This is a genomic window from Micromonospora sp. L32 (assembly GCF_052068055.1).
GTDB classification, from domain to species: Bacteria; Actinomycetota; Actinomycetes; order Mycobacteriales; family Micromonosporaceae; genus Micromonospora; species Micromonospora purpureochromogenes.
In genome coordinates this window covers 170609-285951 of record NZ_JBQHDD010000003.1, presented here as the reverse complement: position 1 = coordinate 285951, position 115343 = coordinate 170609, and the positions used below count along the sequence as shown (strand labels likewise).

The window sequence follows — 115343 nt, the reverse complement described above, 5'->3', positions numbered from 1 at the left end:
CGGAGCTGGGCCTGGTCGGGCCGGACCGGTTCATCGGGCTGGCCGAGGAGACCGGCCTGATCGTCCGGCTCGGCGAGTGGGTGCTGGGGCAGGCCTGCCGGGACGCCCGGGCCTGGCACCGAGAGTTCCCCGCGCAGCCGCTGGTGGTCAGCGTCAACCTGGCCGCCCGGCAGGCCGACGACCCGGCCATCGTCGACACCGTGGCGGGCGCGCTGAGCCGGACGGGCCTGCCGGCGGAGCTGTTGCAGCTGGAGCTGACCGAGAGCGCGGTGATGGGCACCGCCGGGGAGCCGCTGCGCTCGCTGCGCCGGCTCGCCGGGCTGGGTGTCCGGCTCGCCATCGACGACTTCGGCACCGGCTACTCCAACCTCGCGTACCTGCGGCGGCTGCCGATCCACTGCCTGAAGCTGGCCGGCCCGTTCGTCGAGGGGATCCGGGCCGAGGACCCGGACGCCCCCGGCGAGCACCGGGACGAGCGCATCGTGGACGCCCTGGTCCGGCTCGCGCACGCGCTGGAGCTGTCGGTGACCGCCGAGGCCGTGGAGACCGCCGCCCAGGCCGAACGGCTGCGGGCGCTGCGGTGCGACACCGGCCAGGGGCGCTGGTTCGGCCCGCCGATGCCGGCGGAGGAGATCACCGCCCGGCTGCGCGGCGGGGAGGCGGCGGCGTGAGCGCTCGGGTCGGGCGCGGCGGGGCGTACCCGGGTGGTGGTCCCGCCGGGGGCCGTGGGCGACGGGCGGAGGCGGCGTGGGCCTGACCGATGCACAGGCGGCCGTGTCGGTGGTGGCCGCGCTGGCGATCCTGGCCGGACTGGCCGGCGTGGTGGTGCCCGGGCTGCCGGCGCTGCCGCTGTGCTGGGGCGGCGTGCTGGTCTGGGCGCTCTTCGGCGGCGCGGGCCCGGGCCGGTGGGTGGTGCTCGCCGCGGCCACCGTGGTCGCCGCCGGCGGGACCGTCGTCAAGTACGCCTGGCCGGGGCGGAACCTGAAGCGGACCGGGGTGCCCACCTCGTCGCTGCTCGCCGGCGGCCTGCTCGGGCTGGTGGGGTTCTTCGTGATCCCGGTGGTGGGGCTGGTGCTCGGCTTCGTCGGCGGGGTGTTCGGCGCCGAGCGGCTGCGCCTGGGCAGCAACCAGCTCGCCTGGCCGGCGACCGTGCAGGCCCTCAAGGCGGCCGGGCTGTCGATGCTGGTGGAGTTCCTGGCCGGGCTGGTCGTCGCCGCGCTGTGGGTCGCCGGCCTGCTGTTCGCCTGACCGTGGGCGCTCCCCCCTCTGGCCGCGACGATCCAAGGCTTCTTGTCGTTGATGGAGATCAAGGAGCAACCATCAGCCCTAGATTGACGGGGGGAGGGGAGAGGTGAGGGACAGGGAGGAGAAGCGGCGGCGCGGGGTGCCCGTCGGGTACGGCGTATTGCCGTACGAGTGAGAGAGAGGTGAGCGCCCCGCGCCGCCGCGAACCGGGCGTTGCCGAGCGCCCGGTGGTGGGCCCGTCGCGATCGGGCCTGGTCACAGGCACAAGGATGCGGCCGGAGCGCCTCGTGCGGCAACGCAATTTGTGGACATCGGGACTCGCGACCGATTGACCGTGGTGATCGACGAGACGAGACTCGGGCGCACTCGTACACCAGCCACCCCTCGGAGGAGCGGTGCAGGTCACCCGGATCGCTTACTCGCACCGGATCAACCCGGGCAAGTACGCGGCCCTGTTCGAGCAGGCCCGCCGGCTGGGCCAGGTGCGCAGTGAAGTGTGGCAGCGCTACGGCTCCGTGAGCGGGGTTGGCGCCGGGCTGAGGGACCGCCAGGTCCGGGACCGGTGGCTGAGTGACGGCACCCACGAACGGTTCGGTGTCCTGGCAAACGCCTGGAAGGAAACCGTCCGAGACGCGATGGCCGACATTGCGGCGAACATGGCCTCGGCAAAGGCCGAGGTACGCCGTGCGATAACCCGTCGCACCGGTGACTTGCAGGAGCGCAAACGGCTGTATGCGGTGTTGAATGCCGACCGATGGGCGCACGATCCGTTCCTGGCCCGGCAGATGCGCAAGCACTGGAAGCGCGGCAAGAACCGCACGCACAACCAAATCCTGGTCCGCGCCGACAAGCACCACTGCGTCGTTGACGGGCGTGGCCGGCTATGGCTTGCTGTCCCCGGTCTGCACCGGCGGCAGATGGTCCGGATTCCGCTGAACAGCACCGTCGCCCCCACGGGAACGCTGCGCCTGATTCTGCGCGACGGCAGGGTCGAGGTGCACCATCAGATAGACGCCGCAACCATGAGGACCTCCCAAGTGCCGTGCGGGCGTGCCACTGTGGGTGTGGACAAGGGCTACAGCGAGGTGCTGACCGACTCTGACGGCAACCATCACGGCACTGAACTCGGCACTTTGCTGAGGGCGGAGTCCGACCGTCGCAAGAACAAGGGCCAGCGCCGGGCCAAGCTGCGCTCGATCGCCAACACCGCCCGGGCGCGTGGCGACCACGCCAAGGCGGACCGCATCGCCTGCAACAACCTGGGCACCGCCAAGCGCGCCCGTCGACGCGTCCGGTGGGAGGCGATGGTGCGTACGGAGACGTTCACCGCGGTGCACCGCGTCGTCGACAAGGCCGCCACCGTGGTCGCCGAGGACCTTAGCAAGACCTTCGCCGGGCGCAGGTCGCTCGGCAAGAACACCAATCGGCGCTTGGCCGCGTGGACCAAAGGGATCACTGCGGAGGCGCTCAGGAGTGTGTCGGAGCGCAGAGGTTCTGTGCTCGTGCACGTCAACGCTGCCTACACGTCACAAGCCTGTCACCGCTGCGGTGGCCTCGCCCGCCGCGGCGGAGACCGGCTTTATTGCACCCGATGCAGGGTCGTGTGGCAGGCCGACGTGAACGCTGCGATCAACATCCTGCGACGACTAGGCGATTCCGACATCGCCCTGCACACCTCGCGCCAGCGGGTGAAGCAGATCTTGCAGGAACGGGCCGATCGCCAACGGATCAGACTGCCGATCCAGGACTCCAGCCCACCCCTGGTGGGCGGAGAGCGAAGTATCCGATCCGCTCAGCGATGAGCAAGTGAGAGGAAGCAGGTGTGCAGTGGCCACGACGCCCTCGCCGACCGCCGAGCAACCGATGGACGACGACGCCCGACGGCTCGCCGAACTCGGTTATCAGCAGGAGTTGCGCCGCAAGTGGAGCGGCTTCTCCAACTTCGCCATCTCGTTCTCGATCATCTCGATCCTGGCCGGCTGCTTCACCACCTTCGGTCAGGCGTGGAACAACGGCGGCCCGGTCGCCATCTCCTGGGGCTGGCCGCTGATCTCGCTGTTCATCCTGATCATCGGCTTCTGCATGGCCGAGCTGGTCTCGGCGTACCCGACGGCGGGCGGCATCTACTGGTGGGCGGCGAAGATGGGCCGCCCGGTGCACGGCTGGTTCACCGGCTGGCTCAACCTGATCGGGCTGGTCGCCGTCACCGCCTCGGTGGACTACGGCTGCGCGACCTTCCTCAACCTGACCCTGTCGGCGCTCTTCGACGGTTGGGCGGGGACGCTGCGCCAGGCGTTCCTGCTGTTCGTGATCATCCTGGTGCTGCACGGGCTGATCAACATCTTCGGGCACCGGATCATCGACGTGCTCCAGAACGTCTCGGTCTGGTGGCACGTGGCCGGCGCGGCGGCCGTGGTGGCGATCCTGCTGCTGGTGCCGGACGACCACCAGAGCTTCACGTTCGTCTTCACCGAGCGGTTCAACAACTCCGGCTTCGGCGACGGCGACACCGGCGGGCTGACCTTCTGGTTCTACGTGCTCCCACTGGGCTTCCTGCTCACCCAGTACACGATCACCGGCTTCGACGCCTGCGCGCACGTCTCCGAGGAAACCCGGGGCGCGTCCCAGGCCGCCGCCAAGGGACTCTGGCGGTCGATCTTCTATTCCGCGGTCGGCGGCTGGATCCTGCTGCTGGCCTTCCTCTTCGCCGCCACCGACGTCGACGCGATCAACGAGGCCGGCGGCTTCTCCGGGGCGATCTTCGAGACCGCGCTGACGCCGTTCTTCTTCAAGGCCGTCATCATCATCTCCACCATCGGCCAGTTCTTCTGCGGAATGAGCTGCGTGACCTCGATGAGCCGGATGACGTACGCGTTCAGCCGGGACCGCGCGGTGCCCGGCTGGCGGCTCTGGTCGAAGGTGGACCGCAACGGCACCCCGGTCAACGCGATCATCGGCGCCACCCTGGCCGGGCTGGTGCTCACCCTGCCAGCCCTCTACGAGAGCCCGTCCGGCATCCCGGTCGCCTTCTACGCCGTGGTCTCGGTGGCGGTGCTCGGGCTCTACCTGTCGTTCGTCATCCCGATCGCGCTGCGGCTGCGGATGGGGGACCGGTTCCAGCCCGGGCCGTGGACGCTCGGCCCGAAGTACAAGCTGCTCGGCTGGATCGCGGTGATCGAGATCGCGGTCATCTCGGTCTACTTCGTGCTGCCGATCGTCCCCGCCGGGGTACCCGGCAACGCCGACTTCAGCTGGTCGGCGGTGAACTACGCGCCGCTCGCCGTGGGCGGGTTGCTGCTGCTGGTCGCCGTCTGGTGGTACGCCTCGGCCCGGAAGTGGTTCACCGGCCCCCGCCGTACCGTCGACCTGCCGGCGCCGCGAGCGGCCACCGACGCCGCGCGGGCCGACGAGCCGGCCTGACCCGCCCCCCTCGTCGGCGCCGGGTCACCCGGCGCCGACGAGGAGCGCCGGGGGTTGCGGCTGCCGCGCCCCGGCCGGGAAGCGGAGGACGCGGTCGTCGTCCGCCGCCGGGCTGCCCCGGCCGTCCCGGTTGCTGGTGGTCACCCAGAGCGCGCCGTCCGGGGCCACCTCGACGGTACGCAGGCGACCGTAGGCCCCCTGCAAGACGGCGGTCGGCGTGCCGACCCGACCGGCGGCGTCAACGGGTACGGCCCAGAGCCGCGCTCCCCGCAGCGCCGCGACGAACAGCGTGCCAGCGGCGAAGGCCGCCCCGCTCGGTGACGCCTCCGCGGGTGACCAGACGACGACCGGGTCGCGGAACCGGGGATCGCCGCTTCTGCCCTCGACGACCGGCCAGCCGTAGTTGCCGCCCGGCACGATCCGGTTCACCTCGTCCCAGGTGCTCTGGCCGAACTCGGTGGCGAACAGCCGCCCCCGCCGGTCCCAGGCGAGACCCTGCACGTTGCGGTGACCGTAGCTGTAGACCAGCGAACCGGGGAACGGGTTGTCCGCCGGCACCCCGCCGTCCGGCCGCATTCGCAGGATCTTGCCGTTCCGGCTGGCCAGGTTCTGCGCGTTGGCGGGGACGACGGCGTCACCGATGCCGGCGTAGAGCATGCCGTCGGGGCCGAACGCGATTCGGCCGCCGTCATGGGCGGCCGCCCGGGTGATACCGCTGAGGATCACCTGGAGGGACTGTGGCGCGTGGAGCCGGAACCGCGCGATCCGGATGTCGGAGGCGGTGGTGTAGCAGACGTAGACCAGCCGGTCCCGCCGGAACCTGGGGGAGACGGCCAGCCCGAGCAGGCCCGCCTCCCCACCGGCGACCACGCCGGCGATCCGGGCGACCTGACGTGGCGGGGCACCGGGCCGGACCCGCACGACGGTGCCCAGGTTGCGCTGGGCCACCAGCGCGCTGCCGTCGGGCAGGAAGTCGAGCCCCCAGGGCGCCTCCAGGCCGGCGGCGACCACCTGCGGGTTCGTGAAATCGAAGCCGGCTGGGACTGGCGGCCGTCCGGTCCCGACCGGCGGCTGCCGATCCGCCCGGGCGTCCGTGGCGCCCAGCCCGACGGCGAGCACGGCGGCGACGGCGGCGACGATCCGACGCATGTGACCTCCCTCGGTTTCGTCCCCGACCGCGCCGGGGCACTGCCGGTTTGCCGGTAGGCCTGGATGATGACGGCCCGCTGCTGAGCAGAACGCCTCTGACCTGGGAATAGTTGCGGGTCACCCGCGCCGTGATCGACTCCGGTACGCCGAGGTGGGGGTGTCGGCGGGCCTCGGATACCGCCACCCCGGCGAGGTGGAGTGAACGATGAGCGGCCGCGTCGGAGGCGGCCCGGACGGCGGGGATCAGCCGGTCCTGCCCGATCAGCCGGTCGACCTGGTTTGCCGGGGGGCCGGCCCGGGGCATTGACGGTGATCCGCCAGGCCGGTAGACCTTGGTGATGGAGACTCGCCGATGAGGAAAGCTCCGCTCACGCTGGAAGAACTGCGGGTCGCCATCCGGGGCGGCGAGATCGACACGGTGGTGCTGGCCCTGACCGACATGCAGGGCCGGTTGCAGGGCAAGCGGTTCCACGCTCCCTTCTTCCTGGACGAGGTGGTCCGGCACGGTAGCGAGGGCTGCAACTACCTGCTCGCGGTCGACGTCGACATGAACACCGTCGACGGGTACGCCATGTCGAGCTGGGAACGCGGCTACGGCGACTTCGCCATGCGACCGGACCTGGCCACCCTGCGCCGGGTGCCCTGGCAGCCGGGCACCGCGATGCTGCTGGCCGACCTGGAGTGGCTGGACGGCTCCGGGCCGGTGATCGCCTCACCCCGGCAGATCCTGCGCCGCCAGCTCGACCGGCTGGCCGCGCACGGGCTGACCGCGTACGCCGGCACCGAGCTGGAGTTCGTGCTCTTCCGCGACTCGTACGAGGACGCCTGGCGGCGCGGCTACCGCGAGCTGACCCCGGCCAACCAGTACAACGTGGACTACTCGCTGCTCGGCACCGCCCGGGTCGAGCCGCTGCTGCGCCGCATCCGCACCGAGATGGCCGGCGCGGGGCTGACCCCGGAGAGCGCCAAGGGCGAGTGCAACCTCGGCCAGCACGAGATCGCCTTCCGGTACGACGAGGCGGTGGCCTGCGCCGACCACCACGTCATCTACAAGAACGGGGCCAAGGAGATCACCGCCCAGGAGGGCATGTCGATCACCTTCATGGCCAAGCCGAACGCCCGCGAGGGCAACTCCTGCCACATCCACTTCTCGCTGCGCGACGCCGACGGCCGCTCCGCGATGCTCGGCGACGGGCCCGCCCACCTGTCGGTGACCGGGCAGCGGGTGCTGGCCGGGCTGCTCGACACCATGCGCGAGCTGAGCCTCTTCTTCGCGCCGAACGTCAACTCCTACAAGCGCTACCAGCCCGGCTCGTTCGCCCCGACCGCGCTGCGCTGGGGCACCGACAACCGCACCTGCGCGCTGCGGCTGGTGGGGCACGGGCAGGGGATGCGGGTGGAGAACCGGGTGCCCGGCGCGGACGTCAACCCGTACCTGGCGATCGCCGCCCTGGTGGCCGGGGCGGTGCACGGCATCGAACGGGAGTTGGAGCTGGGCGAGGAGTGCCGGGGCAACGCGTACGACGACCCGGCCGCCGAGCGGGTGCCCGCCACCCTCCGCGACGCCCGCACCCTTTGGGAGTCCTCCGCCGTGGCGAAGGACGCCTTCGGCGACGAGGTGGTCGCCCACTACGCCAACCAGGCGAAGGTCGAACTGGCCGCCTTCGACGCCGCCGTGACGGACTGGGAACTCGTCCGTGGCTTCGAACGCCTCTGAGGCCGCCCGCCTCGGCCGCCCGTCGGGCCGGCGCGGGACGGGCGCGACGCGCCGGGACGACAGCTGCGCAGACACCGTGGAGAGGGCAGGGTGGGACGGGTGACCGACGTGCGGAACCCGGCGACCGGGGAGATCCTGCGAAAGGTGCCGGCCAGCTCGCCGGCGGAGGTGGACGCGGCGATCGAGCGGGCCGCGCGGGCGTACGAGAGGTGGCGGGGCGTGGCGCCGGGCGACCGGGCGCGGCTGCTGCGCCGGTTCGCCGCCGTGGTGGACGCGCACCTGGAGGAGCTGGCCCGGCTGGAGGTGCACAACGCCGGGCACACCATCGGCAACGCCCGCTGGGAGGCGGGCAACGTCCGGGACGTGCTCGACTACTACGCCGGCGCCCCGGAGCGGTTGACCGGCCGGCAGATCCCGGTGCCGGGCGGGCTGGACGTCACCTTCCACGAGCCGCTCGGCGTGGTCGGGGTGATCGTGCCGTGGAACTTCCCCATGCCGATCGCCGGCTGGGGCTTCGCCCCGGCGCTCGCCGCCGGCAACACGGTGGTGCTCAAGCCCGCCGAGCTGACCCCGCTGACCGCGCTGCGGCTGGGCGAGCTGGCGGTCGAGGCGGGCCTGCCCGAGGGGGTGTTCACCGTGCTGCCGGGGCAGGGCGGCGTGGTGGGGGAGCGGTTCGTCACCCACCCGGCCGTGCGCAAGGTCTGCTTCACCGGCTCCACCGAGGTCGGCACCCGGATCATGGCCGGCTGCGCCGAACAGGTGAAGCGGGTGACCCTGGAGCTGGGCGGCAAGAGCGCCAACCTGGTCTTCGCCGACGCGGACCTGGCGAAGGCGGCGGCCACCGCGCCGTACGCGGTCTTCGACAACGCCGGCCAGGACTGCTGCGCCCGCTCCCGGATCCTGGTCCAGCGCAGCGTGTACGACCGCTTCCTCGAACTCCTCGAACCGGCCGTGCGCGCCTTCCGGGTGGCCGACCCGGCCGCCGAGAGCACCGAGATGGGGCCGCTGATCTCGGCCGCGCACCGGGACCGGGTCGCCGGGTACGTCGACGGCGCGAAGGTCGCCTTCACCGGCTCGTGCCCCGACGGCCCCGGCTACTGGCACGCCCCGACGGTGCTGCTCGCCGAGTCGCCGGCCGACCGGCACTGGCGGGAGGAGGTCTTCGGGCCGGTGGTGTCGGTGCTCCCGTTCGACGACGAGGCCGACGCGGTGCGGCTGGCCAACGACACCGAGTACGGCCTGTCCGGGTCGGTCTGGACCCGGGACGTCGGCCGGGCGCTGCGGGTGGCCCGCGCCGTCGAGTCGGGCAACCTGAGCGTCAACTCGCACTCCTCGGTGCGCTACTGGACCCCGTTCGGCGGGATGAAGCGTTCCGGCCTCGGCCGTGAGCTGGGCCCGGACGCGCTGCACGCCTTCACCGACGTCAAGAACGTGTTCATCAGCACAGAGGAGTGACGAGCGTGCAGGGACGACTTCAGGACCGGGTGGCCGTGGTGACCGGGGCGGGCAGCGGGATCGGGCTGGCCACCGTGCGGCGCTTCGCCGCCGAGGGCGCGCGGGTGGTCTGCGTCGACATCGACACCGAGGCCGGCAAGCGGGCGGCCGACGAGGTCGGCGGCGAGTTCGTCGCCTGCGACGTGGCCGACGAGGCGTCCGTCCGGGACCTCTTCGACGGCGTGGTGCAGCGGCACGGCCGGGTCGACGTGGCGTTCAACAACGCGGGCATCTCCCCGCCCGACGACGACTCGATCCTGGAGACCGGCCTGGACGCCTGGGAGCGGGTGCTGCGGGTCAACACCACCAGCGTCTACCTCTGCTGCAAGTACGTCATCCCGCACATGCGCCGGCAGGGCAAGGGTTCGATCATCAACACCGCCTCCTTCGTCGCGCTGATGGGGGCGGCCACCTCGCAGATCGCGTACACGGCGAGCAAGGGCGGGGTGCTGGCGATGACCCGGGAGCTGGGCGTGCAGTTCGCCCGGGAGGGGATCCGGGTCAACGCGCTCTGCCCCGGCCCGGTCGCCACCCCGCTGCTGCTGGAGCTCTTCGCCGCCGACCCGGAGCGGGCCGCCCGCCGGCTGGTGCACGTACCGATGGGGCGGTTCGGGGCCCCGGAGGAGATCGCCGCCGCGGTCGCCTTCCTGGCCAGCGACGACGCGTCGTTCATGACCGCCGCGCAGTTCGTGGTAGACGGCGGCATCACCGGCGCGTACGTCACGCCACTGTGAGCGCGAGGAGTGAGCCGGGTCTGCGAGCCCCGCGGTCGCGAACGGTGCCGGCCCCGTGAGCCGCCCGCTGATCGGGATCAGCGCGTACGTGGAGCCCGCCGCCTGGGCGGTGTGGCGGGACGTGCCGGCGACCCTGGTGCCGCAGGCGTACGTCCGGGCGGTCAGCGCGGCCGGCGGCCGGGCCGTCGTGCTGCCCCCGGACGACGTGGACGCCGACGTGGTCCGGGTGCTCGACGGGCTGGTCCTGGCCGGCGGCGCCGACGTCGCCCCGGACCGGTACGACCAGCCGCTCGACCCGCGTACCGAGCCCCGGCCGGACCGGGACGCCGGCGAGCTGGCGCTGCTCGCCGGCGCGCTCGCCGCCGACCTGCCGGTGCTGGGGATCTGTCGGGGCCTGCAGCTGTTGGTGGTCGCCCACGGCGGGGTGCTGCACCAGCACCTGCCGGACGTGGTCGGCCACGACCGGCACCGCCCGGCCCCGGGCCGGTACGGCGCGCACCCGGTCCGGTTCGCGCCGGGCAGCCTGGCCGGGGCGGTGATGGCCGGCGTGGACCGGGTCAACTCCTACCACCATCAGGGGGTCGCCGACCCGGGGCGGTTGGTCGCCACCGGCTGGGCGGACGACGGGGTCGTCGAGGCGGTCGAGGATCCGCGTCGGCGCTTCCTGCTCGGGGTGCAGTGGCACCCGGAGAACGAGGCCGACCCGCGCCCGGTCACCGCCCTGGTCCGGGCCGCCCGTTCCAACTGACGGGAACGGGCGTCCCACTCTTCGGCGACGGGTGCGAGGATGACCGGCATGGGGAAGGTGTATCCGGAGATCGGCGGACGGCTGCGGGAGTTCATCGAGGCGCAGCCGGTGTTCTTCGTGGCCTCCGCCCCGTCCGGGCCGGACGGGCACGTCAACGTCTCGCCCAAGGGGATGCGCGGCACCTTCCTCGTCGTCGACCCGCTGACCGTGGCCTGGCTGGACTACCACGGCAGCGGCGCGGAGACCCTGGCCCACCTGCGGGAGAACGGGCGGATCACCGTCATGTTCTGCGCCTTCACCGGCCCGCCCAAGATCGTCCGGTTGCACGGCCGGGGCGTCGTCACCCCGCTCACCGATCCGGGCTTCGCGGCCCTGCTCGCCGGCTTCCCGGACCCGCCCGACCCACACGCCGTCCGGAGCGTGGTGACGGTCGCCGTCGACCGGGTCAGCGACTCCTGCGGGTACGCGGTGCCGCTGATGGACTACCGCGGCGAACGCGGCCTGTTGATCGAGTGGGGTTCCCGCCGCACGGACGAGGACCTGGCGGCCTACCGGAGCAGGAAGAACGCCGCCAGCATCGACGGCCTGCCGGTCTTCTGACCCGCCGCGCCGGCCGGACCGGCCCGCTCCGGGCGAGCGGTCCGCCGCCGGTGACGGCAGGATGAGACCCAGGTAACCAGCGTCCACCGGGACCGATGCGTTACGTTGCTGATCCGTCTGGGTAGAAGGCGGGGCACGGCCGGTGAACGCCGAGGCGTCGCGGGGCACGGCCGGAGCGGGAGGGGTGCATGAGCTCGGCCCAGGTGGGCGAGGGCGAGCGGAACTCGTCGGGTCGGTCCGGCGACGGCTCACTCCCTCCGCAGCTCGCCGAGGCGTTCGCGGCCGGTGGCGAGATGGGCCGGAGGCTGGCCGGGTACGACTGGTCCCGCACCCCCCTCGGCACCCCCGACACCTGGCCCGCGGCGCTGCGCCACGCGGTCAGCATGATGCTCGCCTCCCGCGCCCAGATCGCCATGTTCTGGGGTGCGGACCACCGGACCTTCTACAACGACGCCTACCTGCCCACCATCGGCACCAAGCACCCGGGCGTCATCGGTCAGCCGGCCCGCGAGCACTGGACCGAGACCTGGGACGTGCTCGGCCCGGTGCTGGACGGCGTGCTGCGCACCGGCGAGCCGTACCACGGTGAGGACCACCCCTTCGTCATCGACCGGCAGGGCTTCGTCGAGGAGGTCTACTTCGACGTCTCGTACGACCCGATCCGGGCCGCCGACGGGCGGGTCAACGGCGTCTTCTGCTTCGTGAACGAGACCACCGGCCGGGTGCTCGGCGAGCGTCGGCTCCGGGCGCTGGCCGAGCTGGGCTCCCGGCTCGGCGAGGCGCGCACCGTGGCGGAGGTGGGCCGGATCGCCGCCGAGGTGCTGGACGGGTACCGGGCAGACATCCCCTTCGCCCGACTCCGGCTCTACGACGACACCGGTCAGCTCGCGCTGGCCGGGTGCAGCGGCACCGGCCCCGGCAGCGTCCCGGCCGAGGCGTCGCCCGCGCTGCTCCGGGTCGCCGAGGAGGGCGTCGCCGCCGAGCTCGACGTGGCCGACCTGTTCGGCACGGTGCCGCCGGAGGCCGCCGACCGGGCCCTGGTACTGCCGCTGACCGCCACCAACGAGCCCGCCGGGGTGCTGGTCGTCGGCGTCTCCCGGCGGCTGTTCCTCGGCGACGAGTACCGCAACTTCTTCGACCTGGTCGCCGCGCAGATCTCCCGGGCCGTCGGGCAGCAGCGGGCGTACGCCCAGGAGCGGGCCCGCGCCGCCGAGCTGGCCGCGCTCGACCGGGCCAAGACCAACTTCTTCGCCAACGTCAGCCACGAGTTCCGCACCCCGCTGACCCTGGTCCTCGGGCCGCTGGAGGAGATGCTCGCCGATCCGGCGCTGCCCGCTGCGTACACCGACCGGCTGACGATGATGCACCGCAACGCGCTGCGCCTGCTCAAGCTGGTCAACACGGTGCTCGACTTCTCCCGGCTGGAGTCCGGCCGGCTGGCCGCCCACTACCAGCCCACCGACCTGGCCGACTACACCTCCCGGCTGGTGAGCACCTTCCGCTCGGCCGCCGCGCGGGCCGGGCTGAGCCTGGTGGTCGACTGCCCGCCGCTGCCCGGGCCGGTCTTCGTCGACCGGGACATGTGGGAGAAGATCGTCCTCAACCTGGTGTCGAACGCGCTGAAGTTCACCTTCGACGGCGAGATCCGGGTGCGGGTCCGGGCGGTCGACGGCGTCGCCCGGCTGGAGGTCAGCGACACCGGCGTCGGCATCGCGCCTGAGGAGCTGCCGCACGTCTTCGAGCGCTTCCACCGGGTGCCCGGCGTGCGCTCGCGCACCCACGAGGGCACCGGGATCGGCCTGGCGCTGGTCCGCGAGCTGGTCGAGATGCACGGCGGCCGGGTGGTGGCGAGCAGCCGGGTGGACGAGGGCAGCACCTTCACCGTGACGGTCCCGTTCGGCGCCGGGCACCTGCCCGCCGACCGGGTCGCCAGCGGCGCGCCGGCCCCGCTGGCCGAGCCGCAGCAGGCCCGGCTCTACGTCGCGGAGACCGCGATCTGGGGCGACGGCGGCGACGTCGCACACCCGCCGAAGCCGGACGACCGGGCGGTGACCGCCGGCGCCGGCCGGATCCTGCTCGCCGACGACAACGCCGACCTGCGCGAACACGTCACCCGACTGCTCGGCCCGTCGTACGACGTGGTGGCGGTGCCCGACGGCCTGGCAGCGCTCGAACAGGCGATCCAGGGCTCCTTCGACCTGGTGCTGACCGACGTGATGATGCCCCGGCTGGACGGCTTCGGCCTGGTCACGGCGCTGCGGGCGAACCCACGGACCCGGCACGTGCCGATCGTGCTGCTCTCCGCCCGGGCCGGCTCCGCCGAGGCGGTCGCCGGTCTCTCCGTCGGCGCAGACGACTACCTGACCAAGCCCTTCTCCGCGCAGGAGCTGATCGCCCGGGTCCGGGCCAACGTCGAGCTGGGCCAGCTGCGCGGCGAGATCATCCGTCGGCTCCGGGCGCTGGCCGACGCGGCGGTGGCGGTCAACACGGCCCGGTCCACCGCCGAGGTGGTGCAGGTCGCCGCCCGGCACGCGCTCAGCCTCGCCGAGGCGGCCCGGGTGCTCGTCACCACCGCCGGCGCCCGCCACGAGGTCGACGCCGGCGGGACCGTCCCGGCCGAGCCGTCGCACGTGCTGCCGCTGACCGGTACCGCCGGCGCGCAGCTCGGCGAGCTGCGGGTGTGGCACCGCGAGGGCAACGGCACCGAGCAGGCCGCGCTCGCCGAACTGGCCCGCCTGGTCGGGGTACGCCTGGAGAACGCCCAGCTCTACGAGGCGGAGCACCGCATCGCCACCACCCTCCAGCACAGCCTGCTGCCCCGGACACTGCCCCAGCTGCCCGGCGCGGTGGTGGCCAGCCGCTACCTGCCCGGCAGTGCCGATGTGGAGGTCGGCGGCGACTGGTACGACGTGATCGGGGTCGCCGACGACGAGGTGGTGCTGGTCATCGGCGACGTGGTCGGCAAGGGCGTCCAGGCCGCCGCCGCGATGGGCCAGCTGCGCAACGGGCTGCGGGCGTACCTGTTGGAGGGCTACGACCCGGGGGAGTCGCTGACCCGGCTGAACCGGCTGGTCGGCTCGACCGAGCGCCAGTCGTTCGCCACCGTGGTGTGCCTCTGGTTCTCCCCGCGCACCGGCCGGCTGCGGTACGCCAGCGCCGGGCATCCGTCCCCCCTGCTGATCCGAGGAGACGACGTGGCGTTTTTGCACGAGGCGGCGCTCGGCCCGCCCATCGGCGCCATCGCCGGCACCACGTACCGCACCGTCGAGGGCGAACTGGCCCCCGGCGGCCGGCTGCTGCTCTACACCGACGGGCTGGTCGAGGACCGGCAGGTGGGCATCGACGAGGCGTTGGCCCAGCTCCGCCGGGACGCCGCCGTCCGGGGCGAGCACGTCGCCGACCTGGTCGACGCCGTGGTGGAGCGGGTCGCCGAGCGGACCCGGCACGACGACGTCGCGGTGCTGGCGCTGGAGGCCGTCGAGCTCAACCGGTTCGTGCTGCGGCTGCCGGCCGACCCGACCCGGCTCAGCGTGCTGCGCAAGCGGCTGGAGGACTTCCTGGTCGCCCACCGGGTCGGCGAGACCGACCTGTTCGACCTGACCGTGGCGGTCTCCGAGGCCGCCGCGAACGCGATCGAGCACCCGGTGGCGCCCACCGACCCGACGATCAGCGTCGAGGTGACCATCGCCGACCGGACGGTGGTGGCGACGGTGCGCGACAGCGGCCAGTGGCGCGAGTCGACCGGGGCGGGCTTCCGCGGCCGGGGGCTGGCACTGATCCAGGCGCTGGGCGAGCTGACGGTCAGCCGGGGCGCGGACGGGACGGAAGTGCGACTGACCCGGCGGCTGCGGGACTGAGGCCCGCCCCCGGGCACCCGGCGCCGGTCAGTCCCGGCGCAGCCAGTCCTGCTCGCCGAGGCCGGCGATCTCCAGCACCCGGGCGACCTGCCGGGACGGCAGCACGGCCAGCCGGCCGGGAACGCGCTGGGCGAGCCGGACGACGGCGTGGATGGCGGCCGAGTCGAAGAACGTCACGGCCCGCAGGTCCAGCGTGACCCGCGCGGCGGGCTCGCGCAGGGCGGCCTGGAACATCGTGTCGGCGGTCGCCATGTCGACCTCGCCGGTCACCACGACGTGGAGCTGGTCTCCGTCGAGCTCCGCGCTCACGGAGAAGACGGGAGGCGCTCCTCCTTGATCCACGCAGCCACAATGGCACAGCCGTATGCGCACGGCAACAACCCTCGCGGCCCGGCCGTGGCGGGGGTCACCGCAGCGCTCGGCGATAGGCTGTCGCCATGACCGTCCGTGCGCCGCTGACCCCAGGCACGCTCTCCCCGTGGCGAGCGGTTCCTGGCCACATCGTCCGTCCGGAGTACGTGGGCAAGAAGCGTCCGCAGGAGTGGCGTGGCTCGCACGTGCAGACCCCGGAGACCATCGAGAAGATGCGGGTCGCCGGTCGGCTCGCCGCCCAGGCGACCCAGCTCGCCGGCGAGCACTGCAAGCCGGGGGTGACCACCGACGAGATCGACCGGGTGGTGCACGAGTTCCTCGTCGACCACGGCGCCTACCCGTCGACCCTGGGCTACAAGGGCTTTCCGAAGTCCTGCTGCACCAGCCTCAACGAGGTGATCTGCCACGGCATCCCCGACTCGACCGTGCTCCAGGACGGCGACATCATCAACGTCGACGTCACGGCGTACCTCGACGGGGTGCACGGCGACACCGACGCGACGTTCTGCGTCGGGGAGGTCGGCGAGGAGGCCCGGCTGCTGGTCGAGCGCACCCACGAGGCGATGATGCGCGGCATCAAGGCGGTCAAGCCCGGCCGCCAGATCAACGTGATCGGCCGGGTCATCGAGTCGTACGCCAAGCGGTTCGGCTACGGCGTGGTGCGGGACTTCACCGGTCACGGCATCGGCGAGGCCTTCCACAGCGGCCTCTACGTGCCGCACTACGACAGCCCGCGCCCGACCGACATCATGGAACCGGGAATGACGTTCACCGTCGAGCCGATGATCACCCTCGGCACCTACCAGTACGACATGTGGGACGACGGCTGGACGGTGGTCACCAAGGACCGCAGGTGGACGGCCCAGTTCGAGCACACCATCGTCGTCACCGACGACGGTTACGAGATCCTGACCCTGCCGTGACCGAGACCCCGGCCGCGTTGCGCGAGGCGCACCACGCGGACGTGTCCGGCGGCTGGCTGCGCCCGGCCGTCTTCGGCGCGATGGACGGGCTGGTCACCAACATCGCCCTGATCGCGGGCGTCGGCGGCGGTGGCGTCTCCCCGCGCAGCATCGTGCTCACCGGCACCGCCGGCCTGGTCGCCGGCGCCATCTCGATGGGGCTGGGGGAGTACACCAGCGTCCGCTCGGCCAACGAGCAGGTCGCCGCCGAGGTGGCCAAGGAACGGCGCGAGCTGGAGCGGCACCCCGAGGCGGAGGCCCGCGAGCTGGCCGACGCGTGGGTCGCCCGGGGCCTGCCCCGCGACCTCGCCACCCAGGTCGCCGAGGCGGTCCGGCGCAACCCGGAGGAGGCGCTGCGGATGCACGTCCGGGAGGAGCTGGGCGTCGACCCCGACGAGCAGCCCAGCCCCTGGTCGGCGGCGACCTCGTCGTTCCTCTGCTTCTCGGTCGGGGCGCTGGTGCCGCTGCTGACCTACCTGCTCGGTTTCACCAGCCTCTGGCTGGCGCTCGGCGTCGGCGCGGTGGGGCTCTTCGTGGCCGGGGCGATCGTCGCCCGGTTCACCAACCGCCCCTGGTGGACCAGCGGCCTGCGCCAACTCCTGCTCGGCACCGCCGCCGCCGCGGCCACCTACCTCGTCGGCGCCCTCATCGGCATCCAGGGCGGCCTCAACTAACCCCCTCCCGGCCCCTCCCAGGGGCCCCTCCCAGCGCGCACTTTCCGAGAAAGAGTGGCTATTCCGCGTCGGATAGCCACTCTTTCCGTGAAAGAGGTCGCAAGGCGACATGGGGGGTGGGTGGGGTGGGGTGGTTAGGTGGTGAGGAGGTCGTCGACGGTGCCGTCGACGGGGCGGCCGCGGGCGGCCAGTTCGTCGGCCTGCCGGCGCAGCACCGCGCCCACCTCGGTCATGTCGGCGCCCGCCAGGCCGGTACGCCGTACCGCGTCGCCGGGATCGCGGAAGTAGGTGCGGGTGAGCAGCCCGGTCACCGTCGCCGCCGCCAGCCGCGCCTCGCCGAGCATCAGCAGCGCCTGGTCGGTCTCGTACCACTCGGCGAGCCGGGCCGCCCGGGCGTGCGCCGCGCAGCCCCGGTACCAGGCCTGCCGGGCGGCGGTGCTGAACTCCGCCGGGCGGGCCCGGGCCAACCGGCCCAGGTGCTCGTCGCGCAGGGTGCGCAGCCAGCCGGTCGGGTCGTACAGGGCGGTGGTGGTGACGTACCGGTCGGCGGTCAACGGCCAGAGCGCGGTCAGCGCCCGGGCCTGCCGCAGGTACTCCTCCGCGCCGGCCACGGTGAGGTCGACCAGCACGCCGTCCACCCGCCGGGTCGACGGCCCCGGGCCGACCCCGGCCCGGTAGGTGGCCAGCAGCAGGCCGACCTCCCGGTCCCCGCCGCCGTCGTCGTCGCCGTGCGCCAGCGGGCCGTGCACCGCCACCGCCAGGATGTCCGCCGGGAACCGCCGCCGGGCCGCCTCGGCCACCCGTTCGGCGACCCGCCACCGTGGATCGTCGAGGTGTTCCTCGGCGCCGATCTCGGTGCTGCTGACGCCCACCGGGTACCACCTCCGTCACGGTTCGCGCACCGTCGGTACACCGCACCCTAGCCAGCGACGGCCGCCGTGTCGGGCCGCCGCGCCCGGGTCAGGCCGGCGCGTCGCCGACCGGTCCGCCGGTCGGCACCAGCCGGAAGATCCGGATCTCCCGGCCGCCGGCCCGCTCGACGTACGTCCGGTACGCCGGCCACTCGGTGACCAGCAGCCGCCACAGCCGGTCCCGCTCGGCGCCGGTGGCCACCTCGGCGCGGACCGCGATCCGGCGCCCCTTCACGTCCACCTCGGCGTTCGGGTCGGCGAGCAGGTTCATCGCCCAGCCCGGCTGGTGCTGCTGCCCCCAGTTCGACCCGATCACCACGTACGCGTCGCCGTCCGGCACGTACAGCAGGGGGTTGCTGCGGGGCTTGCCGGAACGGCGGCCGGTGGTGGTGATGACCAGCGAGGGGATCAGCCCGAGGGCGACCACCCGGCCGCGGGTGAGCCGCCCGACCACCCGGTCGGCGGGGACGAGCAGGCGCATGGTCGCGCCGAACCACGCGTGGTGACCGAGTCGGCGCGTGAGGGTTCCCAGGACGGACACGCCGCCAGTCTGCCGGCTCGGCGGGCCCGACGACACCCCCGGCTAGTCCAGCCGCCGCTCCACCGCCAGCCGGGACCGGGTGAACAGGCCCGCGCCGAGCATCGCCACCAGCGGCACCACCACCAGCACCCCGAGGGTCGGCCAGGGCACCACCACCGGGTACGGCGTCTCCATCGGCCAGGCCTCGGCGTACTGGCGGTTGACCGAGGTCAGGATGATCACCGCCGAGCCGAGACCGGCCACGATGCCCAGCACCGAGCCGAGACCGGCGATCACTCCGGCCTGGCAGAGGGAGAGCACCCGGCGTACCCCCGGACTGGCGCCGACGGCGGCGAGCGTGGACAGGTCCCGGCGGCCCTCCGCCGCGGCGAGCCCGGTGGCCGTGCCGGCCGCGCCCAGGGTGATCACGCCGGCGCCCAGCGCCAGCAGGAGCAGCAGCGGGCGCTGGTCCGACGCCGGCGGCCCCGACTCCACCTCGACCAGCACCGGGACCAGCGACCGCAGCTCGGCGGCGAGACGCCGCTGCTGGGCGGCGCTCGGCGTGCCGTCGGTCTGCACCGCGTAGCCGAGGTGTTCGGCGGCCAGGCCGAGCCTCGTCGCCGTCGGGGCGGAGAGGACCAGCCGGTCGACCGGCAGGCCACCGCGCAGCACGTACCCGGGGACGGCGACGGTGGTGCTCGCCGGCGGACCGGAACCTGGGTACGCCCGGTCGGCCGTCACCGCCACCGTCCCGTCCACCAGGTACCGCGGGTCGGTCACCACCACTCCGCCGGCCCGCAGCACGGCTGTCGCCCGCGCCACCTCGTCCGGCGGGGCGTCGGTGAGCGCCGGCAGGGCGGCCCCGTCGTCCACCAGCACCGGCAGGTACATCCCCTGCGGATCGGCCGTCGGCCGCCGGCAGCGCGGGTCCGCCAGGGCGCGCTGCCGGGCGGCGGCCGACCGCAACACCTCCGCCTCGAACGGGCAGACCTGCTCGGGCGGCAGCATCGCGGTGACCGTGCAGTAGTCGTCGGGCTCGCGGGGCGCCGCGCAGATCGGCACGTCGACCGGGCCGACCGAGCCGGCGGGGAGCACCGCCCGCACCCGGTCGGCGACGGCGGGCACCGGCGGCAGGACCCCCCCGTTCTCCGACGCGGACCGCAGCAGCAGCACGTGACCGGGCGGGAGGCCGGGCTGCCAGTCGGCGCGGGTGCGGGCGTCGTCGCTGGCGACGTAGACGCCGAGGGCGACGCTGCCGGCGACCGCGGCCATCACCGCGGAGATGGCCGGGCCCGCGGAGGAGCGGTTGCGGCTGGCGTCGCGCAGCGCGATCCGCGGCGCCAGCGGCAGCGCCCGGCCGGCCCGGGCGAGCAGCCCGATCAGCGTGGGAGTGGCGAAGACCAGCCCCAGCTCGCCGAGGGTCAGCCCGGCGAGGATCACCGTCGGCCCGCTCCGTTGCGCCCCGAACGCGGCGATCCCGGACCCGACGACGGTCAGCGCCACGCCGAGGACGAGCCAGCGGCGGCGGTGCGGCGGAACGGTGCGCCGTCCGGCCAGGCCCGCCACCACGTCCTGCCGGGCGGCGGCCCAGGCCGGGGCGAGCGCGGCCAGCACCCCGGCCAGCACGGCCACCGCCGCGATCAGGGCCAGCGCCGCCGGGAAGACCCGGTAGCCGCCGGCGCGGGCACCGAAGAGGTACTGCTCGACCAGCGGCCGGCCGGCGAACGCGGCGGCGATGCCGAGCGCGAGCCCGAGCGCCGCCCCGCCGGCGCCCAGCACCACCCCGTCGGCGAGCACGATCCGGCGCAGGTGGACCGCGTCGCCGCCGGCCACCGCCACCAGGGCGAGATCCCGGCGTCGCCGGCGGACGCCGACGGCGAAGGCCGGCCCGACCATCAGTACGACCTCCAGCAGGCCGAGCCCGCCGACCAGCACCAGCGTGCCGGTCTCCTCGGCGTCGCCCGGGACCGGCGTACGGGTGACGTCGGCCTCGACGACCGCCGCGCCGGGGACCGGGGTCCGCGAGCTGATCGCGAACCCGTGCGCGTTGAGCCGGTCGGTCAGCGTCGCGTCCACCGGTCCCGGCAGGTCGACCAGCCAGCTCTCCTCCGCGGCGCTCTCCGGCGGGGGCGCCGCCCCCGGGTGTAGCGCGACCACCTCGGTCAGGTCGTCGGGGAACTCCACCACGCCGACCACGGCGTGGCTCCGGGAGCCGTCGGCCAGGGTCACCCGCTCGCCCACCTCGGCTCCGAGGCGGCGCAACGCCCGGGCGCTGACCGCGATCTCGTCGGGGCCGGTGGGCGTCCGGCCGGCGCGCAGCCGGGCCGTCGACCGGGCGAGCGGGTCGGCCAGGTCGAGCGACCGGCCGTGGAAAGCCACGAGGTCGTCGTCGACGCGTACCTCGAACGGCACCCACCAGCGCACCCGGGCGACCCGGCTGCCGGCCGGCAGCAGCGCGACGACCTCCTCGGCGGTGACCCGGCGGCTGCGCGACGGGTCGTCCCCGATCGGGTAGGCGTTGTCGCCCCACGGGTCCTGCGTCACCGCGGTGTCGGCGATCCAGCGCAGCTCGGCGTCGGCGTCGCCGAGCCGCTGCGCGGCGCGTTCGCCGCGGGTGAGCGCGGCCATGTCGTAGCTGACCGCGACGAAGGTCAGCGCCAGCACCGGCAGCGTGATCATCGCCAGCACCAGCGCGGTACGCCCGCGCGCCCGGCGCGCCTCCCGGCGGGCGATCCGCAGCGCGGCCCGCCACGACCCGACCGCCCCGGCGAAGCGCCCGTTGCCGCGCCGCACCGGCGACCGCCTCACCGACCGCTGCCGGAGAGCAGTTGCTCGACGCCGCCCAGCGGCGCGGTGGAGTCGACCATCACTCCGTCGCGCAGGAAGACCACCCGGTCGGCCCAGCCGGCGTGCCGGGCCTCGTGGGTGACCAGCACGCCGGCCGCTCCCGCGTCGACCCGGCGGCGCAGCAGGGCCAGCACCGCCTCCCCGGTCTGCGAGTCCAGCGCCCCGGTGGGCTCGTCGGCCAGCACCAGCCGGCGCTCGCCCACCAGTGCGCGGGCGATCGCCACCCGCTGCTGCTGGCCGCCGGACAGCTGGTCGGGGAAGCGCCCGCCGAGCCCGGTCAGCCCCACCTCGTCCAGCGCGGCCAGCGCCGCCCGGCGCGCGGGCCGGACGCCGACGCCGTCGAGTTCGAGGGGAAGCGCCACGTTCTCCGCGGCGGTGAGGCTGCCGAGCAGGTTGAGGTCCTGGAAGACGTAACCGATCCGGCGGCGGCGCAGCCGGGCCAGCTCGCGGCGGTCGAGCGCGCCCAGGGACTGGCCCTCGACCCGCACCTCACCGGCGGTGGGTCTGTCCAGCCCGCCGGCCAGGGTCAGCAGGGTCGACTTGCCGGAGCCGGAGGGGCCCATCACGGCGACCAGCTCGCCCGGTTCGACGGTGAGGCTCACCCCGCGCAGCGCGTGCACGGCGGCCGCGCCCCCGCCGTGGGTGCGGTGCACCTCCCGCAGCTCGAGCACCGGGCCGCCGGCCGCGCTCACCGCACGCCCGCCCGCTCGTGGTCGCCGTCGGTCACCGGTGGGCCTCCTCGTCGGCGTGCCACACCGCGCCGGGCCGCTCGGCCGGGCTCGTGGGCGGGGCCGGGCGGTACCGGACCAGGCTCGTCTCGCAGTGGTCCAGCCAGCGGATCTCCGCCTCGGCCTGGAACACCATCGCGTCCAGCACCAGCCGCCAGGGCAGGTCCTCCGGCCGGTCGCTGGCGAACTTCAACCGGGTCAACTCCTGCAGCGTGCGCATGGTCGCGCTGCGCTGGGTCTGCACCACGGACCGGACGTCGACGCCGGGGGTGGTCAGCGCCAGGGCCAGCTTGATGGAAAGTTCGTCCCGGGGCCGGTCGGCGCGGCTGATCGGGGTGGCGAACCAGAGCGCCAGGTCCGCCCGCCCGGCGTCGGTGATCTCGTACGGCCGCTGCCCGCCCTCGTGCTCGGGCAGCGAACGGACCAGGCCGTCGCGTTCCAGCCGGTTGAGGGTGGTGTAGACCTGCCCGATGTTCAGCGGCCAGGTCGAGCCGGTCGACTCCTCGAACGCGGCGCGCAGCTGGTAGCCGTACATCTGGCCACGCTCGAGCAGGGCGAGCAGGCCGTGACGGATGGACATGGCAACGGAGTATGCATACCTGGTATGCGCTCCGCAACCGGAGCGCGGGTCGGCACGCTCAGGTGGGCCGGCCGGGGAACGCCACGGTGACCGGCGACACCCCGGCGGTCCGCCGCCACCGGGTGGCGCGCACGGCGCAGTCGGTCAGCGCGTTCAACGCCCGGGTGCGGTCCGCGCCGGTGGTCACCGGCAGCGCCGCGCGCCAGAACGCCGCCGTCCGCTCCTCGATCTCCACCGCCAGCCGCAGCGCGGCGGCCCGGTCGGTGACTCCGAACGGCAGCGCGTAGCCGGCCCGGTCCGCCGGGACCTGGCCACCCCCGGCGCTGAGCTGGAGCACCAGCGCGTCGCGCCGGGCCCGGTGCGCCGCCTCGGCCGACCGGGCGTCGCGGCGGGCGGCGTCGGTGAGCCGTACCCCGATCGGGCCGTACGCGAAGATCGCCGCGTACTCGGCGGCCAGCGCGTCCGCCAGCGCCTGGGCCGGGTCGGTGGGTGCCTGTCGTCGGGTCACCGCAGCACCTCCACGTGGGTGGCCCGGGCGGCGGCGATCGAGCCGAGCACGGCGGCCCGCTCCGCCGGGGCCGCCCCGCACGCCTTCGCGGCCGACTCCCGGCCGCGCTTTTCCGCCGCGCGCAGCTCGGCGAGCAGTCCGTCCCGCTCCGTCCCCGGCGGGGTGGCGCCGGCGGCAGGGGAGCCGGCGGGCGCGGGGCGCCCGATCAGCCGCTGGATCTCCTCGGCGTGTGCGGCGTGCGCGTCGGCGATCGGGGTGAGCCGGTCGGCCAGCGTCGGATCGGCCGCGACGGCGGCCCGGTGCCGGGCGGCCAGCTCGCGTGACTCGGCCGCCAGCGGCTCCAGCGGGTCGGGCGGCGGGGGCGGTTCGTTCCGGTCGAAAAGATCACAGCCAGTCAGCGGCAGGGTCACGCCGCCGGCCGTCAGGAGTGCCCCCGCGCGCAGCACCGCCCGCCGGGTTTGCCCCGGTCCACCGCGCTGCGTAGTCGTTCTTCCCGTCGCCACCGGTCAAGTCAACACCATCTCCGCCGTCAGGTGGGCGACCGGCGTCGGTGCGCCGCCCGGCCCGGCACCCGCCCGGCGCGTTACGCTCTGCGCAGCCACCGGCGCGTTCGCCCCGGTGGCGTGTGGGCATGCGGGCCACCGGGCCGCCGCACAACAGGAGAAGGGTGCGCCAGATGACGCAGCGTGGCCGTGCCACCAGGCCGACGGGCCCGACGGGGCGACCCCGTCGTACCGACGGCCCCCGGGGCGGGGACCGTGCGGGCGCACCCCGGGGCGGTGACCTCGCCGCCCGGCGCAACCGGCTGCGCGAGGTGATCGAGCCCGTCGTGCAGGGTGCCGGGTACGACCTGGAGGACCTGTCGGTGTCCCGGGCCGGCCGGCGGCACGTCGTACGCGTGATCGTGGACGCCGACGGCGGAATCAACCTGGACGGCGTCGCGGACGTCTCCCGGGCGGTCTCGGCGGCGCTGGACGCGGCCGAGGAGGCCGGCGGCGACCTCGTGGCGGGCGAGTACCAGCTCGAGGTCAGCTCACCCGGCGTGGACCGGCCGCTCACCCTGCCCCGGCACTGGCGGCGCAACGTGGGCCGGCTGGTCAAGGTGACCACCCGGGCCGGCGCGGGCCTGCCCGGGCCGCGCGGCGAGCAGCCCGCCGGCGACCGCCAGGTCACCGGCCGGGTGGTGGCGGCGGACGACGAGCGCGTGGTGCTGGAGACCGATTCCGGCCGCGCCGAGCACCCGTACGCCGAGCTCGGCCCCGGCCGGGTGCAGGTCGAGTTCACCCGCCTCGACGAGATCGACGAGGCCGGCGACGACACCGACATTGACGACATTGACGACATCGACGACGAAGATGATGTGGAGGACGAGGAGAGGTGAACATCGACCTCGCGGCGCTGCGCGCACTCGAGCGCGAGCGGGAGATCCCGTTCGACACGATCCTCGCGGCGATCGAGACCGCGCTGCTGACCGCCTACCGGCACACCGACGGGGCCGAACCGCACGCCCGGGTGGAGATCGACCGCAAGACCGGGGCCGCCCTGGTCTACGCGCAGGAGGTCGACTCCGACGGCACCGTGGTGCGGGAGTGGGACGACACCCCGCACGACTTCGGGCGGATCGCCGCCATGACCGCCAAGCAGGTGATCCTCCAGCGGCTGCGGGAGGCCACCGACGAGGTGCACTTCGGCGAGTACGTCGGCCGCGAGGGTGACCTGGTCACCGGGGTGGTGCAGGCGCACGAGGCGCGGGTCGAGAAGGGCATCGTCAGCGTCGACCTGGGCAAGCTGGAGGGCGTCCTGCCGCAGTCCGAGCAGGTGCCCGGCGAGCGGTACGTCCACGGCGAGCGGATCCGCTGCGTCGTGGTGCACGTGGCCAAGGGGATGCGCGGCCCGCAGATCACCCTCTCCCGCTCGCACCCCGCGCTGGTCAAGAAGCTCTTCGCGCTGGAGGTGCCGGAGATCGCCGACGGCACGGTGGAGATCGGCGCGATCGCGCGTGAGGCAGGTCACCGTACGAAGATCGCGGTGCGCTCCACCACGCAGGGCGTGAACGCCAAGGGCGCCTGCATCGGCCCGATGGGCCAGCGGGTCCGCGCGGTGATGAGCGAGCTGCACGGTGAGAAGATCGACATCATCGACTGGTCGGACGACCCGGCGACCTTCGTCGGCAACGCGTTGTCGCCGGCCAAGGCCCTGCGCGTCGAGGTGGTCGACCTGGCCAGCCGGACGGCCCGGGTGACCGTGCCGGACTTCCAGCTCTCGCTGGCGATCGGACGCGAGGGGCAGAACGCCCGGCTTGCCGCCCGACTGACCGGTTGGCGGATCGACATCCGCTCGGACGCGGAGCAGACCAGCCCGGCGGGACGGGGCGGGGCTGATCACGTGCCGGAGCCGGGCGGCGCGATCTCGAGCAGCTAGGGGTAGACTTCCTCCAGTGGTACGACGCGCGCAGCCGGAGCGCACCTGTGTGGGTTGCCGGAGACGTGCGCCGGCCAGCGAATTGCTGCGGATCGTCGCGGTCGGCGACGAGGCTGGTCACAGCCTCCGGCCCGATCCGGCCCGCAGGCTGCCGGGTCGGGGAGCGCACATGCACCCGGATCCGGCCTGCTTCGCGCAGGCGGTGCGGCGGCGCGCCTTCGGGCGTGCGCTGCGCATCACCGGGGTCCTCGACCACGGCGAGCTGGCGGAGCACGTCGATGCGCCAACCACTACGTCCGGTCAACCCGACCGGGCGAGGGTCGCTAGCAGGGTAGGACGACCGACATGAGCACACGATGAAGTCCCTGAAATGACCAGGCTTCAAGTGCACGAGTGAGGTTGTTGCGGGTACTGCCCGCACGACCTCGGAGTGAGGAGTGCAGTGGCAGGTAAGGCCCGCGTACACGAGCTGGCAAAAGAGCTCGGGGTCGAAAGCAAGACCGTTCTCGCCAAGCTGAAGGAAATGGGCGAGTTCGTGAAGTCCGCGTCCAGCACCGTCGAGGCGCCCGTCGCCCGACGGCTGCGTGGCGCATTCGTCGCGTCCGCCGGAGGTGCCTCGGCGCAGGCCGCCCCGCCGGCGGCCGCACCGACTCCGGCCTCGACCCCGACGCCGTCCCCGGCCCCGGGCGCCCCCCGGGTGTCGGCCAAGCCGATGCCGCCCCGGCGGCCGGCCGCGCCGACCCCTGGGCCGAAGCCCAAGGGCCCCGTTCCCGGTCCGCCGCAGCCGGCGGCCCCGGTCGCCAAGCCGGCGAGCGCCCACGACATCGAGGTGGCGGCCGCCGAGGCGCGTGCCGCCGCGCTGAAGGCTGAGCAGGAGGCCGCGGTCAAGGCCGCGCAGGCCGCCCGCCAGCAGCAGCGCGAGAACGTCCGACGGGAGCCCCCGACCGAGGGTGGTCCCCGTCCGGGTCCCCGCCCGGGTCCCAACGCCGTGCCGCCGCGTCCGGGTACCCCGGCCGCCGGTCGTCCCGGCGCGCCGGCCCCGGGTCCGGGTGCCCGTCCGGGCGGTCGTCCGCCGGCGCGCGGCGCCGGTAACAACCCGTTCGGTATCCAGGGCGGCCAGCAGCGGCCGCCGGCCGCCGGTGGCCCCCGGCCCAGCCCGGCGGGCATGCCGCCGCGGCCGAGCCCGGCCTCCATGCCGCCGCGGCCCAGCCCGGCCTCCATGCCGAGCCAGCGTCCGACCACCGGTCGCCCCGGCGGTCCCGGTGGCGGTCGTGGCGGCCCCGGTGGCGGCGCAGGTCGTCCCGGCGGCGGCGCTGGCGGTGGCTTCCGCCCCGGTGGCGGTGGCGGTGGCGCTGGCGGTGGCTTCCGTGGCGGTCCCGGTGGCGGCGGCGGTGGCGGTGGCTTCCGTGGCGGTCCCGGTGGCGGCGGCGGTGCTCCGGGCGGCGGTTTCCGTCCGGGTGCCCCGGCCGGCGGCGGTGGTCGTCCCGGTGGCGGTGGTCGTGGCCGTGGCGGCGGTGCCGCGGGTGCCTTCGGGCGTCCGGGTGGCCGGCCGACCCGCGGTCGCAAGTCCAAGAAGCAGCGCAGACAGGAGTTCGACAACCTGTCGGCCCCGACCATGAGCTCGGGTGCCCCCCGGGGTCAGGGTCAGGTCGTCCGGCTCTCCCGTGGCGCTTCGCTGTCGGACTTCGCCGACAAGATCAACGCCAACCCGGGTTCGCTGGTCCAGGAGATGTTCAACCTGGGCGAGATGGTCACCGCGACCCAGTCCTGCTCTGACGAGACCCTGCTGCTGCTGGGTGAGCACCTCGGCTTCGACGTGCAGATCGTCAGCCCGGAGGACGAGGACCGCGAGCTGCTCGCGCAGTTCAACATCGACCTCGACGCCGAGGTCGCGGAGGAGCGGCTGGTCAGCCGGGCGCCGGTGGTGACCGTCATGGGTCACGTCGACCACGGTAAGACCAAGCTGCTCGACGCGATCCGCAAGGCGAACGTCGTGGCCGGTGAGGCGGGTGGCATCACCCAGCACATCGGTGCCTACCAGGTCCACGTCCCGCACGAGGGCGAGGACCGGGCGGTGACCTTCATCGACACCCCGGGTCACGAGGCGTTCACCGCCATGCGTGCCCGTGGTGCCCAGGTGACGGACATCGTGGTGCTGGTGGTCGCGGCCGACGACGGCGTGATGCCGCAGACGATCGAGGCGTTGAACCACGCCAAGGCGGCCGACGTGCCGATCGTGGTGGCGGTCAACAAGGTCGACAAGCCCGAGGCCAACCCGGACAAGGTCCGCCAGCAGCTGACCGAGTACGGGCTGGTCGCCGAGGAGTACGGCGGCGACACCATGTTCGTCAACGTGGCCGCCAAGCCGGGTATCGGCATCGACGCCCTGCTCGAGGCGGTCCTGCTGACCGCCGACGCGTCGCTGGAGCTGACCGCTCCGATCGACGGGCCGGCGCAGGGTGTGGCCATCGAGGCGCACCTGGACAAGGGTCGCGGTGCGGTGGCGACGGTGCTGGTGCAGAAGGGCACCCTGCGGGCGGGCGACTCCATCGTCGCCGGCGGGGCGCACGGCCGGGTTCGGGCGATGCTCGACGAGAACGGCAACCAGGTCGCCGAGGCAGGACCGGCCCGTCCGGTGCTCGTCCTCGGTCTGACCGCGGTGCCGGGCGCCGGCGACACCTTCCTGGCGGCGGCCGACGACCGTACGGTTCGGCAGATCGCCGAGCAGCGGCAGGCACGGCGGCGGGCGGCGTCCTTCGCCAACTCCCGCGGTCGGGCCACCCTCGAGACGCTCATGGAGCAGCTCAAGGAGGGCGAGAAGACCTCGCTCAACCTGGTGCTCAAGGGCGACGTCTCCGGTTCGGTGGAGGCCCTCGAGGACGCGCTGTTCAACCTCGACATCCCGGAGGAGGTCCAGCTCAGGATCATCCACCGGGGCGTGGGTGCGATCACCGAGAGCGACGTCATGCTCGCGAGCGCCTCGTCCGAGGCGGTCACGATCATCGGCTTCAACGTGCGGGCCGCCAACAAGGTCCGCGAGATCGCCGACCGCGAGGGCGTGGAGATCCGGTACTACACGGTCATCTACCAGGCCATCGAGGAGATCGACGCCGCGCTCAAGGGTCTGCTCAAGCCGGAGTACGAGGAGGTCGAGCTGGGCAGCGCGGAGATTCGCGACGTCTTCCGCTCGTCCAAGATCGGCAACATCTCCGGTTGTATCGTCCGGTCCGGCATCATCCGCCGCAACGCCAAGGCGCGGCTGCTGCGGGACGGGGCGGTCGTGGCGGACAACCTCACGATCAGCTCCCTCAAGCGGTTCAAGGACGACGCGACGGAGGTCCGCGAGGGCTTCGAGTGTGGTCTGACGCTGGCCGGTTTCAACAACGTCCAGGTCGGCGACATCATCGAGACCTTCGAGATGCGGGAGAAGCCGCGCGCCTGATCCGGTGCTGACACAGTGATCAAGGGGTTTACGCCGTCCGGCGTAAACCCCTTGATCATGTCCGGGGATGTCCGTATCGTCCGGAGCGATGTACACGGGAACCGCGGTCTTCGACCTGCTGCTGCCGGGCGACTCACGGTCGCTCAAGGCCAAGAGATCATATGTACGCCCCATCGTGGCGGCGCTGCGCCGATTCGAGGTGTCGGCCGCCGAGGTGGGCGCGTTGGACCTGCACGGCCGGGCCGAGATCGGCGTGGCCGTGGTGGCCGCCGAGGCGGCCCACGTGCGCGAGGTGCTCGACTCCTGTGAGCGCCTGGTGGCCGGGCGCCCCGAGGCCGAACTGCTGTCGGTGCGCCGCCGGTTGCACGGCGAGGACGACTGACGCCGGGGTGGCCGTCGCCACCGGCGGTGCCGCGCGACCGGCCCGGCCGCGCGGGTAGTGTTCGACATGTTGGGCGGTCGGTCCCGGCGGCGCCCTGCGCCGTCGTGCCGGCCGGGAGCAGAACGCCCTGGAGGTGGGGGACATGACGGATCCGGCCAAGGTACGCCGGCACGCGGAGCGCATTCGCGAACTGGTCGCGTCGGTGGTGCGGAGCCAGATCAAGGACCCCCGGCTCGGGATGATCACCATCACCGACGCCCGGATCACCGCCGACCTGCGCGACGCCACCGTCTTCTACACCGTGCTGGGTGACGCGGCCGCCCAGGCCAGCACCGCCGCCGCCCTGGAGAGCGCCAAGGGCATGCTGCGCAGCACCGTCGGCAAGGCGCTCGGGCTGCGCCACTCGCCGACCCTGACCTTCGTCCTCGACGACGTGCAGGACCAGGTCAAGCACATCGACGACCTGCTCGCCGCCGCCCGCCAGTCCGACGCCGAGGTGCAGCGGCTGGCGGCCCAGGCCAAGTACGCGGGCGAGGCCCAGCCGTACCGGCTCGACGAGGACGAGGACGAGGACGCCGAGGGCGGCCGGAACGACGACGAGGGCACCCCGTCGGCCACGGATCGGCGGTGAGCGGCACCCCGGGCGCGGCCGGCGATCTGCTCACCGGGCCGGCCCGCACCGGCCCGGACGAGTCCGACTGGGCCGCCGCCGTCGCGGCGGTACGCCGACTGCCGGCCGACGCCCGGGTGCTGCTGATCTGTCACGTCAACCCGGACGGCGACGCGCTGGGCAGCATGCTCGGCTTCGGGCTCGGGCTGCGCCGGCTCGGCGTACGGCACCTCCAGGCGACCTTCCCCGGGCCGCCCGAGGTGCCCGAACCGTTCCGCTGGCTGCCGGGGCTCGACCTGCTGGTGCCGTCGACCGGGGCGTACCCGGATCCGGACCTGGTGGTCTGCTTCGACGCGGCGAGCGAGTCCCGGCTGGGTGAGCTGGTCGACCGCCTCGACACCGCCGGCGACGCGCTGGTCCTCGACCACCACGCCTCCAACACCCGGTTCGGCCGGGTGCACCTGGTCGATCCGGCGGCCGCGGCCACCTCGGTCGTCGTCGACGAGCTGCTCACCCGGCTCGACGTGCCGCTGGACGCGGAGATCGCCCAGTGTCTCTACGTCGCGTTGACCACCGACACCGGGTCGTTCCGGTTCGAGGCCACCACCCCCGCCGTGCACCAGTTCGCGGCCCGGCTGCTGGCCACCGGCATCCGCCCGGGGGACATCTCCCGCCAGGTCTTCGACACCCGGCCGTTCGGCGCTGTCCGGCTCTTCGGCGAGGTGCTGGGCCGGGCCCGCCTGGAGCCGTCGGCCGCCGCCGGCCACGGACTGGTCTGGACGTACGCGACCCAGGACGACCTGGCCCGGCACGACCAGCGCCCGTACGTGCTGGAGGCGCTGATCGACTCCGTGCGGTGCACCGCCGAGGCCGACGTGGCCTGCGTGCTCAAGCAGGTCGGCCCGGCCGAGTGGGCCGTGTCGATGCGCAGCAAGGGCGCGGTGGACGTGAGCGCCGTGGCGGTGGCGCTGGGCGGCGGCGGCCACCGGTTCGCCGCCGGGTTCACCGGGGCGGGCAGCGCCGAGGACGTGGTGCGCTCCATCCGGGCCGAGCTGGACGGCGCGCTGATCGCCCGCTGATCTCCGCGCGCCCCGAAGTGTGTTGGTCTTCCCGCGCTGTGTGAGCGCGGGGAGAATCGGAGGATGGAGCAGCCCCCCGAGCTCACCGTCGACCTGCCGCGCGCCTGGGACCGTCCGGTGGTCACGGTGCCGGTGCTGGCCTGCCTCTCCCTGGTCGGTGGGCAGCTGCCGTCCTTCTCGACACAGGCCAACCTGTGGACCCTGGGCACCGGCGGCGCGCTGATCTGGCTCGGCCTGGGCAACCGGGTGCCCCGCCGGCCGGCGCCGCACCGGCTCGGGCGGGGCGCGCTCTGGTGGGTGCTGCCGGCAGCCGTCTTCGGCGTCCTCGAGGCCGCCACCTTCGTGCTGTCGGTCGGCAACGAGTTCCCCACCTTCTCCCGGCTCGCGGACCCGCTGCTCACCGACGAACTGGTCCGCTCCGCCGCGTGGTTCGGCTGGCTGGCCGCGTTCTGGGGGCTGGTCCGGCGATGATGCGCACCCTGGCCGTCACCGGCTTCCTGACCGCCCTGCTGCTCTTCGCCGCCGTCGAGTGGGCCTCCCGCCGCCCGGGCTCCCGGGTGCCGTCGCTCGGCGACGTCTGCGCGTACGTGATGCGGTACGAGGTCGGGCCGGTTCCGGTGGGCCGGATCGGCGTGTTCGGCTTCTGGTGGTGGCTGGGTTGGCACTTCCTGGCCCGGTGAGCGCCCCGGCTGCGATCTCGTCCGAATGGCGGGAACTGTGGGCAGCATGTGGAACTGAACGTTAACTTGGGAAACGACCGGGCGCCGCGCCGCGACGCAGGTCGTGGGCGGTGGTGCCACACCCGGTGCCGCCTCCCTCCAGGGTCAGACCGACCCGGGCTCACGCTGCCAGGCGAGCCGCTCCGGTGATCCCGGACCGCCGCCGGGCGCTCAGCAGAACCGCCCGTAGGGCCGCCGTCCCCGGTGGTCCGCACCCTGGAAGGGAACTCCCATGCCGACCAAGCCCAAGCCCGAGACCACCGACGAGGCGCGCGAGCAGATGCGGCGCGCCCTGCAGACCTCGATGGACACCCGTCAGTGACGCAGCCCGACCGGCGGTGACGCCGCCGACGTCCCGCGTCGCCGACGTCGCCGCCCCTCGGCCCTGTTCTCCGGCCCGGCGCCGCCACCTGGCCCCCTTGCCGGTACCGCCCCGCCAGCCCCCTGTCGGATCCGCCCGGCGCCTGGCCCGCCTGCCCGGCTCGTCCTGTCGAGTCCCACCCGGTGCCTGGCCAGCCGTACCCAACTCGCCCACTCGGCCCCGCCCGGTCCTGCCGGACCCGCCCGACCCTGTCGGAGTCACCGGGCTGGATCCCCGCCGCCGACGCGGCCTTCCGCGCCCAGGTCGCCGCGCTCGCCGCCGGTGACCGCTGGGTGATGGACGGCAACTCGGTGCCACCCCTCGATCTCCCTCTGCCCCGCGCCGACCTGCTGGTGCTGGTCGACCTGCCCTGGCCGCTCTGCCTCGCCCGGGTCGTCCGCCGCCGCTGGGACCGCCGCGCCGCCGACCGCCCCGACCTGCCCGCCGGCTGCCCCGAACGGCTCGACCTGCTTCCGGCGCTATCCCGGCCGCTCCCGGCCCCGGGTGTTCGCCGCGGTCGCCGCCCACGCACCGGAACTGCCGGTCGTCCGGCTGCCCAGCCGCCGCCAGGTCCGCCGCTGGCTCGACACCCTCCCCTCCCGCTGAACCACCCCGTGCCCTTCCGCCCGTCCGCCGGTGCGTCGGCTCCGGTCCGTTGATCCACACGGAATGCGGCGTGTCGCGGTGTTCTTGAGCGGTGACACCGCGACATGCCGCATCTGGAGTGGATCAATCGGCCATGTCCGGGGCTGAAATCGACGACCGCCGTCGGTCGACGGACCCCCGTCGGTCGACGGCCGGCGGACCCGGCGGACCCGGCGGACCCGGCGGCTCGATTCCGGGGCGTGATCGACACGGAATGCGGCGTGTCGCGGTCTCCCGGAGCGGGGACACCGCGACACGCCGCATCTGGAGTGGATCACTCGGCCGTGTCCAGGGGCCGAAGCCGAGGGACCGCCGCCGGTCGGCGCGGTCGGCCTGCTGGTCGCGAGCCCACTCGATCTCCGTGGCGTCCAGCCCGCCGGGTCTGTCCTCCCCGCGATGCCCACCGGCTGAGCCGCCGGGTCAGTCGAGCCGCACCGTGTCCGGGCGAGCCGCCAGCCCGGAGACGAGCGACCCGAAGCCGCCGTAGGCGTAAGCGATGAATGGTCTTGCGATCCTTACCTCTCCCGTGCCAGGATCGGCGGCGATGAGTCAGACCGCCACCGCCACCGCGATCGCGCCGCCGCGCCGGATCGCCGCCCTCGCCCTGCCCGCGCTGGTGGTGCTCGCCGCCGAACCGCTCTACGTGCTGGTCGACACGGCCGTGGTGGGGCACCTCGGCCGGGTGCCGCTCGCCGCGCTGGCCGTCGGCGGCACCGTGATGACCCTCACCGCCTGGCTGGGCACCGTGCTCGCGTACGGGATCACCGGACGGGCGGCCCGGCGGTTCGGTTCCGGCGACCGGGCGGCGGCGGTGGCCGAGGGCGTGCAGGCGTCCTGGCTCGCCCTCGGGGTGGGCGTGCTCGTCGCGCTCGTCATGCAGGTCGGCGGCGGGGCGCTGGCGCGTACCCTCGCCGGGGGTGGTGACGACGTGGCCGGCGCGGCCGCGCAGTGGCTGCGGATCGCGGCGCTCGGCGCGCCTGGGCTGCTCCTCGCCGCCGCCGGCAACGGCTGGTTGCGCGGCATCCAGGACACCCGCCGCCCGCTGGTCTTCGTGCTCGCGCCCAATCTGCTCTCCGCGCTGCTCTGCCCGCTGCTGGTGTACCCGGCCGGGCTCGGGCTGGCCGGCTCGGCGGTGGCCAACGCCGTCGCCCAGACCGTCTCCGGCGCGCTCTTCGCCGCGGCGCTGGTCCGCGAGCGGGTCTCCCTGCGTCCCCGGCCCCGGCTGATCCGGCAGCAGCTGGCGCTCAGCCGCGACCTGCTGGTCCGGGGCGTCGCGTTCCAGGCCAGCTTCCTCTCCGCCACCGCGGTCGCCGCACGGTTCGGCGCCGCCGCCGTCGGCGCCCACCAGATCGCCCTGCAACTGTGGTTCTTCACCGCGCTGGTGCTCGACGCCCTCGCCATCGCGGCCCAGGCGCTGATCGGCGCCGCGCTCGGGGCCGGCGACGCCGCCGGGGCGCGGGCCCTCGCCCGCCGGTTCGCGCTGCTCGGCGGCGTCGCCGGCATCGGCTTCGCGGTGCTGATCGCCGCCGGGGCCGGCGTGGTGCCGTCCTGGTTCAGCTCCGATCCGCAGGTACGCGAGCAGGCCATGGTGGCCTGGCCCTGGTTCGTGGCAATGCAGCCGCTGGCCGGCGTGGTGTTCGCCCTCGACGGCGTGCTCATCGGCGCCGGGGACGTGCGCTACCTGCGCAACCTGACCATCGTCGCGGCGCTCGGCGGCTTCCTGCCGGCGATCTGGCTCGCCCACGGGCTCGACCTGGGGCTCGGCGGGATCTGGGCCGGGCTGACCCTGTTCATCGTGATCCGGCTGGTCGCGCTGCTGCTGCGGCTGCGCACGGGCGGGTGGGCGGTGACCGGCGCGGTCCGCTGACCGGACTGGCCCGGGTGCGGTGCCGCGTGGCGGGACGTGGCCTAGCTGTCGGTGCTGCCGTCCTGCCCCGCGCCGGCGGTTCCGGTGGGCGGCGTCACCGGTGGCGCCTCCCCGCCGACCAGCCGGACGACGGCGACGCCGACCACGATCGTCAGCGCGACCAGGAGCACGGCGACGCCCACGAGGAAGCCCGCGCCGAGCTTGCCGCGGTGCCGCGCCCAGGTCAGCCGGCGGCGTTCCGCGCCGGTCAGCTCCTGCTCCGACCCGGTCTCGGCCATCCAGGACGGCAGGCGGACCGGCTCGTCGGCGGCTCGGGACTCCGGGGACGGTGGTGGGGATGCGAGGGGCATTGTGCCGTGCGGTGACGGCGCCGGCGACCCCGTCTGGCAGGCTTGGCGGTCGTGAGCGGTGACGGGCTGATCGTGGTGGACAAGCCGGGCGGCATGACGTCGCACGACGTGGTGGCGCGGATCCGCCGGCTGGCGCGGACCCGGCGGGTGGGGCACGGTGGCACGCTCGACCCGATGGCCACCGGCGTGCTGGTGATCGGGGTGGGCCGGGCGACCCGGCTGCTGACGTACGTGATCGGCGCCGGCAAGAGCTACACCGGCACCGTGCGGCTCGGGCAGGCCACCGTCACCGACGACGCCGAGGGCGACGTGATCGCCACCACCCCGGCCGGCCAGCTCACCGACGAGGCGGTCCGGGCGGCGTTCGCCGCGCTCGCCGGCGAGGTCGACCAGGTGCCCAGCGCGGTCAGCGCCATCAAGATCAATGGGCAGCGCGCCTACAAGCGGGTACGCGAGGGCGAGAGCGTCGAGCTGCCCGCCCGGCGGGTCACCATCTCCCGCCTCGACGTGCTGGCCGTCCGCCGGGACGCCCCCGACGTGCTGGACGTGGACATCGACGTGACCTGCTCGTCCGGGACGTACATCCGGGCCATCGCGCGGGACGCGGGCCTGGCGCTGCGGGTGGGTGGACACCTGACCGCGCTGCGGCGTACCGCGGTGGGTGGCTTCCGGCTGACCGAGGCCGCCACCCTCGACGAGTTGGAGCAGCGCGCCCCCGAGGTGGTCAACCTGCCGCTCGACGCGGCCGCCGACCGGTTCTTCCCGCGTCGGGAGGCCAGCGCCGACGAGGCGAAGGTGCTCTCCCACGGCGGGCCGCTCGACGCGGCCGGCATCGCCGGGCCGTACGCGGTCTTCGGTCCCGACGGCGGCCTGATCGCTATCGTCAGCGAGCGGGACGGCCGGGCCCGCGCGGAGATCGTGCTCGCCCCGGCCTGACGGCGGTGGCGGGTGCGCCGGTCGCGCGGCCGGCGCGGGTACCCGGCGAGGCCGGGGAAGCAGGGGAGGAGCGGCATGCAGCGGTGGCGGGGGTACGACGCGGCGCCCGGTGGCTGGGGGCGTTCGGTCGTCACCATCGGCGTCTTCGACGGCGTGCACAAGGGGCACCAGGCGACCATCGGACACGCCGTTGCCCGGGCCCGGGAGCTGGGCCTGAAGTCGGTGGTGGTCACCTTCGACCCGCATCCGGCGGAGGTGGTCCGCCCGGGCTCGCACCCCGCCGTGCTCACCGAGCCCGCCCGCAAGGCGGAACTGATCGAGGCCCTCGGCGTCGACGTGCTCTGCGTGGTGCCGTTCACCCCGGAGTTCTCCCGGCTGCCGGCGGAGGCGTTCGTGCACGACGTCCTGGTCGAGCACCTGCACGCCGCGCTGGTCGTGGTGGGGGACAACTTCCGGTTCGGGCACCGGGCGGCCGGTGACGTGGCGCTGCTGACCCGGCTCGGCCGCACCTTCGGCTTCGGGGTGGAGGGCGCGCCGCTGGTGGCCGAGGCGGGCACCGTCTTCTCCTCGACGTACATCCGCTCCTGCGTCGACGCGGGCGACGTGGCCGCCGCGGCCGCCGCGCTGGGCCGCCCGCACCGGCTGGAGGGGGTGGTGGTCCGCGGCGACCAGCGCGGACGTGAGCTGGGTTACCCCACCGCCAACCTGCTCCGCCACCGGTACGCGGCGGTCCCCGCCGACGGGGTGTACGCCGCCCGGCTGGTGCGCCGGGGGCAGCGGCAGCCCCTGGCGGCGGCGGTGTCGATCGGCACCAACCCGACCTTCTCCGGCCGGGAGCGGCGGGTGGAGGCGTACGCGCTGGACTTCTCCGGCGACCTGTACGGCGAGCGGCTGGCCCTGGACTTCGTCGCGCACCTGCGGGAGCAGCGCCGGTACGACGGCATCGAGCCCCTCGTGGCGCAGATCGCCGAGGACGTCGAGCGGACCCGCCGGGCGGTCGGCTGAGCGCGCCACGGGCGGCTTTGCCGACCTTGACCGGATGGGACCGGGTCGGACTGGTAGTCTGGCGGGGACGTCGGCTGACCGACGTGGGGCCTCGCGTGCCTGCACGACGCCGCGGGTGCGAGGTACCGGTCCGTTCCGGTCTCCTGACCGGTTCGACGGACACCAGTGATCAACCCACCGAAACAGGGAGAACATGGCGCTCGACCAGGAAGCCAAGGCCACGATCCGCGCGGAGTACGCGACCGCCGAGGGCGACACCGGTTCGCCGGAGGTGCAGGTCGCGGTCCTCACCAAGCGGATCGCCGAGCTGACCGAGCACCTGAAGGTGCACAAGCACGACCACCACAGCCGCCGTGGGCTGCTGCTGCTGGTCGGCCGGCGCCGTCGGCTGCTCAACTACGTCCAGAAGAAGGACATCAACCGCTACCGGTCGCTCATCGAGCGACTCGGTCTGCGCCGGTGACGTGACGGGGGAGTGGCCTGCGGCCGCTCCCCCGTTCCGGTACCACTGAAGAACAGGGCCGCGCGACCACCCGAGAGGGAGCCGGTCAGCGTACCGGTCTCCGGTAGTGGCCTCCGGGCACCCCGGCATCACGCCGGTCACCCGGGCGCTTCGATCGAAGACCGGCCGTCTGAGCAGCTCCCGTGTCGTGGGCCCCCGACGCGAAGGAGCACGACAGCACCATGACCGAGACCAACCTCGGCACCGAATCCCGTACCGCCGTGATCGACAACGGGTCCTTCGGCACCCGTGAGATCACCTTCTCCACCGGCCGGCTGGCCCGTCAGGCCGCCGGTTCGGTCGTCGCCCAACTGGGCGAGACCGTGGTCCTCTCCGCCACCACCGCCGGCAAGCAGCCGAAGGAGCAGTTCGACTTCTTCCCGCTGACCGTCGACGTCGAGGAGCGGATGTACGCCGCGGGCCGGATCCCCGGCTCGTTCTTCCGCCGTGAGGGACGCCCCAGCGAGGACGCGATCCTCACCTGCCGGCTGATCGACCGGCCGCTGCGCCCGTCGTTCGTCAAGGGCCTGCGCAACGAGGTCCAGGTCGTCGAGACCGTCCTCGCGCTCGACCCGCAGCACCCGTACGACGTGGTGGCGATCAACGCCGCCTCGATGTCGACCAAGCTCTCCGGCCTGCCCTTCTCCGGCCCGATCGGGGCTACCCGGATGGCGCACGTCGACGGCCAGTGGGTCGCCTTCCCGACCATCGACGAGCTGGCCCGGGCCACCTTCGACATGGTGGTGGCCGGCCGCGCCCTGCCCGACGGCGACGTCGCGATCATGATGGTCGAGGCCGAGGCCACCGAGCACACCGTGGCGCTGGTCGCCGGCGGTGCCCCGGCCCCGACCGAGGAGGTCGTGGCCAGCGGCCTGGAGGCCGCCAAGCCGGCCATCCGCGAGCTGTGCCGCGCGCAGAGCGAGCTGGCCGAGGTGGCCGCCAAGCCGGTCGCCGAGTTCCCGGTCTTCCTGGACTACCAGGACGACGTGTACGCGGCGGTGGCCGAGGTGGCCCGCGCCGACGTGGCCGAGGCGCTCACCATCGCCGGCAAGGCCGCCCGCGAGGAGGCCCTGGACCGGGTCAAGGCCCGGGTCGCCGAGGAGCTCGGTGGTCGCTTCGAGGGCCGGGAAAAGGAGCTCAGCGCCGCCTTCCGGTCGCTGACCAAGTCCGAGGTCCGCAACCGGGTGCTGCGCGAGCAGATCCGCATCGACGGCCGCGGCCCGCGCGACATCCGCCCGCTGACCGCCGAGGTCGGCGTGCTGCCCCGGGTGCACGGCTCGGCGCTGTTCGAGCGGGGCGAGACCCAGATCCTGGGCGTCACCACGCTGAACATGCTGCGCATGGAGCAGTCGCTGGACACCCTCTCCCCGGAGAAGTCCAAGCGCTACATGCACAACTACAACTTCCCGCCGTACTCGACCGGTGAGACCGGCCGGGTCGGTTCGCCGAAGCGGCGCGAGATCGGCCACGGCGCGCTCGCCGAGCGGGCGCTGATCCCGGTGCTGCCGGCGCGCGAGGAGTTCCCGTACGCCATCCGGCAGGTCTCCGAGGCGCTCGGCTCCAACGGCTCCACCTCGATGGGTTCGGTCTGCGCCTCGACGCTGGGCCTGCTGGCAGCCGGTGTGCCGCTGAAGGCGCCGGTCGCCGGCATCGCCATGGGCCTCATCTCCGACGAGGTCGAGGGCAAGACCCAGTACGTGACGCTGACCGACATCCTCGGTGCCGAGGACGCGTTCGGTGACATGGACTTCAAGGTCGCCGGCACCCGGGACTTCGTCACCGCGCTGCAGCTCGACACCAAGCTCGACGGCATCCCGTCGGACGTGCTGGCCGCCGCGCTCCAGCAGGCGCACGAGGCCCGGCAGACGATCCTCGACGTGATGCAGGCGGCGATCGAGGCTCCGGCCGAGATGTCGGACTACGCGCCGCGGGTCACCACGGTCAAGATCCCGGTCGACAAGATCGGCATGGTGATCGGCCCGAAGGGCCAGACCATCAACGCCATCCAGGACGAGACCGGCGCCGAGATCTCCATCGAGGACGACGGCACGATCTACGTCGGCGCGACCAACGGCCCGTCGGCCCAGGCCGCGGTGGACCGGATCAACGGCATCGCCAACCCGACCCTGCCGAAGGTGGGGGAGCGGTTCCTCGGCACGGTGGTCAAGACGGCCGCGTTCGGCGCGTTCGTCTCGCTGCTGCCGGGCCGCGACGGCCTGCTGCACATCTCCAAGGTGGGCGACGGCAAGCGGGTCGAGAAGGTCGAGGACTTCCTCAACGTCGGCGACAAGGTCGAGGTCGAGATCGCGGACATCGACGCCCGCGGCAAGATCTACCTGGACAAGGTCCGCCCGGAGGGCGCCGAGGCGCCGGCCGCCGGCGAGGCCGCCGGTGGCGAGCGTACGGCCGGCCGGGGCGGCGACCGTGGCGGTGACCGTGGCCCGCGCGACCGTGGCGACCGGGGCGGCGACCGGGGCGGTCGTGCCCCGGAGCGCGGCGACCGGCCCCAGGGCGGCGGCGAGGGCGGCGAGGGTGGCGAGGGTGGCGAGCGCCCGCGTCGCCGGACCCGGCACAGCTGACCCGCCGCGCCACAGCACCACCCACCCCTCGTCAACTGAGAGCAGGTTTCCGTGAGTCGGGCCCAGCGTTCGTCTTTTCCTGCGGCTCGACGGGGGGTGGGACCGTCCGGAGCCGTCCGGCACGCCACCGGGACGCAATCCGGTCGTGCCGGGTCGGGCCGGGCGGTCACCCGCACGCTGAGTGACGACCCGCTGGGCGGCACGGTACGCCGTACCGTGCTGCCCAGCGGGTTGCGCGTGCTCACCGAGGCGATCCCGGCGATGCGCAGCGTCTCGTTCGGCATCTGGGTGGCGGTCGGCTCGCGGGACGAGACCGGCCCGCAGGCCGGCGCGGCGCACTTCCTGGAGCACCTGCTCTTCAAGGGCACCCACAAGCGCGGCGCGCTGGAGATCTCCTCGGAGATCGAGGCGGTGGGCGGCGAGACCAACGCCTTCACCACCAAGGAATACACCTGCTACTACGCCCGCGTGCTGGACGAGGACCTGCCGCTGGCGATCGACGTCATGTGCGACCTCGTGGCCGACTCGGTGATCGAGGCGGCCGACGTGGAGACCGAGCGCGGCGTCATCCTCGAAGAGATCGCCATGCACGACGACGAGCCCGGCGACGAGGTGCACGACCTCTTCGCCCGCGCCGTCTACGGCGACCACCCCCTGGGCCGGCTCATCTCCGGCACCGAGGAGACGGTCACCCCGATGACCCGGCGGCAGATCCACAGCTTCTACCGGCGCCGGTACACCGCGCCGCAGATCGTCATCGCCGCCGCCGGCAACCTGGACCACGCCACCGTGGTCAAGCTGGTCCGCCAGGCGCTGCGCGGCACCCCGCTGGACACCGAACCGGCCGGGCCGGCTCCGCACCGGCCGGCCACCCCGGCGGTACGCACCAGGCCGGCCGCCACCCTGGTGGAGCCGAAGGAGTCCGAGCAGGCGCACGTCATCCTCGGCTGCCCCGGCATCGACCGCCTCGACGAGCGGCGCTTCGCCCTCGGCGTGCTCAACAACGTCCTCGGCGGCGGCATGTCCAGCCGGCTGTTCCAGGAGATCCGCGAGCAGCGGGGCCTGGCCTACTCGGTCTACTCGTACGCCAGCCAGTACGCCGACAGCGGCCTCTTCGCCGTCTACGCCGGCTGCGCGCCCGGCAAGGTGGACGAGGTGCTGGCGCTGACCCGCGCCGAGCTGGCCCGGGTGGCCGCCGAGGGGATCACCGAGGCCGAGCTGGCCCGGGGCAAGGGCATGAGCAAGGGATCGTTCGTGCTGGGCCTGGAGGACACCGGCTCGCGGATGAGCCGGCTGGCCAAGGGGGAGCTGCTCTACGGCGACCTGATGCCGGTGGACGAGCTGCTCACCAGGGTCGACGCGGTCACCCTGGCGGACGTGAACGCGCTCGCCGCCGAGCTGCTGAGCCGGTCGATGTCCCTGGCCGTGGTCGGCCCGTTCGGCGAGCACGACTTCTCCGCCTGACCCGCCTGGTCGGCGGTGCCGGCGTGCGTGCCGGTGCGCCGCGCGTGGATCACCGTCGTCCCGTGGGACGTGGGTGGTCCCGGCGGGTGACCGCGTCCCGATTGGGATAGGTTGTGCCCCGTGACTGACGAGCAGGAGAAGAGCCTGGACGAGCCGATCCGGGTCGGCGTGCTGGGTGCCCGGGGCCGGATGGGCGTCGAGGTGTGCAAGGCGGTCGACGCGGCCTCCGACATGGACCTGGTGGCGATGGTCGACCAGGGCGACTGGCTGTTCAACGCCTCCGACGCGGGCGCCGAGGTGGTCGTCGACTTCACCACCCCGGACGTCGTCATGGACAACCTGCACTGGTGCATCGACCAGGGCATCAGCGCGGTGGTCGGCACCACCGGCTTCACCGAGCAGCGGATCGAGCGGGTGCGCGGTTGGCTGGAGCGCAAGCCGGGCGTCGGCGTGGTGATCGCCCCGAACTTCGGCATCGGCGCGGTGCTGATGATGCAGTTCGCCGCGCGGGCCGCCCGGCACTTCGAGTCCGTCGAGATCATCGAACAGCACCACCCGCGCAAGCTCGACGCCCCCAGCGGCACCGCCACCCACACCGCCCGCCGGATCGCCCAGGCGCGCGCCGACGCCGGTCTCGGCCCGTCGCCGGACGCCACCTCCGACGAGGTGCCGGGTGCGCGCGGCGCCGACATCGACGGGGTACGCGTGCACGCCGTGCGGGCCACCGGGCTGGTCGCCCACCAGGAGGTGCTCTTCGGCACCACCGGCGAGACGCTGACCATCCGGCACGACTCGTACGACCGGGCCTCGTTCATGCCCGGCGTGCTGCTGGCCGTCCGCGCGGTGCGTACCCGCCCGGGCCTGACCATCGGCCTGGACACGCTGCTCGACTGAGCGTCCTCCCGGGCCGGCCCGTGCCGCGGGCCGGATGAGCACGACCGGCCGGTGCGGCACCGGGTGAAACGGCTCGTCACCCGGTCCAGCCGGGACCTAGGCTGACCGTCATGATCGATTCAGGGCTGCGCGACCGGGCCGGACGTCACATCACGCTGCGGCCGGTCGACGACCACAACTGGCGGGATGTCGCCGACGTGGCGCCCCGCGACGACCAGCGCGCCTGGGTACCCGCCCTGGCCGCCCGCTACCTGGTGCTGACCATGCGCTCCGACGGGTGGACCTCGCTGGCCGTCTACGCCGACGAGACGGTGGTCGGACACGCCATGTGGGGGGTGGACGACGACGGCTCCCGCTGGATCGGCGGCATGGTGATCGCCGCCGGCGAACAGGACCGGGGCGTCGGTCGGGCCACCGTCCGCACCCTGGCCGACTGGCTCGCCGCGCAGGACGGTGGCAGCGTGGTCCGCCTCTCGTACCACCCCGACAACACCCCGGCGGCCCGCCTCTACACCTCCCTCGGCTTCGCTCCGACCGGTGCGGTGGAGGACGACGAACTGGTCGCCGAGCTCACCTCCTGACCCCGTCGCGCAGGCCCTGCACGGAGCCGGCGCCCAGCTCCGGGCCGGCCAGGGGACGCAGGGCGGCCCGGCCGTTCGGCCGAGAAGGGCTGACCCCGCCGGTGGCGGTTCCCGGCCGGCGCCGGGAGCCGCCACACCGGGTCAGTCCTGCGCGAGCACCGACAGGATGTTGCCGGCCGGATCGGTGAACCAGGCGATCGTTGGCCCTTTGCCGCGCATCACGCCCTTCTCGTCCTGGCCCATCCCCTCGTAGCGGGCGAACCGCACGCCCCGCGCGGTCAGCTCGTCGACGGCCCGGTCGACGTCCGGCACCGGGAAGTTCAGCACGGTGTGCCGGGCCGGCTCGTGGTCCGCCTTCGGATACACGAGCACCGGCCGGTCCCCGGCGATGTGCAGGGTCAGCAAGCCGCCCATCTTGTCGTCGCGCGACACCCGCAGGCCGAGGGTGTCGGCGTAGAACTGCTCGGCGCGTCCGATGTCGTCCACCGAGAACGAACTGAACGCCAAGGTGTCCGTGAACATGCTGGTCTCCGTTCCTGCGTGGCCGGCGGCATGACCGTCGCCGGGTGGCTGCCGTCCCGGTCATGGTCCTCCGCCGACGGGGCGCTGTCCTGGGATGGACTCCGGCGCCGGCCGGAACTCATCGGTTCGGACCCGGGCCCGCCGGCGCCGTACCGCTCAGGGCAGCCGGTCGGGCAGGCCGAACAGCGGGAAGAGCCGCGGCTGGAGGAAATGGGTGAGCCGGGTGATCCGACCGCCGGAGGACTCCACCAGCTGGATCGAGAACGCGCGGTGGCCGCCGGCCGGGTCGGGCCGGAACTGCGCGAGGGCCGGCCCGCCGTTGGCGGCCACCGGCAGCAGCCGGGAACCTTGGCAACCGGCGCCCGGCCCGGCCAGCCACCGGCCGATGTCGGCCGCCCCCCGCAGCCACACCGGATACGGCGGCATGGCGTGCACCGCGTCCTCGCGCAGCAGTGCGACCAGGGCGTCGATGTCGTACCGCTCGAAGACCTGGACGTAGCGGTCGAGCAGCTTCCGGTGCTCCCGGTCCAGCACGGGGGCCGGCGCGGCCGCCTCCCGGTCGGCCAGCGTGGCCCTGGCCCGCTGCAAAGCGCTGGTCACCGCGGCGACGGTGGTGTCGAGCAGCTCGGCGACCTCGCCGGCCCGCCAGCGCAGCACGTCCCGCAGGATCAGCACCGCGCGCTGCCGTGGCGGCAGGTGCTGCAACGCCGCGACGAAGGCCAGCCGGACCGACTCGCGGGTCACCGCCAGCTCGGCCGGGTCCTCGGGAAGGACGACGGCGTCCGGCGCCGGCTCCAGCCACTCCCGGCCCGACCCGGGCGCGCCGAGCGCCGTCGCCACCGGGGCGGACGGCACCCCGAGATCCATCGGCAGGGCCCGCCGGCCCTGGCCCCGCAGCAGGTCCAGGCAGACGTTGGTGGCGATCCGGTAGAGCCAGGTGCGCAGGCTGGACCGTCCGTCGAAGCGGTCGAGGCCGCGCCAGGCCCGCAGCATCGTCTCCTGCACCGCGTCCTCGGCGTCGAAGACCGAACCGAGCATCCGGTAGGCGTAGCCGGTCAGCTCGACGCGGAACCCCTCCAGGCCGGCGGGGTCGGCCGCCGGACGCGCGCCGGGGGCGGCCCGGTTCGGGCCCGCGTCGGGTCTCGCCGTCGGTGCGGTCATGCGGCCACCGTAGGCGAGGCCCCCGACACCGGTGGCCGACGGCGCGCGCCGGCCGCCGCTCAGTCGGTGGCGACCGGCTCGGCCGGGACCGCGACGTGCAGCCGGACCTGGGGAACGAGCATGTCGTCGACGTCCAGCGCCCGCGCTGCGCCGTCCGGCTCCCAGCCGGTGGAGGTGAGGAACTTCCGGGTCGCCTCGTCGCCGTCGAACGCCCAGGCCACCGCCCGGTCGAAGCCGTCGGTGCGCCACAGGTCCACGGTGGCCGCGAGCAGCCGGCTGCCGTGCCCGCGCCGGCCCCAGCGGGGCTCGACCAGCAGGTCCGTCACCGCGGCCACGCCCTCGGCCAGCGCCTCGGCCGGCTCACCCGGGGCGAGCGCCTCGGCGTCCGCCGGGCCGGAGGCGGCGAACCCCACCAGATAGGATTGCTCGGCCTGTTCGACGGCGACCAGCACGCGGTGCGCGCCGGAGGGCGGCTCCTGCACCGCCGCGCTCCACCGCCGGGCGAGCCATGCCTCGTCCAGGTTGTCGAGCACGTGCCGGGGCAGGATCCGGCGATAGGCGACCCGCCAGGTCGCGAGCTGGATTCGTGCGATCTCGCCGGCGTCCTCGGGACGCGCCGGGCGGACGTATCCCATGGCCATTATTGTCGCGCGGACGAAGTTTGCACCCTGAGGCGCAGGACGAATCCGCGCTCCCTCCCTTCCGCTGCAGATGTGTCGACCCGGTATGATTTGCGCATGGCTCGCGAGGTGCAGGGGTTTCTTAACATGAGGCCTAACCTCCACTGGCACGTCGCGTGCTGCGGGACCTGCCGGGACAGGTCGGCGCTCCGTTCAGCGAGCATCGGCGATTCAGTGCGCGTACTGATGTCGCTGCGGTATGCGGATGGCCTAGTCGAACGGCTGTTGCGTGAGCCGGAATCGTGAGACGGGCCTACAGGTTCCTGTTGCGCCCGACGCGCCGCCAGTCCTCCGCGTTGAAGTCCTGCCTCAACGACCATCGTCTTCTCTACAACGCTGCCCTCGAGGAGCGTCGGGAGGGATACCGAAAAGCTGGGAAGACTGTGCGTTACAGTGAGCAGTCCTCGCAGCTCAAGGACATCCGACGCGCCGACCCCGATGGGCAGGGGCGTTGGTCTTTCTCCTCTCAGCAGGCCACATTGCGGCGCCTCGACAAGGCTTTCGCGGCGTTCTTCCGCAGAATCAGGGCCGCCGAGAAGCCCGGCTATCCGCGCTTCAAGGGCCCCGGACGGTTCGACACTGTGGAGTGGCCGAAGGATCGGGACGGTTGTCGCTGGGACTCCGCCTCCGGGTCCGGGCCCAGGCGCGTCTATCTCCAAGGCATCGGCCATGTCCGAGTCCACACTCATCGTAGAGTTGCGGGTCAGGTCAAGACGATCGCAGTCAGGCGGGAGGGACAGCGTTGGTTTCTTGTTCTGTCCTGCGACGAGGTGCCTGCTGAGCCGCTGCCTGCTACCGGGTCGCAGGTCGGTATCGACATGGGCGTGGCCTCCTTTCTGACCACGTCTGAAGGAATTCAGGTAGCAAACCCACGCCACCTCGACGCGTCGGCAGAGAACCTCGCCATTGCTCAGCGAGCCTTGAGCCGCTGTAGACGTGGCTCGAACCGACGGCGCAAGGCGCGAGAGCGAGTCGGAGCCCTCCACCGGAAGGTGCGTCGCCAGCGTCTCGACCACGCTCACAAGACCGCGCGCCGGCTCATCACACAGCATGACCTGATCGCCCACGAAGGTCTTCAGATTCTCAACATGACGCGTTCGGCGTCGGGAACTGCTGAATCGCCTGGCCGCAATGTCGCGCAGAAGTCCGGATTGAACCGGAGCATTCTTGACGCTGGATGGGGGGTGTTCCTCAACGTGCTGCACGTCAAGGCTGAAAGTGCCGGACGAACCGTCGTTGAGGTGGCTCCCCGTAACACGTCCCGCACATGCTCGCGCTGCGGGCACTGCGGAGGCGAGAACCGTGCCAGCCAGGCCAGGTTTCGGTGCGTAGCCTGCGGATACGTCGCACACGCCGACGTCAACGCCGCCGTTAACATCTTGCGGGCAGGGCTTGCCCGTCAGGCCGCCGAATCGGCCTGAGAAGCCGGTGCCGTCAGGCACTGGAGGAGTCACGGGACGGAAGCCTACGCAGGGCGGGAGTGACGATGGTGGCGCAGGGTGCCAGGCGGACGGCCGCACAGGCCGCCGGGGTGGTCGCGCTCGCCGTCGCGGTGACGGCCTTCCTCTCCGTGGCGGCCGTCCGGCACGGCTTCTTCGACCTCAAGGTCTACTACGGCGCGCTCACCTTCTGGGTGCACGACCACGGCGAGATCTACGACTACCTCAAGCCCGGCACTCAGTACGGCTTCACCTACCCGCCGTTCGCCGCCCTGGTGATGCTGCCGATGGCGTACCTGCCCTGGCCGGCGGCGATCACCGTCAGCGTGGCCGCCAGCGTGGTGGTCAGCGCGGTGCTCATCTGGTGGCTGCTCGACCCGGTCTCCCGGCGGGCCGGCTGGTCCCGCTGGTTCACCCTGGCCGTCGCGCTCTGCCTGGCCGCCGCGTACGAGCCGATGCGCGAGACGATCAACTTCGGCCAGGTCAACATGCTGCTGCTCTTCCTGGTCGGACTGGACCTGCTGCGGCTGCTGCCGGCCGGCAACCGGTGGGCCGGGGTGGGGATCGGGCTGGCCACCGCGATCAAGCTGACCCCGGGCGTCTTCATCGTCTACCTGCTGATCACCCAGCGCTGGCGGGCCGCGTTCACCTCGATGGCCGCCGCGGCGGTGGCGACCCTGCTCGCCGCCGCGCTCTTCCCGGACGCCTCGCGGGAGTTCTGGACCTCGTCGCTGTGGAACACCAGCCGGGTGGGGGAGCTGGCGTTCGTCTCCAACCAGTCGTTGCGCGGGGTGGTGGCCCGGCTGGACCCCGACCACCCGAGCACCCTGGCCTGGCTGCTGCTGGTCCTGGCCACCCTCGGGATCTGGGCCTGGCGGTCCCGGGCGGCGGTGGCCGTCGGCGACGAGGCCACCGGGCTGGCGCTGACCGGCGCGCTGATGTGCCTGGTCAGCCCGGTCACCTGGGTGCATCACCTGGTCTGGCTGATCCCCGCGCTGATCCTGCTGGTCGACAACGCGATGGCCGCGCCCGCGCACGGTCCGCGGCGGCGCGCCCTGCTGGCCTTCGCGGTCATCGCGTACGGGCTGCTGATCAGCCGGATCGTCTGGGCCTGGGAGAAGGACTTCACCGGCCTGGACGGCTTCCTGGGCAGCAACACCTACGTCTGGATCAGCCTGGCGCTGCTGATGCTGCTGCCGATCCGGCGCTGGGCCGTCCCGGCCACCGCCGGCCCGGCCGCCGGGCGTCCGGAGCCAACCGGGTCAGCCGTCGAGCCGGCCGGCGTACCGCAGCTCGTCGAGCCGGACCGGGGGACGCCCACCGGCGAGCGGCACCGGGTAGGTGGACCACTCGCCGTCCGCTGACAGCCCGGCCCGCTCGTAGAAGCGGCGGGCCCGGGTGTTCTCGGCCAGCACCCAGAGCCGGTACTCCCGCCAGCCCCGGCCCGCCAGGCCGTCGCGGGCCGCGGCCAGCAGCGCCCGCGCGGTGCCGTCACCCCAGTGCGCCGGCTCCACGTACGTCGCCAGCACCTCGCCGTAGGCCGGATCCAGGTCCCCCCGGTCCTGGTTGTTGCGGTACGGCCCGAAGGTGACGAACCCGGCGGGTACCCCGTCGACCTCGGCGAGCAGCGTGGTGAACGGGTGCTCCGGGTCGGCGGTGCCGAGGTCCCGACGCCTTTGCGCCCAGGCCACCGGGTTGAGCCGGCGCAGCACCTCGTCGGGCATGATCCCGGCGTAGCCGGCCTGCCAGCCGTGGATGTGCACCCGGGCGATCGCCTCGGCGTCCTCGGGCTCTTCGCGGCGGATGGTGAGCATGTGTCCGTTCTATTCCTCGCCGGGCGTCCGGTCCAGCGTCCGCTCCGCGTCGTACCGCTGGTTTAGGGTGCCCGACGATGGCCGCACCGGAAGCACTCTCCCTCGCCCAGGCCCGGCGGGTGGCGCTGGCCGCCCAGGGCTTCGCCGACCCGGCGCCCACCGGCGTGCCCACCCGGCGACACCTGCGCCGGGTGCTGGACCGGGTCGGGTTGATCCAGATGGACTCGGTCAACGTGCTGCAACGGGCGCACTACCTGCCGCTCTACAGCCGGCTCGGGCCCTACCCGACGACGCTGCTCGACACCGCCGCCTACCGCCGCCCCCGCGAGCTCTTCGAATACTGGGGCCACGAGGCGTCGCTGGTGCCGGTGGGGCTGCACGCGGCGCTGCGCTGGCGGATGGCCAAGGCCCACTCCGACGCCTGGGGCGGCATGCGGCGCATCGCCCAGGAGCAGCCCGAACTCGTCGCCTGGGTCCGCGACGAGGTGGCCGCCCGGGGGCCGCTGACCGCCGCCGAGATCGAGCACGACGCGCCCCGGGAGACCGGCAACTGGGGGTGGAACTGGTCGGCGGTGAAGCGGGCCCTGGAGTTCCTCTTCTGGGCCGGGGAGGTGAGCGCCGCCGACCGGACGACCTCCTTCGCTCGCCGCTACGACCTGCCCGAGCGGGTGCTGCCGGCGGCTTCCCTGGCCGCGCCCACCCCCACCGACGCCGAGGCGTACCGCACGCTGGTGTCGGTGGCCGCGCGGTCGCTCGGGGTGGCCGCCGAGCCGGAGCTGCGCGACTACTTCCGGCTCCCGCTGGGCGGTGCCCGGCAGGCGATCGCCGAGCTGGTCGAGGCCGGTGAGCTGCGGCCGGTGACGGTGCAGGGCTGGCGGCAGCCGGCCTGGCTGCACGCGACCGCCCGACTGCCCCGGTGGGTGCGCGGCAACACCCTGGTCAGCCCCTTCGACCCGCTGGTCTGGGAGCGGGCCCGCACCGAGCGGCTCTTCGACTTCAGCTACCGGATCGAGATCTACGTGCCCGCGCCGCAGCGGGTGTACGGCTACTACGTGCTGCCGTTCCTGCAGGGGGAGCGGTTCACCGCGCGGGTCGACCTCAAGGCCGACCGGCGGGCGGGCGTGCTGCTGGTGCCGGCCGCCTGGATCGAGCCGGGCGCCGACCCGGGGGAGACCGCCGTCGCGCTGGCGGCGGAGCTGTACCGGCTCGCCGGCTGGCTCGGTCTGGACGCGGTGGCCCCGCCGGTCGCCGGGGATCTCGCCGATCCGCTGGCCGCCGCGTTGAAGGGCGTGGCCGGTGTACCGTGAGCGCGTGACGAGCGTGGACGGTTCGGCGGGTCAGCCGGGTCAGCAGGTGCCCGACACCAGCGCGCCGCAGGCCGCACCGCCCGGCGCGGTGGCCGCCCCGCACCTCGGCGCCGCGCCTTACGGCGAGCCACTTGATGGCGAGGGTGCCGCGCACGGTGCCGGCAACCTGCACGGGCACGCCGAAGGCGCCTGGCCGCCCGGCGCCTACCAGCAGGTCGAGCCGGACCGGCTCACCCGGTTCGTGCTCCGGGTGCACGCGCGCTCCCCGCGCTGGGCGGCGCCGCTGGCGGCGCTCGGCTGCGTCGGCATCGGGATGGCGTACGCGCTGGTCAGCGACCCCACCCGCAGCGACCCGGACGCCGCCCCGAGCTGCCTGCTCAAGCTGACCACCGGCCTGGACTGCCCGGGCTGCGGTGGCACCCGCGCCCTCTGGTACGTCCTGCACGGCGATCTGCCCGCCGCCGCCCGGCACCACTTCCTCTTCGTGTTCGCACTGCCCTTCCTGGCGTACCTCTTCGTGGCGTGGGCCGGGAAGCAGGCCTTCGGCTGGCGCCTGCCCGAGCTGCGGATCAGCTCGCCGGTGATCGCCGGGTTCCTCGCCGTCTGGCTGGCCTTCTCGGTGGCGAGAAACCTGCCCTGGGCCCCGTTCACCGCGCTCTACGTCTGACCACCCCGCACCCGACGGCCCGCGCCGCCACGCGGCCCCCCGCCGTGCGTCCCGACGGTGCCGTCTGCGAGATCTTGGACACTTGTCGTTCCCCCGGAGCGGAAACTGTCCAAGATTCGCAGCTCACGGCCGCTGTCAAAGCCGGGAGGTCAACTTTCGCGCACCGGTGCGGGGCAACTACAGTCCCAGGAATGCCGGAGATGGTGCAGCCCCAGGTCAAGCTGATCGCATGGACCCAGTTCCAGGCCCCGGACGACGTGCCGTGGTCGACCGACGCTGACGGCGGTCAGGCCCTGGCGGAGTTCGCCGGCCGGGCCTGCTATCAGAGCTGGAAGAAGCCGAACCCGGCGACCGCCACCAACGCCGGCTACCTGGCGCACATCCTCGAGGTGGGCCACCTGAGCGTGCTGGAACACGGCTCGGTGAGCTTCTACTTCACCGGGGTCTCCCGCTCCTTCACCCACGAGCTGATCCGGCACCGGCACTTCTCGTACTCCCAGCTGTCCCAGCGCTACGTCCCGGAGCGGGACGCGGCGATGGTCGAGCCCCGGGTGATCGCCGAGGACCCGGAGCTGCACAAGAAGTTCGTCGAGGCCGCCGAGGCGAGCGTCCGGGCGTACACCGAGCTGCTGGAGGGGCTGGAGCAGCGCTTCGTCGACGAGCCCAACCCGACGCTGCGGCGCAAGCAGGCCCGGCAGGCGGCCCGCGCGGTGCTGCCCAACGCCACCGAGACCCGGATCGTGGTCACCGGCAACTACCGGGCCTGGCGGCACTTCATCGCCATGCGTGCCACCGAGCACGCCGACGTGGAGATCCGCGAGCTGGCGGTGGAGTGCCTGCGCCAGCTGCAGCAGGTCGCCCCGAACGTCTTCGCCGACTTCGTCATCTCCACCCTGCCCGACGGCACCGAGGTGGCGACCAGCCCGCACGCCGAGCTGTCCTGAGCCCTTCCCCACCGGCTCTCCGGTGGTCGTCCGCTAGGTTGTGAACATGACGCACGACCACCTTGCCGCCCCCGATCGGGGCGCGTCCCGCCCGTTCGGGCGACTGCTCACGGCCATGGTGACCCCGTTCACCGACGACGGCTCGCTGGACCTGGACGGCGCCGTACGGCTCGCCGCCCACCTCGTCGACGGGCAGGGCAACGACGCGCTGGTGCTCAACGGCACCACGGGTGAGTCGCCGACCACCACGGACGCGGAGAAGGAGACCCTGATCCGCGCGGTGGTGGAGGCGGTCGGCGACCGGGCCAGGATCGTCGCCGGGGTGGGCACCAACGACACCCGGCACACCATCGAGCTGGCCGCGTCGGCCGAGAAGGCGGGCGCGCACGGCCTGCTGGTGGTGACCCCGTACTACAACAAGCCGCCGCAGAGCGGGCTGCTGCGCCACTTCACCGCGGTCGCCGACGCCACCGGGCTGCCGATCATGCTCTACGACATCCCGCACCGGGCCGGGGTGGCCATCGCCACCGACACGCTGGTGCGCCTCGCCGAGCACGGCCGGATCGTCGCGGTCAAGGACGCCAAGGGCGACCTGACCGCCACCAGTTGGGTGCTCAGCCGCAGCGACCTCGCCTACTACAGCGGGGAGGACGCGCTCACCCTGCCGACGCTGGCCGTCGGCGGGGTCGGCCTGGTGGGCACGTCGACGCACTTCATCGGCGCACCCGCCAAGCAGATGATCGAGGCGTACGACGCGGGGGACACGGCGACCGCGCTCGGCCTGCACCGGCGGCTGCTGCCGCTGTTCACCGGAATCTTCCGTACCCAGGGCGTGATCCTGGTGAAGGCGGGCCTGGCGGCCAAGGGCCTGCCGGCCGGTCCGGTGCGGCCGCCGCTGGCGGACGCCACCGCCGACGAACTCGCCCAGCTGCGCGCCGACTGCGCCGCGGCGGGCCTGGAACTGCCCGAATGATCGAACGACACGACGGACGCCGGGTAACGGCGTCGCAGATTGAGGTGGACGCGTGACCGAGGCGCACATCGAGGGTGAGCTGCCCCCGCCGCTGCCGGAGGGCGGCCTGCGGATCATCCCGCTCGGCGGGCTCGGCGCCATCGGTCGGAACATGACCGTCTTCGAGTACGACGGCAAGCTGCTCATCGTCGACTGCGGGGTGCTCTTCCCCGACGTCGAGCAGCCGGGCGTTGACCTGATCCTGCCGGACTTCGGCCCGATCCTGGACCGGCTGGACGACGTCCAGGCGATCGTGCTCACCCACGGTCACGAGGACCACATCGGCGCGGTGCCGTACCTGCTCGCCCACAAGCCGGACATCCCGCTGGTCGGTTCCCAGTTCACCCTGGCCCTGGTCGAGGCGAAGCTGGCCGAGCGGCGGATCCAGCCGTACACGCTGACCGTGCGGGAGGGCGGCCGGGAGCGGCTCGGCCCGTTCGAGTGCGAGTTCTTCGCGGTCAACCACTCGATCCCGGACGCCCTCGCCGTGGCCATCCGCACCCCGGCCGGGCTGGTGCTGCACACCGGCGACTTCAAGATGGACCAGCTCCCGCTGGACGGCCGGATCACCGACCTGGCCGGCTTCGCCCGGCTCGGCGCGGAGGGCGTCGACCTGCTGCTGTCGGACTCCACCAACGCGGAGATCCCCGGCTTCGTCACCCCCGAGCGCGAGATCGGGCCGGTGCTCGACTCGATCTTCGCCAAGGCGCGGGGGCGGATCATCGTCGCCTCGTTCGCCTCGCACGTGCACCGGGTGCAGCAGGTCTTCGACTCGGCGATCGAGCACGGCCGCAAGGTGGCGCTGATCGGCCGGTCGATGGTGCGCAACATGGGCATCGCCCGCGACCTCGGCCTGCTCAACATCCCGCCCGGCCTGGTGGTCGGGCTGGAGGAGGCCACCACGCTGCCGCCCGAGCAGATCCTGCTGATGTCCACCGGCTCCCAGGGCGAGCCGATGAGCGCGCTCGGCCGGATGGCCAGCGGCGACCACCGGCACATCACCATCGCCCCCGGCGACACGGTGGTGCTGGCCAGCTCGCTGGTGCCGGGCAACGAAACCTCCGTCTACCGGGTGATCAACCGGCTGGCCCGGGCCGGCGCGGTGGTCGTGCACAAGGACGTGGCCAAGGTGCACGTCTCCGGCCACGCCCCCGCCGGCGAGCTGCTCTACCTGCTCAACATGGTGCGCCCGAGCAACCTGATGCCGGTGCACGGCGAGTGGCGGCACCTGCGGGCGCACGCCCGCCTCGGCGTCGAGTCCGGCGTCGCCCCCGACCGGGTGGTGCTCTGCGAGGACGGCGACGTGGTCGACCTGGTCGAGGGCCGGGCCAGCCTGGTCGGGCACGTCAAGAGCCGCTACGTCTACGTCGACGGGCTCGCCGTCGGCGACGTCAGCGAGTCGCTGCTCACCGAGCGGCGGATCCTCGGCGACGGTGGCTTCATCGCCACCACCGTGGTGGTCGACTCGGTCACCGGCAAGGTGGTCGGCGGCCCCACCCTCTCGGCGAAGGGCTTCTCCGAGGACCCGGAGGCGTTCAACCCGGTCGTCCCGCTGGTCACCGAGGCGCTCAACCGGGCCGCGGCGGACGGCATCACCGACCCGCACCAGCTCCAGCAGATCGTCCGGCGCACCGTCGGGCGCTGGGTCAACGACAAGTACCGGCGCCGCCCGATGATCGTCCCGACGGTCGTCGAGGTCTGACCCACCGGCTCCGCACGCCGGTCCACCGTCCGCGGTGGGCCGGCGTCGTCGTGTCCGGGTACGCCCCGGCGAGTGACCGCCCGGACACGCTGCGCTGAAAGGTCCGGATCCGGGTCAACCGATCGGCCGTCGTCTCCGTACTCCGTTCCGGCAGGCGTACCCGCGCCGGCCGGGAGGAGCTTGGCGGATGGACCGCAGACGGATGACAGCCATCGGTGTCGTGGTGGCGGCGGCGGGATTGACGGCGGCGGTGACGCTGCCGTCGTTCGCCGGTGAGAACGCCGCCCCGCGAGCCGGTGGACCGGCCGGGGCGAACGCCACCGACGGGGTGGCCCCCGAGGTGCTGGACGCGATGAGCCGCGACCTCTCGCTCAGCCGGGAGCAGGCGGTACGGCGGTTGGCGGCCGAGCGGCGGGCCACCGGCACCCTCGGCCGGCTGCGCGCCGAGCTCGGCGCGGCGTACGGCGGCAGCTGGCTCAGCGCCGACGGCGCCACGCTGACCGTGGCGGTCGCCGACCCGGCGCAGGCGGACCGGGTCCGCGCCGCCGGTGCGGTGCCGAAGGAGGTCGACCGGGGCGTGCGGGAGCTGGACGCGGTCAAGGGCCGGCTCGACTCGGCCGGTGGCCGGGCCACCCCGGACATCGCCGGCTGGTACGTCGACGTCGCCACCAACTCCGTGGTGGTGCTCGCCAAGCCGGGCGCGGAGGAGGCCGGACGCCGGTTCGCGGCGGCGACCGGGGCGCCGGCACGGGCGGTACGGGTGACCACCTCCACCGAGTCCCCCCGGCCGCTGTTCGACGTGCGGGGCGGTGACGCGTACTTCATCAACAACGCCGGCCGCTGCTCGGTCGGCTTCTCCGTGGTCGGCGGCTTCGTCACCGCCGGGCACTGCGGCCAGCCGGGGGACCGCACCACCGGCGCGAACCGGGTCGCCCAGGGCACCTTCGCCGCGTCCTCGTTCCCCGGCGACGACTGGGCGTTCGTCCAGGTCAACAACCAGTGGACGCCGCAGGGCGTGGTGAACGACTTCAACGGCGGCACCGTGCCGGTCAACGGCTCCACCGAGGCCCCGGTCGGCGCCTCGATCTGCCGCTCCGGCTCCACCACCGGCACCCGCTGCGGGGTGGTCCAGGCCAAGAACGCCACCGTGAACTACCCGGAGGGCACGGTCACCGGGCTCACCCGGACCAACGTCTGCGCCGAGCCCGGCGACTCGGGCGGGGCGTGGCTCTCCGGCGACCAGGCGCAGGGCGTCACCTCCGGCGGGTCCGGCGACTGCACCGCCGGCGGCCTCACGTTCTTCCAGCCGGTCAACGAGATCCTCCAGCGCAACAACCTGACCCTGGTCACCGCGGAGAGCCGGGCGGCCCCCGCCGAGCCGCCCGCCGGCGGCGACGCCACCGCCCCGCCGGCGACCGCCGCCCCCACCGCCCCGCCGGCCGGCGACTCCTCGGTCTGCACCGGCGACGTCAGCCGCTCCGGCGCCATCGCCGCCGGCCGTTCCCAGGCGCAGCCCGACGGCCGCTGGTTCGTCGCCGACGGCGGCGCGCAGAGCGCCTGCCTCGACGCCCCCGACGGCGCCCAGCTGGTGCTGGAACTCCAGCGCTGGACCGGCACCGGCTTCCGGACCGTGGCCCGGGCCGCCACCGCCGACGGCGTCGCGCGGCTGGAGGCCGAGGGCTCGGCCGGCGCCTACCGCTACCGGGTCACCGCGCTGAGCGGCTCCGGCAGCTACACCCTCGCCTTCTCGGCGAGCTGACCCACCCCGACCGCGGCCCCCGACCCCCACCGCCCGGTGGTCGGGGGCCGCTCCGCGTCCCGCCCCCATGGCCGCGCTTTCGGAGAAAGAGTGGCCATGGCGCGCGGAACAGCCACGCTTTCTCGGAAGGTGCGCGCTGGGGTGGGGGTGCGCGGTCAGCGGAGGAGGGCGTTCAGGTCGCCGTAGGAGGTGGCGGGGGTGAGGGCGGTGTACGTGCCGCCGGTCAGCGTTTCGGTGGCGGCCCGCCGGACCAGGCCGTACGCGGCCTCGGCCAGGGACGAGCCGAGGCTGACCCGGGCCACGCCCAGCTCGGCCAGGGTGGCCACGGTGGGTGCGCCCGGGCCGGCGAGCACGTTCACCGGTCCGTCCACCCCGGACACCAGCGCGGCGATGCTCGCCACGTCGACCACCCCCGGCACGAAGACGCCGTCCGCCCCGGCCGCCCGGAACGCCTCGGCCCGGCGCAGGGTCTCGGCGAGTCGCTGCGCCGGTTCGCCGACCGCCCGCAGGTAGGTGTCGATGCGGGCGTTGACGAAGAGCGCCACCCCGGCGGCCTCGGCGGCCTGGCGGGCGGCGGCGATCCGGGCGCACTGCTCCGTCGTGGGGCGCAGTCGGGTCGGGTCGTCCGGGTCGGCGTCCTCGATGTTGATTCCCACCGCGCCGGCGGCCAGCACCTCGGTGACGGTCCGGGCGACGCCGGCCGGGTCGGCGGCGTACCCGTCCTCGATGTCGGCGGTGACCGGCACCGTCACCGCCGCGGCGATCCGGGCCAGTGGCGTGAGCGCCCGGCTGCGGTCCAGCGCCCCGCCGTCGGCGACGCCGAGGGCCCAGGCGATGCCGGCGCTGGTGGTGGCCACCGCCTCGGCCCCGCACTCCTCGACCAGGCGGGCGCTGGCCACGTCCCACGCGTTGGGCAGGACGAGCGGTGTACCGGGCCGGTGCAGGGCCCGCAGCCGGGCGGCCCGCTGCTGTGGTGTCGTCATGCGGCAAGTCCACCAGCGCGGCGCGTCGGCGTCCGGCGGCTTTCGGACCTCACCCGCGCCGGTCAGGGCAGCGCGGCGACCGCGTCCGCGTACGCGACGCCGGTGGCGACCGCCGCGTCGACCAGGACGCCGAGCTGTGCCGGGGCCACCCCGTGCTCCAGGTCGGTGGTCACGTCGCCGGCCAGCACCAGCTCGCCCTCGCCCAGGTCGTGCACGTACGCCTTCGGCAGCAGCCGGTCGTGGTTCCAGGCGTTGCAGAACTCGTACGCCTCGGTCAGCCGGGCCACCGGGAGTCGCCGGGCCGCCACCACCCGGGCGTGCAGGATCTCGCCGCGCCGCCCGACCTGCCGGAACTGGATCACCGCCTCGTGCCAGCGTCCGACCACCACCGGACCGGCGTCCACCGCGTAGACGTCGCCCCGGCGGTCCAGCACCGCGGTGATCATCGACAGGCTCAGCGGGGCCAGCTCGTCGGCTGCCGGGGCGAACGGCGGGTCCGTCGCCGGGTCGTCGCCGGTCTCCTCGTCGGGCAGCGGCACCGGCGTGGCCAGCGGCCGCTCCGCCAGCCAGGAGGCGATCCGGCCGGACTGGTGCCCGGTGCCGTTGCGCGCGTCGAAGCTGCCGGCCAGCCCGGTGGCCAGGGTCAGCAGGTCGGTGCCGAGGGTCTCCACGTCCACCTCCGCCGCCGGCCGGCTGCCGTGCGCCGGGCGGTGCACCCGCCGCCCGGCCAGCCCCGCCTCGGCGGCGAGGGCGCAGACCAGCGCCCCGGCGGCGGCGAACTCCATCGCGGACAGGTCGTCGTACGGGTGGTCCAGCCGGGGCAGCTGCTCGGCGAGGATGTCCAGCCCCCGGCCGGGGTGCCCGGCCAGCGCGCAGAAGCGCAGGTGCGCGGCGAGGTACGGGAAGGCCCCCCGCTCCCGCCGGTGCCGCCGGTACGCCCGCAGGTGCGCCTGCCCGGCCCGCTCCGCCTCGCCGGTGCGCAGCCACGGCAGCAGCGCCACGGCCAGCGCCCGCTCGGGCGAGTCGGTGCAGTCCACCGCGCCGTCGAGGACGGGACGCAACGTCGCCAGCGCCGCCTGGTCGTCGCCCCACCCGGCGAGCAGCTCCGCGCGGCGGGCCGGCAGGCAGCCGGGGCAGCCGGCGGTCGGGTCGGGCTCGGCGGCGGCCCAGTCGTCGTACCGGCGGCGGGCGGTGGGCTCGTCGCCGAGGTGGTCGGCGAGCCGGCAGCGCAGCTGGGCGACGAGCCCGGTCCGCTCGCCGGCCCGCCGCGCCAGGTCGTCGAGGAGGGCCCGGGCCTGGTCCAGGCCGACCCGCGGGGTGCCGATCGCCGCCTCGACCGCGTAGCGCTGGTGCCGGCGCAGCAGCTCGGCGTCGCCGGGGCGTTCGGTCAGCAGGCCGGGGGACCGGTCGACGGCCGCCAGGCAGCGCCGCACCGGCTCGGCCAGCCGCCACCGCTCCCCGTGCAGCAGGTACGCCTCGACCAGCGCGAACCGGGCGTCCAGCCCGGAGTGCGCGTCGCCCAGCGCGTCGGCCCGGGCGGCGATCCGGTCCAGCTCGGCGAAGCGGGCCTCGCCGTCGGGCATGTCCCGGGCGTCGGCCAGCGCCGCGACCAGCTCCGGGACCCGGCCGGTCAGTCCGCGCCCGACGGGCTCGCCCCGGCCGGTCACCGGGTCGTCCCGCCGGGAAGCTGGGCGACGGCCGCGGCCAGTTGGCAGCCGGTGGAGATGCCGCAGTCGAGGAGCTGGTCGAGCTGGTGCGGGGTCACCCCCCGTTCCAGGTCGGTGATCACCTCGCCGCAGACCCGGGCCACCCCCTCGTCGTCGACGTGCACGAACGCCTTGGGCCAGAGCCGGTCGTGGTTCCAGGAGTTGCAGAAGGCGTAGAGCGTCGGGACGTACTCGATGCCGAAGGCCGGGGCGGCCATGGTGCGGACCTGGAGCAGCTCGCCGGCCTCGCCGGGGCGCAGGAACCAGATGAGGTTGTCGTCCCAGCGGCCGACCAGGTCGCCGTCGGCGTCGGCGGAGAAGGCGTACCCGCGGTTGCCGAGCACCGCGGCGATCAGTTCGCCGGTCAGCGGCCGCAGGGCCTGCGGGTGCCCGGCCAGGGGGTCGTCCGGACCGTCCTCGAAAGCAGGCGACGCCATCGGGCATCCCTTCCTGAGGCAAATAACACGTCTGTGGGCGTGGTCCGTGCTGCGACGCGCGGACACGACCCGGAAAAGCGGCGATCTCCCGGGTCACGCCGTTACGGTGACTGTATGGCGGGCCGTACCTCTCAGGCGAGCCGGCGACGCGGCGCGTCGCCGCGCGGTACCACGAACAGCCGTGCCCGCCAGCCGGCGAAGAAGGCCACCCGGGCGACCGCCCGGCGGCGAACGGCGGCCCGGCCCGGCCCGGCGGTCTACCTCGGACGCGCGGTCGGTGCACTGTGGATGGGGCTGGCGCACGGCGTGGGCTGGGCGGTCCGCGCCGCCGGCCGGCAGGCCGCCTCCGCCCGCGACCTCGACCCGGAACACCGCCGCGACGGCGCCGGGCTGCTGCTGTTCGGCCTGGCCATCCTGAGCGGGGTGGGGATCTGGTTCTCCGGCGCGGGCCCGCTCGGCGCCCGGCTCGCCGACACCGTCCGGCTCTTCCTCGGCGCGATCGCGATCGTGGTGCCGGTGCTGCTGATGATCGGCGCCTGGCGGCTGATGCGCACGCCCGCCGACCCGGAACACCGGGGCCGTGGCCTGGTCGGCTGGGGCTCGATGCTGGTGGCCACGGCGGCGATGCTGCACATCGGACAGGACCCGGTCGACCCGGTGCAGCGCGACTACGCCGGCGGGCTGGTCGGCGCCGGGGTCGGCGACCTGCTGGAGGCGGGGGTCACCGCCTGGGTGGCGGTGCCGCTGCTCATCCTGCTGCTCGTCTTCGGTCTGCTGGTGGTCACCGCGACCCCGATCAACAAGATCCCCGAGCGGCTCGGCCTGCTCGCCGGCACGCTGGTCGCGCCGCCGGCCGACCCGGCGGCGGAGGAGGACCCGGCCGCGAAGCCGGCCCGCCGCCGGCCGGCGAAGCGGACCGCGCCGCCGCCGCTGGACCCGGATGACCTCGACGACGAGGACGCGGTCAACCTCCAGGACACCCTGGTGCTGCCCCGCAAGGCGAAGGTGCCGGCCAGCCGCAAGCCGGTCGAGCCGCCGGAGCACTCGCCCGCGCCCACCCGCGCCGAGCAGCTCGCGCTCACCGGGCTGGCCGGCGACTACACGCTGCCGCCGGCGAACATGCTCAGCAGCGGCGCCGCGCCGAAGACCCGCAGCAAGGCCAACGATGAGGTGATCGCGGCGCTGACCGGCGTCTTCGAGCAGTTCGACGTGGACGCCGCGGTCACCGGCTTCACCCGGGGCCCGACGGTCACCCGCTACGAGGTGGAACTCGGGCACGGGGTCAAGGTCGAGCGGATCACCCAGCTCTCCCGCAACATCGCGTACGCGGTGAAGTCGCCGGACGTGCGGATCCTCAGCCCGATCCCGGGCAAGAGCGCGGTCGGCGTGGAGATCCCGAACACCGACCCGGAGAACGTCGCCCTCGGCGACGTGCTGCGCTCCCGGGCCGCCACCAGCGACCACCACCCGATGGTGGTGGCGCTCGGCAAGGACATCGAGGGCGGCTACGTGGTGGCCAACCTGGCCAAGATGCCGCACATCCTGATCGCCGGCGCGACCGGCGCGGGCAAGTCGTCCTGCCTGAACTCGCTGCTGGTGTCGATCCTCACCCGGGCCACCCCGGACGAGGTGCGGCTGCTGCTGATCGACCCGAAGCGGGTCGAGATGACCGGGTACGAGGGCATCCCGCACCTGGTCACGCCGATCGTGACCAACGCGAAGAAGGCGGCCGACTCGCTGGACTGGGTCGTCCGCGAGATGGACATGCGCTACGACGACCTCGCCGCCAACGGGGTCCGGCACATCGACGACTTCAACCGCAAGGTGCGCAACGGCGAGATCAAGGCCCCGCCGGGCAGCGAGCGGGAGATGCGCCCGTACCCGTACCTGCTGGTGATCGTCGACGAGCTGGCCGACCTGATGATGGTCGCCCCGCGCGACGTGGAGGACTCGGTCGTCCGGATCACCCAGCTGGCCCGCGCGGCCGGCATCCACCTGGTGCTGGCCACCCAGCGCCCCTCGGTCGACGTGGTCACCGGCCTGATCAAGGCGAACGTGCCGTCCCGGCTGGCGTTCGCCACCTCCTCGCTGGCCGACTCGCGGGTCATCCTCGACCAGCCGGGCGCGGAGAAGCTGCTCGGCCGGGGCGACGGGCTCTTCCTGCCGATGGGCGCCTCCAAGCCGGTGCGCATCCAGGGCGCCTGGGTGACCGAGCGCGAGATCGCCGACGTGGTGAAGTTCTGCAAGGACCAGCGCGAGCCGGAGTTCCGCCCGGACGTGCTGGCCCCCGCGCAGGACAGCAGGAAGAAGATCGACGAGGACATCGGCGACGACCTGGACCTGCTGGTGCAGGCGGTCGAGCTGGTGGTCACCTCGCAGTTCGGTTCGACCTCGATGCTCCAGCGCAAGCTGCGGGTCGGCTTCGCCAAGGCGGGCCGGCTGATGGATCTGATGGAGACCCGGGGCGTGGTCGGCCCGTCCGAGGGTTCCAAGGCCCGCGACGTGCTGGTCAAGCCGGACGAGCTGGAAGAGGTCCTGGTCGGCCTGCGCGGCGCCGAGGACTGACGGTCCCGGCCCGGTGGCCGGCCGCCCCGCGTGCCGACGCGGCGACATCCCGCGGCCCGGTCGCCCAGACGTCGGCGACCAGCCGATCCACCGCCCCCGACAGAACCGCCAGGTGCGCGCCGTGACGCAACGCGGGTCGTGACACGACGAGGCCCGCCGGAATCCGGCGGGCCTCGTGGGGAGTCTGCGGTGGTCAGTTGTTGATGATCGCGGCGACGAGGGCGACACCGATGATGGCGCCCACGACGCTGGCGGCGGCGGCGTACCAGCCGAGTGGCTTGTCGCCGAGCACCGCGCCGACGATGCCGAGCACCAGGCCGGCGATACCGAAGATCACCGGCGCCACGAAGATGGCGACGACGGCGAAGACGAAGGCCAGGATCGTGCAGATCCGGGCGGCGTTGCTGCGCGGGCGGGCGGTCGCGTGCATGTCGGCCATGACGTCCTCCGTGGTGAGAGCCTCTTGGGTGTCCGGCCGCTGTCTACCCACTCCGGCCTCGGACTACTCATCAGGGCCGATACCGCTCGTCCCGGCGCGCCCCCTCGGGGGTTCAGTGGTAGAGCTTGAGCCCGACCACGCCGGCGACCACCAGGAGCAGGCAGACGATCCGGGCGAGGCTGGCCGACTCGCCGAGCGCCAGCATCCCGTACCCGGCGGTGCCGACCGCGCCGATGCCGACCCAGATCGCGTAGCCGGTGCCGACCGGGATCTCGCGCAGCGCGTACGCCAGCCCGAGCATGCTGAGCACCAGGGTGACCAGGAAGACGACGGAGGGCAGCGGGCGGCTGAAGCCGGCGCTGCGGTCGAGCGACACCGCCCACGCGGTCTCCAGCAGGCCGGAGAGCACCAGCACGATCCAGGCCACGGGTCATCACCTCGCGAAGCGGGCCCGGACCCTCGCGGCCCGGGACGAGTCGGTCTGCCTGTCGCGGGGCGTCTTGGCCTGACCGGGTACGCCCACCACTCGTCCGGGACGGCCGGGCCGCCACCGCCGACGCTAACACCGCCCGGGGCGGGCGGGTGGTGATCTCGCGCACCGCCGGTTGAGTTGAACCTGACTTCAGGTTGCAGGATGGCAAGCATGACGCTGATCTTCACCGACCGGGAGGTCGCCGCCGCCCTGGACGCTTCGGCGACCGTCGCGGCGATGCGGGACGCGCTGCTGGCCGCCCACGCCGGCCGGCTCGTCGCCCCGCCCCGGGCGGCCGCCCCGCTGGACGGCGGGCGGATGGTGCTCACCGCCGGCCACCTCACCGGTGAGTGGTACGGCTTCCGGTCGTACGACACCTTCGGGTTGCCGGAGTCCGAGCAGCTGGTGGTGCTGCACGACGGGCGTACCGGGGCGGTGCGGGCGGTGGCGGTCGGCGAGGAGCTGGGCTCCCGGCGTACCGGGGGATTGGGTGGGGTCGCGGTGGACGCGCTGGCGCGGCCGGACGCGGCCACCCTCGGGGTGATCGGTTCCGGCCGGCAGGCCTGGACCCAGGTCTGGGCCGCCGCGACGGTACGCCCGCTGCGCGAGGTGACCGTGCACAGCCGCTCGGCCGCCCGCCGGGAGGCGTTCGCGGCCCGGGCCCGCGCCGAGCTGGGGGTGTCGGCCCGCGCGGTGGACTCGGCCCTGGCGGCGGTCCGGGACCGGGACGTGGTGGTGCTCGCCACCACCAGCACCACGCCGGTGCTGGACGCCACCGACCTCGCCCCGGGCACCCATGTCAACGCCGTCGGCTTCAAGCAGGCCGACCGGCACGAGTTCGGCCGCGACCTGCTGGACCTCGCCGATCTGCTGGTCACCGACTCGCCGGCCCAGGCGGGCGCCTACTCCCCGCCGATGCTGGCCGCCGTCGAGCCGTACGCGGGCCGGCTGCGCGACCTGGGCGCGGTGCTGGCCGGCGCGGTCCCCGGCCGGACCGGCGCGGACCAGGTCTCGCTCTTCTGCTCCACCGGCCTGGCCGGCACGGAGGTCTTCCTCCTCGACCGGCTGGTGCGGGTGGGCGCGGCGGCGGTCTGACCGGTCGCGGGTGTGAGCCGGCCGATGCGGCGGCCCGCCGTTGCCGGCCCCCGCCCCGCCGCCCGGTACCCTCGGATGGTGTCTGCCACCTCCCCCTCTGCCTCCGACGGCCGCCGTGTCGCCCTGCTGACCCTGGGCTGTGCCCGCAACGAGGTCGACTCGGAGGAGCTGGCCGCCCGGCTGCACGCCGACGGCTGGCAGGTCACCACCGACGGCGAGGGCGCCGACGTGGTGGTCGTCAACACCTGCGGCTTCGTGGAGAAGGCCAAGCAGGACTCCATCCAGACCCTGCTCGCCGCCGCCGACACCGGCGCCAAGGTGGTCGCGGCCGGCTGCATGGCCGAGCGGTACGGGCGTGAGCTGGCCGACAGCCTCCCCGAGGCGCAGGCGGTGCTCAGCTTCGACGACTACCCGGAGATCTCCGCCCGGCTGAACGCGGTCGTCGCCGGCGAGGCGGTCGCCGCGCACACCCCGCGCGACCGGCGCGAGCTGCTGCCGCTCACCCCGGTCTCCCGCCGGGACAGCGCGGTCTCGCTGCCCGGGCACGGCACCCCTGCCCGGGGCGTCACCGAGACCGACGAGCACACCCCGGCCCACCTGCGCCAGGTGCTGCGCCGCCGGCTCGACACCGGCCCGGTCGCCTCGCTGAAGCTGGCCAGCGGCTGCGACCGGCGCTGCGCGTTCTGCGCGATCCCCGCCTTCCGCGGCGCCTTCGTCTCGCGTACGCCCGACGAGCTGCTGGCCGAGGCGGAGTGGCTGGCCAAGACCGGCGTCCGTGAGCTGGTGCTGGTCAGCGAGAACTCCACCTCGTACGGCAAGGACCTGGGCGACCCCCGGGCGCTGGAGAAGCTGCTGCCGCAGCTGGCCGCCATCGACGGCATCGTCCGGGTGCGGGCGAGCTACCTCCAGCCCGCCGAGACCCGGCCCGGCCTGGTCGAGGCGATCGCCACCACGCCGGGCGTGGCGCCCTACTTCGACCTGTCCTTCCAGCACTCCAGCGAGCCGGTGCTGCGCCGGATGCGCCGTTTCGGCTCCACCGACCGGTTCCTGGAGCTGCTGGCGGGGGCCCGGTCCCTGGCGCCGGAGGCCGGCGCGCGGAGCAACTTCATCGTGGGCTTCCCCGGCGAGACCCGCGCCGACATCGACGAGCTGGTCCGGTTCCTGACCGAGGCGCGTCTCGACGCGATCGGCATGTTCGACTACAGCGACGAGGACGGCACCGAGGCCGCCGGCCTGCCCGGCAAGGTCTCCGCCGCCACCGTCAAGCGCCGCTACGACAAGCTCAGCGCGCTCGCCGACGAGCTCTGCTCGCAGCGGGCCGAGGAGCGGCTCTCCTCGACCGTCGAGGTGCTGGTCGACTCGGTCGACGGCGGCGTGGTCGAGGGGCGGGCGGCCCACCAGGCTCCGGAGGTCGACGGCTCGACCACGCTGGTCGCGCCGGTCGGCGGCGGGGTCGACCTGGCCGCGCTGCGCCCCGGCGACCTGGTCCGGGCGACGGTCACCGCGACCGAGGGTGTCGACCTGATCGCCGTGCCGGATGAGATGATCTCGGCGGCGCCCGGCGCGGAACGGTGACGGCGGGTCCGGAGGAAGCGGGGGAGCCACGTGGTGCGGTGCCTGGTACGCCCCGGCGGCCCGAACGGGGTGCGGCCGTGACCGGGGCGACGGAGTCGGCGCCGGTGGTCGCCCGGGTGCCGGTGCTCAACGCGGCCAACGCGCTGACCGCCCTGCGGCTGGTGCTGGTGCCGGTCTTCGCGGCGTCGGTGATCGTCTCCGGGACGACCCACGCCGGCTGGCAGATGGCCGCCTGTCTGATCTTCGTGGTCGCCTCGGCGACCGACCTGGTCGACGGCTGGATCGCCCGCCGGTTCAAGCTTGTCACCTCGGTCGGCAAGGTCGCCGACCCGATCGCCGACAAGGCGCTCACCGGGGCCGCCCTGGTGCTGCTCTCCTGGTACGACCGGCTGCCCTGGTGGGTGACGGCGGTGATCCTGGTGCGGGAGTGGGGCGTCACCGCGCTGCGCTTCTGGGTGATCCGGCGCGGCGTGATCGCGGCCAGCCGGGGCGGCAAGATCAAAACGGCGCTGCAGATCCTCGCGATCACCTGGTACCTCTGGCCGCTGCCGGCCGACCTCGCCGCCGTCGGCCCGTGGATCATGGCCGCCGCCGTGGTGGTCACCGTGGTCACCGGTTTCGACTACGTCGCCCAGGCGCTGCGCCTGCGCCGCCCCGCCCGCTGACCGCACCCCTGCCGACCTCGCCGTCGCCGGGGCGGGGTCCGGCGGGTCGCCGCAACAGCGTGACCAGCGCCTCCGGGCGGAGGATGAGTAGCCGCCGGCCGGCGGGGAAGGGGAGCGGGACATGGGGACGGATGCGAACAACGAGCGGCCCGCCGGGAGTCCGGCGGCGGCCGTGGTGCACAGCCTGCACGAGCGGCACGAGACGCTGGCCACCGTCGAGTCCCTGACCGGTGGGCTGCTCTCCGCCTCGATCGTGGAGATCGCCGGGGTCAGCGGGGTCTACCGGGGTGGCCTGGTCACGTACGCCACCGAGCTGAAGTCGGAGCTGGCCGGCGTACCGGCGGAGCTGCTGGCGGAGCGCGGGCCGGTCGACCCGGACGTGGCGCGGGCGCTCGCCGAGGGCGGGCGGCGGCGCTGCGGGGCGGACTGGGGGCTGGCCACCACCGGCGTCGCCGGGCCGGACCCGCAGGACGGCAAGCCGGTCGGGCTGGTCTACGTCGCGGCGGCCGGGCCGGCCGGCACGGTCGTCCGCCAGCTAGACCTCGACGGTGGCCGGGACCACATCCGCTCCGCCGCGGTGATCGAGGCGCTGCGGCTGCTGGTCGAGCGGATCCAGGCCGCCGACGACCCGGCCGGGGCGGACGTGGACGACGACGCCACCGCCGCGGCGGCCGGCCGGCGGTGACCGGAGATCGGATTTGACGGGCGGGGTGGGATGTCGGCGGGGCGGGCAACGGGTACGGTTGCGGGAAGGCTCCGGCGCGACGCCGGCGACGGCGCGGGTGACCGTGTGCGGCGCGGGCGGATGCCCGGGCGAGAGGGATTCCCGTCAGGGGGAGGTGCGATGATCCTGCTACGCCGCGTGATCGGCGACGCTCTGCGGGCGCGCCGACAGGGTCAGCACCGCACCCTGCGTGAGGTCTCGACCGCCGCCAACGTCAGCCTCGGCTACCTGTCCGAGATCGAACGCGGCCAGAAGGAGCCCTCCAGCGAGCTGCTGGCCGCGATCTGCGACGCCCTCGGCGCCCGGCTCTCCGAGCTGCTGCGCGAGGTCAGCGACACGGTGGCCCTCGCCGAGCAGATGCCGGGTGTGCTGGTGCCGATGCAGGACGAGCCGGCCGAGCCGACGCCGGCCCCGGTGGCCGTGCGCAAGGCCACCAACCGGGGCGTCCGCCAGGTCACCTCGGACGGCAAGGTGGCCGTCTCGGTCCGCCAGGACTCGCCGCTGAAGGCCACCCTGCGCAGCACCCGGGTCCGTCCCGCCGAGCGGGACGTGGTCTGCGCCGCCTGACCTGCCGCGCGTCGCGACGCATGGCCGGGTTCGCCCCCGCCGCGTAGGGTTGATCGCAGGCCGTACGGCGCACTCCCACGGTGCGGATGCCCGACTGGCGTCCGGCTGCCACGATGGGAGCACACCGCGTGGCCGGTCGGCCGGTCCGGCTCCGGTCGAGGCGCAGCGACGCTACTGAGGGGATACCGCGGAGATGGCGAACCCGTTCGTCAAGGGCTGGCACTACCTGATGGCGCTCTTCGGTGCCAAGATCGACGAGCACGCCGATCCGAAGGTGCAGATCCAGCAGGCCATCGAGGAGGCGCAGCGCCAGCACCAGGCGCTGGTCCAGCAGGCGGCCGCGGTGATCGGCAACCAGCGCCAGCTGGAGATGAAGCTCTCCCGGCAGATGTCCGAGGTCGAACGGCTCCAGGCCAACGCCCGGCAGGCGCTGGTCCTCGCCGACCAGGCCCGCGCCCGGGGCGACGAGACCGAGGCCGGCCGCTACGAGCAGTCCGCCCAGGTGCTGGCCACCCAGCTGGTCTCCGCCGAGCAGGCCACCGAGGACCTGAAGACCCTGCACGACCAGGCGCTCGGCGCCGCCGCCCAGGCCCGCCGCGCGGTCGAGAACAACTCGATGATCCTCCAGCAGAAGCTCGCCGAGCGCACCAAGCTGCTCAGCCAGCTGGAGCAGGCCAAGATGCAGGAGAGCGTGGCCCGTTCGCTGGAGTCGATGTCCGCGGTCACCGCCCCCGGCAACACCCCCTCGCTGGACGAGGTGCGCGACCGCATCGAGCGCCGCTACGCCAACGCGATGGGCCGTGCCGAGCTGGCCGGCAACTCCGTCGAGGGGCGGATGCTGGAGATCCAGAAGTCGACGCTGGACAGTGCCGGTTCGTCCCGGCTGGAGCAGATCCGCGCCAGCATGGCCGGTGACCAGCTCGGCAAGCAGGAACGACCGGGCGTGCAGCAGCAGACCCAGCCGGCCGCCCAGTCGGCCGCCCCGGCGGCCGACCCGGCCGCCGCCGCCCGGCTCGACGAGATCCGGGCGAGCATGACCCGCGACCGCGGCACGGGGGACACCACCGCCGCCGGCTGAGCGGACGGCACGAGGAGGTACGGGTGGCGGACGAGCGAGCACGACACTTCCGTCGGCTGCGCCGGTTGCGGCGTTCGGCCCGACGGTGGAGCGTCCTGGCCGGTGGGCTCGGCGGCGCGGCGGCGGTGCTGACCCCGTACGCGGGGCTCGGGCTGCCCGACGCGGCCTGGGCCGGCGCCGCGGGCAGCGCGGTGGCGCTGGCTGCCTGGCGCTGGGTCGACCTGCGGGCCCTCGCCGCCCGGCCGGCGCCGCCCGCCCTCGACCCGGCCGAGGCCGCCGCCCGGTCCCGGGCCCGGCTGGTCGCCGCCGTGGAGCGCCTTCCCGTCGGCCCGGGTGTGCTGGCCGAGGTGCGCCGGGTCCGGTCCCGGTTGGCGCTGCGCGGCACCACCGCCGCGCAGGCGTGGGCCCGGCTGGATCGGGCGGCGCTCACCCTCGCCGGGATGGCGCCCCGGCTGACCGGGCTGGCCGAGCCGGCGGTGCTGGAGGCCGCTGCGGCCGACCGCTCGCTGCGGGACCTGGCCGGCCGGGCGGCCAGCGTGGAACGCGCCCTCAAGCTGGCCCCGGCCGAGGCCCGGCCCCGCCTCGCCGAGGCGCACCGGACGCTGATCGGCCAGCTCGACAGCGGGGTGGCCGCGTACGAGGGGCTGGTGGCGGCGGCGGCCGGCTACGTCGCCGAGGACGCCCGCCCCAGCACCGAGCATCCGGCGGCCTCCCGGCTGACCGAGGCGACCGACCTGCTGCACGGCGTGGCGTCGGCCCTGGCCGAGCTGCGCGCCGTCGGCGAGCCACTGCGTTCTCCCAGCCGCTGACCGGCCCCGCCCGGGCAGACCGCTGCCCGGGCCGGCTCAGTCCGGCGTGGTGACCGGGATCGGGCCGGTGAACAGCGAGCTGCCGACCACGTTGAACGAGCGGATCCGGTAGTGGTAGGTCACGCCCCGGGCCAGCCCGGTGTTGGTGAAGCCGCGACCGGTGACGGTGAAGGTGGCCACCTCCCGGGTGAAGGACGGGTCGAGCGCCCGCTGCACGGTGAAGCCCGCGCCCGGCCCGTTCGGCGTACCCGCCGCCCAGTTCAGCACCACCGTGGCCGTGTCCGGCGCGGGGGCGCTCGGGGTGGCGGTCACCCCGGTCGGCACCGTCGGGGCCGGCGGGGTGGTCACCGTGGCCACCGTCGACCACGGCGACGCCGCGCCGAGGTACGTGGTGCGCACCCGGTAGTAGTACGTGGTGTCCGGGGCGACGGCCGGGTCGAGGTGGTTGTCCGCCACGCCGACCGCGGTGGTGGCCGGCCCGCTGGTGAAGGTGGGGTTGGTGGCCCGCTGCACGTCGATCCCGGTGGCGAAGGAGCGGTTCGTCCAGCGCAGCGCGATCCGCAGCGGCGCGGCCGGCGGGACGGCGGCGGCGATCCCGGTCGGCGCGCTGAGCCGTACCGACGCGGGGACGCTGTTGGACCAGGCCGAGCAGCTCACCGCGTTCTCCGCCCGGATCCGGTAGTGGTAGGTGACGCCGGGGGTGACCGTCGCGTCGGTGTACCGGGTGGCGGTGGCCGCCACCGTGATCGTGGTCAGCCCCTCGGTGAAGGCCGGGTCGGTGGCCCGCTGGAGCAGGTGGCTGCTGGCCGGCGGGCGGCTGCCGTTGCCGGTCCAGGCCAGGGCGATCGCCGGCAGCGCCGTCGCCGAGCCGGGCACCGGCGTCGCGGTGAGCCCGCTCGGCCCGCGGGGGGCGACCCGCAGCACCAGCGGCCGGCTCATCCCCAGGTCGCGGTGGCCGGCCGCGCCGCTGGACCAGCGGTACTCCCAGCCCAGGTTGACCAGCTGGTTGACCACCGTCGCCGGGCGCCCGTCCAGCGGGCTGACCGGGGTGGAGCCGACCCGGGCGCCGGCCGGGCGGGTCGGGTCGAGCAGCCGGAGACTGTCGCCGATCTTGAACGGCAGCGGGGGCACCACCGGGCGCAGCGCGACCACCACGTCCTCGGCCGGGTTCACCCGGATGGTCTCCTTCCAGCCCAGCTCCCCACCGTCCGGGGGCCGGACGGTGCCGTCCCAGCCGACCCGGTTGACCAGCTGCACGTCGCAGCCGCTGATCCGCACCACGTGCGTCTGCCGGCCGGTGCCGCTGATCCGCCACACCTGGGTGCCGTCGGCCGCCGCGCCCGGGAGCCCGTCCGGCTCGGCGGCGACCAGCACCTCGGTCGCCGGGTCAGCCGGACCCAGCGGCAGGGACGCCGGGCCGAGCGGCCCCGCGTGCGGGTGGGCGACGCCGAGCCGCCCGGCCTGCCGGCCGTGCCCCGGCTCGAAGACCTGCCCGACCGTCTTCACCTGGATCGGCAGGGTCACCGGGGCGGTGGCGCCGGCCGGCGTGAAGCTGACCGTGGTGGCGTGCACCGGCACCAGCGTCCGCCCGGCGGTACGGGTGCCGAAGGCCGCGTCGTACTCCGGCTGCGGCACGATCGGCGGTCGCTGGCTGGCCGCGTACGCCCCGGGCAGCCGTTCGACCAGGCGGCCCAGGTCGTACGGCTCGGCCGGGGTGCCGGCCACCCGGAACTGGAGCAGGGTGCGGGTGTTCGGGCCGTACCCGGGGCGGGTGCCGGCGACGCCGCCCTCGGCGCTGCGGTCCGGCGCGTCGCTGTGCTGGTCGTAGCGGGGATCGAAGCAGGGCAGCGGAGCCGGGGCGTCGTTGTAGAGGATCAGCGTGCCGCCGGGCGGGACGGTGGAGAAGTCCACCACCACATCGGCCCGTTCGCCGGGGGCGAGCAGCAGCGCGTGGGTGTCCACGTTGAGCACGGTCGGGTCGCGCCGGTCGTAGCGGTAGCCGACCGGCCGGTTCGGCACCACCACCGGCGCGGGGAGCAGGCCGCCCTCGTTGCCGATGCGGATCATGCGGGGCCCGGCCGCCCGGGGGTCGGGCACGCCACCCTCCCGCCCGTCGGTGGGCCAGTCGGTGGGCCGTCCCGAGGCGCGCATCGCCTCCGCCATCGGCACCTCGCCGGCCCCGGCGTCGGCCAGCGCGCCGTCCGGGTGCCACATGGCGGCGTCCGAGCGGGCCCGGTAGAGCGCCAGGTTGAGGCTGCGGTCGGTGCAGGCGTTGAGGATCCGGAACCGGTACGCCTTCGGCTGCACCTTCAGGTACGGGTACGCGGCCCCGTTGACCAGCGCGGTGTCCCCGTACGCCTCGGGCACCGCGCTCGGGTGCGGCAGGCCCGGCGCGCGGGGCGGCTCTTCCGGGGCGGCGACCGGGTCGTGGTGCGGGTTGTCCACCGGGCCGACCCAGAGTGGGTCGTCGCCGCCCGAACCGGGTACCCAGGGGCCGTAGTCCCACCGCCCGGTCGGGTTGCGCCCGGAGGTGACGTACGGGTTCTGCCGGGGCTGGTAGACGTGCGGGTGCCAGAGGTTGCCCCGGGCCCCCCACCGATCCCGGTCCCAGGTCGGGTCCTCGGCGGCGAGCTGGGCGTCGTCGGGGACGAACGTCTTGTCCTGGATCACCAGCGGGAACTGCTCGGCGGGCAGCACCCCGTCGGCCGCCAACCGCTCCTCGGCCGGGTCGGTGAGTAAATAGGGGGCCAGTTGTCCGGAGTAGACGGTCAGTCGGGACATCCCGAGGGTGTTGTCGTGCAGCCACATCAGCCGCCCGCTCTGCTCGTTCGGGAAGTAGAGCGTGGTGGCGCCCAGGCCGGGGGGCGGCATGTCCGGCACGTGGCTCAGCCCCGGCCCGTTCGGGTACGGGGTGATCTCGCCCGCCGGCGTCACCCACTGCCACGGGTTCCCGGCGCTGGTCCAGCCGGTCTGCGCGCCGGCCAGGTGCGGCACGGCGCGGTTCTGCGGGTACGGCGCCGGCCCGTCCAGCGGCCCGATGCCGGCACCGTCCAGGGTGGTGTCGACCGGAAGGAAGAGCTCGCCGGCCCGCCCGGTGGGCAGCTGGTTGATGAACTTGACCCGCACCGGCCGCCCCCGCCGCGCGACGATCATCGGCCCCAGGTGGTACGGCCGTTCCGGCGGGGCGACGGTGTTGTGCCCGTCGGGGTCGGTGCCGAGGTTGAGCTGCCGGTAGCCGCGCAGCCGAGTGGTGGGCAGGTCGCGGTGCAGCCGCTGGGTGTACTCGCAGAGCCCGATCTCGTAGTAGTCGCAGCCCGGGTAGCTGATGGTGTCCGGGACGGCCACCGGCAGGTGCGCGCCCAGCCCGTTGCGCCCGAGCGGGCCGGGCAGCGGCAGCGCGTCGACGAACTTGCGGATGCCGGTGCCCGGCACCACCCGGCCGTGCCCGTCGAGCGCCGGCAGCGGGCTGTGCGCGAAGTTCGGTACCGGCCCGAAGCAGCGTGGGACGGCGGCCGGGTCCAGGCTGGCCGGCGCCGGTCCGGCCGGCTCGCCGGTACGCGCCGCCGGCACCGTCGGTCCGCCGACGCGGTCGGTGCGGACCGCGCGGACCGGCCAGCTGGAGCGCAGTCTGCGGAACAGGGCCATGGCTCTCCCCGGGGCCTGGGGGCACGAAGGCCGCCACCTCGACGTGGCGGGTGGTCGCGCCCGGCAGTGACGAGCGGTGAGCACTCAACCGCAGCATGCGACCTGGGAGGCCGGTTAGGAACTACCCAATCGTTCCAATCCGGTACGTGTCCCGTCGGACCGGCGTGTCGGGTCGGGCTGGGTCAGGGCTGTGTCGGGTCAGGGCTGTATCGGGTCAGGGCTCTGTGCCGGGTCGGGTGCCGGCTGGCACCTCGGGCACCAGTAGGTGACCCGCTCGCCCAGCTCCTCCTTGCGGATGGCGGTGCCGCAGCGCCGGCAGGGCTGCGCGCGCCGGCCGTAGACGTAGCTGGTCCCGCCCCGGTGCAGCGAGCCGGTGGTGCTCTGCGTCCAGCGGCCCCGGTTGGCCGCGAGCAGCCGCTGGGCCAGCGCCACCGTGCCGGCCAGGTCGGGCACCGCCCCGACCGGGGTCCACGGCGAGAGGCCGCGCAGGAAGAGCACCTCGCACTTGTAGAGGTTGCCCACCCCGGCGAGGTTGCGCTGGTCCAGCAGCGCCTCGCCGATGGTGGCCTCCGGGTGCGCGGCGAGCCGGCGGACCGCCTCGGCCGCATCCCAGTCCGGGCCGAGCAGGTCGGGGCCGAGGTGCCCCACCAGGGACTCCTCCTCAGCCGTCGGCAGCAGGGCCAGCTCGTGCAGGTGGTAGCCGACGGCCACCGCGCTCGGGGCGCGCAGCACCACCCGGATCAGGTGCGCGGGCCGCGCCGCCCAGCGTTCCCCTGGCGCGTACGCCCGCCAGGCGCCGTCCATCCGCAGGTGCGAGTGCAGCGTCCAGTGCCGGACGTCCGACCGTTCCTCGGGCGCGGCCAGGCGCAGCAGCAGGTGCTTGCCGCGGCTGGCGGACTCGCGCACGGTCCATCCGGTGAGGTCGGTGGTGGCCAGCTGCGGCACCCGGAAGTCGCTGCCGGTCAGGGCAGCGCCGGCCAGCGCCCGGTGCAGGACGCGGGCGGTGTTCCAGACGGTGTCGCCTTCGGGCACCCCACCATCCTCCCTCGGCCGAGCTGAATTCGCATGTGTCGCTATTTGTGCGGTGCTTCCCCTTCATGTCTTGACAACGCACTATCAGGAGGTTCTGAGGAGAATGCCGTGGACTGTCCCCCATCTCGTACCCTGTCTTCCCTGCTCGCGGGCGTGCTGACCGCCACCGCCGCCGCGAGTGTCGTCCCCGCCGCCGCGCTCGCCGCGCCCCGGACCGGTCCCACCGTCCCCGCCGCCACCGCCGCCGGGCCGGGCGCCGAGCGCTGGGCCGCCGACCTCGCCGTCGCCGGTGGCGACGACGTCAACGTCCGCTGGAGCGCCGGCCGGCTGCGGCTCGCCGACACCCGGCCGGCCGCCCGCACCCGGCCCGCCGCCGTCGGCGGGCCGGTCGCCGAGGGCGCCCTGCTGGCCGCGCCGCGCACCCTGGCCCGCCCGGCCACCCGGGTACGCGCCCAGGTCACCGCCGAGGTGGCGGGGGGCGGCGGGGTGCAGGCCCAGGTGCGGGGCTGGCGGGCCGCCGGCTGGACCGAGTGGCGGGAGGCCGCCGGCGCGGGCGCCGTCTTCGACCGGCCGGTCACCCGGGTCCAGACCCGGGTGCTGCTCACCGCCCGCGACCCCCGCGCCACCGCGTCGGTACGCGCCGTCGAGCTCACCGCCGACACCGTCGCCACCGTCTCGGCCGCCACCGCCGGCCTCGTCTACCGGGTCTTCGCCACCCGCGAGGGGTCGGTCGGCGGGCAGACCGCCAACGGCCGGATCATCCAGGCCCGGGACCACTTCGTGGCGCTGCCCAGCCGGCGCGCGCTCTCGCCGCTCAACACCGGCGACTACACGGTGCGGGTCTGCACCACCAGCGGCAGCCGCTGCGAGTACGCCCCGGTCTGGGACGTCGGGCCGTGGAACACCCGGGACGACTACTGGAACCCCAGCGCGGTCCGGGAGAACTGGAAGGACCTGCCGCAGGGGCGGCCGGAGGCACAGGCGGCGTACCAGTCGGGCTACAACGGCGGGCGGGACCAGTTCGGGCGCACCGTGCGCAACCCGGCCGGCATCGACCTGGCCGACGGCACATTCTGGGACGGGCTGCGGCTGACCGACAACGCCTGGGTCGACGTCGCGTACCTGTGGACCGGGACCGGACCGAGGGGCGTGGTCGGCGACGGGCCGCTCAACGTCCGTACCGGCCCCGGCACCGGGTACGGCGTGCGCGGGCTCGCCGCCAGGTACGCCAACGTGCCGATCCAGTGCTACGTCGTCGGGCAGACGGTGACCGGGCCGTACCGCACCACCAACCGATGGAACCGGCTGGCCGGCGGCCAGTACGTCAGCCACGCGTACATCTCCGCCGTCTACGGCGGGACCGTGTCGCTCTGCTGACCCGGCTCGGGACCGGCGGGGCGCGGACGTCCCGCCGGTCCGCGCGCTCCACTCGCCCGGTGCGGGTCGCCCGGTCAGGGCCGTGCGGTCAGGGCCGTGCGGTCAGGGCTGTGCGGTCAGCCCCTTCCGTCAGGGCCGCTCGTCCGGGCGGGGGGAGCGGACCATGTCCTGGTAGCGGGGGTGGCTGGCGCCGTAGACCGCGAAGTTCAGCCGGGCGTGGCTGAGGCTGAGGTCGCCGTTCGGGCCGCCGCGTACCACGTCGGCGTCCGCGTCGGCCTGGCCGTCGTCCGTCCAGAAGCAGACCGGGCAGGTGCCCCCGCCGGTCCGCGCGGCGCAGCAGGGACAGGCGACCGGTACCCATAGCTCACCCACGCCGAGCAGCATTCCACACCGGACGGCGCGGCGGCAGGGTCAGCGCCGCCCGCACACCGTGACCACGTCGCCCGGCGCCACCCCGAGCAGGTCCGCCGCCCGGCCGCCGTTCACCGCCACCGCCAGCAGGCCGGCGGAGTCCACGAAGAGCACCAGCGCCCCGGCCGGCGCGTCGGCGAAGGTCCGCCCGCGGACGGCGGCCCGCCCAGCCACCCGCGCGGTGGGAGGCACCGCGGCCAGCAGGTCGGCCCCGGCGGCGAGCTGGACGTTGCCGAAGTGGTCGACGGTCAGCACCTCGGCGGTGAATCCGTCGGCGTCCCGCCGCAGCACCGGTTCGGGCAGGCGGACCAGGGTGGCCGGGTCCACCGGTGGCCCCGCGTCGGCGGGCGGGGCGCCGAGGGCGAGCCGGGCCGCGACCGGGGCGAAGACGTCCCGGCCGTGAAAGGTGCGGGACACCTCCGGGGCCAGCCACTCCGGATTGGTCAGCTCCACCGCCGCGGTGAGCCCGCCCAGGGCCTCGGCGGCGGCCAGCAGCAGGCCGTTGTCCGGCCCGACCAGCAGCCCGCCCGGGGTGACCAGCGCGATCCCGCGCCGGGCGGTGCCGACACCCGGGTCGACAACGGCCACGTGCACCGCGTACGGCAGGGACGGCACCGTCTGCGCCAGCACCGCCGACCCGCGCCGGACGTCGCCTGCCGGCACCAGATGGGTCACGTCGACGACCCGCACCGCCGGGGCGAGCCGGGCGATCACCCCGTGGCAGGCGGCCACGAACCCGTCGGCGAGGCCGTAGTCGGTGGTCAGCGAGATCCAGGCGGTCGGGGCCATGCGCAGAAGGCTAGCCGGTGCGTGGGCGGCGCTGACCGGAGAACGCCGGTCGGCCGACCGGCCGGTGCCGTCCGGTCACCGGGTTCGGCAGACTGCCGGGGTGACGAAACGCGCTCGTGTCCTCCCGGCCGCCGTGACGATCCTGCTCGCCCTCGGGCTTGCCGCCTGCGGCAGCGACCCCGAGCCCGGCGACCCCTCCTGGGCCAACGGCTCACCGAAGGCCGTCGCCACCAGCGAGGCGCCGCCGCCCGAGGACCCGGCCGCCCCGACGAACGGCAAGGCGCCCCGTACCCCGTCGGAGAGCCCGTCCACTCCGGCGATCCGGATGCCGACGAAGGCCGCCGGCACCCCGGGTGCCCGGAAGGTCGTCGACGCCTTCAAGGCGGCCGGCCTGAAGGTGACCAACCTGCGCAACCGGACGGTCGACTGTGGACCGGACGGCGCCGGCATCGGCTGCGCCGAACTGCTGACCACCGACGCCGTGAAGGTGTACGTCTTCCCCACCGAGGCGAACGCGACCAACCAGATGGACGTCTGGGGTGCGGACGCCTTCCGCAAGGGTGCGGTGGTGCTCAGCTATCTGGACACGAAGACCGGGGCGGCGGAGCGCAAGCGCTACAACGACGTCCTCACCAAGCTGGGCTGACCGCCGCGCCGGGGTGCCGTCCGGGTTCCGGACGCCGGTGCCCGGCGAGGTCCGCGCCCTGCTCCTGGCGGTCGGTCCGCCTCGGACGCCGGTGAGCGGTCCGTTTCGGACGCCGGTGAGCGGTCCGCCCCGACGCCGGTGAGCGGTCCGCCCCGACGCCGGTGAGCGGTCCGCCCCGACGCTGGCGAGCGGTTCGAGCCTGCGCTGGCGCCGACCTGCTCTTGGCCGTCGGTCCGCTCCGGACGCCGGCAAGCGGTCGCCGGTCGCCGGTCGCCGGTCGCCGGTCGTCGGTTCAAGGCTGCGCTGGCGGCGGACATCCCCGTGAGCGTGATACCTCAGAGGTATCGATATGCCTCTGAGGTATCACGTTCGCCGTGCCGACCGCCGCTGGCCGGGCGCGGTCGAGAAGCGCTGCGGTGACGGTGCCGCCCAGTGACGGTGTCGCCCAGCGTGTCGACCGCCGGCCCGGTCGGGCAGACCAGCGGCGGTGCGCCCCGCCCTTCGCACGCGGTGGTCCGCCGGCCCGGGCGAGCAGACCAGCGGCAGTGCGGCCCGCCCCGTCGCACCGCAGTGGTCCGCCGACGCGGGCGACCAGACCAGCGGCGGTGCGGCCCGCCCGTCGCACCGCGGTGGCAGGGCGGAACAGCCCGGGGTCAGCCGCGCAGCCGCAGCCCGCGTGGGGTGGCGCGGAAGCCGGCGGCGGTCAGCGCGTCGCGCAGCGGCGAGGACCGCACCGCCTCGCCGTCGGCCCGCTCCACCGACATCGCCCCCAGCGCGCCGGAGTGCACCGCGTCGGCGAGCGCCTTGCCGGCCGCGGCCAGTGCTTCGGCGTCGTCGGCGAACGACAGGATCGTCCGGCCGCCCCGCTCCACGTAGAGCACCAGGTCCCCGTCCACCAGCACCACCAGCGCACCGGCCTTGCGCCCGGCCCGGTGCCCGGTCGCCGGGGCGACCCCGTCCCCGGAGTCCACCACCCGTTCCGGCCAGGGCAGCGCCGCCCCGTACGGGTTGGCGGGGTCGGTGGCGGCGAGCACCACGGCCGGACCGCCCCGGCCCCGCGCCCCGTCGACCGGGTCGGCCAGGGCCCGGATCCGGTCCACCGCCCCGGGCACGGCGAACTGGGCCGCGCCCAGCCCCTCCACGAAGTAGCCGCGCCGGGCCGCGCCGCGCTCCTCCAGGGCGGAGAGCACCGGGTAGACCGCGGCGAAGCCGCCGACCACCTGCTCGGCCATCACCGCACCCCGGGTCACCACCCCGTGCCGTTCGAGCAGCAGGTCGGCCAGCGCGGCGGAACGTCGGGTCGGGTCGGTGTCGCGCTCCGGCAGCCGGGACCAGCGCCCGGCCACGGTCGGCGGGCCACCCCGGGTGGGCAGCGCGACCCGGCCCGGGCGGCGGTAGCGGGTGCGCGGCGCGGACGGCCGGGACCGGTGCGCCCCGCCGCCGCCGAGCACGGCCCGCAGTGGGGCGAGGGTGTCGTTGGTGAGGTGACCGGCCCAGACCAGATCCCAGATCACACCGGTCAGCACCGCGTCGTCGGTGGCGCCGACCCGGTCCGACAGGGAGCGGAAGAAGAGCGCCTGCCCCTCGGCGAGGGCGTCGAGGACCGCCTCGTGCAGCGGGGTGAGGGTCAGCGCCTCGTCCGGCGGCGGCAGCAGCAGCGGCGCGGTGTCCGCGTACGCGAGGGTGACCCAGCCGTCGCCGCCGGAGATCGCCCCGGCGCCGGCCCAGACCACCTCGCCGCTGGCGCAGAGCTCGTCGAGCTGGGCGGGGGAGTAGTCGGCGACCCGGGCGGGCAGCACCAGCCGTTCCAGCGCGGACGCCGGCACCGCCGCCCCCTGCACCTGTTCGATGGTGGCGGCCAGCGCCTCCACGCCCCGCGCCGACGAGCCGACCTGCTGCCAGCGGGGCAGGAACGCCGCGAGGGCCCGGGGCGGCACCGGCTCGATCTCCCGGCGCAGCGCGGCCAGGCTGCGCCGGCGCAGCAGCCGCAGCACCTCGGCGTCGCACCACTGGGTGCCGACGGTGTCCGGGGCGAACTCCCCGGAGACCACCCGCCCGGTGGCGGCGAGCCGGCGCAGCGCCTGCTCCACCACGAACACCCCGAGCCCGAACCGGGCGGCGCAGGTCGTCGCCGCGAACGGCCCGTGGGTGCGGGCGTACCGGGCGACCAGGTCGCCGAGCGGGTCGGCCACCGGCGCCAGGTACGCCTCGGCCACCCCGACCGGCAGCGCCACGCCGAGCGCGTCGCGGAGCCGGGCGGCGTCCTCGACGACCACCCAGCGTTCCTCGCCGGCGACCCGGACCCGCAGCACCCGGCGGGCGGCCTCCAGCTCGGTCAGCCAGGGCAGCGGCGCGCCCCGCTCGGCCAGCTCCGCCTCGGCGAGGTCGCCCACCACCCGAAGCAGCTCGACGACGTCCTCCGCGTCGCGGGGGCGGCGCTGCTCGGTGAGCCAGCGCAACTGCCGTTCGGTCTCGGCGAGCACCGCCGGGTCCAGCAGCTCGCGCAGGTCGACCCGGCCGAGCAGCTCGCCGAGCAGGGCCGAGTCGAGCGCCAGCGCGGCGGCCCGGCGCTCGGCGAGTGGGGCGTCGCCCTCGTAGAGGAAGGCGCCGACGTAGCCGAAGAGCAGTGAGCGGGCGAACGGCGACGGGCGGTCGGTCTCCACCTCGACCAGGCGCACCTTGCGGGCGGTCAGGTCGCGCATCAGCTCCGCCAGGGCCGGCTGGTCGAAGACGTCCTGGAGGCATTCCCGGGCGGCCTCCAGGGTGACCGGGAAGTCGGCGTACTCGCGGGCGACGTCGAGCAGTTGCGCGGCGCGCTGGCGCTGCTGCCAGAGCGGCTGGCGGCGGCGCGGGTCGCGGCGGGGCAGCAGCAGCGACCGGGCGGCGCACTCGCGGAACCGGGACGCGAAGAGCGCGGAGGTGCCGACGGACTCCTCGACCAGCTGGGCGATCTCGTCGGGCTCGAAGACCACCACGTCGGCGCCGGGCGGCTCCTCGGCGGTGTCGGGCAGCCGCACCACGATGCCGTCGTCCGCGGGCATGACCTGGGCGTCCATCCCGTACCGCTCGGCTAGCCGGCGGCCGATGGCCAGCGCCCAGGGCCCGTTGACCCGGGCGCCGAGCACGCTGTGCACGGCGAGCCGCCAGTCGCCCAGCTCGTCGCGGAACCGTTCGACCACCACCGTGCGGTCGTCCGGCAGCGAGCGGGTCGCGGCCTTCTGCTCGCGCAGGTACGCCATCAGGTTGCCGGCGGCCCAGTCGTCCAGCCCGCCGGCGCGCAGCGCGGCGACCGCGGTCTCGTCGCTCTGCCGCAGCAGGGCCCGCACCCGGGCGCCGATGGCCCGACCCAGCTCCACCGGCCGGCCGAGCTGGTCGCCCTTCCAGAACGGCATCCGGGCGGCCTGGCCGGGGGCGGGGGAGACCAGCACCCGGTCGGGGGTGATCTCCTCGATCCGCCAGGAGGAGGAGCCGAGCAGGAAGACGTCGCCGACCCGCGACTCGTAGACCATCTCCTCGTCCAGCTCGCCGACCCGGGCGGCGCGTTCCGCGCCGGCCAGGAAGACCCCGAACAGCCCTCGATCGGGAATGGTGCCGCCGCTGGTGACGGCCAGCCGCTGGGCCCCGGGCCGGCCGGTGAGCACGTCGGCGGCGCGGTCCCAGACCAGCCGGGGGCGCAGCTCGGCGAAGGCGGTGGACGGGTAGCGCCCGGAGAGCATGTCGAGGACGGCGTGCAGCGCGGAGTCGGGCAGCTCGGCGAAGGGGGCGGCCCGGCGGACCAGCACCGCCAGGTCGCCGACCCGCCACGGCTCCAGGGCCACCATCGCGACGACCTGCTGGGCCAGCACGTCCAGCGGGTTGCGCGGGTAGTGCAGCTCCTCGATGGCGCCCTCGGCCATCCGCTCGGCGACCACCGTGCAGGAGAGCAGGTCGCCCCGGTGCTTGGGGAAGACCACGCCCCGGGAGACCGCGCCGACCTGGTGCCCGGCCCGGCCGACCCGTTGCAGGCCGGCCGCGACGCTGGGCGGCGCCTCGATCTGCACCACCAGGTCGACCGCGCCCATGTCGATGCCGAGCTCCAGGCTGGAGGTGGCCACCACGGCGGGGAGCTGACCGGACTTGAGCGCCTCCTCGATGTGCTTGCGCTCCTCGCGCGACACGCTGCCGTGGTGGGCGCGGGCGATCACCGGCGGCGCGCCGACCGCCGCGCCCGACTGGGCCATCACCTCGGCCGGCGGCCGATTGGCCCGGAGCGGCCCGACCGGCCCGCCCCAGGCCTCGGACCCCGTTTCCGGCGTGCCGTCGGGGGCGCTCGCGGCCGCCAGTTCGTCGGCGGCGAGCTCGTTGAGGCGGGCGCAGAGCCGCTCGGCGCTGCGCCGGGAGTTGGTGAACACGATGGTCGACCGGTGCGCCCGGATCAGCGAGAAGACCCGTTCCTCGACGGCCGGCCAGATCGACGCCCGGCGCGGCCCCGGGCCGCCCAGGTCGTCCTCCGGCGGCTCCTGCTCGTCGAGGCGGGTCATGTCCTCCATCGGGACCTGGACGCTCACCTCGATGGTCTTGGTGCTGGCCGGCTGCACCACGTCGACCGGGCGGGCGCCGCCGAGGAACCGGGCGCACGCGTCGATCGGCCGGACGGTGGCGGAGAGGCCGATCCGCTGGGCGGGGGTCTCCAACAGCTCGTCGAGGCGTTCCAGGGAGAGCGCCAGGTGCGCGCCGCGTTTGGTGCCGGCGACCGCGTGCACCTCGTCGACGATCACCGTTTCGACGCCGCGCAGCGAATCCCGAGCGGCGGAGGTGAGCAGCAGGAACAACGACTCCGGCGTGGTGATCAGGATGTCCGGCGGGGTGCGGGCGAAGGCCCGCCGCTCGTCGGCGGGAGTGTCGCCGGTGCGCATCCCGACGGTGATCTCCGGGGGTGCGATGCCGAGTCGGGTGGCCGCCTGGCGGATGCCGGCGAGCGGGGCGCGCAGGTTGCGCTCGACGTCGACCGCGAGCGCCTTGAGCGGGCTGACGTAGAGCACCCGGCAGCGCTGCCGCGCCTCGGCGGGCGGCGGCTCCTTGGCCAGCCGGTCCAGCGACCAGAGGAAGGCGGCGAGCGTCTTGCCGGAACCGGTCGGCGCGACCACCAGCGCGTTGCGCCCGGCGGCCACCGACCGCCAGGCGCCGGTCTGCGCCGGGGTGGGCGCGGCGAAGGCGGCCGTGAACCACTCCCGGGTCGCCGCGCCGAAGCCGGCCATCACCCGCGCGCCGTCGGCCCCGCCCACCTGCTCTGTCACGCCTTCCATCCTGCCCGGTCGGTGTGACATCCGGCCGGGCGCGGACGCGGTCTGTCCGGCTGCGACTGCTTACGGGTCGGATGAGCGGCTTGACGTGTTAAGTCTTAACTAACTGCTTGCTTGTGACGCGCAACATAAAGTAACTTCACTCGCAACGCAGCGTCGGGTGGAGGGGATCGGATGACCGTCGAGGAGCCCGGCTTCGCGCCCGCCACCGACGTGCTCATCCGGAAGGTCGACAGTCACCTCGCCGCCGTCCGGGGCAGTCTGCGCGGCCCCGAGCTGGAGCTCGCCGAGCGGCTCGCCCGTTCGCTGCGCGAGCTGGTCGTCTCCACCGCCCAGGCCAGCGCGGCCGATCGGGGTCAGGTGCGGGCCGCCGTGCACTACTTCGTGCTGCGCCGGGAGAGCCGGGGCAACCTGCTCTCGGTCCGTTCGCTCGCCGCCGCCCAGCGCGTGGTCAACAAGGTCGTCGTCCAGCTCGGCCGCCCCGACCTGCTGGTGGAGACCCGGCGGGACCGGCCGCCCCGGGAGGCCGCCGTGCCGGCCGGCGACGTCGCGCTGCGCTGACCCGCCGGGCGGGTCAGCCGCGCGGCTGAGTCGTTCACGACATCAGCTCCACAGCAGCACCGGGGGCAGCTGACACCCTCGCCCTGGAGCGCGGCCAAGGCGGGCGATTTCGGCAAAACGCCCCGTCGACCGGCGATCTGGCGTCTGATCGGTGCAGACCGGGACATTCATCCCGGCGCGCGCCGTCAGCTCGACCGGGGGAGGACGCGTGCTCGTACTGCTGCTCCTCCACCTGGCGGCGGCCCTCGCCGCGCCGCTGCTGGTCCGGCGGTGGGGTCCGCGCGCCTGCTACCCGCTCGCGCTGGCGCCGGCCGCCGCGTTCGGCTGGGCGCTGACCCGGACGCCGACGGTCCGCGACGGCGGCGCGGTCGTCGAGACGTACCACTGGATCGACCAGCTCGACGTCGACGTGGCGCTCCGGCTGACCACGCTGTCCTGGCTGATGACCCTGCTGGTCGGCGGCGTCGGCGCGCTGGTGCTGATCTACTGCGGCCGGTACTTCGCCCCCGACTCCGCCGGCCTGGTCCGGTTCGTCGCGGTGCTGGTCGCCTTCGCCGGCGCGATGCTCGGCCTGGTCCTCGCCGACGACCTGCTGCTGCTGTACGTCTTCTGGGAGCTGACCACGGTCTTCTCCTACCTGCTGATCGGCCACAGCACCGAGCGGCGGGCCAGCCGCTGGGCGGCGGCCCAGGCGCTGACCGTCACCACCCTGGGCGGCCTGGCCATGCTGGTCGGCTTCCTGATCCTCGGCGAGCACGCGGGCAGCTACCGCTGGTCGGAGATCGCCGGCGCGCCGTTGCCCGGCGGCGCCGCGCTGGTCGTCGCGGTACTGCTGATCCTGACCGGCGCGCTCGCCAAGTCGGCGATCGTGCCGTTCAACGCCTGGCTGCCGGTGGCGATGGCCGCGCCCACGCCGGTCAGCGCGTACCTGCACGCGGCGGCCATGGTCAAGGCGGGGATCTACCTGATCGGAATGCTCGCCCCGGTGCTGGCCGGCGTCGGGCCGTGGCGACCGGTGGTGCTCACCCTCGGCCTGGTCACGATGATCGCCGGCGGCTGGGCGGCGCTGCGGCAGTGCGACCTGAAGCTGCTGCTGGCGTACGGCACGGTCAGCCAGCTCGGACTGCTGGCGGTGGTGCTCGGCGCCGGCAGCCCGGACGCCGCGCTCGCCGGGGTGGTGATGCTGCTGGCGCACGCCCTGTTCAAGGCGGCGCTCTTCCTTGTCGTGGGCATCATCGACCACGAGGTCGGCACCCGTGACCTGCGGGAGCTGTCCGGGCTGGGGCGACGGGCGCCGGTGCTCGCCGCGGTGGCCGCGCTCGCCGCCGCCTCCATGGCCGGGGTGCCGCCGCTGCTCGGCTTCGTCGGCAAGGAGGCGGTCTTCACCGCGCTGGCCGAGCGGCCGGTCGTCCTCGCCGGGCTGGTCGTCGGCACCACCCTCACCGTCGCGTACAGCATCCGGCTCCTCTGGGGCGCCTTCGCCACCCGGCCGGGCGTCGAGCCGACCGAGCCCGACCCGGTGCCCGTGCCGATGCTGCTGCCGCCGGCCCTGCTCGCCGTGGGCGGGCTCGTCGCCGGTCCCGCCGTGGCCGGGCTGGAGGGGCCGCTGCGTCCGTACGCGGAGCTGTTCGGCGCACCGCACGAGCACCTGGCGCTCTGGCACGGCCTGACCCCCGCGCTCGGCCTGTCGGCGGTGGCGCTGGCCGGCGGCTACGTGCTGCACGCGGTGCGCGGCCCGCTCGCGCCCGCGCTGGCCCGGCTGCGCGCGCCGGTCGGTGGCAACCAGGGGTACGAGTGGGTAACCCACCGCTTCGACCGGCTCGCCATCGAGGTCACCGGCGCCACCCAGCGCGGTTCCCTGCCGCAGTACCTGGGCGCGATGCTGCTCGCCCTGGTGCTGGTGCCCGGCGCGACGCTGCTGGCCGCCCGCCCCTGGCGCGAGCGGATCGCGCTCTGGGACAGCCCGTTGCAACTGGTGGTCACCCTCGTCGTCGCGGTCGCGGCGCTGCTGGCGGTCCGCGCCCGCCGGCGGCTGACCGCGATGCTGCTGGTGGGGGTGACCGGCTACGGCACCGCGATGCTCTTCGTGCTCTACGGCGCGCCCGACCTGGCACTGACCCAGTTCCTGGTGGAGACGGCGACCATCGCCGTCTTCGTGCTGGTGCTGCGCCGGTTGCCGGAACGCTTCTCCGCCCGACCGCTGCGCCGCAGCCGGTGGGCGCGGCGGCTGGTCGGCGTCGGCGTCGGGGTGGTCCTCGCCGGCCTCGCCCTGGCCGCCGCCGGCTCCCGGACCGCCGCGCCGATCTCGCTGGCCTTCCCCGATCTCGCGGTGGTCGAGGGGTACGGCCGCAACGTCGTCAACGTGACCCTGGTCGACATCCGGGCCTGGGACACCATGGGCGAGCTCGCGGTGCTGGTGGTGGCCGCGACCGGGGTGGCCAGCCTGATCTTCGAGCGGTCCCGCACCGGCCCTCGACCACGCCGGGGCGAACCGTCGCGGGCGCCCCGGCGGGACACCGGGCCGGTCTGGCTCAGCGGTGGCCCGACCCTGCACGAGCGGCGCCGCTCGATCGTCTTCGAGGTGGTCACCCGGCTGATCTTCCACACCATGGTGCTCTTCTCGTTCTTCCTGCTCTTCTCCGGCCACAACGCCCCCGGCGGCGGCTTCGCCGGCGGCCTGGTGGCGAGCCTGGCGCTGACCCTGCGCTACCTCGCCGGCGGCCGGTACGAGCTGGCCGAGGGCGCCCCGGTCGGCGCGGGCACGGTGCTCGGCGCCGGGCTGGCGATCTCCGTCGGCGGCGGTGTGGTGTCCCTGCTGACCACCGGCGACGTGCTGGAGAGCGCCAAGGTGAACCTGCCGCTGCCCTGGCTGGGCGAGCCGTACCTGGTCACCTCGCTCTTCTTCGACGTCGGCGTCTACCTGGTCGTGGTCGGGCTGGTGCTGGACATCCTGCGCAGCCTCGGCGCCGAGGTGGACCGGCACATCGAGGCGGCCGGCAGGTCCGAGCGGGGGCTCGTCGTCGAGCGGGAGGGGGAGTCGGGGTGAGGCAGGGCGGCGCGGGGCCGACCCTGGTGCTGGTGCTCGCCGTCGGCGTGCTCGCGGCCACCGGGGTGACCCTGCTGCTGGAGCGCAGCCTGACCCGGATCCTGCTCGGCGTCATCCTGCTCGGCAACGGGGTGAACCTGCTCATCCTGCTCGGCGGCCGGTCCGGCGCGGCGCCGGTGGTCGGCACCGCCGAGGTGGCGGAGTTCAGCGACCCGCTGGTCCAGGCCATGGTGCTCACCGCCATCGTGATCACCTTCGGGCTGACCGCGTTCCTCGCGGCGGTCGCCTACCGCAGCTGGTATCTCGGCGGCGACGACGAGGTGCAGGACGACCTGGAGGACCGCCAGATCGTGCAGCTCGCCGAGCGCAACGAGGTGCTCGACGCCGACCTCGGCGGGGAGGGGCCGAACGACGACCCGGAGCAGGTGGACCCGGGGCCCGCCCGACGCCGGCTGCGCCGACGGGGTGGGCGGCAGTGAACCGACTCCTGCCGCTGCCGGTGGTGGTGCCGCTGCTCGGCGCCGCGCTGACCCTGATCCTGGCCAATCTGCCCCGGGTGCAGCGCACGGTCAGCGTGGTCGCGCTCACCGGCAACCTGGTTCTCGCGGTGGCGCTGCTGGTGCAGGCGTACCGGCACGGGCCGGTGGTGACGCAGGTGGGCGGGTGGCCGGCGCCGGTGGGGATCGTGCTGGTCGCCGACCAGTTGGCCGCGCTGATGCTGGTGGTCTCCTCGGCGGTCACCCTCTGCGTGCTGATCTACTCCATCGGCCAGGGCCGCAGCGAGACCAGCGAATCGGCGCCGGTGAGCATCTACCACCCGACCTACCTGGTGCTGACCGCCGGTATCACCAACGCCTTCCTCGCCGGGGACCTGTTCAACCTCTTCGTCGGCTTCGAGATGCTGCTGGCCGCCAGCTTCGTACTGATCACCCTGGGCGGCACCGAGGCCCGGATCCGCACCGGCTCGACGTACGTCGTGGTCGGCATCCTCTCCTCGATGATCTTCCTGGTCGCGGTCAGCCTGGTGTACGCCGCCACCGGCACCCTCAACCTGGCCCAGCTCGCCACCCGCCTCGACGCGCTGCCGGACGGCGTACGGCTGGGGTTGCAGCTGATGCTGCTGCTCGCCTTCGGCATCAAGGCGGCGGTCTTTCCCGTTTCCGCCTGGCTGCCGGACAGCTACCCGACCGCGCCGGCCCCGGTGACCGCGGTCTTCGCCGGCCTGCTCACCAAGGTCGGCGTCTACGCGATCATCCGGACCGAGACGCTGCTCTTCCCCGGCGGGCAGGTCTCCGGCCTGCTCATGGTGGTGGCCGGGCTGACCATGGTGGTCGGCGTGCTCGGCGCGGTGGCGCAGTCGGACATGAAGCGGCTCTTCTCGTTCACGCTGGTCAGCCACATCGGCTACATGATCTACGGGGTGGCACTGAGCACCGCCGCCGCGCTCTCCGGCGCGATCTTCTACGTGGTGCACCACATCACCATCCAGACCACGCTCTTCCTCGTCGCCGGGCTGGTCGAGGAGCGCGCCGGCAGCACCGACCTGCGCCGGATCGGCGGCCTGGCCCGGATCGCCCCGCTGCTGGCGGTGCTCTTCTTCGTCCCGGCGATGAACCTCGCCGGCATCCCGCCCTTCTCCGGCTTCCTCGGCAAGGTCGGCCTGCTCCAGGCCGGCGTGGCGGTCGGCGGGCCGCTGCCCTGGGTGCTGGTCGCCGCCGGCACGACGACCAGCCTGCTTACCCTCTACGCCGCCTCCCGGGTGTGGAACATCGCGTTCTGGCGGGCGCCCCGGCTGGCCACCGACGAACCGGTGGTCCGGCTGCCGCAGCTGATGGTGGGCGCCACCGCCGCCCTGGTGGTGCTGGGCCTGACGTTCACCCTCGCCGCCGGTCCGCTGTTCCGCGTCACCGCCGACGCCGCGGCCGATCTGCGGCTGCGCACCCCGTACGTGCGGGCCGTGCTGCCCGACGGTGCCCCGTGACCGCCCCGGACACCACTGGGTCACCGCCTACGCGGCGCGGCGGCCGCCGCCGCGACCAGGCCATCGCCCTGGGCTGGCTGATCGCGGTCTGGAACCTGCTCTGGGGCGAGATCTCCTGGGGAAACCTGCTCGGCGGGGCACTGGTCGGCGTCGCGGTGCTGCTGTTCTTCCCGCTGCCGCCGGTCTCCTTCGGCGGCCGGCTGCGGCCCCGGGCGCTGCTGGTGCTGCTGACGACGTTCGTCGCCGAGCTGGTCGACGCCAGCGTGCACGTCGCCGCGATCGCCGTCCGCCCCGGCTACCGGCCGCGCGGGGCGATCATCGGAGTACGCCTGCGGGTGCGCACCGACCTCAACCTGGCGCTCACCGCCGAGCTGCTCTCGCTGGTCCCCGGCACCCTGATCCTCGAGATCGACCGGGACGCGGGCGTCCTCTACGTGCACGTCCTGGACGTCCGGCGTCCGGAGGACCTGTCCGACAGCCGGGACCGGGTCCTCGCCGTCGAGGAACGCGTCGTCCGGGCGATCGGCTCCGACGCCGAGGTGCGCCTGCTCGCCACCGATCCCGTCGACCGGAGGTCCACATGACCGTCGTCCTCACCGTCGTCCTCACCGTGCTGCTCTCGGTCACCGCGCTGCTGGCGCTGGCCCGGATCTACCGGGGCCCGTCGCTGCTGGACCGGGTGATCGCCGCCGACCTGCTGCTCGCGATCATGCTCGGCGCGGTCGGGGCGGAGGCCGCGATCAACCGGCACGCCACCACGCTGCCGGTGCTGGTGGTGCTCTCGCTGCTCGGGTTCGTCGGCTCGGTGGCCCTGGTCCGCTTCGCCGTCCGGGAGGAGGCGTGACGCGCCCGGCCCGGCTGCCCGCCGTCCCGGCCCGGCCGGCGCACGGCGGCGTCGCGAACGGAGAGGCTGCCCGGTGAGCGCGGGTACGGTCGCCGACTGGCTGGGTGCGGTCGCCCTGGTGGCGGGGGCGCTGCTCAGCCTCGTCGCCGGGATCGGGGTGCTGCGCTTTCCGGACGTGCTGGACCGGATGCACGCCGCCACCAAGCCGCAGGTGCTCGGGGCGCTGCTCCTGCTGCTCGGGCTGGCGTTGCGGCTGCGCAGCCCCGCCGACCTCGGCATGATCGCGCTGGTCGCCGTCTTCCAACTGGCCACCGCGCCGGTGGCCGCGCAGATGATCGGCCGGGCCGCGTACCGGTCGGGGCGGGTGGACCGGACGCTGCTGGACCGGGACGAACTCGCCGAGCACCGGAAATAGGGGATGAGCAGCGGCTTTGTCCCCACCTTCAGCGGGCATTCAGCGACCACAGATAGAATTGCCGCATGATCGACTCCTCTGCCCAGGAGGGCAGCAGTAGCCAGCCGGGTTGTGCCCGGCATCCCCTCGCCCCGACGTCCCCGGGAGCCCTGAGCGACCCGTGCTGATCGTCGTCGGTCTCGTACTCATCATCGTTCTCACCGCCGCCACCGGCTACTTCGTGGCCCAGGAGTTCGGCTACGTCGCCGTGGACCGCGGCCGGCTCAAGCAACAGGCCGAGGAGGGCGACCAGGCGGCCGCCCGGGCCCTGGAGGTCACCGGCCGGCTCTCGTTCATGCTCTCCGGCGCCCAGCTCGGCATCACCGTGACCGCCCTGCTGGTCGGTTACGTCGCCGAGCCGTACCTGGGCGCCGGGCTGGCCGAACTGCTCGGCGGCGCCGGTGTCGCCACCGCGGTCAGCCTCCCGCTGTCGGTGGTGCTGGCCCTGCTCATCGCCACCGTGGTGCAGATGGTCCTCGGTGAACTCGCCCCGAAGAACCTGGCCATCGCCCGCGCCGAGCCGCTGGCCCGGGCGCTGAGCCGCTCCACCCTGATGTACCTGAAGGTCGCCGGCCCGCTGATCACGCTCTTCGACCGGGCGGCGGTGCGGCTGCTGCGCCGGGTCGGCATCGAGCCGATCGAGGAGCTGCCCAGCGGCGCCACCCCGGAGGACCTGGAACAGATCATCGCCGAGTCCCGGGAGGAGGGGCACCTCGACGCCGAGATGTCCGACCTGCTCGACCGGGGCCTCGACTTCCGGGAGCTGACCGCCGGGGAGGCCATGGTGCCCCGGGTCGACGTGCACACCGTACGGGCGCACGAGCCGGTCAGTCGGGTCGTCGAGCTGCTCGACACCGGCCACTCCCGCTTCCCGGTGCGCGGCGCCGAGGGCGTGGACGACCTGGTCGGGGTGGTCGGCATCGCCGACGTGCTCGGCGTACCCCCGGCGCGGCGCGCCACCACCCCGGTCAGCGCGGTGGCCGTACCCCCGTTGCTGGTGCCCGAGACGCTGCCGCTGCCGACGGTGCTGGACCGGCTGCGGTCCGGGCACCGGCAGCTGGCCTGCGTGGTCGACGAGTACGGCGGCTTCGCCGGGGTGATTTCGCTGGAGGACATCGCCGAGGAACTGGTCGGCCCGATCCGCGACGAGGACGACCCGCCGGAGCGCGCCCCCGCCCGGCAGGCGGACGGCTCCTGGGTGGTGCCGGCCCGCTGGCGGATCGACGAGGTCGCCGACAGCACCGGCATCGCGCTGCCCGAGGCCCCCGAGTACGACACCCTCTCCGGGCTGGTCATGCGGGAGCTGGGCCGGGTGCCCGAGGTGGGTGACCGGCTGGAGATCAGCCTGCCCGCCGACGGCGAGGCGCCACGCGAGCGCGCCCTGGTCGAGGTGCTCGTCGTGGACCGGCACGTGGCCGACTCGGTGCGGCTGCGGATGGCCGGCGAGGCCCCCGGCGGGGAGGTGGCGGCATGAGCCCCGGCGTCGCACTGCTGGTCTCGGCGCTGCTGCTGGCGCTCAACGGCTTCTTCGTGGCCGCCGAGTTCGCCCTGTTGGCGAGCAAGCGCTACCGCCTGGAGCAGGCGGCCGCCGGTGGCGGTCGGGCGGCGCGGGCGGCCCTGGACGGCGTCCGCGAGCTGTCGCTGATGCTGGCCGGCGCGCAGCTCGGCATCACGCTGTGCACCCTGGGGCTGGGCGCGCTGGCCGAGCCGGCGATCGAACACCTGCTCAGCCCGCTGCTGCACACGGTGGGCCTGCCCGACGCGGCCAGCCACGCCGTCGCGCTGGTCTTCGCGCTGGCGCTGGTGACCTTCCTGCACCTGGTCGTCGGGGAGATGGCCCCGAAGTCGTGGGCGATCACCGATGCCGAGCGGTCGGCGCTGCTGCTGGCGCTGCCGTTCCGGGCCTTCGCCCGGGTGGCCCGGCCGGTGCTGTCGGCGCTCAACGCGCTGGCCAACGTGGTGCTGCGGCTGTTCGGGGTGCAGCAGCAGGACCAGCTCGCCCAGGTGCACGGCCCGGACGAGCTGCGCATCCTGCTGGAGCAGTCCCGCGAGCACGGGCTGCTCGGCGCCGAGCAGCACCACCTGCTGACCAGCATGCTGGAGTTGCAGGGCACCACCGTCCGGGACGTGATGGAGCCCTTCGACGAGATCGTCACGGTCCGCCGGGACGACACCGCGGACCGGATCGAGCAGGTCAGCCGGGACAGCGGCCGGTCCCGGCTCGCCGTGCTGGACCCGGGCGGCGAGGTCTGCGGCCTGGTCCACGTACGGGAGGCGGTGCGGGCGGTCACCAACGGCCGGCCCGCGACGGCGGGCGAGCTGATGACCCGGGCGTTCACGCTGCCGGCGACCTCCTCGGTCACCGAGGCGGTGGCCGCGATGCGCGCCGACCAGTCCCAGCTCGCGCTGGTCCGCAACGGTGGCGGCCCCACCCGTCCGATCGGCTTCGTGGCCCTCGAAGACCTGCTGGAGGAGGTCATCGGCGAGTTCGACGACGAGACCGACCCGGTCCCGCGCGGCCGACGCCTCCGCTGACGCCCCACCCCACCTTCCGCCCGGCCGCCGGCTCCCCGTGACCCGGCGGCCGGCCTCGTCCCCACCCCCTTCCCCCCAAGACCCGCGCACCTTCGGAGAAAGCGTGGCCATCGGGCGGGAAATGGCCACTCTTTCCCCGAAAGTGCAAGTGCGTGGCGGGCTGCCGCTCGGGGCGCTCGGGAAGTGCGGCGGACCGCCGCGCGGGGAGTGCCGGGACGGGGGGTGGGAAAGCCCCGAGCGAGGCGAGGGGAGGGGAGCGCGGGCGTGCGGCTGACCGGGGTGGCGCGGGAGTCCGGGTGGACCGGGCTCTCGGTGAGCACCGCGCTGACCAATCCGAGCACCCGGCCGGGGCTGCGGTTGCCGGGGCGGGTGACGCTCGCCGCCGGGCCGGACGACGTGCCGATCCGGCACGTCCGGCTGGGCCTGGTCGCCACCGCAGAATCGGACGATCCGCGCAGTCCACGGCGACTGGTGCAGTACCACCAGGTGCCCATCGGCGGCCGGTTCGTGGTGCCGGCGGGGCGACGCCGGGCGATCGACTTCGCCCTGCCGCTGCCCTGGGAGACCCCGGTGACGATCTTCGGCGGGGTGCCCCTGATGAGCATGCGCACCGGGCTACGGACCGAGGTGTCGGTCGACCCCGAGCTGGACCAGGGGGCGATGGTGCCGGTCTTCGTCCATCCGCTCCCCACCCAGCAGCACATCCTCGCCGCACTGGACACGCTCGGCTTCCTGATCCGGCAGGCCGGCCTGTCGCACGGCCGGCTGCCCGGCGTCGAGCAGGCGCTGCCGGTGCACCAGCGAGTCGGCTACTGGGTGGGACCGCTCTACGCCGGCCCGATCACCGAGCTGGAGGTGATCTTCGTGGCGAACTCGGCCGGCCTGGAGGTGGTCCTCTGGCTGGACCGCCGGCTGTCGCTGACCGGGATCAGCCACCAGAGCATCAGCCGCTTCCGGATCTGGCACACCGGTGCCGACCAGCGGGACTGGGTGGCCGTCGTGGACGGGTGGCTGCGCGTGGCGATCAACCGGCACGCGGCGGCCGCCTCGCACGCCGACCGGTCCGCCAAGATCACCGAGTCCGCCCACGTCAGCCGCCATCCCGACGAACCGGTCGCGCCCGGCTACGGCCTCGGCGGCACCGCCGGGGGCGGGGGCATCGGCGGCGGTGGTGGCGACGGCACCTGATGCCCTGCGCCGGCGCCCGACCGAGGTGGGGGCGACGGCGGTTGATCGCCAGACCCCGGCGGGGGCGGCGGCACCCGGGGCGCCGCCGCCGACCGCGCCTCCCGCGACACCAACCGCCCGGCCGGGGTCAGACCGAGGCGGTGGCGAGCTTCAGGCTGAAGCCGAGGAAGAGCACCCCGACGCCGGTGGTCGCGCTCGCGGCCAGCCGCCGGCGGCGCCGGAACTGGGCGGCCAGGAAGGTGCCCATGAAGATCAACGCGGTCAGGTAGAGCGCGCTGGTGACCTGGGCGATCAGCCCGAGCAGCAGGAACGACAGCGCCGGCCAGGCGTACCCGGGGTCGACGAACTGGATGAAGAACGAGATGAAGAAGAGGATCGCCTTCGGGTTGAGCAGGCTGATCACCAACGCCTTGCGGAACGGGCTGCGCATCGCCGCCGGCTCCGCGGCGTCGATCAGCCGCGGCGCCGCCGGGTCGTTGCGGTCACGCCAGCGCCGCCAGGCGCCGCGCAGCATCGTCAGCCCGACATACCCGAGGTACGCCGCACCCGCGTACTTGATCACCAGGAAGAGCGGCGGGTACGCCTTGAGCAGCGACGCCACCCCGGCGGCGGAGAGGAACATCAGCACCCCGTCGCCGACGAACACCCCGCCCGCGGCCCGGTAGCCGGCCCCCACCCCCCGCTTGGCGGCGGTGGAGAGCACGAAGAGCGAGTTCGGCCCCGGCAGCAGAATGATCGCCACGGTCCCCAGCACGTACGTCCAGATGTCGGTGATGCCCAGCACGCCCGCCATCATCACGCCACGGGTGCCGTACGGCGAAGCCTTTCCCGGAGCCTGGCCTGTGCGTTCGGCCACTCGTCGACGGTCATCGCGTACTGCACGGTGTCCCGCCAGGAGCCGTCCGGGCGCTGCCGGTGCATCCGCAGCACGCCCTCCCGGGTGGCGCCCAGACGCTCGATCGCCGCCTGCGAGCGGGTGTTGCGGATGTCGGTGTGCCACGCCACCCGGACCGCGCCGAGCTCGTCGAAGGCACGGCTGAGCAGCAGCCGCTTGGCCTCGGTGTTGATCCCGCTGCGCCACCAGGGCCGGCCGAGCCAGGTGTGGCCGATGGCGACCGCCCGCCGCTCGGGGTCGATGTCGTAGTACGAGGTGGTGCCGACCACCGCGCCCGTCCGCGCGCAGCGCTGCACCCAGGGCACCCGTTCGCCCCGGTGCCCGGCCGCCAGCGCGCCCGCGACGATCTCCCTCATGGTGGCCGGGTCGGTGGGCAGCGGGTGGCTGAGGTGCGCCCAGACCTCCGGTTCGGCGGTGGCGGTGAAGAGCTCGTCGGCGTGGGCCAGGTCCAGCGGCTCCAGCAGCACGTGCTCGCCCCGCAGGGTCGCCGCCTCCCGCCACGGCGAACCGGCGGTCCGCAGTCCCGCCGGCACCGGCGCGGTGACGCCCGCGTCCGGTTCCGGCAGCCCGGCGGTCAGCCGCAGCGGCACCACCCCGGCCCAGTACGGCAGGTCGAGGTCGGCGGGGTCGTCGCGGACCCCACCGGTGCGGGACCGCAGCGACACCTCGCGCAGCGGCAGCGCCAGCACGGCCGTCTCGGCCAGCTCCCGGCGGCTCGGCGGGCGGCTGTCCGCGCTGCGACCGGCGGCGACCTTCTCCACCAGGGCGGTCAGCATCCGTGACTTCTCTGCGTCGTCGGTGACCAGGTGGGCGGTGCCGTGCGCGACCACCGACCGGTAGTTGGCGCTGTGGTGGAACTGTGAGCGGGCGTAGACCAGCCCGTCGAGCAGGGTGACGGTGACGCAGATCCGCAGTCCGTCGTCACCGCGGGCGGCGAGCAGCGGCCGGCTGCCGGTGGAGCCGTGCAGGTAGAGGGTGTCGCCGATGCGCACGTGCAGGGTGGGCAGCAGCCGGGGCTCGCCGTCGACGGTGAACCCGAGCACGCAGTGGTACGCCTCGTCGAGCACGGCGTGCACGGCCGCCGGGTCGTAGCTCATCCGGTCACGCGAGCGGCTGGCCGTGGTGCGCGGGGTCGGGGCGTACATGCGACATCCCACCTTTGTTCTAGTACAATCCGCTAACTGTGGCAGTACGTTATCAGATCAGTGGCAGTACGTCGGCCGCCATTTCGGCGAGCGTGGAAACCGGCATCCGGGCCGACGCGCTGGCCCCGGGCAGTCCGCTGCCCGCCGTCCGGGCGCTCGCCACCGAGTTGGGGGTCAGCCCGGCCACCGTCGCCCGGGCCTACCAGGAGCTGCGCCAGCGGGGTCTGATCGTGACCGCCGGCCGCCACGGCACCCGGGTGCGCCCCCGGCCCCCGGTCACCGGCCGGCGCGCCGCGCTGCACCCGCCGCCCGCGCCCGGCACCCGCGACCTCTCCCAGGGGTACCCCGACCCTCGGCTGCTGCCCCCGCTCGGCCCGCACCTGGCCGCGCTGGCCGCCGAGATCGGCCCACCCGTCGGGTACGCCTCGACCGCCCTGCTCCCCGCGTTCGCCGAGGCGGCCCGGGACCGGCTCGCCGCCGACGGCGTACCGGCCGAGGAGATCACCGTGACCGGGGGCGCGCTGGACGGCATCGAGCGGCTGCTCGCCGCGCACCTGCGGCCCGGTGACGCGGTGGCGGTGGAGGACCCGGGCTGGGCCAACCTGCTCGACCTGGTCGCCGCGCTCGGGCTGCGGCCGATCGGCGTACCGGTGGACGACGACGGGCCCACCGAGGCCGGCGTGCGCGACGCCGTGGCCCTCGGCGCCCGGGCGTTGGTGGTGACCAGCCGCGCGCAGAACCCGACCGGCGCCGCAGTCTCCGCCGAGCGGGCCGGAGCCCTGCGGGAGCTGCTCGCCGGCCGCCCCGACCTGCTGCTGATCGAGGACGACCATGCCGCCGAGCTGGCCCGGGTGCCGCTGCACCCGCTCGCCGGGGCGACCCCGGCGTGGGCCTTCGTCCGCTCGGTGAGCAAGCCGTTCGGGCCCGACCTGCGGCTGGCGGTGCTGGCCGGCGACGAGGCCACGGTGTCCCGGGTCGCCGGCCGTGCCCGGGTCGGCGCCGGTTGGGTCTCCACCGTGCTGCAACGGCTCGTGCTCTCGCTCTGGCGTGACCCGGCCACCGCGGAGCTGGTCCGCCGCTCCGGCGAGGAGTACGAGCGGCGACGTACCGGGCTGCTGGCGGCGCTCGCCGCCCGGGGCCTGGCCGGGCGCGGTCGCAGCGGCATCAACATCTGGCTGCCGGTGCCGGACGAGACCAGTGTGGTCACCGCGCTGCGCGACGCCGGGTGGTCGGTGGCGCCCGGCGCGCTCTACCGGATCGGTGCCGAGCCCGGGGTCCGGATCACCGTCAGCGCGCTCGACGACGCCGACCTGGTGCCGGTCGCCGACGCGGTCGCGCGGGCGCTCCGGCCGGCCCCGCCGGGTCGGTTCACCGCGTGACCACGACTGGTCCTCGAGGCGCATGGTCGACATTCCGGAGGGTAAGTGGCCGCGCCACACCCGGCGTCGCCGGCGAATCCGGGATATAAAGTTCGCCATGGCCGAGACCGACGCGCCCGGTGCGCAGAAGTTCATCCCGCCGCAGGCCGACACCCTCGACGAGCTGCGCGCCGCGGCCGCCGGTTGCCGGGGCTGCGAGCTGTACCGCGACGCTTCGCAGACGGTCTTCGGCCGGGGTGACGAGAGCGCCCGGGTGGTCCTGGTCGGCGAGCAGCCCGGCGACATGGAAGATCAAAAAGGACTGCCCTTCGTCGGGCCGGCCGGCCGGCTGTTGCGGCGAGCGGTCGACGACGCCGGAATCGACCCAAAGCACATCTATTTGACGAATGCCGTAAAGCACTTCAGGTTCGAGCTGCGCGGGAAGCGGCGCATCCACCAGACGCCGGACCGGGTGCACATCACCGCCTGCCGGCCCTGGCTGGTCGCGGAGTTCTCCCGGTTGCGTCCGGATCTGGTGGTGGTGCTCGGCGCGACCGCCGCCAAGGCCCTGCTCGGCCCGGCGTTCCGGGTGACCAAGCAGCGCGGCGAGCTGCTGCCCTGGCCGGCCGCCGCGCAACGCCCGGAGGACTTCGTCCGGGTCCCGGTGGACAGCGCCGGGAAGGTGGCCGACGCGCCGGCCGCGCAGCTGCTGGCCACCATCCACCCGTCCGCCGTGCTGCGCGCCGACGACCAGGACGCCGCGTACGCGGGGCTGGTGCAGGACCTGACCGTCGGCGCCCGCGCACTGGCCGGGTAGCGCCCCGGGTGAGCCGCTGGCAACGCCTGCCACCGCCCCCTGGGCAGCGCGGGTGAGCGGTGCCACACTGGCCGCCATGGAGCAGCATCTGTACGAACCGGTCCACGAGGAGTTCCGCGACCTGTGCCGGGAGTTCCTGGCCCGCGAGGCGGTGCCGCACCACCCCCGGTGGGAGGCCGACGGCATCGTCGACCGCGAGGTGTGGCGCAAGGCCGGCGCGGCGGGGCTGCTCGGCATGGACGTCGACACCGACCACGGCGGCGGCGGGCAGCGCGACTTCCGGTTCAACGCGGTGCTGGACGAGGAGATCGTCGCGTCGGGCTGTTCGGGGCTCGGCTTCGGCCTGCACAACGACGTGGTGGCGCCGTACCTGACCGAGCTGACCACCGACGAGCAGCGCAAGCGCTGGCTGCCCGGGTTCTGCTCGGGTGACCTGGTCACCGCGATCGCGATGAGCGAACCGGGCGCCGGCAGCGACCTGGCCGGGATCCGCACCAGCGCGGTCCGCGACGGCGACGGGTGGCTGCTCAACGGGCAGAAGACGTTCATCACCAACGGCGAGATGGCCGACCTGGTGATCGTGGTGGTGCGTACCGCGCCGGACCAGGGCGCGCACGGGGTCAGCCTGGTCGCGGTGGAGACCGGTACCCCCGGCTTCACCCGGGGCCGGCGGCTGGCGAAGGTGGGCCTGAAGGCCAACGACACCGCCGAGCTCTTCTTCGACGACTGCCGGGTGCCGGCGGAGAACCTGATCGGCACCGAGAACCACGGCTTCTACCACCTGATGGCCAACCTGCCCCGGGAACGGCTCAGCATCGCCGTCGCGGCGGTGGCGGCGGCGGAGAAGCTGCTCGCGGTGACCCTCGACTACGCCCGCTCGCGGGAGGCGTTCGGCCGGCCGATCGGCAGGTTCCAGCACAACCGGTTCCTGCTGGCGGAGCTGGACACCGAGGTCACCATCGCGCGCACCTTCGTCAACCACTGCGTGGCCGAGTTCAACGCCGGCCGGCTCTCGGTCACCGACGCCGCGAAGGCCAAGTGGTGGACCACCGAGCTGCAGAACAAGGTCGCCGACCGCTGCGTGCAGCTGCACGGCGGCTACGGGTTCATGCTGGAGTACCCGGTGGCGAAGGCCTGGCTGGACGGGCGGGTGCAGACCATCTACGGCGGCACCACCGAGATCATGAAGGAGATCATCGGGCGCGGGCTCGGCCTTTAGCGAAACCGGGTCCCCCGGGGCGGGGCCGGTTTGCAAGGATGGGGCCGCGTCTGACCCCTTACCGAGGAGGCCGCATGGCCACCGACCTGACCGCGCCGACCCGTACCCGGCCGGACGTCGCGCCGATCCAGCGACGGACCCTGCGCCTGCTGTTCAGCACCCAGATCATCGGCGGGATCGGCGTCACCATCGGCATCTCGGTGGGGGCGCTGCTCGCCGCCCGGGTCGCCGGGACCGCCGTCGCCGGCCTGGCGCAGAGCGCCGCCGTGGTCGGCGGGGCGCTGCTCGCCGTCCCGGTCACCCGGATCATGAACGGGCACGGCCGGCGACCCGGGCTGGCCGTCGCCTACCTGTCCGGCGCCGTCGGCGCCGTGCTGGTGGTGCTCGCCACGGTCACCCGCTCCGTACCGCTGCTCTTCCTCGGCATGCTGCTCTTCGGCGGCGGCACCGCGGCGAACCTCCAGGCCCGCTACGCCGCGGTGGACCTCGCCGAGCCGGCCCGCCGGGGCCGCCAGCTGTCGCTGATCGTCTGGGCCACCACCATCGGCGCGGTGGCCGCGCCGAACTTCGCCGCGCTCGCCGACGGCACCACCAGCGGGTGGGGACTGCCACCGCTGGCCGGTCCGTTCGCGTTCAGCGCCGCCGCGTTCGTGCTCGCCGCCGTCGTACTCCTGGTGCTGCTGCGGCCCGACCCGCTGCTCACCGCGCGCCGGCTGGCGGCGGCCGACGCCCCGGTCGCGGCCGCCGTCGCGGACGTCACCCCGCCGGCCGAGGCCGTCGCCGCGCCGGCGCGGACCGCCCGGCGCGGTGCGGGGATGCGCGCGGCCTGGCAGGTGGTACGCGACCGCCCGGCGGCCCGGCTCGGCATCGCGGCGGTGGCGGTCGGCCACGTGGTGATGGTCGCGGTGATGTCGATGACGCCGGTACGCCTCGGCGAGTCGCACGGCGACGCCGACGTGCTGCGGGTGGTCGGCATCGTGCTGAGCCTGCACATCGCCGGCATGTACGCGCTCAGCCCGCTGGTGGGCTGGCTCACCGACCGGGTGGGACGGCGCGCGGTCGTCCTCGGCGGCGTCGGGCTGCTGCTGGCCGCGTGCGCGGTCGCCGGCACCGCCGGGCACCACACGCCCCGGCTCTCGGTCGGCCTGGCCCTGCTCGGGCTGGGTTGGTCCGGCACCATGGTGGCCGGCTCCACCCTGCTGTCGGAGTCGGTGCCGGCGGCGATCCGGCCGAGCGTGCAGGGTCTCTCCGACCTGACGATGGGGCTGGCCGGCGCCGGCGCCGCCGCCCTGAGCGGGTTTGTCATGCGGGCGGCGGGTTATCCGGTGCTGACCCTGCTGGCGGCGATCGCGGTGGTGCCCCTGGTGGCGCTAGCGTTGCGTCCGGTGCCGGTGGCGGCACCGGACGAGGAGGACTGATCACGTGCGGCTGACCGACTTCTGGGCCCGGCTGGACGAGGCCTTCGGGCCGGGCTACGCGGCCAGCATCGCCCGCGACCAGGTGTTGTCCCAGCTGGGCGGGCGGACCATCGAGCAGGCGCTCGCCTCGGGTGAGCAGACCCACGTGGTGTGGCGGGCCGTCGTCGCCGCCTATCCCGACCGGGTGCCCGCCCGGCTACGCTGAGCGGCGTTCTCGTCGCTCCCGCGTGTCGCTTGCCGACTCGTACACCTGTTCGGCTATTGTCCACAGCGGGGTGCTCGTCCACAGCTCACGGCCCGTCGGCTGGTTTTCTGTCGGACCCAGCGCCTAGCGTGTCCCGCGTGACGCGAAGCTCAGGAAAGACGCCGGCGAAGGCAGGGGTGGCAAACATGGCCGCAGGGCCCGATCGGGAGAAGGCACTCGACCTTGCTCTCGCTCAGATCGACAAGCAGTTCGGCAAGGGTTCGGTGATGCGGCTGGGGGAGCGGCCGGTCATCCAGACCTCGGTGATCCCCACCGGCTCGATCGCGCTCGACGTGGCGCTCGGCGTGGGCGGCCTGCCCCGCGGCCGGGTCGTCGAGATCTACGGTCCCGAGTCCAGCGGTAAGACCACGGTCGCCCTGCACGCGGTGGCCAACGCCCAGCGGGCCGGCGGCATCGCCGCCTTCATCGACGCCGAGCACGCGCTCGACCCGGACTACGCGAAGGCCCTCGGCGTCGACACCGACGCCCTGCTGGTCTCCCAGCCGGACACCGGCGAGCAGGCGCTGGAGATCACCGACATGCTGGTCCGCTCCGGCGCGATCGACATCGTCGTGATCGACTCGGTGGCCGCTCTGGTGCCGCGCGCCGAGATCGAGGGCGAGATGGGCGACAGCCACGTGGGCCTCCAGGCCCGGCTGATGAGCCAGGCGCTGCGGAAGATCACCGGTGTGCTCAACAACACCGGCACCACGGCGATCTTCATCAACCAGCTCCGCGAGAAGATCGGCGTGATGTTCGGCAGCCCGGAGACCACCACCGGTGGTCGGGCGCTGAAGTTCTACGCCTCGGTCCGACTCGACGTGCGCCGCATCGAGAGCCTGAAGGACGGCACCGACGTGGTCGGTAACCGCACCCGGGTCAAGGTCGTGAAGAACAAGGTCGCCGCGCCGTTCAAGCAGGCCGAGTTCGACATCATGTACGGCAAGGGCATCTCCCGCGAGGGCTCGCTGATCGACGTCGGCGTGGAGCAGGCGATCATCCGCAAGTCCGGCGCCTGGTACACCTACGACGGTGACCAGCTCGGCCAGGGCAAGGAGAAGGCCCGGGAGTTCCTCAAGGAGAACCCGGACGTCGCCGCCGAGATCGAGAAGAAGATCCTGGAGAAGCTCGGCGTCGGGGTCGGCGCGGGCGACGCCGCCGGCGGCCCGGAACTGCCGCCGGTCGACTTCTGATCGGCCGCCGGCTAAGTGGCAGGACGACGTGCCCGCACGGGGCGGGGCTGGGATGCCAGCCCGCCTCGAGCGGGTGACGGCACCACCCCACGGCCCCGTCGAGGTCGTCGTGGCCGGTCCGACGAGACCGAGCCGGAGGCGACCCCGACCCCACCGCGCGACGAGGCCGAGGTGGCCCGGGAGATCTGCCTGCGGCAGCTCGCGGTGCGCCCGCGTACCCGGGCCGAGCTGGCCGGCGCGCTGGCCAAGCGGGGCATCTCCGACGAGGTGTCGGCCGACGTGCTCGACCGGTACGACGAGGTCGGCATCATCGACGACGCCGCCTTCGCCCGCGCCTGGGTCTCCAGCCGGCACACCGGTCGGGGCCTGGCCCGCCGGGCGCTGGCCAACGAGCTGCGCCAGCGCGGCGTGGACGGCGACGTGGCCAGCGAGGCGCTCGGCGAGCTGGACGAGGAGACCGAGGCGGAGACCGCCCGCGCCCTGGTGGACCGGAAACTGCGCACCGCCCGAGGCGAACCGGACGCGGTGTTCCGCCGGCTGGTCGGGATGCTCGCCCGCAAGGGCTACCCGCCGGGCGTGGCGATCCGCGCCGTGAAGGACGCCCTCGCCGCGCAGAGCGCCGAGGCGGCCGAGTTCGCCGAGCAGATCGACGCTGACGCCCTGGCCGAGGCCGAGGGCGAACTGGACCGCGACACCCGCGCCACCGACTGACCAACGCCTCCCCGCGAGACGCCCGCGCACCGGCTGAGCGACGTCCCGCAGCGAGAAGCCCGCGCCGCTCCGCCCGGGTGCCGTCCATTGCGGCCCGGGTGTCGCCCGGCATCCGCGAGACGGCCGGCGCTGATCATGCCGGTGGCGTCCGGGCGGGAAAGGATGATCCGGTGCTGAAGGCGTGTCTCAACGGCGGCCGGGGTCGCGACGAGCATCCCGGCGTGCCGGTCACCCCGGCCGAGCTGGCCGCCGACGCGGCCCGCTGCGCCGCCCTCGGCGTGGCCGCCGTGCACGTCCACCCCCGCGACGCCTCCGGCGTGGAGTCGATGGCGCAGGCGGTGATCGCCGACGCGGTGACCGCCGTCCGGGCCGCCCGTCCGGGGCTCCCCGTCGGGGTGAGCACCGGGGCGTGGATCGAGCCCGACCCGGCCGCCCGGGTCGCCGCCGTACGGGCCTGGACGGTGCTGCCCGACTTCGCGTCGGTGAACGCGCACGAGGAGGGGGCGGAGGCGGTCGCCGCCGCACTGCACGAGCGGGGCGTGCTGGTCGAGGCCGGCCTCTGGACCCCGCAGGCCGTCCGCGCCCAACGGGGGTGGCGGGTGCCGGTCGGGCGGGTCCTCGTCGAGTGCACCCCGGACGACCCGACCCGGGCGCTGGCCGACGCCGACGCCATGCTCGCGCTGCTCGCCCCGGCTGGCCCGCCGGTGCTGCTGCACGGCGAGGGTGCTGCCGCCTGGCCGGTGCTCGCCGAGGCGGTACGCCGGGGCCTGGACACCCGGATCGGCCTGGAGGACACCCTCGGCCTCCCGGACGGCGCTCCCGCCCCCGACAACGCCGCCCTGGTCGCCGCCGCCCGCGCCCTCGGCGCCTCCTGACCCGCGCGCTCGACGCCTGCTGACCCCCCGCCCTCGGCGGCTCCAGATCCCGCGCTCCCAGTGGCCCCCGCCGGGGGCGTGAGCAGGTCCGGAAGGCGACGGGCACCCCGGATCGTCGGGGCGTTTGTCCGCTGCTGTCCGTCATGCCGTCAGCAACGGGTGACGGCTCAACTTCGCTCCGTTCGGGGGGTTTGATCATGAGTTCTTGACCGAACGGCCCTCGGCGACCTAGCCTCGCCCTACAGGCTCACATTGCCCGACCAGCGCAGGCTAAGCGCACAACATAGATCGCGTAACAGAACAGCATCACTTTGGCCAGCTCCACCGGCCTTTGACGGTCGCTCCGGACAGCCGGTCCGGAGGCGATCCGACAACTGCACCCGGCGGTCGACGATGCCCTGCGGGGCACCGCCGACGGAGAGCTGTACCCGCGGCCAGCCGCTCGGTCGGGCGTCCAGGGCCGTGGAGGCGCGTGCCCACCGGCACGAACCTCCACGGTGTCGACGTTCAGGGGAGGCGGCCATGACGGGGCGGCACAGGGACCACGGGTCCCCAGGGGGTGTCGGCGGTCGGGGGTCCGCCGGTGGCGTAGAGCGGTCCGACCTCGCGCCCGGCAGTGACGGGGCGCCGAGATGAGCGGCGTCGAGGTGGTGCTGCTCGTCGCCGTGCTGCTGCTGGCGCTGGTCGTCGTGGGCGCGGTGCTCTTCGGCGTCCGGGCGATCCGCGGCTTCCGCGCGGCCCCGGCCCCGGAGGACCCGGCCTTCATCGCCGAAAAGGACCGCCAGGAGCAGTCCCTGGCGGCGCTGCGCAGCGCCGCCAACGAGGCGAACAGCACCATCGACGTGGCGAAGTCCGCCGCGGCCGCCGCCCGGACCGAGGCGGCCGCCGCGAAGGCGGAGGCGAAGTCGGCCCGGGCCGAGGCCCGCCGGGTGCTCGACGACGCCCGTGCCGAGGCGGACACCATCCTGGAGCGGGCCCACCGGCAGGCCGAGGCCGACGCCGAGCAGTTGCGGACCGCCGCCCGGCGCAGCGGTGAGCGGGAGGTGGCCGTCCTCGCCGCCACCACCCGCGAGCAGGCCGCCGAGGTGGAACGCCGGGCCGCCAGGATGGACGAGCGGGAGCGGCTGCACACCGAGGAGGTCGAGCGCCTGGCCGAGCGGGAACGGCAGCTCACCGCGGCCAGCGCCGAGCTGGCGCGGCGGGAGGCCGGGCTGGTGGAGCGGGAGACCGAGCTGGCCGCCGCCGAGGAGCAGCGCCGCCGTGAGCTGGAACGGGTCGCCGGGCTGACCGCCGACGCCGCGCGGGCGGAGCTGATCGAGGCGATCGAGACGCAGGCCAAGCGGGAGGCCGCGCTGCTGGTGCGGGACATCGAGTCCGACGCCCGCAACACCGCCGAGCAGCGCGCCCGGCACATCGTGGTGGACGCCATCCAGCGGGTGGCCAGCGAGCAGACCGCGGAGAGCGTGGTCAGCGTCCTGCACCTGCCGGGCGACGAGATGAAGGGGCGGATCATCGGCCGGGAGGGGCGCAACATCCGCGCCTTCGAGTCGGTCACCGGGGTCAACCTGATCATCGATGACACTCCCGAGGCGGTGCTGCTGTCCTGCTTCGACCCGGTACGCCGGGAGGTCGGCCGGCTCACCCTGGAGAAGCTGGTCCTCGACGGCCGGATCCACCCGCACCGGATCGAGGAGGTGCACGACCTGGCCCGCCAGGAGGTGGAGGAGCTCTGCCACCGGGCCGCCGAGGACGCCCTGGTCGAGGTCGGGATCACCGAGATCCACCCGGAGCTGGTCACCCTGCTCGGCCGGTTGCGCTACCGGACGTCGTACGGGCAGAACGTGCTCAAGCACCTGGTGGAGACCGCGCACATCGCCGGGATCATGGCCGCCGAGCTGCGGTTGGACATTCCCACCATCAAGCGGTGCGCGTTCCTGCACGACATCGGCAAGGCGCTCACCCACGAGGTGGAGGGCTCGCACGCCATCATCGGCGCCGACCTGGCCCGCAAGTACGGCGAGAGCGAGGACGTGGTGCACGCCATCGAGGCGCACCACAACGAGGTGCCGCCGCAGACCATCGAGGCGGTGCTCACCCAGGCCTCCGACGCCTGCTCGGGCGGGCGGCCGGGCGCCCGGCGGGAGAGCCTGGAGGCGTACGTCAAGCGGCTGGAGCGGATCGAGGAGATCGCGGCCGGCAAGCTCGGCGTGGAGAAGGTCTTCGCGATGCAGGCGGGCCGGGAGGTCCGGGTGATGGTCAAGCCGGAGGACGTCGACGACATCGGCGCGGCGGTCCTGGCCCGGGACGTGGCCAAGCAGATCGAGGAGGAGCTGACCTACCCGGGGCAGATCCGGGTGACCGTGGTCCGCGAGTCCCGAGTCACCGAGATCGCCCGCTGACGGTACGCAGACGAAGAGGGCCGGCCCGCGTGGGCCGGCCCTCTCGTCGTACGTCGGGTCAGAGGCCCGTACCGCTGCTCTCGCTCTGCGACATGAGCGCCGCGGGCGGCGGGTTCTGCGCCGGGGTGCCGGCGGTCTTGCGGCCCTGCGAGAGCCGGCGCTGAAGGTACTGCGCCAGCTTCGACAGCGAGTAGTTGACCACGATGAAGAGCACGGCGATCACGACGTAGACCTGGATCGGGTTGCCCAGCACGCCGATGATCTGCTTGCCGATGTTGAGCGTCTCCTCGTAGCTGATGATGAAGCCGAGCGAGGTGTCCTTGAGCACGACGACCAGCTGGCTGATCAGCGCCGGCAGCATGATCCGGAACGACTGCGGCAGCAGGATCATCCGGGTGGCCTGCATCGGCGAGAGGCCGATCGCGGCGGCGGCCTCGCCCTGGCCGCCGGGCAGCCCCTCCATGCCGGAGCGGAGGATCTCCGCGATGACCACCGAGTTGTAGATGGTCAGGCCGATCACCAGGTACCAGAGCGTGTCGAACGAGGCGCCGAACTCGGGAAACCCGCGGGCCACGAAGAAGATGGTGATGACCACGGGCAGGCCGCGGAACACCTCGACGCAGACCCGGGTGACCGCCGACAGCAGCAGGCTCAGCCCGCGCAGCAGGTACGCCACCGGCGTCGCCAGCCCGGTGAAGCGGCGCCGGGTCAGACTCTTGAGCTGGATGCGCAGCACGGCCAGCAGGGTCCCGATCACCAACGACGCGACGATGGCCAGCGCCGCCGCGATCAGGGTGTTCTTGAAGCCGAGCCCGATCCGGTCCCAGACCAGGGAGAAGTTCTCGTTGGAGGGGTCGACCAGCGGCCCCCACAGCTCCATCGAGAACTGGCCCTTCTCGTCCAGCGGCCGGTAGATCAGGAAGTACGCCCCGACGAGCAGGGCCACCCCGGCGATCACGCTGCTGATCAGGGTGATCCGCTGCTGGCGGGGGCCGGGGACGTCGTAGAGGACGCTGGTCTGCTGACTCATCGGGCCACCGCCTGTCGCTTCTCGATCCGGTCCAGCAGGGCGCCGAGCGGCACGGTCATGATCAGGTAGCCGATCGAGATGCCGATGGCGACCGGGATGAAGGCGTAGCCCTCGGCTCCGGTGAGCTGGTCGGCCGTGGCCGACAGATCGCCGACGACCCCGAAGAAGCCGGCCAGCGCGGAGTTCTTGATCATCGCGATGATGACCGAGCCGAGCGGCACCACCGAGGCCTTCCAGGACTGCGGCAGCACCACGTACCGCAGGTTCTGGCCGAAGGTCAGGCCGAGCGACCGCGCGGCCTCGGCCTGCCCGGCGGGCACCGCGTTCACCCCGGACCGCAGCGCCTCGCAGACGAACGCGGCGGTGTAGAGCACCAGGGCGATCAGGGCGAAGCGGAAGTACGGCAGGTCGGTGTCGAGCCGGCTGAACACCGCGTCCAGGCCGGGGATGCGCAGGAAGTCGGCGTTGGAGCCGAGCGCCGGCAGGCCGAAGGCGGCGAAGAACATCACCACGGTCAGCGGCATGTTCCGGAAGACGTTCACATACCCGGTGCCGACCGCGCGCAGCGGCGGCACCGGGGAGATGCGGAGTACCGCCACGACGGCGCCCAGGAGCAGGGCGCCGATCGCGGCGAGTACGCAGATCTGGAGGGTGAGCCAGAAACCACCCGCAAAGACGTCGAACTTGTCGATGAGCACGTTCACGGGTCGGTGTTCCTCCCCACCCTCGGCGATCGAAGGATCAGATCAGTAGCGGTTGACGGTCGGGGCGGTGCCCAGCTCCGCGCCGAACTTGCCGGCGGTGTCGTCCCAGGCCTTCTTCCAGCTGCCGTCGGCGAACGCCTTCTCCAGCGTGTCGTTGATGAAGGTGCGGAACGCGGCGTCCTCCTTCTTCACCCCGATGCCGTACGGCTCCTTGGTGAAGTTGTCGCCGGCGAGCTTGAAGGAACCCTCGTTCTTGGCGATGTAGCCGAGCAGGATCACGTTGTCCGTGGTGACGGCGTCGACCTGGCCGCCGTTGAGGGCGTCCCGGCACTTGTCGTAGGTGTCGAAGAGCACCAGCTGGGTGGCGACGTCCTTGACGTACTGCTTGATCGTCTCGGCCGGGGTCGAGCCGGTGACCGAGCAGACCTTCTTGGTGCCGTCCTTGAAGGAGTCCGGGCCGGTGATCGTGGTGTCGTCCTTCTTGACCAGGATGTTCTGGCCGGCCTCGTAGTACGGGCCCGCGAAGGCGATGCGCTCCTTGCGCTTGTCGTTGATCGTGTAGGTCGCCGCGACGAGGTCGACGGTGCCGTTGACGATGACGTCCTCACGGACCTTCGACGGCGTCTCGACGTACTCGATCTTGTCCTCGGGGATGCCGAGCTCCTTGACGATGATCTTGGCGATCTCGACGTCGAAGCCCTCCGGCTTGCCCGACAGGCCCTTCTGACCGAAGCCCGGCTGGTCGAACTTGGTGCCGATCTTGATCTTCTGGGCCTTGTTGAGCTTCTCCATGGTGCTGCCGGCGGCGAACGACTTGCTGCCGGCGCCGGTGCCCTCGTCGGAATCGCCGCCGCAGGCGGCCATGCCGAGCGCCAGGGTGGCGGCCGCCGCGAGCGCGGCTACGCGCTTGATACGCATACTCATCTCCTTCTTGGACGGAGCCCGCCGGAGGACGGCGTGCTCCACGTACGGACGCCTAGTGCGTGAGGATCTTGGAGAGGAAGTCCCTGGCCCGCTCGCTGCGCGGGTTCGCGAAGAACTCGGCCGGCGGGGCGTCCTCGACGAGCTGGCCGTCGGCCATGAAGATGACCCGGTTCGCGGCGTGCCGGGCGAAGCCCATCTCATGGGTGACCACGACCATGGTCATGCCGTCGCGGGCCAGCGAGGTCATCACGTCCAGCACCTCGCCGACCATCTCCGGGTCGAGCGCGCTGGTCGGCTCGTCGAAGAGCATCGCCTTGGGCTGCATGGCCAGCGCGCGGGCGATCGCGGCGCGCTGCTGCTGGCCGCCCGAGAGCTGAGCGGGGTACTTGTCGGCCTGGTTGGCGATGCCGACCCGGTCCAGCAGGGCCAGGCCGCGCTCGCGGGCGACGGCCGGCTTCTCCTTGCGCACCTTGATCGGGCCGATGGTGACGTTCTCCAGGATCGTCTTGTGCGCGAAGAGGTTGAACGACTGGAAGACCATGCCGACCTCGCTGCGCAGCTTCGCCAGCGCCCGACCCTCGGCGGGCAGCGGCTGCCCGTCGAAGGTGATGGTGCCGGAGTCGATGGGCTCCAGCCGGTTGATCGTCCGGCAGAGCGTCGACTTGCCGGAGCCGGACGGGCCGATCACCACGACCACTTCGCCCTTGCCGACGGAGAGCGACACGTCGTCCAACACGTGCAGCGGGCCGAAGTACTTGTTGACCCCGTCCAGCACGATGAGCGGTTCGCCCGTCGTCACGTCGTACACCGTCCCTGTCGTCTGTCCCGGAAGCGGGGTCGGTCGACCCCCGGTTGGGCAACTGTAGGCGGGGTGAAGTGGCGGAACGCAACCTGGTTGGTCACGGAGCGGTAACACCACTGCCGGCCGTGCCCAGGAGTCCGAATTCCGCCCCGCCGCGGGGGAGTCCGAGTGGCGGTGGTGGCGCTCCGCCGAGATCATGTGGGGATGACCGACCGGGTCCGCCTGACCGATTACGCCCGTGGCGGCGGCTGCGCCTGCAAGATCCCGCCCGGCGAGCTGGAGGCGATGGTGGCCGGGCTGGGCCGGGCCGCCGGCACCGCCGAACTGCTGGTCGGGCTGGACCACGGCGACGACGCCGCGGTGGTCCGCCTGGACGCGCGGACCGGGCTGGTCAGCACAGCCGACTTCTTCACCCCGGTGGTCGACGACCCGTACGACTGGGGCCGGATCGCCGCCGCCAATGCGCTGTCCGACGTGTACGCCATGGGCGGCACCCCGCTGGTCGCGTTGAACCTGCTCTGCTGGCCGCGCGAGGTGCTCCCGCTGGAGCTGGCCCGCGAGGTGCTGCGCGGCGGGCAGGACGTGACCCGGGAGGCCGGCTGCCACCTCGCCGGCGGGCACAGCGTCGACGACGACGGCCCCAAGTACGGCCTGGCCGTCACCGGCGTGGTCCGCCCCGAGGAGCTGATCACCCTGGACGCCGGCCGGGCCGGCCTGCCGCTGTCGCTGACCAAGCCGCTCGGCGTCGGGGTGCTCAACACCCGGCACAAGCGGACCGGCGAGCGGTTCGCCGAGGCGGTCGCCTCGATGGTCGCGCTCAACTCCGACGCCGCCCGCGCGGCGGTCGCGGCCGGCATCCGCTGCGGCACCGACGTCACCGGCTTCGGCCTGCTCGGGCACGCCGCGAAGCTGGCCCGGGCCAGCCGCCTCACGATCGCGATCGACACCGCCCGGGTGCCGTACCTGCCGGGCGCGCGGGAGGCCGTCCGGGACGGGTACGTCAGCGGCGGAACCCGGCGCAACCTGGACTGGGTGACCCCGTGGACCGACTTCGGGTCCACCGACGAGGCGGACCGGCTGCTGCTCGCCGACGCGCAGACCTCCGGCGGGCTGCTGGTCGCCGGCGAGGTCCCCGGTGGCACCGTGGTCGGCGAGCTGCTGCCCGCCGGCGAGCACCGCCTCGTGCTCCGCTGACCCGCCCGCCGGTCCACGGCGAGGAGGAGCCACGAGGCGCGAATCCGACACGAACCCGCCGGCCCCGGTTGCCCGGATCGGGCACCATACCCGATAAACTGTCATCTTCCCGCTACTCGGTGCAACGGCGCCCGAGGAAATTTTGCCCGTAATGGTCACAGACCGGTAACTTGCCCCCGGCTGAGGTCAAATGCACCCCACCATCGTCAGTAAGGCCCGATCCGGAGGCCGGTGGGACGAACGCAGCGAGGAGGCGGCATGACCGAGCTGTGGAACTGGAGAATCGACGGGGCGGCACCCGTGGAGGTGTATCCCGCGCTGGCCGAGGCGCTCGGTCGGGTGGTGATGCCCCTCGCCGTCGCCGACCCGGCCCGGCTGCCCACGTACGCGGTGATCTGCGACGTGTGGGAGGCGCCGGGGGAGTTCGGCACGGTGGTGGACTGCTACGGGGTGCCCGAGCGGCTGAACGAGCGCACCAGCATCGCCGCGCTGGCCCGGCTGCTGGACCGAAACTGCCTGCTGACCGACGACACCCTCGACGCCGGCCGGCACCTGCTGGTCGCGCCGGACGGCACGATCCGCCCGGTGCACTTCGACGTGACCGAGACCGACGACGGCGAGGTGCTCAGCAACCAGCGGCTCTGCACGCTGGCCCATCCCGGCTGCCGGGGCTGGTCCCGGTGCCACCGCTCGCGCTGGGCGCCCGACTCGGTCAACCCGGCCCTCGCCGCGGCCTGACCTCGCCGTGACCGCCCCCGCCGGGGCCGGCCCCCGCTCAGCCGGCCCCGACTGAGCCGGCCCGGGCTCAGCCGGCCCCCCGCTCAGCCGGCCCCCCGCTCAGCCGACCCGGGCTCAGCCGGCCCGCGCCGGGCGGGAGCCGCGGACCTGCAACTGGTCGAGCAGGGTCGCCGTGGCGGCGGCCACCGCGCGCACCGCCGCGTCGAACGCCTCGGCGTTGTGCGCGGCCGGGGCGCGGAAGCCGGAGATCTTGCGGACGTACTGCAACGCCGCCGCCTCGATGTCGGCCGGCGTCACCTCCGGCACGTACGGCTCACGCAGGGTCTTGATGCTTCGGCACATGGCTCCTCCTCGTTCGGGTCCACCCGGTCGGCCCGGATACGCTGTGCACGTCATGACTACCGCAGCCGCCAGCAGCCCGCGCACCTACCAGGTGCGCACCTACGGCTGCCAGATGAACGTGCACGACTCCGAGCGCATTTCCGGCCTGCTGGAGCAGGCCGGCTACGTGCGCGCCGCCGAGGTCGACGACAACCCGGACGTGGTGGTGTTCAACACCTGCGCCGTCCGGGAGAACGCCGACAACCGGCTCTACGGCAACCTGGGTCATCTGCGCCCCGTGAAGGACAAGCACCCCGGCATGCAGATCGCCGTCGGCGGCTGCCTGGCCCAGAAGGACCGCGGCGACATCGTCCGCAAGGCGCCGTGGGTCGACGTCGTCTTCGGCACGCACAACATCGGCTCGCTGCCGGTGCTGCTGGAGCGGGCGCGGCACAACACCGCCGCCGAGGTGGAGATCCTCGAATCCCTCGACGTCTTCCCGTCCACGCTGCCCACCCGGCGCGAGTCGACGTACGCCGGCTGGGTGTCGATCTCGGTGGGCTGCAACAACACCTGCACGTTCTGCATCGTGCCCTCCCTGCGCGGCAAGGAGAAGGATCGCCGCCCCGGCGACATCCTCTCCGAGGTGCGCGCCCTGGTCGACGAGGGCGTGCTGGAGGTGACCCTGCTCGGGCAGAACGTCAACTCCTACGGCGTGGAGTTCGGCGACCGGTACGCGTTCGGCAAGCTGCTGCGCGCCTGCGGTGACATCGACGGGCTGGAGCGGGTCCGGTTCACCAGCCCGCACCCGAAGGACTTCACCGACGACGTGATCGCCGCGATGGCCGAGACGCCGAACGTCTGCCACTCGCTGCACATGCCGTTGCAGTCCGGCTCCGACGACGTGCTGCGCGCGATGCGCCGCTCGTACCGGTCGGAGAAGTACCTGGGGATCATCGAGAAGGTCCGGGCGGCGATGCCGGACGCGGCGATCACCACCGACATCATCGTCGGCTTCCCCGGCGAGACCGAGGCCGACTTCCAGCGCACCCTGGACGTGGTCCGCGAGGCCCGGTTCTCCTCGGCGTTCACCTTCCAGTACTCCAAGCGCCCCGGCACGCCCGCGGCCACCATGGACGGCCAGCTGCCCAAGCAGGTCGTGCAGGAGCGCTACGAGCGGCTGATCGCCTGCGTGGAGGAAATCACCTGGGCGGAGAACAAGCGCCTGGTGGGGGAGACCGTCGAGGTGCTGGTCGCCGTCGGCGAGGGGCGCAAGGACGAGCGCACCGGCCGGATGTCCGGCCGGGCCCGCGACGGGCGGCTGGTCCACTTCGCCACCGGCGCAGCCGGAGCGAACGGCCAGCACGGCGACGCCGGTTCGCTCGTCGGGCAGATCCGTCCCGGCGACATCGTGCACACCACCGTGACGTACGCGGCCCCGCACCACCTCAACGCCGACGGCGAGCCGCTGTCGCACCGGCGTACCCGGGCCGGCGACGCCGCCGAGGCGGGGCGCTCCCCGCGTACCCCCGGGGTGCTGCTCGGGCTGCCCACGGTCGGCGCGCCGGCCGCCGCGCCCGCGCCGACGACCGGCTGCGCCGCGCACTGACGCCACCGCCGACGGCCGGGACCTCCGCGGAGGCCCCGGCCGTCGGCGTGTCGGGGGCGGTCAGCAGGCGGTGCCGTTGAGCTTCACCGTGCCCGGCGCGGACGCCGCGCCGTTGGCGGTGAAGCCGATCGTCACCGACGCCCCGGCCGCGAGGGACCGCGACCAGTCGGGCGCGGCGGCGGTGACCGTCGTGCCGGACTGGGTGACCGTGGCGTTCCAGCCGCTGGCCAGGCTCACCCCGGACGGCCAGGCCCAGGTCACCGACCAGGGGTTCACCGCGGCGGTGCCGGTGTTCTTCACGGTCAGTTCGCCCTGGAAGCCGCCCTGCCAGGCGTTGACCTGCTGGTAGCTGGCGGTGCAGCCGCCGGTCGGCGCCGGGGTGGTCGGCGTCGGGCCCGGGGTGGTCGGCGTCGGCGACGGGCCACCGCCGCCCACCGGCGGGATCAGGTACGGCTGGAGGATGGCCTGCTTGGTGGTGTTGATGTTCGTCCAGTCGTCCAGCGCGATGCCGCCGGTGTCACCGGAGTTCGGGTTCCAGGACCAGTAGGTGAAGGACATCCCGGTGCCGGTGTAGGCCATCAGGTTCTCCAGCCAGACCTTGTCCTTCGGGTCCGCGAGGGTGCTGCCGAACTCGCCCATCATGATCGGCGCGATGTTCTGCTTGTGCAGGTAACCCCAGTACTTGTCCCAGATCGCCGGCATGTTCGCCGGGTAGTCGGGGGCGTCGAACCAGGTCTGGCGGTAGACCGACGTGGCGTACTCGTGCGGCGAGTACACCAGCCGGTTCGCCACGTTCAGCCGGACCGGGAAGTCCTTGGCCTTCGTGAGGTTGCCGCCCCACCAGCCGCAGTCCTCGTCGTTGCTGGTGTCGCCGTCCCAGACGTTCGACAGCCCGCCGCTGGGGCAGCTCACCCCCTCCACGAAGATCAGCCAGTTCGGCTGCACCCCGAGGATCGCGTTGCCGGCCCGCTCGGCCGCCAGCCGCCAGTCTCGGGCGGTGTCCCCGCAGCCCCAGCAGGCGCCGGTGGCGGCCGGGTTGGTGCCCTCGGCGTGCGGCTCGTTGTGCAGGTCCGCGCCGATCACGGTCGGGTTGCCCGCGTACCGCTGGGCGAGCATCTTCCAGTCGTTGATCCAGGTCGCCTCGGAGACCGTCGAGGTGTACCAGAGCGGCGACTGCCCGGCCGCGGTCGGCCGGTGCCGGTCCAGGATGACCCGCATCCCCTTGCCGCCGGCGTAGTCGATCACCTTGTCGAGGATCTGCAACGGGGAGAGCCCGACCAGGTCGGGGTTGACGAAGTCGTTGATCCCGCTGGCGGTCGCCCCCGGCTTCAGCGCGTCGTTGGAGTAGGGGATGCGCAGCGTGTTGTAGCCGAGGCTGGCCATCTTGTCGAGCTGACCGCGCCACGGGTTGCTCGACCAGAGCCCGTGGAACGTCTTGTTGTCCGTCTCCATGCCGAACCAGTTGATGCCGGTGAGCCGGACCGTGGCGCCGGTGCTGTCGACGATCTTGTTGCCGCTGGTGTGCAGGTAGCCGGTGCCGGTGCCGCCGACGGCGGCGGCCGCCGGGGTGGTGCTGACGGCGGCGGCGACGAGGACGCCGGCCGCGGCGGTGGCGAGCGCGGTGAGCGCGCCGCCGAGGGCGGTGGGTCGGTGCATGCGAGCTCCACTTCGGATGCCCCGCCGCGCCGTGCTCAGGCGGCGCGAGGGGCGGAGGGCCAGGTGGGTGGCCGCGCTCTTCCGCGGGTACGCGGACAGCGCGCGGCGGACGGCGTCCCGCGGACGCCTCCACTCGCTACGGACACCGGCGACTCCCGACGGCGGTGTCCACCGTCGATGCCCTCGCGCCGGGGCCTGACCTGGCTCTGCCGCCCATTCTGATCAGCACACCTCGATGCGTCAACCGCCCCCACCAGGACCATGCTTTCCCACCCCCCGCCCACCCCCCGACCCCACCCCCGGGCGCACTTTCCCGGAAAGCGGGCCTATCCGTCGCGGAATGAGCCCGCTTTCTCTGTATGTGCGTCTTGGGGGGTGTGTGGGGTGGGGGCAGATGCGCGGGAGCCCCGGTCCCGTCGAGGGACCGGGGCTCCCGGAGCGTTACGGCGTCAGCCGGCCTGCTCGGCGAGCTGGAGGAACTGCCGCTTGGAGGCGAGCGCCTGCTCGGCCTCCTTGATCCGGCGGGCGTCCCCGGCGGCCTGCGCCCGGGCCAGCCGCTCCTCGGCCTCGGCCACCTGCGCCCGCATCTGGGCGAGCAGCGGGTTGTCCTCCTTGGTGGTCCGCCGCCAGGCCGAGTCCATGATTTCGCGGACCTTGTCGTCCACGGCCCGCAGCCGCCGCTCCAGCCCGGCGGCGGCCTCCCGCGGCACCCGGCCGGCCTCGTGCCACTGCGCCTGGATCTCCCGCAGCTTGGCCTGCGCGCCCTTCGGGTCGGCGTCGACGTCCAGCGCCTCGGCCTCGGCGATCAGGGCCTGCTTGCGCTCCAGGTTGGCCCGCTGCTCGTTGTCGCGGGCCGAGAAGACCTCGCTACGCCGGCTGAAGAAGGCGTCCTGGGCGGCCCGGAACCGTTCCCAGAGCTTCTGCTCGGCCTCCTTGGAGGCGCGCGGCGCGGCCTTCCACTGGTTCATCAGCTCCTTGAGCTGGTTGGCGGTGGCCGCCCAGTCGGTGGAGTCCTTCAGCTTCTCCGCCTCGGCGACCAGCTCCTCCTTGACCGTCTGCGCCTGCTTGCGCTGCTGGTCCAGGGTGGCGAAGTGGGCGCCCCGGCGGCGGGTGAACCCGTCCCGGGCGGCCGCGAACCGCTTCCACAGCTCACCGTCGGCCTTCTTGTCGACCCCGCGGATGGTCTTCCACTCGTCGAGGATCTCCTTGAGCCGGTCGCCAGCGGTCTTCCAGCCGGTCGACTCGGCGGCCAGCTTCTCCGCCTCCTCGACCAGC

101 protein-coding genes, 1 pseudogene and 1 riboswitch (2 of these 103 running past the window's edge) are annotated in these 115343 nt (G+C 74.0%); of the genes and pseudogenes, 69 read left to right on the top strand and 33 right to left on the bottom strand.

Translation table 11 applies throughout. The features are described from left to right. From ACTMTB_RS10195 to ACTMTB_RS10180, 4 genes are all read left to right on the top strand, one after another. Positions 1-671 carry the end of a putative bifunctional diguanylate cyclase/phosphodiesterase gene (locus tag ACTMTB_RS10195; RefSeq protein WP_441144434.1) on the top strand. 1498 nt of this gene lie to the left of the window's left edge, so the window shows 671 of its 2169 coding nt (coding positions 1499-2169); its start codon lies off the left edge, out of view; it ends in the stop codon at positions 669-671. A 76-nt stretch (positions 672-747) separates the two neighbouring features. Next, positions 748-1248 (top strand): DUF456 domain-containing protein, encoded by a 501-nt coding sequence (locus tag ACTMTB_RS10190; protein WP_441144432.1) that lies wholly within the window; start codon positions 748-750, stop codon positions 1246-1248. A 392-nt stretch (positions 1249-1640) separates the two neighbouring features. Further along, positions 1641-3047 (top strand): RNA-guided endonuclease TnpB family protein, encoded by a 1407-nt coding sequence (locus ACTMTB_RS10185; protein ID WP_441144430.1) that lies wholly within the window; start codon positions 1641-1643, stop codon positions 3045-3047. A 25-nt stretch (positions 3048-3072) separates the two neighbouring features. After that, positions 3073-4665, top strand: a complete 1593-nt coding sequence (locus tag ACTMTB_RS10180) for an amino acid permease (RefSeq protein ID WP_441144428.1) — start codon at positions 3073-3075, stop codon at positions 4663-4665. A 24-nt stretch (positions 4666-4689) separates the two neighbouring features. Here the strand turns inward: ACTMTB_RS10180 and ACTMTB_RS10175 are convergent, their stop codons facing one another. Further along, entirely contained in the window at positions 4690-5814 is a 1125-nt protein-coding gene (locus ACTMTB_RS10175) for a PQQ-dependent sugar dehydrogenase (protein ID WP_441144426.1), read from the bottom strand. 352 nt (positions 5815-6166) lie between these two features. On the opposite strand from ACTMTB_RS10175, the gene ACTMTB_RS10170 reads away from it, so the two are divergent. The 6 genes from ACTMTB_RS10170 (at position 6167) to ACTMTB_RS10145 (ending at position 14964) form a co-directional block, all read left to right on the top strand. Then, entirely contained in the window at positions 6167-7531 is a 1365-nt protein-coding gene (locus ACTMTB_RS10170; RefSeq protein ID WP_441144424.1) for a glutamine synthetase family protein, read from the top strand. A gap of 108 nt (positions 7532-7639) precedes the next feature. Further along, the gene (locus ACTMTB_RS10165; protein ID WP_246158795.1) at positions 7640-8986 is read left to right on the top strand and encodes an aldehyde dehydrogenase family protein; all 1347 of its coding nucleotides are present in this window, start codon (positions 7640-7642) and stop codon (positions 8984-8986) included. Between the two features lie 5 nt (positions 8987-8991). Further along, entirely contained in the window at positions 8992-9759 is a 768-nt protein-coding gene (locus tag ACTMTB_RS10160; protein ID WP_441144422.1) for a 3-oxoacyl-ACP reductase, read from the top strand. 55 nt (positions 9760-9814) lie between these two features. Next, positions 9815-10507 carry a gamma-glutamyl-gamma-aminobutyrate hydrolase family protein gene (locus tag ACTMTB_RS10155; RefSeq protein ID WP_441144420.1) on the top strand — a complete coding sequence of 231 codons (693 nt, stop codon included), beginning with the start codon at positions 9815-9817 and terminating at the stop codon, positions 10505-10507. 48 nt (positions 10508-10555) lie between these two features. Continuing rightward, complete coding sequence (locus ACTMTB_RS10150; protein WP_441144418.1) at positions 10556-11107, top strand: pyridoxamine 5'-phosphate oxidase family protein; 552 nt, start codon at positions 10556-10558, stop codon at positions 11105-11107. A gap of 188 nt (positions 11108-11295) precedes the next feature. After that, the gene (locus tag ACTMTB_RS10145; RefSeq protein ID WP_441144416.1) at positions 11296-14964 is read left to right on the top strand and encodes a SpoIIE family protein phosphatase; all 3669 of its coding nucleotides are present in this window, start codon (positions 11296-11298) and stop codon (positions 14962-14964) included. Positions 14965-14991: 27 nt separating this feature from the next. Here ACTMTB_RS10145 and ACTMTB_RS10140 read toward each other — a convergent pair whose 3' ends face one another. Continuing rightward, complete coding sequence (locus tag ACTMTB_RS10140) at positions 14992-15306, bottom strand: STAS domain-containing protein (RefSeq protein ID WP_441144414.1); 315 nt, start codon at positions 15304-15306, stop codon at positions 14992-14994. Between the two features lie 95 nt (positions 15307-15401). Here ACTMTB_RS10140 and map point away from each other — a divergent pair, with 95 nt between their 5' ends. Both map and ACTMTB_RS10130 read left to right on the top strand, forming a co-directional pair. Then, a complete protein-coding gene (map, locus tag ACTMTB_RS10135) occupies positions 15402-16259 on the top strand; it encodes a type I methionyl aminopeptidase (RefSeq protein ID WP_088963427.1) in 858 nt (285 codons plus the stop codon). After that, a complete protein-coding gene (locus ACTMTB_RS10130; RefSeq protein ID WP_441144412.1) occupies positions 16256-16972 on the top strand; it encodes a VIT1/CCC1 transporter family protein in 717 nt (238 codons plus the stop codon). Before map ends, ACTMTB_RS10130 begins: the two co-directional genes overlap by 4 nt. 134 nt (positions 16973-17106) lie before the next feature. Here the strand turns inward: ACTMTB_RS10130 and ACTMTB_RS10125 are convergent, their stop codons facing one another. The 7 genes from ACTMTB_RS10125 to ACTMTB_RS10095 all read right to left on the bottom strand — a co-directional run bounded on the left by ACTMTB_RS10125 (position 17107) and on the right by ACTMTB_RS10095 (position 23512). Beyond that, a complete protein-coding gene (locus ACTMTB_RS10125) occupies positions 17107-17844 on the bottom strand; it encodes a nucleotidyltransferase domain-containing protein (protein WP_441144410.1) in 738 nt (245 codons plus the stop codon). Between the two features lie 88 nt (positions 17845-17932). Further along, complete coding sequence (locus tag ACTMTB_RS10120; RefSeq protein ID WP_441144408.1) at positions 17933-18424, bottom strand: nitroreductase family deazaflavin-dependent oxidoreductase; 492 nt, start codon at positions 18422-18424, stop codon at positions 17933-17935. 42 nt (positions 18425-18466) lie between these two features. Next, positions 18467-21211 (bottom strand): FtsX-like permease family protein, encoded by a 2745-nt coding sequence (locus ACTMTB_RS10115; RefSeq protein ID WP_441144406.1) that lies wholly within the window; start codon positions 21209-21211, stop codon positions 18467-18469. Continuing rightward, the gene (locus ACTMTB_RS10110; protein WP_441144404.1) at positions 21208-21942 is read right to left on the bottom strand and encodes an ABC transporter ATP-binding protein; all 735 of its coding nucleotides are present in this window, start codon (positions 21940-21942) and stop codon (positions 21208-21210) included. The genes ACTMTB_RS10115 and ACTMTB_RS10110 overlap by 4 nt, the downstream gene beginning before the upstream one ends. Before the next feature lie 31 nt (positions 21943-21973). Then, a complete protein-coding gene (locus tag ACTMTB_RS10105) occupies positions 21974-22558 on the bottom strand; it encodes a PadR family transcriptional regulator (protein WP_441144402.1) in 585 nt (194 codons plus the stop codon). A 58-nt stretch (positions 22559-22616) separates the two neighbouring features. Next, complete coding sequence (locus ACTMTB_RS10100; protein WP_441144400.1) at positions 22617-23066, bottom strand: ferritin-like domain-containing protein; 450 nt, start codon at positions 23064-23066, stop codon at positions 22617-22619. Then, positions 23063-23512: a hypothetical protein gene (locus tag ACTMTB_RS10095; RefSeq protein ID WP_441144398.1), complete on the bottom strand. Its 450-nt coding sequence runs from the start codon at positions 23510-23512 to the stop codon at positions 23063-23065. Before ACTMTB_RS10095 ends, ACTMTB_RS10100 begins: the two co-directional genes overlap by 4 nt. A gap of 230 nt (positions 23513-23742) precedes the next feature. Between ACTMTB_RS10095 and rimP the strand changes: the two genes are divergently transcribed. The 10 genes from rimP (at position 23743) to ACTMTB_RS10045 (ending at position 34592) form a co-directional block, all read left to right on the top strand. Continuing rightward, on the top strand, positions 23743-24447 hold the full coding sequence (gene rimP / locus ACTMTB_RS10090) for a ribosome maturation factor RimP (RefSeq protein ID WP_441144396.1): 705 nt from the start codon (positions 23743-23745) through the stop codon (positions 24445-24447). Continuing rightward, positions 24444-25487: a transcription termination factor NusA gene (gene nusA / locus ACTMTB_RS10085; RefSeq protein ID WP_154942757.1), complete on the top strand. Its 1044-nt coding sequence runs from the start codon at positions 24444-24446 to the stop codon at positions 25485-25487. Before rimP ends, nusA begins: the two co-directional genes overlap by 4 nt. Positions 25488-25503: 16 nt before the next feature. Further along, the gene (locus ACTMTB_RS10080) at positions 25504-25836 is read left to right on the top strand and encodes a YlxR family protein (protein ID WP_088963420.1); all 333 of its coding nucleotides are present in this window, start codon (positions 25504-25506) and stop codon (positions 25834-25836) included. Between the two features lie 93 nt (positions 25837-25929). Next, positions 25930-28929, top strand: a complete 3000-nt coding sequence (infB, locus tag ACTMTB_RS10075) for a translation initiation factor IF-2 (RefSeq protein ID WP_441144393.1) — start codon at positions 25930-25932, stop codon at positions 28927-28929. 88 nt (positions 28930-29017) lie between these two features. Next, positions 29018-29311 (top strand): DUF503 domain-containing protein, encoded by a 294-nt coding sequence (locus ACTMTB_RS10070; protein WP_088963418.1) that lies wholly within the window; start codon positions 29018-29020, stop codon positions 29309-29311. Positions 29312-29453: 142 nt separating this feature from the next. Next, the gene (rbfA, locus tag ACTMTB_RS10065) at positions 29454-29942 is read left to right on the top strand and encodes a 30S ribosome-binding factor RbfA (protein WP_441144390.1); all 489 of its coding nucleotides are present in this window, start codon (positions 29454-29456) and stop codon (positions 29940-29942) included. Between the two features lie 26 nt (positions 29943-29968). Then, positions 29969-31000 carry a DHH family phosphoesterase gene (locus ACTMTB_RS10060; protein ID WP_154943140.1) on the top strand — a complete coding sequence of 344 codons (1032 nt, stop codon included), beginning with the start codon at positions 29969-29971 and terminating at the stop codon, positions 30998-31000. Between the two features lie 63 nt (positions 31001-31063). Continuing rightward, complete coding sequence (locus ACTMTB_RS10055; RefSeq protein WP_088963416.1) at positions 31064-31471, top strand: hypothetical protein; 408 nt, start codon at positions 31064-31066, stop codon at positions 31469-31471. Next, on the top strand, positions 31471-31680 hold the full coding sequence (locus ACTMTB_RS10050) for a DUF6186 family protein (protein ID WP_179806287.1): 210 nt from the start codon (positions 31471-31473) through the stop codon (positions 31678-31680). Before ACTMTB_RS10055 ends, ACTMTB_RS10050 begins: the two co-directional genes overlap by 1 nt. 1589 nt (positions 31681-33269) lie before the next feature. Further along, positions 33270-34592, top strand: a complete 1323-nt coding sequence (locus ACTMTB_RS10045) for an MATE family efflux transporter (protein WP_441144388.1) — start codon at positions 33270-33272, stop codon at positions 34590-34592. Positions 34593-34633: 41 nt separating this feature from the next. On the opposite strand, the gene ACTMTB_RS10040 is transcribed toward ACTMTB_RS10045, so the two are convergent. After that, a complete protein-coding gene (locus tag ACTMTB_RS10040) occupies positions 34634-34942 on the bottom strand; it encodes a hypothetical protein (protein WP_441144386.1) in 309 nt (102 codons plus the stop codon). 51 nt (positions 34943-34993) lie between these two features. Between ACTMTB_RS10040 and truB the strand changes: the two genes are divergently transcribed. The 7 genes from truB (at position 34994) to ACTMTB_RS10005 (ending at position 42903) form a co-directional block, all read left to right on the top strand. Then, the gene (truB, locus tag ACTMTB_RS10035; RefSeq protein ID WP_441144384.1) at positions 34994-35878 is read left to right on the top strand and encodes a tRNA pseudouridine(55) synthase TruB; all 885 of its coding nucleotides are present in this window, start codon (positions 34994-34996) and stop codon (positions 35876-35878) included. 75 nt (positions 35879-35953) lie between these two features. After that, on the top strand, positions 35954-36883 hold the full coding sequence (locus tag ACTMTB_RS10030; protein WP_441144382.1) for a bifunctional riboflavin kinase/FAD synthetase: 930 nt from the start codon (positions 35954-35956) through the stop codon (positions 36881-36883). A gap of 193 nt (positions 36884-37076) precedes the next feature. Then, a complete protein-coding gene (gene rpsO, locus ACTMTB_RS10025; protein ID WP_088963411.1) occupies positions 37077-37346 on the top strand; it encodes a 30S ribosomal protein S15 in 270 nt (89 codons plus the stop codon). A gap of 221 nt (positions 37347-37567) precedes the next feature. After that, a complete protein-coding gene (locus ACTMTB_RS10020; RefSeq protein WP_441144991.1) occupies positions 37568-39964 on the top strand; it encodes a polyribonucleotide nucleotidyltransferase in 2397 nt (798 codons plus the stop codon). 96 nt (positions 39965-40060) lie between these two features. Then, positions 40061-41428 (top strand): M16 family metallopeptidase, encoded by a 1368-nt coding sequence (locus tag ACTMTB_RS10015; RefSeq protein ID WP_441144380.1) that lies wholly within the window; start codon positions 40061-40063, stop codon positions 41426-41428. Positions 41429-41548: 120 nt separating this feature from the next. Beyond that, entirely contained in the window at positions 41549-42322 is a 774-nt protein-coding gene (dapB, locus tag ACTMTB_RS10010; protein WP_441144378.1) for a 4-hydroxy-tetrahydrodipicolinate reductase, read from the top strand. Positions 42323-42432: 110 nt separating this feature from the next. After that, positions 42433-42903: a GNAT family N-acetyltransferase gene (locus tag ACTMTB_RS10005; RefSeq protein ID WP_441144376.1), complete on the top strand. Its 471-nt coding sequence runs from the start codon at positions 42433-42435 to the stop codon at positions 42901-42903. 141 nt (positions 42904-43044) lie between these two features. Here the strand turns inward: ACTMTB_RS10005 and ACTMTB_RS10000 are convergent, their stop codons facing one another. The 3 genes from ACTMTB_RS10000 to ACTMTB_RS09990 all read right to left on the bottom strand — a co-directional run bounded on the left by ACTMTB_RS10000 (position 43045) and on the right by ACTMTB_RS09990 (position 45227). Beyond that, positions 43045-43425 carry a VOC family protein gene (locus ACTMTB_RS10000; protein ID WP_441144374.1) on the bottom strand — a complete coding sequence of 127 codons (381 nt, stop codon included), beginning with the start codon at positions 43423-43425 and terminating at the stop codon, positions 43045-43047. Between the two features lie 156 nt (positions 43426-43581). After that, positions 43582-44586 (bottom strand): sigma-70 family RNA polymerase sigma factor, encoded by a 1005-nt coding sequence (locus ACTMTB_RS09995; protein ID WP_441144372.1) that lies wholly within the window; start codon positions 44584-44586, stop codon positions 43582-43584. A gap of 59 nt (positions 44587-44645) precedes the next feature. Next, a complete protein-coding gene (locus tag ACTMTB_RS09990; RefSeq protein ID WP_210775824.1) occupies positions 44646-45227 on the bottom strand; it encodes a GNAT family N-acetyltransferase in 582 nt (193 codons plus the stop codon). Positions 45228-45508: 281 nt separating this feature from the next. Between ACTMTB_RS09990 and ACTMTB_RS09985 the strand changes: the two genes are divergently transcribed. Together ACTMTB_RS09985 and ACTMTB_RS09980 are read left to right on the top strand one after the other, a co-directional pair. After that, positions 45509-46687 (top strand): RNA-guided endonuclease InsQ/TnpB family protein, encoded by a 1179-nt coding sequence (locus tag ACTMTB_RS09985; protein WP_441144370.1) that lies wholly within the window; start codon positions 45509-45511, stop codon positions 46685-46687. 68 nt (positions 46688-46755) lie between these two features. Continuing rightward, positions 46756-48069, top strand: coding sequence for a glycosyltransferase 87 family protein (locus ACTMTB_RS09980; RefSeq protein ID WP_441144989.1), 1314 nt, complete (start codon positions 46756-46758; stop codon positions 48067-48069). Here ACTMTB_RS09980 and ACTMTB_RS09975 read toward each other — a convergent pair. Further along, positions 47968-48519, bottom strand: coding sequence for an N-acetyltransferase family protein (locus ACTMTB_RS09975; protein ID WP_441144368.1), 552 nt, complete (start codon positions 48517-48519; stop codon positions 47968-47970). The genes ACTMTB_RS09980 and ACTMTB_RS09975 overlap by 102 nt on opposite strands. 77 nt (positions 48520-48596) lie before the next feature. Between ACTMTB_RS09975 and ACTMTB_RS09970 the strand changes: the two genes are divergently transcribed. The 6 genes from ACTMTB_RS09970 (at position 48597) to ACTMTB_RS09945 (ending at position 55910) form a co-directional block, all read left to right on the top strand. After that, positions 48597-49826 carry a winged helix-turn-helix domain-containing protein gene (locus tag ACTMTB_RS09970; RefSeq protein ID WP_441144366.1) on the top strand — a complete coding sequence of 410 codons (1230 nt, stop codon included), beginning with the start codon at positions 48597-48599 and terminating at the stop codon, positions 49824-49826. Continuing rightward, the gene (locus ACTMTB_RS09965) at positions 49816-50493 is read left to right on the top strand and encodes a DUF2752 domain-containing protein (protein ID WP_441144364.1); all 678 of its coding nucleotides are present in this window, start codon (positions 49816-49818) and stop codon (positions 50491-50493) included. The genes ACTMTB_RS09970 and ACTMTB_RS09965 overlap by 11 nt, the downstream gene beginning before the upstream one ends. Before the next feature lie 200 nt (positions 50494-50693). Then, positions 50694-51437: an FAD-dependent thymidylate synthase gene (thyX, locus tag ACTMTB_RS09960; RefSeq protein ID WP_238450723.1), complete on the top strand. Its 744-nt coding sequence runs from the start codon at positions 50694-50696 to the stop codon at positions 51435-51437. A gap of 46 nt (positions 51438-51483) precedes the next feature. Beyond that, the gene (gene dapA, locus ACTMTB_RS09955) at positions 51484-52410 is read left to right on the top strand and encodes a 4-hydroxy-tetrahydrodipicolinate synthase (protein ID WP_441144362.1); all 927 of its coding nucleotides are present in this window, start codon (positions 51484-51486) and stop codon (positions 52408-52410) included. 52 nt (positions 52411-52462) lie between these two features. Then, on the top strand, positions 52463-54151 hold the full coding sequence (locus tag ACTMTB_RS09950) for a ribonuclease J (RefSeq protein ID WP_154942780.1): 1689 nt from the start codon (positions 52463-52465) through the stop codon (positions 54149-54151). Positions 54152-54338: 187 nt separating this feature from the next. After that, positions 54339-55910 (top strand): S1 family peptidase, encoded by a 1572-nt coding sequence (locus tag ACTMTB_RS09945; protein ID WP_441144360.1) that lies wholly within the window; start codon positions 54339-54341, stop codon positions 55908-55910. A 155-nt stretch (positions 55911-56065) separates the two neighbouring features. On the opposite strand, the gene ACTMTB_RS09940 is transcribed toward ACTMTB_RS09945, so the two are convergent. From ACTMTB_RS09940 to ACTMTB_RS09930, 3 genes are all read right to left on the bottom strand, one after another. Beyond that, positions 56066-56893, bottom strand: a complete 828-nt coding sequence (locus ACTMTB_RS09940) for an isocitrate lyase/PEP mutase family protein (RefSeq protein WP_441144358.1) — start codon at positions 56891-56893, stop codon at positions 56066-56068. 62 nt (positions 56894-56955) lie between these two features. Further along, a complete protein-coding gene (locus ACTMTB_RS09935; RefSeq protein WP_441144987.1) occupies positions 56956-58476 on the bottom strand; it encodes a YbjN domain-containing protein in 1521 nt (506 codons plus the stop codon). Positions 58477-58556: 80 nt separating this feature from the next. Beyond that, positions 58557-59036, bottom strand: coding sequence for a YbjN domain-containing protein (locus ACTMTB_RS09930; RefSeq protein ID WP_088963396.1), 480 nt, complete (start codon positions 59034-59036; stop codon positions 58557-58559). A gap of 114 nt (positions 59037-59150) precedes the next feature. Between ACTMTB_RS09930 and ACTMTB_RS09925 the strand changes: the two genes are divergently transcribed. Continuing rightward, positions 59151-61601, top strand: a complete 2451-nt coding sequence (locus ACTMTB_RS09925) for a DNA translocase FtsK (RefSeq protein WP_441144356.1) — start codon at positions 59151-59153, stop codon at positions 61599-61601. Positions 61602-61794: 193 nt separating this feature from the next. On the opposite strand, the gene ACTMTB_RS09920 is transcribed toward ACTMTB_RS09925, so the two are convergent. Next, the gene (locus tag ACTMTB_RS09920; RefSeq protein ID WP_154942785.1) at positions 61795-62040 is read right to left on the bottom strand and encodes a hypothetical protein; all 246 of its coding nucleotides are present in this window, start codon (positions 62038-62040) and stop codon (positions 61795-61797) included. 112 nt (positions 62041-62152) lie between these two features. Beyond that, positions 62153-62467, bottom strand: coding sequence for a DMT family transporter (locus ACTMTB_RS09915; protein ID WP_441144353.1), 315 nt, complete (start codon positions 62465-62467; stop codon positions 62153-62155). Between the two features lie 62 nt (positions 62468-62529). Continuing rightward, positions 62530-62594, bottom strand: a riboswitch (guanidine-III (ykkC-III) riboswitch). An 89-nt stretch (positions 62595-62683) separates the two neighbouring features. Between ACTMTB_RS09915 and ACTMTB_RS09910 the strand changes: the two genes are divergently transcribed. The 7 genes from ACTMTB_RS09910 to pspM all read left to right on the top strand — a co-directional run bounded on the left by ACTMTB_RS09910 (position 62684) and on the right by pspM (position 69025). After that, positions 62684-63607, top strand: coding sequence for an ornithine cyclodeaminase family protein (locus ACTMTB_RS09910; RefSeq protein WP_441144351.1), 924 nt, complete (start codon positions 62684-62686; stop codon positions 63605-63607). Positions 63608-63682: 75 nt separating this feature from the next. Further along, the gene (gene rimO / locus ACTMTB_RS09905) at positions 63683-65182 is read left to right on the top strand and encodes a 30S ribosomal protein S12 methylthiotransferase RimO (protein WP_441144349.1); all 1500 of its coding nucleotides are present in this window, start codon (positions 63683-63685) and stop codon (positions 65180-65182) included. Between the two features lie 77 nt (positions 65183-65259). Next, positions 65260-65847, top strand: coding sequence for a CDP-diacylglycerol--glycerol-3-phosphate 3-phosphatidyltransferase (pgsA, locus tag ACTMTB_RS09900; RefSeq protein ID WP_154942788.1), 588 nt, complete (start codon positions 65260-65262; stop codon positions 65845-65847). Positions 65848-65968: 121 nt separating this feature from the next. Continuing rightward, positions 65969-66532, top strand: a complete 564-nt coding sequence (locus ACTMTB_RS09895) for a CinA family protein (protein ID WP_441144347.1) — start codon at positions 65969-65971, stop codon at positions 66530-66532. A gap of 159 nt (positions 66533-66691) precedes the next feature. Next, positions 66692-67138, top strand: a complete 447-nt coding sequence (locus ACTMTB_RS09890; protein ID WP_441144345.1) for a helix-turn-helix domain-containing protein — start codon at positions 66692-66694, stop codon at positions 67136-67138. 193 nt (positions 67139-67331) lie between these two features. Continuing rightward, complete coding sequence (locus ACTMTB_RS09885; protein WP_441144343.1) at positions 67332-68216, top strand: PspA/IM30 family protein; 885 nt, start codon at positions 67332-67334, stop codon at positions 68214-68216. A gap of 23 nt (positions 68217-68239) precedes the next feature. Further along, a complete protein-coding gene (gene pspM / locus ACTMTB_RS09880) occupies positions 68240-69025 on the top strand; it encodes a phage shock envelope stress response protein PspM (protein ID WP_441144341.1) in 786 nt (261 codons plus the stop codon). Positions 69026-69061: 36 nt separating this feature from the next. On the opposite strand, the gene ACTMTB_RS09875 is transcribed toward pspM, so the two are convergent. Next, complete coding sequence (locus ACTMTB_RS09875; RefSeq protein ID WP_441144339.1) at positions 69062-72670, bottom strand: hypothetical protein; 3609 nt, start codon at positions 72668-72670, stop codon at positions 69062-69064. 198 nt (positions 72671-72868) lie between these two features. Continuing rightward, on the bottom strand, positions 72869-73702 hold the full coding sequence (locus ACTMTB_RS09870) for a zinc finger domain-containing protein (protein ID WP_441144337.1): 834 nt from the start codon (positions 73700-73702) through the stop codon (positions 72869-72871). Between the two features lie 108 nt (positions 73703-73810). Between ACTMTB_RS09870 and ACTMTB_RS09865 the strand changes: the two genes are divergently transcribed. Next, positions 73811-75079 carry a hypothetical protein gene (locus tag ACTMTB_RS09865; protein ID WP_441144336.1) on the top strand — a complete coding sequence of 423 codons (1269 nt, stop codon included), beginning with the start codon at positions 73811-73813 and terminating at the stop codon, positions 75077-75079. A 129-nt stretch (positions 75080-75208) separates the two neighbouring features. Here ACTMTB_RS09865 and ACTMTB_RS09860 read toward each other — a convergent pair whose 3' ends face one another. Next, positions 75209-75451, bottom strand: a complete 243-nt coding sequence (locus tag ACTMTB_RS09860; protein ID WP_441144335.1) for a CPCC family cysteine-rich protein — start codon at positions 75449-75451, stop codon at positions 75209-75211. 39 nt (positions 75452-75490) lie between these two features. Continuing rightward, positions 75491-76279, bottom strand: coding sequence for an SAM hydrolase/SAM-dependent halogenase family protein (locus tag ACTMTB_RS09855; RefSeq protein WP_441144333.1), 789 nt, complete (start codon positions 76277-76279; stop codon positions 75491-75493). A gap of 100 nt (positions 76280-76379) precedes the next feature. On the opposite strand from ACTMTB_RS09855, the gene ACTMTB_RS09850 reads away from it, so the two are divergent. Then, the gene (locus tag ACTMTB_RS09850; RefSeq protein WP_441144331.1) at positions 76380-76925 is read left to right on the top strand and encodes a hypothetical protein; all 546 of its coding nucleotides are present in this window, start codon (positions 76380-76382) and stop codon (positions 76923-76925) included. Positions 76926-77578: 653 nt separating this feature from the next. Here ACTMTB_RS09850 and ACTMTB_RS09845 read toward each other — a convergent pair. Then, on the bottom strand, positions 77579-82162 hold the full coding sequence (locus ACTMTB_RS09845) for an ATP-dependent helicase (RefSeq protein ID WP_441144985.1): 4584 nt from the start codon (positions 82160-82162) through the stop codon (positions 77579-77581). A 219-nt stretch (positions 82163-82381) separates the two neighbouring features. Between ACTMTB_RS09845 and ACTMTB_RS09840 the strand changes: the two are divergent. From ACTMTB_RS09840 to ACTMTB_RS09795, 10 genes and pseudogenes are all read left to right on the top strand, one after another. Then, a pseudogene (locus ACTMTB_RS09840) lies at positions 82382-82739 on the top strand (hypothetical protein); the annotation flags it as partial. Positions 82740-82976: 237 nt separating this feature from the next. Further along, positions 82977-85814 carry a Na+/H+ antiporter subunit A gene (locus tag ACTMTB_RS09835; RefSeq protein WP_441144329.1) on the top strand — a complete coding sequence of 946 codons (2838 nt, stop codon included), beginning with the start codon at positions 82977-82979 and terminating at the stop codon, positions 85812-85814. Further along, positions 85811-86293 (top strand): Na(+)/H(+) antiporter subunit C, encoded by a 483-nt coding sequence (locus tag ACTMTB_RS09830; RefSeq protein WP_441144327.1) that lies wholly within the window; start codon positions 85811-85813, stop codon positions 86291-86293. Before ACTMTB_RS09835 ends, ACTMTB_RS09830 begins: the two co-directional genes overlap by 4 nt. After that, the gene (locus tag ACTMTB_RS09825) at positions 86290-87795 is read left to right on the top strand and encodes a Na+/H+ antiporter subunit D (RefSeq protein WP_441144325.1); all 1506 of its coding nucleotides are present in this window, start codon (positions 86290-86292) and stop codon (positions 87793-87795) included. The genes ACTMTB_RS09830 and ACTMTB_RS09825 overlap by 4 nt, the downstream gene beginning before the upstream one ends. Then, on the top strand, positions 87792-88379 hold the full coding sequence (locus ACTMTB_RS09820; RefSeq protein WP_441144323.1) for a Na+/H+ antiporter subunit E: 588 nt from the start codon (positions 87792-87794) through the stop codon (positions 88377-88379). The genes ACTMTB_RS09825 and ACTMTB_RS09820 overlap by 4 nt, the downstream gene beginning before the upstream one ends. Further along, positions 88376-88639 (top strand): monovalent cation/H+ antiporter complex subunit F, encoded by a 264-nt coding sequence (locus ACTMTB_RS09815; RefSeq protein ID WP_280836446.1) that lies wholly within the window; start codon positions 88376-88378, stop codon positions 88637-88639. The genes ACTMTB_RS09820 and ACTMTB_RS09815 overlap by 4 nt, the downstream gene beginning before the upstream one ends. A gap of 73 nt (positions 88640-88712) precedes the next feature. Next, positions 88713-89054, top strand: coding sequence for a monovalent cation/H(+) antiporter subunit G (gene mnhG, locus ACTMTB_RS09810; RefSeq protein WP_441144321.1), 342 nt, complete (start codon positions 88713-88715; stop codon positions 89052-89054). A gap of 160 nt (positions 89055-89214) precedes the next feature. Further along, the gene (locus ACTMTB_RS09805; protein WP_441144319.1) at positions 89215-90567 is read left to right on the top strand and encodes a hemolysin family protein; all 1353 of its coding nucleotides are present in this window, start codon (positions 89215-89217) and stop codon (positions 90565-90567) included. Beyond that, positions 90564-91628 carry a hemolysin family protein gene (locus ACTMTB_RS09800; RefSeq protein WP_441144317.1) on the top strand — a complete coding sequence of 355 codons (1065 nt, stop codon included), beginning with the start codon at positions 90564-90566 and terminating at the stop codon, positions 91626-91628. The genes ACTMTB_RS09805 and ACTMTB_RS09800 overlap by 4 nt, the downstream gene beginning before the upstream one ends. A gap of 264 nt (positions 91629-91892) precedes the next feature. Then, entirely contained in the window at positions 91893-92816 is a 924-nt protein-coding gene (locus ACTMTB_RS09795; protein ID WP_441144315.1) for a sporulation protein, read from the top strand. 127 nt (positions 92817-92943) lie between these two features. Here ACTMTB_RS09795 and leuE read toward each other — a convergent pair whose 3' ends face one another. Together leuE and ACTMTB_RS09785 are read right to left on the bottom strand one after the other, a co-directional pair. Continuing rightward, a complete protein-coding gene (gene leuE, locus ACTMTB_RS09790) occupies positions 92944-93612 on the bottom strand; it encodes a leucine efflux protein LeuE (RefSeq protein ID WP_280836540.1) in 669 nt (222 codons plus the stop codon). Continuing rightward, entirely contained in the window at positions 93612-94856 is a 1245-nt protein-coding gene (locus ACTMTB_RS09785; RefSeq protein ID WP_441144313.1) for a bifunctional pyridoxamine 5'-phosphate oxidase family protein/GNAT family N-acetyltransferase, read from the bottom strand. The genes leuE and ACTMTB_RS09785 overlap by 1 nt, the downstream gene beginning before the upstream one ends. Positions 94857-94894: 38 nt before the next feature. On the opposite strand from ACTMTB_RS09785, the gene ACTMTB_RS09780 reads away from it, so the two are divergent. The 9 genes from ACTMTB_RS09780 to rny all read left to right on the top strand — a co-directional run bounded on the left by ACTMTB_RS09780 (position 94895) and on the right by rny (position 105090). Continuing rightward, positions 94895-96235 carry an aminotransferase class I/II-fold pyridoxal phosphate-dependent enzyme gene (locus ACTMTB_RS09780; protein ID WP_441144311.1) on the top strand — a complete coding sequence of 447 codons (1341 nt, stop codon included), beginning with the start codon at positions 94895-94897 and terminating at the stop codon, positions 96233-96235. A gap of 97 nt (positions 96236-96332) precedes the next feature. Then, positions 96333-97031: a UdgX family uracil-DNA binding protein gene (locus tag ACTMTB_RS09775; protein WP_357610886.1), complete on the top strand. Its 699-nt coding sequence runs from the start codon at positions 96333-96335 to the stop codon at positions 97029-97031. Positions 97032-97107: 76 nt separating this feature from the next. Next, positions 97108-98250 (top strand): acyl-CoA dehydrogenase family protein, encoded by a 1143-nt coding sequence (locus ACTMTB_RS09770; RefSeq protein WP_441144308.1) that lies wholly within the window; start codon positions 97108-97110, stop codon positions 98248-98250. Between the two features lie 74 nt (positions 98251-98324). Continuing rightward, the gene (locus tag ACTMTB_RS09765; RefSeq protein ID WP_441144306.1) at positions 98325-99668 is read left to right on the top strand and encodes an MFS transporter; all 1344 of its coding nucleotides are present in this window, start codon (positions 98325-98327) and stop codon (positions 99666-99668) included. Between the two features lie 4 nt (positions 99669-99672). Beyond that, positions 99673-99873: a DUF3046 domain-containing protein gene (locus ACTMTB_RS09760; protein WP_088963362.1), complete on the top strand. Its 201-nt coding sequence runs from the start codon at positions 99673-99675 to the stop codon at positions 99871-99873. Positions 99874-100058: 185 nt separating this feature from the next. Beyond that, complete coding sequence (gene recA, locus ACTMTB_RS09755) at positions 100059-101105, top strand: recombinase RecA (protein ID WP_088963361.1); 1047 nt, start codon at positions 100059-100061, stop codon at positions 101103-101105. A 15-nt stretch (positions 101106-101120) separates the two neighbouring features. After that, positions 101121-101816: a regulatory protein RecX gene (locus ACTMTB_RS09750; RefSeq protein WP_210779465.1), complete on the top strand. Its 696-nt coding sequence runs from the start codon at positions 101121-101123 to the stop codon at positions 101814-101816. A gap of 170 nt (positions 101817-101986) precedes the next feature. Continuing rightward, entirely contained in the window at positions 101987-102691 is a 705-nt protein-coding gene (locus tag ACTMTB_RS09745; protein ID WP_441144303.1) for a 3-keto-5-aminohexanoate cleavage protein, read from the top strand. A 632-nt stretch (positions 102692-103323) separates the two neighbouring features. Beyond that, on the top strand, positions 103324-105090 hold the full coding sequence (gene rny, locus ACTMTB_RS09740) for a ribonuclease Y (RefSeq protein WP_441144301.1): 1767 nt from the start codon (positions 103324-103326) through the stop codon (positions 105088-105090). Between the two features lie 58 nt (positions 105091-105148). Here the strand turns inward: rny and ACTMTB_RS09735 are convergent, their stop codons facing one another. The 4 genes from ACTMTB_RS09735 to ACTMTB_RS09720 are packed head-to-tail and all read right to left on the bottom strand — an operon-like array spanning position 105149 to position 108556. Beyond that, positions 105149-106120, bottom strand: a complete 972-nt coding sequence (locus ACTMTB_RS09735; RefSeq protein ID WP_441144299.1) for an amino acid ABC transporter permease — start codon at positions 106118-106120, stop codon at positions 105149-105151. Continuing rightward, positions 106117-106824: an amino acid ABC transporter permease gene (locus tag ACTMTB_RS09730; protein WP_154942820.1), complete on the bottom strand. Its 708-nt coding sequence runs from the start codon at positions 106822-106824 to the stop codon at positions 106117-106119. The genes ACTMTB_RS09735 and ACTMTB_RS09730 overlap by 4 nt, the downstream gene beginning before the upstream one ends. Before the next feature lie 42 nt (positions 106825-106866). Further along, complete coding sequence (locus ACTMTB_RS09725) at positions 106867-107742, bottom strand: glutamate ABC transporter substrate-binding protein (RefSeq protein WP_350797597.1); 876 nt, start codon at positions 107740-107742, stop codon at positions 106867-106869. Positions 107743-107800: 58 nt separating this feature from the next. Beyond that, positions 107801-108556, bottom strand: a complete 756-nt coding sequence (locus tag ACTMTB_RS09720) for an amino acid ABC transporter ATP-binding protein (RefSeq protein WP_441144296.1) — start codon at positions 108554-108556, stop codon at positions 107801-107803. A gap of 192 nt (positions 108557-108748) precedes the next feature. Between ACTMTB_RS09720 and selD the strand changes: the two genes are divergently transcribed. Further along, complete coding sequence (gene selD, locus ACTMTB_RS09715) at positions 108749-109744, top strand: selenide, water dikinase SelD (protein WP_441144982.1); 996 nt, start codon at positions 108749-108751, stop codon at positions 109742-109744. Between the two features lie 258 nt (positions 109745-110002). Next, positions 110003-110482 (top strand): hypothetical protein, encoded by a 480-nt coding sequence (locus tag ACTMTB_RS09710; RefSeq protein WP_280836429.1) that lies wholly within the window; start codon positions 110003-110005, stop codon positions 110480-110482. A gap of 114 nt (positions 110483-110596) precedes the next feature. Here the strand turns inward: ACTMTB_RS09710 and ACTMTB_RS09705 are convergent, their stop codons facing one another. Beyond that, positions 110597-110824 (bottom strand): DUF2277 domain-containing protein, encoded by a 228-nt coding sequence (locus ACTMTB_RS09705; protein ID WP_154942825.1) that lies wholly within the window; start codon positions 110822-110824, stop codon positions 110597-110599. Between the two features lie 52 nt (positions 110825-110876). On the opposite strand from ACTMTB_RS09705, the gene miaB reads away from it, so the two are divergent. Beyond that, the gene (gene miaB, locus ACTMTB_RS09700) at positions 110877-112412 is read left to right on the top strand and encodes a tRNA (N6-isopentenyl adenosine(37)-C2)-methylthiotransferase MiaB (protein ID WP_441144293.1); all 1536 of its coding nucleotides are present in this window, start codon (positions 110877-110879) and stop codon (positions 112410-112412) included. A 60-nt stretch (positions 112413-112472) separates the two neighbouring features. Here miaB and ACTMTB_RS09695 read toward each other — a convergent pair whose 3' ends face one another. After that, positions 112473-114068 (bottom strand): cellulase family glycosylhydrolase, encoded by a 1596-nt coding sequence (locus ACTMTB_RS09695; protein ID WP_441144291.1) that lies wholly within the window; start codon positions 114066-114068, stop codon positions 112473-112475. Between the two features lie 449 nt (positions 114069-114517). Beyond that, positions 114518-115343 carry the 3' portion of a DUF349 domain-containing protein gene (locus tag ACTMTB_RS09690; protein ID WP_441144289.1) on the bottom strand. Its footprint extends 383 nt past the window's final position, so only the last 826 of its 1209 coding nucleotides appear in the window; its start codon lies beyond the right edge, outside the window; its stop codon occupies positions 114518-114520.

Excerpts from the sequence above, each read along its gene's own strand:
- ACTMTB_RS10175 (WP_441144426.1), bottom strand. The coding sequence starts at position 5,814 with ATGCGTCGGATCGTCGCCGCCGTCGCCGCCGTGCTCGCCGTCGGGCTG.
- ACTMTB_RS10170 (WP_441144424.1), top strand. The coding sequence starts at position 6,167 with ATGAGGAAAGCTCCGCTCACGCTGGAAGAACTGCGGGTCGCCATCCGG.
- ACTMTB_RS10150 (WP_441144418.1), top strand. The coding sequence starts at position 10,556 with ATGGGGAAGGTGTATCCGGAGATCGGCGGACGGCTGCGGGAGTTCATC.
- ACTMTB_RS10145 (WP_441144416.1), top strand. The coding sequence starts at position 11,296 with ATGAGCTCGGCCCAGGTGGGCGAGGGCGAGCGGAACTCGTCGGGTCGG.
- map (WP_088963427.1), top strand. The coding sequence starts at position 15,402 with ATGACCGTCCGTGCGCCGCTGACCCCAGGCACGCTCTCCCCGTGGCGA.
- ACTMTB_RS10105 (WP_441144402.1), bottom strand. The coding sequence starts at position 22,558 with ATGTCCATCCGTCACGGCCTGCTCGCCCTGCTCGAGCGTGGCCAGATG.
- rimP (WP_441144396.1), top strand. The coding sequence starts at position 23,743 with ATGACGCAGCGTGGCCGTGCCACCAGGCCGACGGGCCCGACGGGGCGA.
- ACTMTB_RS10070 (WP_088963418.1), top strand. The coding sequence starts at position 29,018 with ATGTACACGGGAACCGCGGTCTTCGACCTGCTGCTGCCGGGCGACTCA.
- rbfA (WP_441144390.1), top strand. The coding sequence starts at position 29,454 with ATGACGGATCCGGCCAAGGTACGCCGGCACGCGGAGCGCATTCGCGAA.
- ACTMTB_RS10055 (WP_088963416.1), top strand. The coding sequence starts at position 31,064 with ATGGAGCAGCCCCCCGAGCTCACCGTCGACCTGCCGCGCGCCTGGGAC.
- ACTMTB_RS10050 (WP_179806287.1), top strand. The coding sequence starts at position 31,471 with ATGCGCACCCTGGCCGTCACCGGCTTCCTGACCGCCCTGCTGCTCTTC.
- ACTMTB_RS10045 (WP_441144388.1), top strand. The coding sequence starts at position 33,270 with ATGAGTCAGACCGCCACCGCCACCGCGATCGCGCCGCCGCGCCGGATC.
- ACTMTB_RS10040 (WP_441144386.1), bottom strand. The coding sequence starts at position 34,942 with ATGCCCCTCGCATCCCCACCACCGTCCCCGGAGTCCCGAGCCGCCGAC.
- ACTMTB_RS10030 (WP_441144382.1), top strand. The coding sequence starts at position 35,954 with ATGCAGCGGTGGCGGGGGTACGACGCGGCGCCCGGTGGCTGGGGGCGT.
- rpsO (WP_088963411.1), top strand. The coding sequence starts at position 37,077 with ATGGCGCTCGACCAGGAAGCCAAGGCCACGATCCGCGCGGAGTACGCG.
- ACTMTB_RS10020 (WP_441144991.1), top strand. The coding sequence starts at position 37,568 with ATGACCGAGACCAACCTCGGCACCGAATCCCGTACCGCCGTGATCGAC.
- ACTMTB_RS10005 (WP_441144376.1), top strand. The coding sequence starts at position 42,433 with ATGATCGATTCAGGGCTGCGCGACCGGGCCGGACGTCACATCACGCTG.
- ACTMTB_RS10000 (WP_441144374.1), bottom strand. The coding sequence starts at position 43,425 with ATGTTCACGGACACCTTGGCGTTCAGTTCGTTCTCGGTGGACGACATC.
- ACTMTB_RS09995 (WP_441144372.1), bottom strand. The coding sequence starts at position 44,586 with ATGACCGCACCGACGGCGAGACCCGACGCGGGCCCGAACCGGGCCGCC.
- ACTMTB_RS09990 (WP_210775824.1), bottom strand. The coding sequence starts at position 45,227 with ATGGCCATGGGATACGTCCGCCCGGCGCGTCCCGAGGACGCCGGCGAG.
- ACTMTB_RS09975 (WP_441144368.1), bottom strand. The coding sequence starts at position 48,519 with ATGCTCACCATCCGCCGCGAAGAGCCCGAGGACGCCGAGGCGATCGCC.
- ACTMTB_RS09970 (WP_441144366.1), top strand. The coding sequence starts at position 48,597 with ATGGCCGCACCGGAAGCACTCTCCCTCGCCCAGGCCCGGCGGGTGGCG.
- thyX (WP_238450723.1), top strand. The coding sequence starts at position 50,694 with ATGGTGCAGCCCCAGGTCAAGCTGATCGCATGGACCCAGTTCCAGGCC.
- dapA (WP_441144362.1), top strand. The coding sequence starts at position 51,484 with ATGACGCACGACCACCTTGCCGCCCCCGATCGGGGCGCGTCCCGCCCG.
- ACTMTB_RS09945 (WP_441144360.1), top strand. The coding sequence starts at position 54,339 with ATGGACCGCAGACGGATGACAGCCATCGGTGTCGTGGTGGCGGCGGCG.
- ACTMTB_RS09940 (WP_441144358.1), bottom strand. The coding sequence starts at position 56,893 with ATGACGACACCACAGCAGCGGGCCGCCCGGCTGCGGGCCCTGCACCGG.
- ACTMTB_RS09935 (WP_441144987.1), bottom strand. The coding sequence starts at position 58,476 with ATGCCCGACGGCGAGGCCCGCTTCGCCGAGCTGGACCGGATCGCCGCC.
- ACTMTB_RS09930 (WP_088963396.1), bottom strand. The coding sequence starts at position 59,036 with ATGGCGTCGCCTGCTTTCGAGGACGGTCCGGACGACCCCCTGGCCGGG.
- ACTMTB_RS09925 (WP_441144356.1), top strand. The coding sequence starts at position 59,151 with ATGGCGGGCCGTACCTCTCAGGCGAGCCGGCGACGCGGCGCGTCGCCG.
- ACTMTB_RS09920 (WP_154942785.1), bottom strand. The coding sequence starts at position 62,040 with ATGGCCGACATGCACGCGACCGCCCGCCCGCGCAGCAACGCCGCCCGG.
- ACTMTB_RS09910 (WP_441144351.1), top strand. The coding sequence starts at position 62,684 with ATGACGCTGATCTTCACCGACCGGGAGGTCGCCGCCGCCCTGGACGCT.
- rimO (WP_441144349.1), top strand. The coding sequence starts at position 63,683 with ATGGTGTCTGCCACCTCCCCCTCTGCCTCCGACGGCCGCCGTGTCGCC.
- ACTMTB_RS09895 (WP_441144347.1), top strand. The coding sequence starts at position 65,969 with ATGGGGACGGATGCGAACAACGAGCGGCCCGCCGGGAGTCCGGCGGCG.
- ACTMTB_RS09890 (WP_441144345.1), top strand. The coding sequence starts at position 66,692 with ATGATCCTGCTACGCCGCGTGATCGGCGACGCTCTGCGGGCGCGCCGA.
- ACTMTB_RS09885 (WP_441144343.1), top strand. The coding sequence starts at position 67,332 with ATGGCGAACCCGTTCGTCAAGGGCTGGCACTACCTGATGGCGCTCTTC.
- ACTMTB_RS09875 (WP_441144339.1), bottom strand. The coding sequence starts at position 72,670 with ATGGCCCTGTTCCGCAGACTGCGCTCCAGCTGGCCGGTCCGCGCGGTC.
- ACTMTB_RS09855 (WP_441144333.1), bottom strand. The coding sequence starts at position 76,279 with ATGGCCCCGACCGCCTGGATCTCGCTGACCACCGACTACGGCCTCGCC.
- ACTMTB_RS09845 (WP_441144985.1), bottom strand. The coding sequence starts at position 82,162 with ATGGCCGGCTTCGGCGCGGCGACCCGGGAGTGGTTCACGGCCGCCTTC.
- ACTMTB_RS09815 (WP_280836446.1), top strand. The coding sequence starts at position 88,376 with ATGACCGTCGTCCTCACCGTCGTCCTCACCGTGCTGCTCTCGGTCACC.
- ACTMTB_RS09800 (WP_441144317.1), top strand. The coding sequence starts at position 90,564 with ATGAGCCCCGGCGTCGCACTGCTGGTCTCGGCGCTGCTGCTGGCGCTC.
- leuE (WP_280836540.1), bottom strand. The coding sequence starts at position 93,612 with ATGATGGCGGGCGTGCTGGGCATCACCGACATCTGGACGTACGTGCTG.
- ACTMTB_RS09785 (WP_441144313.1), bottom strand. The coding sequence starts at position 94,856 with ATGTACGCCCCGACCCCGCGCACCACGGCCAGCCGCTCGCGTGACCGG.
- ACTMTB_RS09775 (WP_357610886.1), top strand. The coding sequence starts at position 96,333 with ATGGCCGAGACCGACGCGCCCGGTGCGCAGAAGTTCATCCCGCCGCAG.
- ACTMTB_RS09770 (WP_441144308.1), top strand. The coding sequence starts at position 97,108 with ATGGAGCAGCATCTGTACGAACCGGTCCACGAGGAGTTCCGCGACCTG.
- ACTMTB_RS09765 (WP_441144306.1), top strand. The coding sequence starts at position 98,325 with ATGGCCACCGACCTGACCGCGCCGACCCGTACCCGGCCGGACGTCGCG.
- recA (WP_088963361.1), top strand. The coding sequence starts at position 100,059 with ATGGCCGCAGGGCCCGATCGGGAGAAGGCACTCGACCTTGCTCTCGCT.
- rny (WP_441144301.1), top strand. The coding sequence starts at position 103,324 with ATGAGCGGCGTCGAGGTGGTGCTGCTCGTCGCCGTGCTGCTGCTGGCG.
- ACTMTB_RS09735 (WP_441144299.1), bottom strand. The coding sequence starts at position 106,120 with ATGAGTCAGCAGACCAGCGTCCTCTACGACGTCCCCGGCCCCCGCCAG.
- ACTMTB_RS09725 (WP_350797597.1), bottom strand. The coding sequence starts at position 107,742 with ATGCGTATCAAGCGCGTAGCCGCGCTCGCGGCGGCCGCCACCCTGGCG.
- ACTMTB_RS09710 (WP_280836429.1), top strand. The coding sequence starts at position 110,003 with ATGACCGAGCTGTGGAACTGGAGAATCGACGGGGCGGCACCCGTGGAG.
- ACTMTB_RS09705 (WP_154942825.1), bottom strand. The coding sequence starts at position 110,824 with ATGTGCCGAAGCATCAAGACCCTGCGTGAGCCGTACGTGCCGGAGGTG.
- miaB (WP_441144293.1), top strand. The coding sequence starts at position 110,877 with ATGACTACCGCAGCCGCCAGCAGCCCGCGCACCTACCAGGTGCGCACC.
- ACTMTB_RS09695 (WP_441144291.1), bottom strand. The coding sequence starts at position 114,068 with ATGCACCGACCCACCGCCCTCGGCGGCGCGCTCACCGCGCTCGCCACC.